Source organism: Bradyrhizobium sp. CCBAU 51745 (genome assembly GCF_028128715.1).
Classification (GTDB): Bacteria; Pseudomonadota; Alphaproteobacteria; order Rhizobiales; family Xanthobacteraceae; genus Bradyrhizobium; species Bradyrhizobium manausense.
On sequence record NZ_LBJP01000007.1, the window covers coordinates 172,414 to 285,290 of the forward strand.

The following is a 112,877-nucleotide window of genomic DNA, read 5'->3' on the forward strand; positions in this document are numbered from 1 at the left end:
GCCGAGATACATCACCGCGACACGGTCGGAGATGTGCTCGACCACCGACAGGTCGTGCGCCACGAACAGATAGGTGAGGTTCAGCTCGGCCTGGAGATCTTCCAGCAGGTTGATGACCTGCGCCTGGATCGAGACGTCGAGCGCGGATACCGGCTCGTCGCAGACGATCAGCTTCGGCTCGACCGCAAGGGCGCGTGCGATCACGATGCGCTGGCGCTGGCCGCCAGAGAATTCATGCGGATAACGTCGCATGTGCTCGGCCTTGAGGCCGACCTTGACCAGCAAGCCCGCGACGCGTTCCTCACGCTCCCTGGCGTTGGCTGCGAGATTGTGGATGGTGAAGGCTTCGCCGAGGATCGAGCCGACCGTCATGCGCGGATTGAGCGAGGCGAACGGATCCTGGAACACGAGCTGCATGTTCCGCCGCATCGTCCGCAGATCGTTGCCGCCGAGGTTGCGCACGTTCTGACCGTCGAAGGTCACTTCGCCATCGGTCGGCTCGATCAGGCGCAACACGCAACGTCCCGTGGTCGACTTGCCGCAACCGGACTCGCCGACCAGACCAAGCGTCTCGCCGCGATTGACGGAGAACGACACGCCGTCGACCGCATAGACCGTGCCGACTTGGCGCGACAGCAGGCCACCGAGCACCGGGAAATATTTCTTTAGGCCGCTGACGCGGAGCAAGGGCTCGCTCATGCCGCGCCTCCCAATTGCGGGTCGCCAAGATGACAGGCCATGCGGTGGCCGGGCGCGATCTCGCGCAGCAACGGCTCCTTCGCGGTGCAGACTTTCATGGCGAACTTGCAGCGCGGCGCGAAGCGGCAGCCGACCGGCGGATTGATCAGGATCGGCACCGAGCCGCCGATCGCCTCAAGCCGGGTCTTGTGCTCGCTGTCGAGATCGATGCGCGGGATCGAGCGGATCAGGCCTTGCGTGTAGGGATGGCGCGGATCGGCGAAAAGAGCGTCGACGCCGGCCTCCTCCACCACCTTGCCGGCATACATCACGACAACGCGCTGCGCCGTTTCGGCGACGACGCCCATGGCATGGGTGATCAGCATCACCGCCATGCCAAAGCGCTCCTTCATGTCCTGGAGCAGGTCGAGGATCTGCGCCTGGATGGTGACGTCGAGCGCAGTGGTCGGCTCGTCGGCGATGATCAGCTTGGGCTTGCAGGCCAGCGCCATCGCGATCATCACGCGCTGGCGCATGCCGCCGGAGAACTGGTGCGGATAGTTGTGCACACGGCCTTCGGCGTTCGGGATCTGCACCAGCTTCAGCATCTCGATGGTGCGCTCGAGCGCCTGCTTCCTGGTGACGTTCTCGTGCCGGCGCAGGCTCTCGGCGATCTGCTCGCCGACGGTGAGCACCGGATTGAGCGAGGTCATCGGCTCCTGGAAGATGAAGCCGATCTCCTTGGCGCGGATTTCGTCGAGCTGGCTGCTCGTCAACGGCACCAGATCGCGGCCTTCGAAGATGATCTCCCCTGCCGCGATGCGGCCCGGCGGCATCGCGATCAGCTTCAGGATCGACATTGCGGTCACGGTCTTGCCGCAGCCGGATTCGCCGACGACGCAGAGCGTCTCGCCCTTGTTGATGGTGATGTCGACGCCGTCGACGGCCTGGAGGATGCCGTCATCGGTAGAGAAGTGGGTCTTGAGGCCTTTGATCTCGAGCAGCGGCGCCATCAGATCACCCGTCGCGCATCGAGCGCGTCGCGCAGACCGTCGCCGATGAAGTTGATGGCGACGACCGCGATAAAGATCGCACCGCCCGGGAACAGGGCCCAGTGCGGGCCGATATCGAGGAAGTCCTTGGCGTCGAACAGCAGCCGGCCCCAGGTCGGGGTATCAGGCGGGAAGCCGAGACCGAGAAAGGACAGCGTCGATTCCGCAATGATGGCGGCGGCAACATCGATGGTGCCGGCGATGATCACCGGGCCGAGCGCGTTGGGCAGGATGTGCTTCACCACCTGCCGCACCGGGCTGGCACCGAGCGCACGCGCGGCCTCGACGAACTCCTTCTCGCGGATCGACAGGAATTGGGCGCGGACGAGGCGCGCCACCGGCATCCAGCGCAGGCCGCCGATCACGAGCACGATCAGGATGAAGATGCCGCCCTCGGGACCGAACATCGCTTTCAACGCGTCGCGGAACAGATAGATGAGCATCAAGAGCAGCGGCAGTGCCGGCAGCGACAGAAAGAGGTCGGTAAGCCACATCAGACCGTGCCCAAGCGCGCCGCGCGACATGCCGGCGAGCGCGCCGATCAAGGTCCCGATGAAGACCGAGACCAGCATCGCGGCGAGCCCGACGGCAAGCGAGATGCGCCCGCCATAGATCATGCGCGCCAGGATGTCCTGGCCGAGATCGTCGGTGCCGAAAGGATGGGTGAGCGATGGCCCCTGCAGGCCGGCGACGATGTCGATGTCGTTGATCTTGACGCGCCAGATGAAGGGACCGACGACGACCGCCAGGATCAGAACGAGAAGCAGGAAGGCGCTGACCACGGCGAGCTTGTGGCGGCTATAGCGCCGCCACGTCTCGCGCCAGGGCGAATAGACGCCCCGCTCAGCGGAGGGAGATGCGAGGGTCAAGCCAGCCATACAGGACGTCCGCGATGAGATTGAACAGTACCACGAGGCACGCGAAAACGAAGGTGACGGCCATCACCACCGGCGTGTCGTTGGAAAGGATGGAGGAGATCAGCAGCGATCCGATGCCGGGAATACGGAAGATCTGCTCGGTGACGAGGGCGCCGCCGAACACTGCAGGCATCTGCAACGCGATCAGCGTGACCACCGGGATCATGGCGTTGCGCATCACGTGCTTGACGATGACCTTGGCTTGGCCGAGCCCCTTGGCGCGCGCGGTGGTGACATAGTCGAGCCTGATGACATCGAGCATCGCCGAACGGACGAAGCGCGTCATCGACGCCGCCTGGAACAGGCCGAGCACCGCCACGGGCATGATCGCCTGACGGATCATCTCCAGCACATAGTGGATGCCGGTGGCCTTGATGTCGGTGGTGTAGACAAAGGGCAGCCAGTCCAGCGTGACCGAGAAGATCAGGATGAACAGGAGACCGGTGAAGAAGGTCGGCAGCGAGAAGCCGATGAAGGCGAGCGTGTTCGCGATCTGGTCGAACAGCGAATAGGGCTTGGTGGCGGCGTAGACCCCGACGGGGATGGCGATCAGGAGTGCCAGGACCTGCGCCGAGCCGATCACGTAGAGCGTGGCCGGCAGGCGCTGGAGGATGAGCCTATCGACGTCCATCCTGCTGACGAAGGAGAAGCCCCAATCGCCGTGCGCCATGGCAAAAAGCCAGTGCAGGTAGCGCAGATAGATCGGATCGTCGAGGCCGAACCTGGCCCGAAGTGCAGCCTGCACTTCGGGTGGCACGTTCGGATTGGTCGCCAACTCCGAAAAGGGATCGCCGGGCGCGAGCGCCAGCACGAAGAACAGCACCGCCGAAATGCCGAGCAGGCTCGGAATGGCGATCAGAAGGCGACGCAGGACATACTGGCTCATGGGGAAGAATCCCGTCTATGTCCGCGCGATCATGCCCCCCGATACCAGTCCTGGATGTTATCGGTCCGGTTGGCCCAGCCCGAGACGACCGGCTGCAGCGCGGTGGCGCAAGCATCCACTGTCAGGCGGTGCATCACCGGGATGAACACGATGTCCTGCCACAGCATGTCGTTGCACTTGATGTAGAGCGCTGCGCGCTTGACCGGGTCGATCTCGGTCTCCGCCGCCTCGATCGCGGCGTCGTAGTCCTTGTTGACCCAGCGCGGGAAGTTCTGCCCCTGCCATTTGTTGTCTTTGCTGGCGACCTGACTCGAGATGTAGCGCTTCATGTGCAGGGCAGGATCGGGCTGCGTCATCGGGATCTGGAACTCCTCGATGTCGGTGTAGAACTTCGAATAGGTGTCGGGATTGGCGACGTCGGAGGAGAAGAACACCGAGGCGACGACCGATTTCAGCTCGACGTCGATGCCCGCCTTCTGGCAGGCCTGCTTGACGATCGCCTGTGTCTTCTGACGCGGACCGTTGATCGAGGTCTGGTAGACGAACTTCAGCTTCTTGCCGTCCTTCTCGCGGATGCCGTCGGCACCGGCCTTCCATCCGGCCTTCTCGAGCAGCGCGATCGCCTTCTCGACGCTGAACTCCCATTTGGTGTTCTTGGACACGAAGTCCTCGGGACCATTGAGGTAGTTCGAGGTGGTGCGACCGGCGCGGCCGTAGATCGCCTTTTTCACGGATTCGCGGTCGACGAGCAAAGCGAGCGCCTGACGCACCGCGAGGTCCGACAGGATCGGATGCTTGGTCTTTATCGAGGACCGTTCCCCATCGACCTCGGTGTTCGGATCGGTGAAGTTGATTGCAATGAACTCGATGTCGCCGCCCACGGCATAGGTGGTCTTGCCCTTGCCACCCTTCTCGAGACGCAGCAGCACTTCGTCCTCAACCTGCATGTTCCAGGCGAAATCGAATTCGCCGGTCTGGATCACCGCTCGCGCCGCGGAGACGGCATCGCCGCCCCCCTTCATCTCGATGGTGTCGAAATGCGGACGGTTGGGCATGTGGTAGTCGGGATTGAGCTCACCGCGGATCAGGTCGCCCGGCTTGAACTCGACGAATTTGTAGGGGCCGGTGCCGACCGGGGCCAGGTTGGTCGGCGCTTCGCGGGACTTCGAACCCTTGTAGTCCGCAAACAGATGTTTCGGGATGATGCATCCATAGGCGCCGACGAACGCATTGGCCCAGAACGGCGTCGGCTTGTTGAACACAAGCCGGATGGTGAGGTCATCGACCTTTTCGACCGTCATGTCGGCATAGGTACTGATGGAGACGGCCGCCGTGGCGGGATCGCTGGCATAGGCCCAGGTAAAGACGAGATCGTCGGCCGTCAGGGGTTTGCCGTCGTGCCATTTGACACCGGGCTTGATCTTCCAGGTCACCGACTTGCCGTCAGCGGTAAGGCCGCCATTCTTGATCGACGGGATCTCGGCGGCGAGGATCGGATTGAGGTGGCCGTCGACGTCCCAGCTGGCGAGCGGCTCATAGAACAGACGCGAGCCGTCCTGATCCTTGGTGCCGGTGGCGAAGTGCGGATTGAGCAGGGTCGGTCCCTGCCACCACAGCAGCTTGAGCGGGCCACCGCCGCCGCGCTTGGTCGGCGGATAGGGCGACGGGCTCTGGGCCATGGCAACGCCGCCGATGGCGAGGATCTGGTTCGCCATGGGGGCAGTGAGACCGACGGCGGCCAGGCGCTGAATGAAGGCGCGGCGATCCATCCGCCCGTCCTTCACGTCACCGATCATCGAACGCAGTTCTTTGTCCAGCATGGTTATCCCCCGTCTGGTTCCCATATGCTTGCGGGCGGCCGCGGAACGGCCGCCTGGTTTTGGCTGGCGGTAGATGGCACACCGAATAGGCCGCACGTCAACTGCAGCCGTGTGTGTGCAAACGATGTTCTGGCTGTCGGTTGGGCAAAACTTCATTCCGCAGCCCAACGGTTCGGCATTCCAGCGTCAAAATCCGCTGGAAACCTCGTTGCACTGCGAAAAATTTGTTCGCGAGATCAGACGAAGTATCGAGATTGAATTCTACGCGACGGACATATTGAGCGGCGGCGCGACATGGTCCGGCAGCGGGCAGACATAAGGCGTCTTGGCCGTCCGCTTCGTCAGATCGACCTTCGCAGCCTTGATCAGTTCCGGTTCGGTCAACGCCTTGATGCCGAGGCCGGCCATGGCCTTGGCCGCCTGGACCATGGCCTTGTGCGCGTGGGGGCTCTTGCCCTGCGCCACCACCTGCCAGGTGTGGAACGGCGTGCCGATTGCAACCGTTGGTGCGTGAACCTGCACGGTCGGCACCACCCAACTGACGTCGCCCACGTCGGTCGAGCCGACCAGCGGGTTGCGCTTGGCATCCAGCGGCACCAGGAAGTCGGCCAGCGGCCGATCGGTCGGCTCCATGCCGATCGCGTAATAGACCGACGCGATGTCCTTGTCGGTCAGCGTCGCGCGGATCTGGCTGGCAAAGCCCTTGTCGGTGTCGTCGAAATGCGGCGGTCCGAGCTCCTCCATGACCCGATGCAGCGCCTGTTCCAGCGGCGTGTTCGGCAGGATGTTGGAGACCGCAGAGATGATCTTCATCTCGACCTTGGTCTCGGTCATCAAGGCCGCGCCCTCTGCGATCTTGCTGACGCGCCCGACCAGCTCGTTCATACCGGGAAGGTCCCGGGCGCGAATGGAATAGCGCACGCGGGCGTGAGCCTGCACCACGTTGGGCGCAATGCCGCCGGTGTCCAGCAGCGCGTAATGCACGCGCGCATCGCTCGGCATGTGCTCGCGCATGTAGTTCACGCCGACATTCATCAGCTCGACCGCGTCGAGCGCGGAACGGCCGAGATGGGGCGAAGCCGCCGCATGCGAGGTGCGGCCGGTGAAGATGAAGTCGGCGCGGGTGTTGGCGAGCGACGGCGTCACCGCGACTTCCCAGAAACTATGCGGATGCCACGTTATGGCGATATCGGCGTCCTCGAACGCGCCCGAGCGCACCATGAACGCTTTGGCTGCGCCGCCTTCTTCCGCCGGGCAACCGTAATAGCGCACGCGGCCTGGCACCTTGTTTTCGGCGAGCCAGTCCTTGACCGCGGTCGCGGCGAGCAGCGCGGCGGAGCCGAGCAGATTGTGACCGCAACCATGGCCGTGACCGCCGGTTTCGACCGGACGGTGTTCGGCAACGCCCGCCTCCTGGCTGAGGCCCGGCAGCGCATCGTATTCACCCATGAAGGCGATGACCGGGCCGCCCTCGCCCCATTCCCCCATCACCGCCGTCGGAATGCCCGCCACCTTCTCGGTGATGCGGAAACCCTGGTGGCGCAGCTCAGCGAGATGCTCGGCGCAGGAGCGCGCTTCGGTGTAGCAGACCTCGGGCATGCCCCAGACCTTGTCGCTGAGGTCGATGAAGCGTCCCTTGATCGTGTCGATGCCACGCCAGATGTCGCTGCGATTGTCCATGGTTCTGTCCGTGATCTCTTGGCCAACGAAGCGGCAATGGTTAGCAGCTTCATTGCACCCCGCCTAGCGTCTCGCGGGACGGCAGCCATGCGACCGGTGCCGGAAGAGGCAACCACCGAGCGAATTTGGGCGAACAATTTCTGTCATCCTCCGAAATCGCGTCACGACATCCGGAATAGTTGCGGTCAAGTCTTTCAAGATGGCCTCCTCCGGCCTAAATTATGCTTGCTTCGCGCGTTGTTCCGCAGCCTCGGCGGAGCAATGCTCTCAGCCAGGAGAACTCCATGACCGTTCTGACCGAATGGAGAGTGCCGCCGGCCAATCAGCCGCGTGCGAGCGACTACGGCTTCGATCTTGACCGTGCGCTCGCTTCCGTCGTCGGCCTCCACGCCATCATCCCGCCAGACGCCTTCAGCGCGGAAACGCTCGGCACCGAGCGCGCTGGCAATGGCGTCGTGATCGACGACGGACTCGTGCTCACGATCGGCTATCTCATCACCGAGGCGGAATCCGTCTGGCTTCATCGCGGCGACGGACACGTGGTGGAGGGACATGTGCTCGGCTTCGACGCCGTCACCGGCTTCGGCCTGGTGCAGGCGCTCGGACGGCTCGACATCGAGCCGCTGCCGCTCGGCTCCTCGGCGGACGTCAGGCTCGGCGACCGCGTCGTGGTCGGCGGCGCCGGAGGGCGGACGCGCTCGGTCGCGAGCCAGATCGTCGCCAAGCAGGAATTCGCCGGATATTGGGAGTATCTGCTCGACGAGGCCTTGTTCACCTATCCCGCTCATCCGAATTGGGGCGGCACGGGATTGATCAACGAGCGCGGCGAATTGATCGGCATCGGCTCGCTCCAGCTCGATCGTGAGCGCGAGGGCAAGGCCGAGCACGTCAACATGGTCGTGCCGATCGACCTGTTGAAACCGATCCTCGACGACCTGCGCAAGTTTGGCCGCGTCAACAAGCCAGCGCGGCCATGGCTCGGGCTCTATTCGACCGAAATCGACAACCGCGTCGTGGTGATCGGGATCTCCGCCAATGGTCCGGCTGCTCGCGCCGAGCTCAAGACCGGTGACGTGATCCTGGCCGTGGATGGCGAGAAGGTCACGAGCCAGACGAGCTTCTACAAGAAGATGTGGGCGCTCGGCCCTGCCGGCGTCGACGTGCCTCTCACCGTGCATCATCAGGGCAGCGCGCATCATGAGGGCGTCACCTTCGACGTCACGGTGACGTCGACTGATCGCTTCAAGCTTCTGAAGGCGCCGAAGCTGCACTAGTCCAGCCAAAGGAAGCAGCAATGACCGAGGCCGTCGTTGACGACATCGTGGCCGTGCTGCCGCCGCTGCTCAACGCGCTGGAAGCGCTCGGCTACTTCGCCCGGCATTTGCATCCGCCGGCCTTCGGCTCGGTCATGAACGCCATCGGCGCGCCCGACGATGCGCTGCAGGGCGCGCGCGCTGCGATTGGAGAATGGCCGGAGCAGTTTGCCGGACTTCGCGAGCGGCTCGATCTGGCCTGCAACGAGACGCTATCAGCCTTTGCCGGCATCCGCGACGTCGAGCGCGGCAATGGCGATCTCGTCTCTGTCTTCCGCGCGCTGCGCCACCTGCCGCGCGCGCAAGAGGCGCTTTATCCGCTGTCGGCGCAATTCCCGCCAGTGAGCAATTTCTTCCTCAACACCGCCAAGCGCGAGAATGAGGAGCTGCTATCCCGGCTGGAGGTCGGCGCGAGCGAGCGCACCGGCATCTTGCATGATCACAACGAGCCCGGCAGCCGTGGCGGCTTCTCGGTCTATGTGCCCGAATATTACACGCCGGATCGCGCTTGGCCGCTGGTGATGGCGCTGCATGGCGGCAGCGGCAATGGTCGCGGCTTCCTGTGGAGCTGGCTGCGCGATGCGCGCAGCTTGGGCGCCATCCTGGTGGCGCCGACGGCGACGGGGCAGACCTGGGCGCTGATGGGCGATGACACCGACACGCCCAACCTGATGCGCATTCTCGAGACCGTACGCGGCCGCTGGACCATCGACGCCTCACGCATGTTGCTGTCAGGCATGAGCGACGGCGGCACCTTCTGCTATGTCAGCGGGCTTGATGGCGCCTCGCCCTTCACCCATCTCGCGCCGGTGTCGGCGACTTTCCATCCGCTGATGGCGGAGATGGCCGACGCTACGCGGCTTCAGGGCCTGCCTGTCTTTATCACTCACGGAAAGCTCGACTGGATGTTTCCGGTGCAGACCGCGCGGCAAACCCAAGCGGCCCTCGCGGCCGTGGGCGCCAAGGTCACCTACCGTGAGATCGATGATCTCAGTCACACCTATCCGCGGGAGATCAACACGGAGCTGCTGCAATGGCTGAACGGGGCGTGAACGAGGCGTCCTTACCCGCGCCCTACTCTCGCGGAACCATTCACTCCGGGCCGACGTTATCCGCCCGACACACCGGAGGGTTCTCCATGCAGACTTTTTTCGGAATGATCCTGGGCGCGCTGCTGCTTGCTTGCAGCGTCTATGTCTATGATTCCATGCAGACGTCGTCAGTCGCCAATGGCGAGGTCGCGATCACCAATCGCACCATCGTGAACTGGGACGTTGCGAAGGCCGATTGGGACCTGCTGCGCGATCGCGCGCACAAGGACTGGGTCAAGATCTCGTCGAAGTAATTCTATCAACCTGATATGAACAAGGCGCCGTCGCGGATCCGCGGCGGCGCCTTTGTCTTGGCTGCGACCAGCACGGCGATATTCAGTTCATCTTGGCCTTGCGGGCGTCGGCGATGACCTGCTCGAATTCGTTCATGCTGAGCACGCCGGGGACGCGATACTTGCCGACGATGAAGGACGGCGTGCCGTTGAAGCCGAAAGCTTCGGCCTGCTCGTTGTTGCGCTTGAGGATCGCGTCGATGTCCTTGGCGTGCGCGGTGAGGTCCCCCTTGAGACGATCCATGTCGACGCCGACCGAGGCGAGCAGCTCGTTGATGCGCGATTCGGTCAGGCGCGAGCTGACGCCCATCATGGCGTCATGGGCCTTGTGATACTTGTCCTGGTATTTCGCGGCGAGTGCGATACGGGCGGCCGTCACCGAGACCGACCCGAGGATCGGCCAGTCCTTCAAAACCAGCCTGACCTTGCCGTCGTCCTGGACGACCTGGCGCAGCTCCGGCTCGAGCTTGCGGCAATAGGGGCAATTGTAGTCGGACCATTCGATGATGCTGATGTTGCCATCGGGATTGCCGGCAACGGGAACATCGGGATCGCGCAGCACCTTGGCTTCGGTCAGCACCTCCTCATCACCGGTGGCCGCGCGTGCCAAGGTCATCCCGCCAGCCGCAAGGGCGCCCGCGCCCATCAGCGTCAGCGCCGTTCGGCGCGTCGGCATAAGTCCCCTATTCCGATATCCAGCCATATCTTGTCCCGTTTCGGTCCCATTGCAGCAAATACGCGTCAGGACCGGGAGTTGTTACAGACTATATAGAGTGTCGCGGAGGCGATGTCATCGCAGCAGCAGAGTCACCACCAAAGGGACCAGGAACGAGGTCACCAGAGCGTTCAGGCTCATGGCGATACCGGAGAACACTCCGGCGATCTCGTCGACCTGGAACGCGCGGGCCGTCCCGATGCCGTGCGCGGCAAGTCCGGCGGCAAAGCCGCGGGCGCGAAAATCGGTCACACCGGTACGATTCATCAGCGGCGTGACGATAATGGCACCCATGATCCCCGTGAGGATCACCGCAACCGCCGTCAGTGATGGGTCCGCATGCAGGGATTCCGCGATGCCCATGGCAACGCCCGCCGTGACCGATTTCGGCGCCAGCGACAGCACCACATCGCGCGGCAGGCCAGCGAGCTCCGCCAGCAGCACGACAGACACCACGGCCGTGACCGAGCCCGCCACCAGCGCCACCAGCATCGGCACGATGGATGAGACCACGCGCCTGCGGTTCTCGTAGAGGGGCACGGCGAGCGCGACGGTGGCGGGCCCGAGCAGGAAGTGCACGAACTGCGCGCCGGCGAAATAGGTGGTGTAGGAGGTGCCCGTTACGAGCAGGAACGCTCCGATGATCCACATTGCATGCAGCACGGGATTGGCGAATGGATGGCGCCGCGTCGCCAGCGACACGGCATCCGTGGTGGCATAGACCAGCAGCGTCACCGTCAGCCAGAGCAGCGGTGATTGCGACAGATAGACCCAGAGCGAGAACGGATTGTCCTTCATGGGACGTCCTGCTGTCGCAACAGACGGCTGACCAGGCGGAAGGTCAGGACGGTCACCAGCAAAGTCACGACCACCGAGGCTGCAAGGATCAGAATGATGGCAACGCCATGAGAGGCGAGCAGATCGAGCTTTTGCACGACGCCGACGGCGGCGGGCACGAACAGCAGCGACAGGTGCGCCAGCAGCCCCTTGCTCGCGGTCTCCACGTCGTCGTTCCGCAATGGCCCACGCGCGAGCAGTGCAAACCGGTCGCGGGCGAGCAGCAGGATCAGAAGCAGGAGCAGGCCGAGCACAGGCCCAGGCAGCGGCAGGCCGAGGCCGCGGACCACGGCTTCGCCGATCAATTGGCAGAGCAGGATGAGGCTGAGACTCGCGAGCATGACGCATCAAGGGATGCGCTGCAGGGCTTGTCAATTGCCGCTAGGCGTGGGATGGGCGCGGCTCGTGCGAAGCGGTTGCGCGGGGCAGCATTGCCATCAGCGTGCCGGTCATGGTCGCGATCAGTGTGGTCTTGCCCTCGTGTTCGGCAAAAGCCTTGGCTTCGCAGAAGGTAAGTGTACGGCCGGGCTTGACGACCTCGGCCTTGAAGACAAAGCGTTCGCCGCGGGCCGGCGCGAGCAGCGTGGTCTTGAACTCGACCGTGAGGATATCGGCCTCTGATGGCATCAGCGTGAAGGCGGCGACGCCGCAGGCATTGTCGAGCCCGGCGGTGATGATGCCGGCATGGACAAAGCCGTTCTGCTGCGTGAAGGTGGCCGAATGCAGCATGGCGAGCTCGACCTCGCCTGGCGCGAGGCGGACGATCACGATGCCGAGCGTGTGCATCGCCGGCTGCCGCTCGAACATCGCGATGGCCGCCGCGCGATAGCCGGGGTTTTTCGGCTCGAACGCAGCCATGGCTCAGGCCTCGACCGGTTCGACAAGATGTCTCAGAGCGAGCTCGCGGATCACAGCCTCGAATGGCACCGATTTGCGCTGGCTGCGGTCCATGTGCACACCGATGATCTCGCAAGTTGCGGCGAGTTCGCCGGTCTCGGCATTGGTCAAGTCGTGCCGAAAGCGGATCGACTTGTCGCGAACTTCGAGTAGATGGCTGCGGATCTCGACGATGTCGCCGGCGAGCAACTCGCGCTTGTAGGTGATGTTCTGCTGCACCGCTGCCATGCCGCGGCCGGAGATGCGCAGATAGCTCGGCGTCAGCCCGAGCCGGGCGAACAGATTCCAATTGGCCTCGTCGAACTTGCCGACATACCACATGATGTTCATGTGGCCGACATGATCGCAGTGCCAGGGATAGACCGTGCCGCGGTAGGTTGCCTCCTGCTCCATCGTCATTCCCCGCCCTTGCCGTGTCTTGATTTTGATACGCTAGCGTATCAAGCGCCGAACGCGTTAGCAATACGGCACCGTATCAAGAACCGGTGAGGGCTTCATTAATGAACGACGGCAAGGGCGACGTCTGGGTCGAGGCAGGATTCAAGGAGCTTGCCCGTGCAGGCGTCGAGGGTGTCAGGGTCGAGGTGCTCGCCAAGAATCTCGGCGTCACCAAAGGCGGCTTCTACCGCCGCTTCGCCGACCGCGCCGCGCTGCTGGAGGCCATGCTGGTGCACTGGCGCGAGGGCCGCTCGGCCTCGATCGCGCAGCAGACCAGCCTTGACGGCGAAGCACCCCGCGAGCGGCTGAAGGCGGTGATCCAGCTCTACTCCGAGCGGCTCAATCCGGAAGGCATGGCGATCGAGCTCGCGATCAGGCAGTGGGCGCGTTCAGACGAGAGCGCCGCGGCGGCGGTCGCAAGTGTCGATGCGGCGCGGCTGAAGCACGTCGCCGAACTCTATCGCGCGACCGGCCTTGAAGCCGAAGAAGCTGAAGCACAGGCCTTCCTGTTCTACTGCTTCATCTTCGGCCAGAGCCTGTTGTTCGTCGAGCGCGGCCCACGCAAGCGATCGCAGCTCGTGGCGAAGTCGGCCGAAAAACTGCTGGACTGAAACAAGAGGCCGGAGTCTGGCTCCGGCCTCGACGTGATCTCGAAGCCTCAGGCGGCGCCTTTCAGCTTCTTGTTGCATTCGCTGTAATAGCCGCCGCCCTTTGCGATCCACTTCATGCCGCCATTGCCGTTGGTGGTCTTGTTGGCATTGTACTGGTCGACACAGGTGTGAAGGCGGGCCTTGCCGGCGGTCTCCTTGGCGTATTTCGGATCGACGGCGTTCGGGAAGATCGCGGGACCGGCCGGCAGGGTCGGCGCCGGAGCAGCCGCGGGCGCAGCTTCCTTCTTCGCCGTCGTTGTCGCCGCCGGGGCGGACGGAGGTGCGGCGGGGGCAGCTGCGGTCGGCGCAGCCGCAGGCGTCGCGTCGGCGCCGCACTGGGCCTTGCGGAAATCATTCCACTTCATGGTGCCGAGCGAGCCGTCCTTTTTGGCGGCTTGATACTTCGCGCTGCACTCCTGCGCGGTCAATGCCCGGGCCGGCGCACTCGCCACCAGCGCGGCAACGCCCGTTACCGCAATGGCACACAACAATTTCGCTTGAATGGTCATCCTTGGTCTCCCTCAGGGAAGCAAAACGAGGATTGCTATCCTAGCGTGTCGGCGACTTCGGACAAGAAAGCGATGGTGGTTGAGGCCAAAATATAGTGGCCGCTCCGGTCGTGTTATTCATGTGGCGTTCAGCAACGCGGGTCGACGTTCGCGGCCTCCGCAACTCTCGCAAGAAGAGCCACATCATGACCCTCGCCTCCCGCCTTGCCGTCGTCGCGATCGCCTCCCTGTTCGCCACCGGCACCGCCTTCGCCCAGACCGCGGCGCCGGCTGCCAAGTCCGATATGAAGACCGATGCTGCTACCACCACTGACAAGAAGGCGCCAAAGGAGCACTCGGCCGAGTCGCTGGAATGCTCCAAGCAGGCGGATGCCAAGGGCCTGCATGGCAAGGAGCGCAAGAAATTCCGCTCCGAATGCATCAAGACTGCGAAGGCCGGTGGCGCTGCCACGCCAGCGCCGGCCGCTGACAAGAAGTAATTCCGTCACAATCCTCGCCTCGCCTTTGGCGAGAGGCGCACGCATTGCGGCATGACGAGCCTGCAATTGTGCCCCTCTCGCCGATTTGCGATAAGGCGGCGTGAAGCAAATCACCGCCTCCCTTCCGTTCGAATGGCCGAGCCGCGCCAAGGTTTTAGGCACCGCGGAGACACTTATCATCGGCGCGGCCGGTGGATTGATGTTCCTTGCCCTGGGCTTGCCGGGCGGGTTGATCTCGGGATCGATGATCGCGGTCGGAATCGCCGCGATTGCCGGACGTCAGCTCTCGGTCCCCCCGCTCCTGACCCAGACCGTGCTGGTACTGCTCGGAATTTCGCTGGGCTCGGTCGTATCGCGCCATCTGATCCAGCAGGTCAGCGCCTATCCGCTGACCATCGGGCTTCTGGCGCTCGCCACCTTCTGTTCGACCTTCGGCTCCAGCTATTACCTTCAGCGCGTCCATGGCTGGGACCGCACCTCGGCCTTCCTGGCCGGCAGCCCCGGTGCGCTCTCGCAGATCACCATCCTGGCGGTTGAGCGCGGGGCCGATTTGCCTGGTATCGCGGTGGTGCAGACCATGCGCGTGATCATCCTGACGGCGGCGCTGCCGATGGTGCTGGCTATTGCGGGCGTCGCCCCCTCCGTCTCGCCATCTCTGACGACCGCGATCGCCTCGCCGCTCGATCTTCTGGAACTGGTTGCCGCTTCGCTGGCGGCGTCACTCGTGCTGCGGCTGATGAAATTTCCGGCGAGCTGGATGTTCGGCGCCATGATCGCCTCCAGCGTGCTGCACGGCGCGGGTTGGGTCGACGGCGGCCTGCCGAACTGGGTGCGCGGCGTGTCGCTGGTCGGCATCGGCGCGCTGATCGGCAGCCGCTTTGCCCGGATGCGCATCAAGACGCTGGCCGGCCACATCAACGCCGCGCTCGGCTCGTTTGCCGTAGCCATCGCTGTCTCCGCCATCTTCGTCGGCATCGTCGCACTCACCACGCAGGTGAAATTCTCGGACGTCGTCGTCGCCTACGCGCCCGGCGCGATGGACGCGATGCTGGCACTGGCGCTGACGTTGCACATCGATCCGATCTTCGTCGGCGCCCATCACCTGTCGCGCTTCGTGTTCGTGACAATTGCGACGCCTGGCATCGTGCACCTGTTCGGCCGCACGCAGGACGACGTGGACGATTAGCCGCCCTCCGCAGCCGCTGGTCCCTCCAGCGCGGCAATTTCCGCCTCGAGCTCTGCAATCCGCTGATCCCTCGCGGCTAGCGCCGCTGCCACATCCGGGGCGTCGAACTTTTGCGGAATGTGCTGGGGGCAGTTGGTGTCCCAGGCCGCGATCTTGAAGAGAATCACCTGCTCGGGCCGGGCGCGATAGCCCTTCGGCATCAGCGCATCCGTCAGCGCATCGTCATCCTCGACAACGCGCGCCTCGCCCCAGATCTTCACGCGACGGCGATGGGCATAGTCCATCACGAAAATGTAGGCCTTGGGGTTCTCGGAGAGATTTCCTTGAGTCAGATATTGCTGATTGCCGGCATAGTCGGCGAAAGCAAGCGTCTGCTTGTCCAGCACCTTCAGAAATCCCTTCGGACCGCCGCGATGCTGGATATAGGGCTGGCCGTCCGCCGATGCCGTGGCAAAGTAGAAGCTGTTGGCCTCAGCGAGGAAGGCCTCGATGTTCTCGTCGACCTCGGTGCGCCAGCCGCGCTGCTCGACGCGGCCATAGGCTTCGCGCGAGCCCTTGCGTGCCTGGATCGCCTTCACGGCGGGAGTGAAGGCGACATCGCTGGCATAGGTATGAACTGTGGTCATCGGAATATCTCCTGAAAATTCCGGCGCATGTCTGCGTCTTTCACGACCCAAGATGGACCTTCTGCCGTCTAAAACAATCAGGCGGCTTGACACTTCATCATTGCGATATATGCAATAATGTCCATGGACCGCCTCGATGCCATGCGCGTTTTCATCACGGTCGCCGATCTGCGCGGCTTTGCGCCGGCGGCGCGCAAGCTAAGGCTATCGCCTTCGGCGGTGACGCGGCTGATCGCAGCGCTGGAGGAGCATCTTGGCGCGCGGCTGTTGCAGCGGACCACGCGACAGGTGCGGCTCACGGATGTCGGCAGGCGCTATCTGGAGCGCGCCCGGCGGATCCTCGCCGACGTCGAGGAGGCCGACGGCGCGGCGCGGGAAGAGCGCAACCGGCCGAGCGGGCGGCTGGTGGTCTCGGCCCCGGTGGGTTTCGGCCGGCTCCATGTCGGGCCTGTCATGACCGACTATCTCAAGCGCTATCCCGAGGTGGCGGCCGAGCTCAGGCTGTCGGACAATCTCGTCAACCTTGTCGAGGACGCCGTCGATGCCGCGGTGCGGATCGGTCATCTTGCCGATTCCTCGCTGGTCGCGCGTCAGGTCGGCGAGATGCGGCGGATCACGGTGGCAACGCCAGGCTATCTCAAGCGCCACGGCGAGCCGAGGACGCCACAGGCGCTGTCTGAGCACCAGACGATCCAATTTGGTCCGTCCGCGAGCTGGCAGTTCATGCAGGACGGCCGGGGCATCGAGGTGACGCCATCTCCGCGCTTCATCAGCAACAGTGCCGACGCCGCCCTGCAATATGCCGAAGCCGGCGGCGGCATCACGCGCGTGCTGGCCTATCAGGCCGCCGAGGGCCTGAAGCGCGGACGCCTGAAGGTCCTGCTGGCGAAATTCGAGCAGCCGGCGTTGCCGATCCACATCGTCTACCCGACCTCGCGGCTGCTCTCGGCCAAAGTGCGGGCGTTCATCGATCTCGTGGTGGAGACGACGCAGTGGAAGTTTGGGTGAAGTCGTCATTCCGGGGCTCGCGAAGCGAGCACCCGGAATCTCGAGATTCCGGGTTCGGTGCTTCGCACCGCCCCGGAATGACAGCTACCCCGGCTTCGGCACGACGCGAAACGTGCCGCTGGCCCGCGCGATCACAACGCCGTCGGCCTTGACCAGGCTCTGCGCGAAGCAGATCGTCTTGCCGGTCTTGATCACGTCGCTCTCGATCGAGCACCATTGGCCGGTCTCGGCCGAGCCGACGAAATCGATCGACAGCGAGACCGTCACGAATGAGGTGGTCCAGTTCGTCAGCTGGGCGCAGCTGTAGCCCATCGCGTTGTCGGCGAGCGCGGTGATAAGGCCGCCGTGGATCAAGCCACGCCCGTTGGTGTGCGGCCTTGCCAGCCGCAGGCCGATGATGACGGCACGGTCGGTCTTCTTCGCGTACAGCGGCTCCCACGGTTCGGTCATCGGACTCTTGCGGGCGAGCGGCTCGAAGCCTTCGGGGATGTCGATGGAGGTCATGCGCGTCTCGCGTTGTCGATTGACAGCATTGAACGCGATGGACGAGACGAACGCATCAATTACAAAGTTTTAAACGGGATTTGCGCAGATGTTTGAAACGTGTGGTGCCGCATTGACAGTGCCGTAGCGTGGGCAAAGCGAAGCGTGCCCACCAACTTTCTCAATCGTGAAGAGGTGGTGGGCACGGCGCTTTGCGCCTTTGCCCACCCTACGGCACCGTCCTAGAACGGCAGCCCCACATAATTCTCCGACAGTGACGTCATCGCGGCCGGCGACTGCGTGACGTAGTCGAGCTCGGCGAGCTGGATGCGCGCGCCGATGCTGCCATTGTCGGGGAATTTGTGCAGCATCGAGGTCATCCACCAGGAGAAGCGCACGGCCTTCCAGACGCGCGCCAGCGCCTTGGCGGAATAGGTATCGATGCCGGCACTCGATTTCTCGTCGTAGAACTCGCGAAGTGCGCCTGACAGATAATGCGCATCGCTGGCGGCGAGGTTCAGCCCCTTGGCGCCGGTCGGCGGCACGATGTGGGCAGCGTCGCCGCACAGGAACATCTTGCCGAAACGCATCGGCTCGGCGACGAAGCTGCGCAAGGGCGCAATGCTCTTCTCGATCGAGGGGCCGGTGATGAGACTGTCGGCCGCCTCCTGGTCGAGCCGGCGCTTCAGCTCGTCCCAGAAGCGATCGTCCGGCCACTGATCGACATGGTCATCGAGCGAGCATTGCACGTAATGCCGGCTGCGCTTCATCGAGCGCATGGTGCAAAGCGCAAAGCCACGCGCATGGTTGGAATAGATCAGCTCGTGGCTGACCGGCGGCGTCTCGGACAAGATGCCGAGCCAGCCGAACGGATAAACCCGCTCGAACTCCTCGATCGCCGTATCAGGCACGCTCGCGCGGCTGACGCCGTGGAAGCCGTCGCACCCGGCGATGAAATCGCAATCGAGCGTGTGGGTGACGCCATCCTTGACCCAGGTTACACGCGGGTGACTGCCGTCGAAATCATGCGGCTGCACGTCCTTGGCCGCATAGACGGTGGTGAGACCGGCGGCTTTGCGCGCATTCATCAGGTCGAGCGTGACCTCGGTCTGGCCATAGATCATCACCGTCTTGCCGGTGGCGGCCTTCATGTCGATGCGGTGGCGGCTCCCGGAAAATGCCAGTTCGATACCCTCGTGCACCAGGCCTTCGGCATGCGCCCGCTTGCCGGCACCGACTTGATCGAGCAGCGCGACGGTGCCCTCCTCCAGCAGGCCGGCGCGGATGCGTCCGAGCACGTAGTCGGGGCTCTGCCGTTCCAGGATGACGTTGTCGATGCCGTAAATGTGCAGCAATTGCCCAAGCAACAATCCCGCCGGCCCGGCACCGATGATTGCGACTTTTGTCCGCAATACTTGCTCCTCCCGATCCTGTAGGCTTTCGTCGCGGCTCGCTTGTCGCGTTGATCCACGCAGGATAATTATATCATATAACGGTTTGGCAAAAAGGGAGGTTGGTCGCGGACAGCGACAAATCCGTGCAACACCGCTGACGTAGATGACGCAGCAGTTCCGGCTTGAACGCGCCGGCCGATTAGATAACATGTTAATTAACAAGACCAGGCCGTCGAAGCCTGCCGTCACGAAAGGGGAGAGATACGAAATGAGGAAGGCCTGTCTGGCTTTGCTGCTGGCAGCAAGCGTGACGCCTGCGTTCGCGCAGGACAAAACCGTCGACCTGAAGGTGTCGCATTGGGTGCCGGCGTCGCATCCGCTGCAAAAGTCTCTTGAAGACTGGGTGGCCGCAGTGAACAAGGATTCCGGCGGCACCATCACCGGCAAGGTGTTTCCGGCCCAGCAGCTCGGCAAGGCGTTCGACCATTACGACATGGCACGCGACGGCATCGCTGACGTCACCTATGTCAATCCCGGCTACCAGCCCGGCCGCTTCCCGGTCATCGGCGCCGGCGAATTGCCGTTCCTGATCTCTGACGCCAAGGGCGGCTCGATGGGGCTGGACGCCTGGTACCGCAAATATGCCGAGAAGGAGATGAAGGACGTCAAATACTGCCTCGCCTTCGTCCACTCGCCTTCGTCCTTCCACTCGCGCAGCAAGAAGATCGCCATGCCGGAGGACGTGAAAGGCATGAAGATCCGCCCCGCGCACGCCACCATGGCGAACTTCGTCACCGCGCTCGGTGGCACCAATGTGCAGTCCTCCGCCCCTGAAGTGCGCGACATTATCGAGCGCGGCGTCGCCGACGGCGTCACCTTTCCCTGGGGCTCGCTGGTGCTGTTCGGCATCGACAAGGTCACCAAGTTCCACATGGAAGCGCCGCTCTACACCACGACCTTCGTGTTCGTGATCAACAAGGACAAGTACAATGCGATGTCCGACAAGCAGAAGGCCGCGGTCGACAAGAACTGCTCGACCGAGATGGCCGGCGTGGTTGGCGAGCACTGGGGCAAGTTCGAAGATGCCGGCGTCGACAAGGTGAAGGCGGAAGAAGGTCACGAGGTCTACAAGCTATCCCCGGACCAGACCGCCGCCTGGAAGAAGGCCGCCGAATCGCTGGTCAAGACCTGGGGCGATGGCGTCAAGAAGGCCGGCATCGATCCGAACGCTGCGCTGGCGGAATTGAAGGCGTCGTTGAAGAAGTACAACGCATTGGCGGAGTGAGACTACACCTCTCCCGCTTGCTTGCGGGAGAGGTCGGCGCGTTCCGGGCGATGCGAAGCATCGTCCCGAGCGCCGGGTGAGGGCTCTCTCCCCTTGGAGGTTCTCGATTGTGGAGACACTCTCTCCCCACCCCTCCCCCGCAAGCGGGGGAGGGAGCGCAGCTCCATCGCGGGGACAGCTCGAACTGGTCGAAAGGACTCTCTCCCCATGAAGCGCGCCTGGATGGACCGCATCATCGACACGATCGAATGGATCGCCGCCGCGTTCGTCGGTATCGTCGCGTTCGACATTTTTTTGTCGGTGCTGCTGCGCAACACGCTGAACTATTCGATCCCTGACAGTTTCGACATCGGTCGCATGCTGCTCGGCATCCTGATCTTCTGGGGCATCGCGGCAACCTCCTACCGCGGCACGCACATCACGGTCGATCTGGTCTGGGGCAATGTCGGGCCACGCTACCAGCGCTGGATCGACGTGTTCGCGACGCTGGTGCTGCTGTTCGTCGTCACGGTGCAGACCTGGACGCTGTTCGACAAGGTGCGCGGCACCTACAACGACAACGTCCAGACCTTCGACATGCACATGCCGACCTGGCCGTTCTTCGCGATCGCCTGGATCGGCGACGTCTCGGCCGTGCTGCTGATCGCGATCCGCACCTACCGATTGATCTTCCATCCTGAAGAGATGCACGACCCCAAGCTGAAGGCGACGGAATGATCATGAGCACCGATGCCGTCGCCGTAATCGGCTTCATCTCCCTGTTTGCCTTGATGCTGCTGCGCGTGCCCGTCGGCATGGCCATGGGCCTCGTCGGCGTCTCCGGCTTCTCCTATCTGGTCGGCGCGACGCCGGCGCTGAAACTGGTCGGCCAGACCTCGATGCGCACGGTCACCGACTACACCTTCGGCGTCATCCCGATGTTCCTGCTGATGGGCTCGTTCGTCAGCAATTCCGGCATGAGCCGGGAGCTGTTCCGCGCCGCCAACGGTTTTGTCGGACATTTGCGCGGCGGGCTCGGCATCGCGACCGTGGGCGCCTGCGGCGGCTTTGCCGCGATCTGCGGTTCATCGGTGGCGACGGCAGCCACCTTCTCCGCTGTTGCCTATCCCGAGATGCGCCGCTTCGGCTATCCGCAGTCCTTTGCGACAGGGGTGATCGCGGCCGGCGGCACGCTTGGCGCGATGCTGCCGCCCTCCACCGTGCTCGCGGTCTACGGCATCATCACCGAGCAGGACATCGGCAAACTCTTCATCGCCGGCATCATTCCGGGCCTGCTGGCGATGACCATGTACATGATCACGATCTTCCTGATCGGCTATCTGCGCCCCGACTTCCTGCCCAAGGGCAAGGTGCTGCCCTGGCGCGAGCGTTTCGCCGGACTGAAGGAAATCTGGGCGCCGGTGCTGCTGTTCGTGTTCGTGATCGGCGGTCTCTACGGACTGCCCTTCCTGCCGCGCTTTACGCCGACGGAAGCTGGCGGCGTCGGCGCCACCGGCGCCTTCATCATCGGCATGGTCACGGGACGGCTCGACCGCGAGAAGGTGCTGGCCTCGCTGCTGCAGGCGACGCGCACCGCGGCCGCGGTGTTCACCGTGCTGATCGGCGCTTTGATCTTCGGTTATTTCCTCACGGTGACGCAGACGCCGCAGAAGGTGACGGAATTTCTCACCGGCCTCGGTCTCGGCCCTTACGGCGTGCTGGCGCTGATCATGGTGATGTATCTCGTGCTCGGCTGCCTGATGGACGCCATGGCGATGATCATCCTGACCGTGCCGATCATCTTCCCCGTGATCACACATCTCGGCTTCGACCCGATCTGGTTCGGCGTCATCATCGTCATGACGGTCGAGCTCGGACTGATCCATCCGCCTGTCGGCATGAACGTGTTTGTCATCAAGAGCGTGGTGAAGGACGTCTCCTTCTCCACGATCTTCAAGGGTGTGATTCCGTTCGTGGCGACCGACCTCGTGCGCCTGGTGATCCTGATCGCGTTCCCGCTGCTGGCGACATGGCTGCCGATGCGGATGATGGCGCACTAGCGAGGCGAAGCAATGACCACACCGACGCTCGCGACAAAATATGTCTTCACGATCACTGCAAAAATCGGCGACGTCATCACCGCCGGCGAGACCGGCATCGGCGTCCGCCGCATCATCCCGATCATCGGCGGCGAGGTGACGGGGGCGTTATCAGGCAGGGTGCTTCCGTTCGGCGCCGACTTCCAGACCATCCGCCCCAACGAGCTGATCGACTTGGAGGCCAAATACGCCTTCGAGACCGACGACGGCGCCACCATCTATGTCGAGAACAAGGGCATCCGCTTTGGCCCGATCGAACTCCTGCAAAAGCTCAAGCGTGGCGAACCCGTTGATCCGAAGCTGATCTATTTTCGGACCGTGCCGAAATTCGAGACGGGGCACGAGAAATACCGCTGGCTGATGGAGCACATCTTTGTCGGCTCAGCCGCGCGGCACGCAGACCGGGTGGTGATCGACGTGCATCAGGTGGTGTGAGCGCACACTCAACTGTCGTCCCGGCGAAAGCCGGGACCCATACCGCGTGATCTATCCGCTGCAGGCGGTCGGAGTACCGAACGACCAATCTTCGCCAAATTCCTCCCTGGGGTTATGGGTCCCGGCCTCCGCCGGGACGACACCAAATTGGAGGACGGCTTTTGCCTACCTGACGGCGCCCCTCCTTGACTCCTCCCAAATTCGTTATACAACATAACTATTCTGATAAGGACGCAAATGACACAGGGAAACGCCGAGACCGCTGGCGCGGGCACCTCCGGGCTGCTTCAGATCGAGAGGGTGGACCGGGTTCTGACCGTGGGGCTGAACCGGCCGGCCAAGCGCAATGCGCTCAATGACGGCATCATTCTCGAAATCGGCCAATGCTTTACGTCCCTGCCCGAGGATGTCGGTGCGGTGGTCATTCACGGCATCGGCGACCATTTCTCCAGCGGTCTCGACCTGTCCGAGCTCCAGGACCACGACGCCACCGGCGGCCTTCTCCATTCCCAAATGTGGCATCGGGTGTTCGACCGTATCCAGTATAGCCGCGTCCCCGTCATCGCCGCGCTGAAGGGCGCCGTGATCGGCGGCGGGCTGGAGCTTGCCTGCGCGGCGCATATCCGTGTCGCCGAGCCCTCGACCTATTTCGCGCTGCCGGAGGGGCAGCGCGGCATCTTCGTCGGCGGCGGCGGCTCGGTGCGGCTGCCGCGGCTGATCGGCGTTGCCAGGATGATGGACATGATGCTGACCGGCCGTGTCTATAGCGCGACCGAGGGCGCGTCCTACGGCTTTGCGCAATATGTCACCGAGGGAGGGAACGGCTTGCCCAAGGCGCTGGAGCTTGCGACCAAGATTGCGTCCAACGCGCCGTTGACGAATTTCGCCGTGCTTCAAGCGCTCCCGATGATCGCGGAGGCCAATCCGCAAACGGGCCTTTTGATGGAATCGCTGATGGCCACCGTTGCGCAGAGCGACAAGGAAGCAAAACGCAGGATCCGCGAGTTCCTCGAGCACAAGACCGCCAAGGTAAAGCCGAAGTCATGAGCGCACAGCCGTCCTCTTCCAGCACAGAGCGCGGCGTGAGCAATTCTCCGCTGCGGCCGATCTCCTTCGGAGATCCCGTGGTCGATGTCGAGCGTCGCGCCGATGGCACGATCTATCTGCGGCCGAAGCAGCCCCTCGGCGACTATCCCGTCCGCATCACCGATCGTCTGCATCACTGGGCGACGGCGACGCCGGACCGCGTCTTCATGGCCGAGCGCGAGGGTGGCCGGGGCTGGCGCAAGATCACCTATGCCGAGCTGCTCACCGCGAGCCGGCATATCGCCTCAGGCCTGATCCAGCGCGGCCTGTCGGCGGAGCGGCCGGTCGTCATCCTCTCCGGCAATTCGATCGACCACGCTTTGCTCGCCTTCGGCGCCTTCTATGCCGGCATTCCCTTCTGCCCGGTGTCACCGGCCTATTCACTGGTGTCGAAGGATTACGGCAAGCTCGCATATTTGATGAAGCTGCTGACGCCCGGCCTCGTTTTCGCAGAGGATGCCGGCAAGTTCGCGGACGCGCTCGCCGCCAATGTCTCCCTCGGTACCGAGATCGCTGCGTCCTATGGCCATGTGCCGGGCCGCGACGTCACCCTGCTCGCCGACCTCATCGCAACCCCGATCCGTAGCGATCTTGACGAGCTCCATGAGAAGATCGGCCCCGACACAATCGCAAAATTCCTGCTGACCTCGGGCTCAACAGGCAATCCCAAGGCCGTCATCAACACCCAGCGCATGATCTGCGCCAACCAGGTGATGCTGCGCGAGACGCTCGCCTTCCTCAAGGACGAGCCGCCTGTCATCATCGACTGGTTGCCATGGAACCACACCTTTGGCGGCAACCACAATATCGGGCTGACGCTGTATAATGGCGGCTCGATGTATCTGGACGCCGGCAAGCCGGTGCCCGGCGGCATCGAGGAGACCGTGCGCAATCTCCAGGAGATTTCGCCGACGGTCTATTTCAACGTGCCCAAGGGCTATGAATCGCTGCTGCCCTATTTGCGCGACGACCAGGGCCTGCGCGCAAAGTTCTTCGATCGCCTGCATGCGATGTTCTTCTCCGGCGCTGCGCTGTCGCCGTTCGTCTGGAACAGTCTTGACGAGCTCGCGGTGAAGGAGAAGGGATATCGCGTGCCGATGCTGACCGGCCTCGGCGCCACCGAGACCGCACCGTTCTTCATGTCGGTCAATCCGCGTACCAGCCGCTCCGGCCATGTCGGCCTTCCCGTTTCCGGCAACGAGGCCAAGCTGGTGCCAAACAACGGCAAGCTCGAGGTCCGCGCCAAGGGGCCGAACGTGATGCCCGGCTACTGGCGCCAGCCTGACATCACCGCAAAATCCTTCGATGAGGAAGGATTTTACAAGATGGGCGATGCGCTCAAGCCCGCCGATCCTGATGATCTCAACGCCGGCTTCGATTTCGACGGCCGCGTCAGCGAGGATTTCAAGCTCGCCAGCGGCACCTGGGTCAGCGTCGGTCCCTTGCGCGCGCGCCTCATCGCAGCCTGCGCGCCGCTGGTGCGCGACGTCGTCATCGCCGGCATCAACCGTGACGAGATCTCCGCTCTCATCGTGCTCGATCTCGACGGCTGCCGCCTGATCAACCCGACACTGCCGCCAGACGACCTCGTGGTCGCGACGCGCGACCGGCTGGTCCGCGAGGCGTTCCGCGAGCGCTTGACCCAGTTTCTCGGTTCGGCGACCGGCTCCTCGACCCGGATTACCCGTGCGATCCTGATGGACACCCCGCTCTCGATCGACAAGGGCGAGGTCACCGACAAGGGCTCGATCAACCAGCGCGCGGTGCTGGAGCATCGCGGCGCGTTGATTGAAGAGCTCTACGCTGCCAATCCGTCTGACCGCGTGATATCGGTCGGCTAAAGAAACTCATCGAAGGAGAACGCCATGTTGTTGAAGGATCAGGCAGCCATCGTCACCGGCGGCGCATCGGGTCTGGGTGCTGCCACAGCACGAAAACTGGCGGCGCAGGGCGCCAAGGTCGCGGTGTGCGATCTCAATACCAAGCTTGCAGAGACCGTTGCCGCCGAGATCAAGGGCGTCGCCGTCACCTGCGACGTCTCAGACGCGGCCTCCGCTGAAGCTGCGATCGCACAGGCGGCCAAGGCCCATGGTCCGGCCCGCGTACTGGTCAACTGCGCCGGCATCGGCGTTGCAAAACGCGTCGTCGGCCGCGACGGCCCGATGGCGCTTGCCGATTTCGACAAGGTGATCAAGATCAACCTGATCGGCACCTTCAACATGTTGCGCCTCGCGGCGACGGAGATGTCCAAGCTCGAGCCGCAGGCGAGCGGCGAGCGCGGCGTCATCATCAACACGGCCTCGGTCGCCGCCTATGACGGCCAGATCGGCCAGTCGGCCTACTCGGCCTCGAAGGGCGGCATCGTCGGCATGACCTTGCCGATCGCGCGCGAGCTCGCCCAGTTCGGCGTCCGCGTGCTGACCATCGCGCCCGGGCTGTTCCTGACGCCCCTGCTGGCCAATCTGCCGCAGGAAGCGCAGGACTCGCTCGCCGCCGCCATCCCCTTCCCGCGCCGTCTTGGCAATGCCGACGAATTCGCCGCGCTCGCGCTGCACATGGTCGAGAACTCCTATCTCAACGGCGAAGTGGTGCGCCTCGACGGCTCGCTGCGCATGGCGCCGAAATAAGGCACTCAACGCATGTTCGTGAACCGGCGCGACGTCCAGATCCAGTGGGGCGACTGCGACCCCGCCAACATCGTCTACTATCCGCGCTATTTCGCGATGTTCGACGATTCGACGTCGACCCTGTTCGAGGTCGCCGGCTTCTCCAAGCAGGACCTGGTTCGCAAATACGGCCTGGTGGGCATCCCCATGGTCGATACGCGGTCCAAGTTCTACATTCCCTCGACCTATGGCGACTGGATCACCATCGAAACGAAGATCGAGAGCATCAAGCGCTCGAGCTTCGAGGTGAAGCACAACGTCTACAAGGGCGAGGCGCTCGCCATCGAAGGCTTCGAGACGCGCGTTCTGGTCGGCCGCGACCCCGACAACCCCGACAGACTGAAATCGGCACCCTTCCCCCCGGAAATGGTCGCCAAATTCACAGGGAGCTAATCCGGAACCAAATCGCCGCATCGCCAAAAGACGGGGCTGAATTCATCCCCGATTTCTGCTTTCAAAGAAAACGTCAAGGGAGGAATTGATGAAACGCTTTTACCTGACTGCCATCGCGGCGGCGACGCTGGCGTTGCCGGCCTTGCCCGCGCACGCCCAGACCAACGAAATCACCATCGGCATCACCACCACCACCACCGGCCCGGGCGCCGCGCTCGGAATTCCCGAGCGCAACGCGCTGGAATTCGTGCCGAAGGAAATCGGCGGCGTTCCGTTGAAGGTGATCGTGCTCGACGACGGCGGCGATCCCACCACCGCGACCACCAACGCCCGCCGTTTCGTCACCGAATCCAAAGCCGACATCATCATGGGCTCGGCGCTGACGCCGCCGACCATCGCAGTCTCCAACGTCGCCAACGAAGCCGGCATTCCGCACTTTGGTCTGGCTCCCTTCCCGATCACGCCGGAACGCATGAAGTGGTCGGTGGCGATGCCGCAGCCGATCCCAATCGTCGGCAAGGTGCTGTACGATCACATGAAGTCCAAGGGCATCAAGACCCTCGGCTATATCGGCTATTCCGACTCCTATGGCGACCTCTGGTTCAACGACCTGAAGGCGCAGGCCGTGCCGATGGGCATGACCATCGTCGACGAGGAGCGCTTCGCCCGTCCGGATACCTCGGTGACCGGCCAGGTGCTGAAGCTCGTGGCCGCCAATCCCGATGCGATCCTGGTCGGCGCCTCCGGCACCGCGGCCGCGCTGCCGCAGACCGAGCTGCGTGAGCGCGGCTATCAGGGCCTGATCTACCAGACCCACGGCGCTGCCAGCATGGACTTCATCCGCATCGCCGGCCAAGCGGCCGAAGGCGTGCTGATGGCATCCGGTCCTGTCATGGACCCCGAGGACCAGCCGGAGGAAGCTGCCACCAAGAAGCCCGGCCTTGCGCTCAACTCAGCCTATGAAGCCAAGTACGGCCCGAACAGCCGTAGCCAGTTCGCCGGCCATTCCTACGATGCCTTCGAGATCCTCAAGCGTATCATCCCGACGGCGCTGAAGACCGCAAAACCCGGCACACCTGAGTTCCGCGAAGCGATCCGTCAGGCGTTGCTGTCCGAGAAGGAGCTGGCCGCCAGCCAGGGCGTCTACAACTTCACCGAAAAGGACCGCTACGGCCTCGACGAGCGCTCGCGCATCCTGCTCACCGTGAAGAACGGCAAGTACACGCTGGTGAGGTAGGCGGCGTCGGTCTCCGAAATGACGAGAGCCGGCCCATCAGGCCGGCTCTTTTCTTTTATACGTCCGGCGCGCTTGCCTCACGCCGCCTGGCGCAGCGGCGTCCAGGCGAACTCCGGATAGTAGGTGTCCATCATCCGGTCGACAAAGGCGGTGAGGTTCGGAAACCCTTCCGCGCGGTCGCGCAGGTTGGACTCGAAGAACGGCGTCAAAATGCCGGCGAGAACGCCGAACGCAGTCGCGTCGACACCGCTGGGCTTGTTGCCCATCAGATAGGATTTGTCACCAAGCTGCACCGACAGTGCGAACAGCGAACGCACTGCGAGATCGACATCATCATCGGGGGCGTGGCGGCCGAGGCCGGAGAGCAGATAGTTCTCGGCGACGCGGAACTGGGCATCCTCGCGCAGTTTCTCCCGATTGTGCTCCGGCGCACCGTCGAAGAAATGCGCAGGTCCCTTGGCGAAATTGACTGGATCAACCCAGCGGGCGCCGATCAGCGCCCAGTAGACGTGATGCTCGATCATGCGCTCGAAGGCCCAGGCCTGTGCACGCTCCTGCAACGAGAGGCCGGCATCGAAGTCGAAGCCGTAGCGGCGCTCGATATGGGCGCGGATGAAGGTCGAATCGGCCACGGCCTCGCCGCCATCGTCGATAAAGGGCAGCTGCCCCTTGGGTGAGGCCGGCGGCATCGCCCGCTCCTTCCGGTAGGGCAGCCCCGCCATCTTGAGCTGCACCTCGGTCTTGGTGACGAAGGGGCTGATTTCCGGCAGGCCGAAGCCGGTGCCAAAGCCGTAAAGCGTGATCATGTGAGCTCTCCTGAACCTGCCGAAAGAGTTGACGGAACCTAGTGCCGGGCTGCTGCCACCATGGTGGCAGCAGCCGTGATATCTTCTGCGAAACGGGCCCCCCGCCAGGCGCGGCCCATCACATGGCGGACGAGCGCGTCCGCAGCCTGGATCAACGAACGTGTCACCACGGTTGCGATCGCGAGGCGGAGGTCGACGGCAGTGAGTTCGAGAAACATGAAGCGGCCGAAGACTCTGGCATGCAACGAGGCTTGGGCTCGCCAGAGCGGGCCAGCCAGGCCAAGATGGATCGGAGTGATCATGAACAAACCCTCTTCAGTCGATGTGTTGTCCCGGTATAGAACTCCCCTGCTGCCAACATCCTGTCAGCAGCCGCGCGCCGATTTCTGATCCGCCGTTCGATGAGAGAATTGTCATGAGACGTGCCGACCGGCTGTTTCAGATCATCCAGGTGCTGAGGCGCACCCGTAAGCCGCTGACCGCGGACGCAATTGCAGCCGAGCTCGAGACCTCGAAGCGCACCATCTATCGCGACATCGCAACGCTGATAGGCCAGCGCGTGCCGATCCGCGGCGAAGCCGGCATGGGCTACATCCTGGAAAAAGGATTCGACCTGCCGCCCTTGATGCTGACGCCGGACGAGATCGAGGCGGCGGTGCTGGGCGCGCAATGGGTCGCGGGCCATGCCGATTCCACGCTGGCGCGCGCGGCCGAAGATTTGATGGCCAAGATCGCCGACACTGTGCCCGAGCGGCTGCGGCCCTTCGTGCTGGAGCCGGCGAGCCGGGCGCGGCCGAGCTGGAACAGGGAGCCTGACCGTCTGGACATGGCGCGTACGCGCACGCAGATCCACGAAGGCAAGAAGATCATGCTGCGCTATCGCGACGAACAGGGTCGTCCCAGCGAGCGCATGATCTGGCCGATCTCGGTCGGCTATCTCGAAGCCGTGCGTCTGCTCGCCGCGTGGTGCGAGCTACGCGGAGACTTCCGCAGCTTCCGCACCGACCGCGTCGTGGAGGCGACCTATCTCGACGAGCGATATCCTGAAAGGCGCGACGTGCTGCGCGCGAAATGGCGGCAGAGCCTGGTCTGGGGACCGCCGAAAGACACATGATGCCGATGGAAGAGATCGATCAATCGAGCTGCTGCCAGAGCTGCGGCGCCTGCTGCGGCTATTCGCAAAACTGGCCGCGCTTCTCGATCGAGAGCGACGAGGAGCTTGCGTTGATCCCTTCGGGCCTCGTCAACGCGCGTCAGTCCGGCATGCGCTGCGAGGGCGATCGCTGTTCGGCGTTGCAGGGAGATATCGGCAAGGCGACCACGTGCGGCATCTATGCGGTGCGGCCGGAGGTGTGCCGCACTTGCATGCCTGGAGATGCCGAATGCGCGATGGCGCGGCGGAAGTTCGGGCTGCCTGTGATAGAGACCGCTTAGGCGGGAACGGCTTCGCTGATCTCGTCGTCGATTTCGTCGTCCAGCGGTGCGAGCACCGAGAGCGGCTTGGTCGACAACGTGATCGGCTTGCGGCCTCCCGACAGCGAGGGCGATGATTTGGCCGAGCCTTCGCGCGACAACGCGTAGAGCGTCGAGCCGACACGGCCACCGTTCTCGATCAGGTCGCGCTCGCTACAGCTGCTCGCGATCGCGACGGCCAACGAGTGCAGATGGCTGCGGCGATAGCAAAACAGCGCCAGCCTGGCGCGGACGTCAGGGGAAACACTCTCAACCAGCCTCGGCAGACCGCTTGCATTGGCGCGGTACATCTCGCCAAGAAGCTCGTCACGAACCGGGCAGAAATCGCTTTCAAAAGCGTCGCGGCTTGAAAACATTGCAGTTCTCCCTCGTGTCCGGAAGATGCCGCGCAATTCTCTAATGAAAGGTTAACCACCCTGGGCGGTAGTCACCCGGTGTCCATGCTCTTATGCCGGGAATCAGAGCGCAGCCCTACCGGGTTGACGGCGTCGGCGGTGGCCTTGCGGCAGTCCTTCAAGATCCCCGCCGCCGGCGGGGTCCTCCGAACGGAGGTCCAAGCTCAGTTCGCCGCCATGAAGATGGAGAGGCCGAAGCCGGTCAGATGGTGCAGCGCCTGGTCGACGCCGATCAGGGTCCAGAACCAGGGGTGCTCCTGGTTGACGCCGAAATTGGCCGACACGAATCCCTTGGCACGATCGATGGTGATGTGGATGACGAAATCGATCAGCGCCACGAACCAGAATTTTGGCGCCACGATCAGGATCAATGGCAACGCAACCGCAAAGTGAATCAGGCAATGCACCAGGAGCGGCAAAGCCCAGCCGTGCTTCTGGTCCTTGCCGTGCGCCATCCACGCCGTTTGCAGGACGAAATCGGCGATGATGTGCTTGAAGGTAAGCAGCAACATCCAGCCAATGAGCGCTTCGACCGGAACCGCCGATGACAGAGGTGGAAACGACAAAGCTGACGCCCTCGTTGACTCGAAAAGAAAAAAATGGAGCGTTCAGCGCAACTTCTTCTTGGTCCCGTCAAATCCATCGGGACCGGCGATTTATGACATTTCCTGCGCCGGAATGCAGCCGGGGGAACGGGAAAATCGCTAAGTGTGGCTAAACGGTGATAGGATCAACAAGACCAGAGGCCGCCCCGAGTAAGGTTACCTCCGGCGCGTAATTTGCTTTCCGCAACTGGAGCGCTATCATCCTGGAGTAGAGGATTATCGTTCTTTTTTAAACGCTTACGAAATTTTTGCGCAGGCTGCCGGCGATGATTCGGCCGCCCGCCATTCAAGGAATAAGGCCAGGTGCTGCCATGAGTGCTGAAGGCCCGACCTCGTCGACCGAACCCCCGCCGCCACGGCGTCCCAAAGTGATCAAGACCAATCAGCAGCAGGTGCTGCTGTATGTCGTGCTCACCCTGCTGCTGTCGCTGGCGACCGTCTGGGCGGGCCGCGCCTGGTTGCACAATTCGGAGACGCTGACCTTTGCTGTTGGCGGGCCCGACGGCGACGAAGCCCTGTTCGCGAACAAGCTCGCCACGCTGCTGAAGAACAGCGGCTCGCGTTTCCGGATCAAGATCGTCAACAATCCCGACAACGCCAAGGCAATCGCGCAATTCGACCGCAGGCAGGCCGATCTCGCCATCCTGCGCACCGACGCCAAGGTGCCGGCGCGGGCGCGCACTCTGGCGCTGCTGGAGCACGATTTCGTGCTTCTGCTCGGTCCCGGCAATAAGAAGATCAAGTCGCTGGCCGAGCTGAAGAAGAAAAAGGTCGCGGTTCGCGCCGACAGCGAATCCTCGCTCGCCTTCGTCCGCAACCTACTCGATATCGCGCCCGACAGCCCCGACGCCGCCAAGATCCAGATGGCGCCGCAAGGCATGACCCTGGACAAGCTGTTCGCGCCCGCCAGTGGCTTCAGCGCGGTGATCGCAATCGTCCACGCCTCCAAGGCCGTGCGCGAGAAGGCCTATGAGCAGGTCGCCAAGCGCGGCGGCTTCACGCTGAATGCGATCGATGAGGCCAAGGCGCTGGCGCGCAAATTCCCCGGCATTTCCGACGAGACGCTGACGGCCGGCACGCTGTCGGCATCTCCCGAGATTCCCGACGACGATCTCGATACGATCGGGCTCGAATGGCTCCTGGTCGCTCAATCCAAAATGTCGGGTACCACCGCCGGCGACATCGCGCGCATCGTCTACGAGAACAAATCCGCGCTCGGGCTCGACAACGGCTTTGCGACCCACATTGAGCCGGCGTCCGTCGAGAAGGACGCCTACGTGATGGCGCATCAGGGCGCGGCCGACTACATCAACGACGACACCAAGTCGTTCATGGATAAATACAGCGACATGATGTATCTGGGCGCCGCCGCGCTCAGCGTCATCGGCTCGATCTTCGCCGCAATCTACGCCAAGATCACCCGCATCGCGCCGGAAAAGGCAAGTGAGCTCTCCACCGCCATCCTCGACATCGGCGAACGCATCGAACACGCCCATTCACCGGATGAGCTCGAATGCCTCCAGGACGAGCTTGAGAGCATCTTGCGCGGCGCGGTCATCGGCCTGCGCGACGGCACGATCAGTACCGACGGGCTCGATACTTTCAAGCTCGGTTACGAATTTGTCCGCGACGAGATCGGTATGCGCCGCGACTACCTGAAGCGCCATGCCGGCGAGCTCGAGAAGGCCACCCGACAGGCCCTCCCTCCCCCTCATGACGACACCAATGTCGTGGCGGTGAAGACAGCTCAGAGTGCCTGACCTATCGATCGCGCCCGGGGGGACTCCGGCGCTGGTTTTTCCCGGCCAATCGCGGGCCGGTCTCGAGCGGAACCGTCTCCCAAAGCAACCGTTGGTTAGGGACACAACCGGAGAACGCGCCATGCGTATGCTCCTTCTCATCGTCTTGCTGGGAATGCTGGTTGCGGTTGGCTACTTCGCCTATTCGGCCATGTCGATCGGCGGCGACCCGATCCCGACGGAAGGCTATGTGGCCCTGGCGCTCGGAGCGGGGTTCTCCCTTGTGGTCGGCATCGGCTTGATGATGCTGCTGTTCTTGAGCAGCCGCCGCGGCTATGACGAGCCACCCCATTTCAAGTGACGGCTGACCTGCCCGGATTAGCCACCCGCATCGAAGGCCGGCGCCTGTCGTTGACGGCCCTCGTGCGGACGGGCACTTTGGCGCCGAAGTCCCAGCCCCGGGGACCGCAAGAGCCAGACCGAGCCGTCATCCCTCATGTTGAAGCCGATGTTTCCCGCCCTGGCCCAGTTCGTGGCCGCGACCGCCGGCCGCAACATGACCAAAGCGGCCTATGTGGCCGTGACCGTCGGCGTGCTCAGCATGGTGCTGCTGACGCTCAACCCGGCCTATGAAACGGCACACCACTGGGTCGATCTCCTGCTGTGGGCCAGCCTCGCCTATTTCGTGTTCGAATGGCTGGTCCGGCTGCGCCATATGAGACGGCAAGGGCGGCTGGGACTTTATATGTCCTCCTCCGCCGGGCTGGTCGACACCGTCGGGGCACTGGCCGTACCGATCGCACTGATCCTCGGCGCCGAGCCCAAGACGGCTTGGCTGCTGAGCGTGCTGTGGGTGTTGAAGGTCGTGCCGGGGATTCCTGGCCTGCGCCAGCTCCGCCGCGTGCTCGTGCTGGAATCGGGACCGCTGCTCAGCGTGCTCGTGATTTTCCTGATGGTGGTCTTTCTCGCTTCCGTCGCGGAGTATTTCCTGGAGCGGGACGTGCAACCGCAAACATTCGGCAGCGTCCCCGCCGCTCTGTGGTGGGCGGTCGTCACGCTGACCACGACAGGCTATGGCGACGTCGTGCCGGTCACGCCGCTCGGCCGCATGGTGGCGGCGCTGGTGATGATCTCCGGCCTCGGCGTGTTCGGCCTTTGGACCGGTATCCTGGCGACCGGGTTCGCAGCGGAGACCCGCCGTGACAATTTCCTCAAGACCTGGGAATCCGTCAGCAAGGTGCCGTTCTTCGCGGCGCTGGGACCTGCGGCCATCGCCGACGTCACCCACATGCTGCGCACGATGGAGCTGCCGGCGCGCACCATGATCATCCGCAAGGGTACGCAGGGCGACTGCATGTATTTCATCGCCGCCGGCGAAGTCGAGGTCGACCTGCCCGGCAAGAAGGTCCAGCTCGGGGAAGGCGCCTTCTTCGGCGAGATGGCGCTGCTCGGCAACAACATGCGCGGCGCCAACGTTTCGACCACGAAAGTGTCGCGGCTGCTCGTGCTCGACCTCGTCGACTTCCGCGTGCTGATGGCCCGGCACCCCGATCTGGCCGAGACCATCGACGCCGAAGCCAAACGGCGCGCGCTCGAAAACAGGTAGTGGAGACAAGAATGTCGGAGACAGCCGACGCGGCTTCTAGCCCCCTGCTCGAAATCGACGGGGCCCGTGCGACCATCCGCCTCAACCGGCCCAAGCATCTCAACCGGCTCCAGGCCGAAGACCTTGGCGAGCTCGTCCACTTGTTCGACCGGATCGAGGCCGATCCCGATATCCGCGTCCTGGTGCTGACCGGCACGGGACGCGCCTTCTCGGCCGGCTACGATCTCAACTCGGTCGCCGAGCGCGCGGTCAGCGCCAACGAGCAGCAGAGCGCGGGCTCGGCCTTCGAAGTCGTCGTCAACCGGCTCGAGGATCTGGGCGTGCCGACGATCTGCCGACTCAATGGCGGCGTGTATGGCGGCTCGACCGATCTCGCGCTCGCCTGCGATTTCCGTATCGGCGTCGACACCGCCGAGATGTTCATGCCGGCGGCCCGGCTCGGGCTGCATTACTACAGCAGCGGCATCAAACGCTACGTGACCCGGCTCGGCGTCGACAATGCCAAGAAGCTGTTCCTCACCGCGCAAAAGATTACTGCGCCGGAAATGCTGCGGATCGGCTACCTCACCGCCATGGTGGCGGTCGAGTTTCTGGACGAGGAAGTCGACAAGCTCGCCAACATCCTCGCCGGCAACGCACCGAATGCGATGCGCGGCATGAAGCGCGCCATCAATGAATTCGCTCGCGGCGAACTGGACGAGGCGGCCGCAGAGCAGCGCCATCGCGACAGCATGCGCGGCGACGAGATCAAGGAAGGTATCAAGGCGTTCGCCGAGAAGCGGGCACCGAGGTTTTGAGGAGGCAGGGCGTCCGAGGGCGCGCCTCATGCTCGGTGGTCGTCCCGGGGCGCGCGAAGCGCGAGCCCGGGACGACACGGAGTGAGGTGTCTGCTTAGGCTCCCACAGCCTTGGCATGCTGCGCAGCCATCTCATCGTCCGCCGCGCTGATACGCTGGAACGCCGGTCGCGAGGTGATGCGCTCGGCATAGCGAACGAAGACGTCCTTCTTCGGCACGATGCCGAACATCATGGTCCAGCTGAACGCGACACCCCACAGGACATCGGCGGCGGTCATCCGCTCGCCGAGCAGATACGGCCCCTTCGACAATTGCGTCTCGAGCGCCCCCAGCATGGTGTCGTAGTCGGCATAAGGCGACTGTGTGATCGGGGCTGGCTCGCGTCGCATGAACTTGTCGATCAGGGCCGGCTCGAACGAAGCGCCATAATAGGCGATCCAGCGCAGGTACGGACCGCGCAGCGGATCATTCAGGGTGGGCGTCAACCCCGCCTCGGGGAAGAGATCGGCGAGATAGATGGTGATCGCGACCTGCTCGGTCACGAGCTCCCCGTGGTGATGGATTGCCGGCACCTTGCCGAGCGGATTGATGGCGAGATAGGCCGGTTGCCGCTGCTCGCCCGCCTTCATGTTGAGGGTATGGAGATCGTAGGGCGCCCCCAGTTCCTCCAGCAGCACCCGTGTGCCGGTGGCCCGGCTCTGCGGCGAATAATACAGCGTGATGCGATTCGGGTCGGTCATGGCAGGTCTCCCTCGGGTCGGCTTGCGATGGCGCATCTCTAACCGACCATACCTGACATCCTTTGTCAGGTATGGTTTAAGGAAGCATGCGCGCGAGCCGGATGCTGTCGATCCTCACCACCCTCCAGGCCAAGGGGCAGGTCACCGCACCCGAGCTCGCAGAGGCCTGCGAAGTTTCGGTGCGTACGATCTATCGCGACATCGACGCACTCGCGGCGTCCGGCGTCCCTGTCTATGCCGACCGCGGTGCGGAGGGTGGCTACCGCCTGCTCGATGGCTATCGCGTAAGGCTGAACGGGCTGTCTCAGAGCGAAGCGGGCGCGCTCTTCCTCGCAGGGCTCCCGGGCCCGGCGGCGGCGCTGGGGCTGGATGCCGCGATGATCGCTGCACAGAACAAGCTGATGGCGGCGCTGCCGGCGAATCTGCGTGAAGACGCCGGCCGGATGCAGGAGCGCTTTCATCTGGACGCGCCGGGCTGGTTTGGCGAAGCGGAGGAGCCGACGCATCTGCGCACCATTGCCGGCGCCGCTTTGCGCGGAACATTGATCAGGATTCGCTACCAGAGCTGGCGCTCGGAGAAGCAGCGCCGTGTTGCCCCGCTCGGTCTCGTGCTCAAGGGTGGCAGCTGGTATCTCGCAGGTCAAGTCGATGGCAGCGTGCGTACCTATCGCGTCGCGCGCGTGCTTGACTGCACGGCACTCGACGACAGCTTCGATCGCCCTGCCGATTTCGACCTCGCGGCCTACTGGCGGGATGCGACGCTGCGGTTAGAGGCCGAGATGCACCCGAACGTCGCGGTCGTGCGGCTCTCGCCATTCGGCGTAAAACTGCTCGACGCGCTGAGCCAGCCTTACGTCAGGGCGCGCACGCAGATTGAAGAGACCGCTGATGCGGACGGCTGGCATATCGCCAGAGTCCCGACGGGCAAGACATCATGGCATGCCGCCGCGGAATTGTTGCGCCTCGGCGCCGAAGCCGAAGTGCTGGAGCCCGCCGATCTCCGCGAGAAGATGGCCGAGATGACGCGGGCGATGGCCGCGCGCTATCGCGCGGCGCGGAAAGCCTGACCGCGGCGGGTTTCGCCGCGCCCGACGAAACCATTCTGAAACACGATTCTCACCTCGCCGTGTGAACGCAATCACGCTTCGGCTCGACCGAGAAGCAGGGACATAACAAAGGCCTCGCGCCACACCGGAGAATGAGAATGTTTCGTAAGCTTGCACTTGGTCTGATCGCCGCCGGCTCGCTCGGCGCCGCCGCTCTCTTGCCGACCGCGGCGTCTGCTCACGGCTTCCACCACCACTGGGGTCCCGGTTGGGGCTTTGGCTATGGCGGCCTCTACGTCAACACCGGCATCGACAATTGCTACCAGGAGCGCGTCGTCCAGACCCGTCACGGCCTGCGTGTCCGCGTCGTGAATGTCTGCGGCTATACCGTCTACTGATAGCGTGCATTCACGACAAAGCTCCGGTCGCGCTGCGACCGGAGTTCTGCGCTAGGTTCAAGCGCCCTTCAGCTGCCTTCGAAACCACGCCCAAGTCTCAAGTGTCGTCCTGATATAGCCGTTGCCGCGATAGACGATCTCGCCGTCGACGATCGCGTTGAGCTTCGGCAATGCGTGAAACGGAATCGACGGGTAGGCGTGGTGCTCGACATGGTAGGGCATGTTCCACGCAATCCATTTGACGATCGCGCCGGTGTAGGTGGTGCGGGTGTTCTGGAAGGCGCTGCGGGTGCGTTCGCAGCCGGTGTGCTCGGCCAGCAGATAGGGCCGCAGGAAGAATTGCCCGATGACCAGCGGAGCGATCCAGACCTTGAGCAGCAGGGTCGAGGAGAACCACACAGAGAGCGCGAACAGCAGGACATAAAGGGCGGCATAGACGCGCGCTTCGGCCACGATGACGGCGCGCTTGTTCTCGGGGATCCAGGGTACCGTGACCTTGCCGGTGACGGCATGACCGAGCATCAGCCGCAGCCGCCCGGCAACCTGGAGCAGACCGCTATAGGCAAGCGCGACCTGGGTGTCGGATTTCGGCTTCACGCCGACGATCAGCTCCGGGTCCTTCTCGGGATCCTGGGTGTAGCGATGATGGTCCCAATGGAACAGGCAGTAATATTCGTAAGGCTGCCCGATGATGAAGGCCGAGAGATAGCCGACCGCGAGGTTGAGGCCGCGGCTCCTGAACGCGGTCTTGTGCGCGGTCTCGTGCAGCGCCATGAACAGGAAGGCGACAAAATAGCCCTGTATCACCATCAGCGGCAACGCCCAGAGGACGCCATAGCGCGAGCTCACCTTCCAGATCAACGATCCGACCAGCACGACCATTGCGTAGTGGCAGAGGCTGCGCACCGCGCCCTTGAGATCGGAGCGAACCGACAATTGGCGCAGCATCGCCGGCGTCAGCGGCTTCAGGCGGTGGCCCGGTTCTGAAACGGAAACGGTCGCGTCAGTCATGATCAGGGACCTGCGTTACGTGTTGAGAAGCTCTGCGATCTCGGCCTTCAGGAAGGCCCGGTCGCGCGGATTGTTGACGGGATTGCCGGCGCGATGGCCGTGCAGCGACGGGATCGGATGCAGCACGGCTGATTTTGCATTAACGAGGCGGCCGAGCTCGTCCTCATTGTCGCGCACGTCGAAGTAACGGTCAGTGGCGCCCGGCATCAGCAGCATGTGCGCCTTGATCGCCCCGAGCGCGCGATCTAAATCGCCGCCGAAGGCAGCGCACCGGCTGATATCGCCAGTCTGCCAGATACCGATCTGCGCCAGCAGATCGTTGGCATCGCGCCGGGCGAAGGTCGCGTCCCAGGCGCGGACGAGATAGTCCTCGAGCGAAGTGAAGCCGGCCTCGCGCCAGAGCTCGTCGCGATAGAAGCCGTGAGACATCGCCCAGCCGGCATAGACGCGCCCCATGGCGCGATAGCCGGCAACGGGCCTTTCGACAAAGCGGCCGTCGCGGAAGGCGGGATCGCCTGACAGCGCAGCCTTCACGGCTTCCAGGAACACGTAATTGTAGGGCGTGCATCGCGCGCTGCCGCAGACGACCGCTGCTCGTTCGACCATGTCGGGGTGAAGCGCGGCCCAGTGATACGCCTGCATGCCTCCCATCGACCAGCCATAGACCAGCGCCAGCTTTGTGATGCCGAAGCGCTCGATCAGCAGCCGATGCTGGACCGCGACGGCGTCGTGATAGGTGAGCTGCGGGAATGGTTCGTTGCCGGAGTTCGATGGCGACGACGACAGACCGTTGCCGAACAGGTTCGGGATGATGATGAAATAGCTGGTGGGATCGAGCACGCCATCGGACCCGATCAACCACTCGGTGTCGAAATGCTGCGCGCTGAATGAGGTCGGATAGAGAATGACGTTGTCTTTGGCCGAATTCAGCGCGCCATAAGTCTTGTAGGCGAGGTTCATCGCGGGGAAGACAGCGCCGGACTGAAGCACGAAATTGCCGGCCTCAAAGATCTCGTAGTCGCGCCGCCCGGTCATGCGTCCGATTCCCGCTCACAGGGCGACAAAACGCGCCAGCCAAAGCCACGATGCATTGATCGTGCCGGACCAGCAAACGCATCGTTGCGTCGCGCCAAATATCTGTACTTATAGTACAGTTAATAGCGATAGGCAATGGCATTCCCGCCGGCTCAGGCGATGGCAGCAATGTACCGCTCGACCGATGCCGAGAAGGCGGCCTTGGCGCCGCTGGCGATGTTGCGACCCCACCAGGCGCCGTAGATGCGGTCGAACGCGAGAGGCGCGACCGCAGCCGCAATCCGCCGTACCGCAGGGGCGTTGAGCGGCATGTAATTGGGATAAGAATACATGAAGCTGACGAATCGGCGATCCATCGTCACCTGCGCGATATCGCCGGTCAGAAGTGCGCCCTTGCCATCGGCGCCGCGCGCATCATGCAACATGGTGGCACCGGCGAAATGGCCGCCGGTCCGCAACAGCAGCACATCGTCCGAGATGCGATGCTGATCGCCGGTCCAGTGCACGATCGACGGATGCGGCCGTGTCACCCATTGCCGGTCGTCAGCGTGCAGATAGACCGGCACCCCGCCGAACGCTTCGCTCCAGTCCGCAAGCGCACCATAATAATGTGGGTGCGAGATCGCGATCCCTGTCAGGCCGCCGAGCGATTTGACATGGGCGACCGCCTCCGGCGTTGCCAGCGGAATGCAGTCCCACATCACGTACCCTCCGCCATCGGGGACCAGCAGCGCGCGCTGGCCGATCGCAAAGCTCGGCTCGAGCGCGATGCCGGTCAGGCCGAGATCGTCGCGCCAGACGAGGCGGTGACGCTCTGCCAGCGCATCCCGCGTGAGGAAGGCCTGGCCTTTCCAGTTCACATATTGCCGCTCATCTTCGCAGATGGGGCAGGACGCGGGCGGATTTCCGGTGTCCGGAAATTGCGCACCGCAGGTTTCGCAGGTCCAAAGGGGCATGGCGTGATCCGGAACGAGAGTGGACGCCGATGAGGTGACGTCGCATCCCTCCAATTGCAAGTCCGGAGGAACCAACGCGGTTAGCGCATGTTACTTTTCGGACCGCTCCGGCACAAACAGTCGGCCATTTCCACCTGCGCGAGACCTCATGCGATCGGCAGCATCACGTTCAGCGTTTCGATGACATCGCGTCCCTCGCGCATCTGGCCGCTGTTCGCCGTCAATTTCTTCATGGCGGACATGCAGTCCGGCATCGGCCCATTCGTCGGCGTCTTCCTGCAAGAGCGCGGCTGGACCACCGGCTTGATCGGCACTGCGCTGACGATCGGCAATGTCGCAGGCATGCTGGTGACGACGCCGATCGGCGGCTTCATCGATTCCAGCCACAACAAGCGGCTGTGGGTGGTCATTCCCGGAATCTTTGTGGTCCTTGCCTCCGCCATCATCCTGATCTCGCAGAATTTCTGGGCGGTGACGTTTTCGCAAGTCGCGCAATCGCTGGCGAGCGCTGCGATCGTGCCGGCGGTGACTGGCATCACGCTCGGCATGGCCAAGCAAAAGGGTTTCAATGCGCTGAACGGGCGCAACCAGGCCTTCAACCATGCCGGTAACATGGTCGGCGCGGCGCTGTCGGGCTATCTCGGCTACACCTTCGGCTACGTCGCCGTGTTCGTGCTGGCGGCCGTGTTCGGTGCTATCGCGATCGCCTGCGTGCTGATGATTCCCGCCAAGGCGATCGACGATCGTCAGGCCCGCGGCAGCAAGGAGGATGAGAGCAAGAAACCGCCGGATGCCATGTCCGTCCTCCTCAAGCACAAGCCACTCCTCGTGCTGGCGCTCGCGCTTGCCATCTTCCATCTCGGCAATGCAGCCATCGTCCCGCTCTATGGCCTTGCAGCGGTGGCCGAACGTCAGGCCAACGGTCCGAGCTTCGTCGCGACCACCGTCGTCATCGCGCAGGGCGTCATGGTCGTGACGTCGCTGGTTGCCATGCAAGTCGCGGGAAAGCGCAACTACTGGCCGGTAATCCTGGTCTCCTTCTTGTTCTTACCCGTCCGGGGCGTGCTTGCGTTCTTCGTGACGGGATGGTGGGGCGTGGTCCCGATGCAGATATTGGACGGGATGGGCACCGGATTACAGACGGTCGCCGTTCCCGGCATGGTCGCGCGCTCGCTGGACGGCACCGGTCGCATCAATCTCGGCCAAGGTGCCGTCATCACCGTGCAAGGCGTCGGTGCGAGCCTGAGCCCCGCGCTCGGCGGCTGGATCGCGCAATGGATCGGCTACGGCCCGACGTTTTTGCTGCTCGGCGGTTTCGGCCTTGCATCGACGGCGCTGTGGCTGGCCTTCGGCGCGCACGTGAAGAAGTATTGAGCCGGCGTCCTCTTCTCCGAAAAGAAACGCCTCACGCCCCAAAGTTCTTCTGGATCGCCTTGTCGAGCGTCTCGCCCCCGACGAAGCGCTGGCGCAGCTCGCGCTTGAGCAGCTTGCCGCTCGGGTTCTTCGGCAGGCTATCCACGAAAATCACGCGCTTCGGCACCTTGAAAGGCGCCATCTGGCCGGCGCAATGCTGGATGACGCTGTCCTCATCCAGCGTCTCCCCACTCTTGACCACCACGATGGCCGTGACCGCCTCGATCCAACGTGGATCAGGCAGGCCGACGACGGCAACCTCGGAGACCGCGGGAATACGATAGATCATCTCCTCGACCTCGCGGCTGGCGACGTTCTCGCCGCCGGTCTTGATCATGTCCTTGACGCGATCGACCACCGTGATGTGGCCCTCTTCATCGACGGTGGCGAGATCGCCGGAGTGAAACCAGCCACCGGTAAACGCCGCCGCGGTCTTCGCGGGATCATTGTAATAGCCCGACAGCAAATGCGGCGAGCGGTGCACGATCTCGCCGACCTCGCCAACCTTGACGTCCTCCATCGACGTGTTGACCACCCGCGTCTCGACATTGAGCACGGGCTTGCCGGCCGAGCCGGCCTTGCGCAACTGGTCCTCCGGCCGCAGCACGGTCGCGAGCGGCGCGATCTCGGTCTGGCCGTAGAAATTCCAGAATTTTACCGCGGGCAGGCGGCGCTGGAGCTCAAGCAGCACCTCCACCGGCATGATCGAGGCGCCGTAATAGCCCTTTTGCAGCGTCGACAAATCGGTCTTGTCGAAGTTCGGCGACCGCAGCATCGCGATCCAGATCGTCGGCGGCGCGAAGAACGATGTGATCTTATGTGCCTGGATCAGCGCCAGGATGTTGTCGGCGGTCGGCTTGCCCGTGATCACGCCGGAGGCGCCGAGATAGATTTGCGGACCCAAGAACACGTCGAGCTGGGCGCAGTGATAGAGCGGCAGGGCGTGTAAGAACTTGTCGTCCACGCTCATGCCGCCGTCGATGATACAGCTGACATACTGCCACATCACCGCTTCATGGGTCAGCATCGCGCCCTTGGGCAGGGATTCGGTGCCACTGGTGTAGACGATCTGCGCGAGATCGCGACTATCGACGGAGGCCTCGAGGCCCGAGCCGTCAGCATGAAGCAGACCGTCGAAGGTGGCGAGGTCTGCAGGCGCCGTGGCGGGATCCTCACCCGGCAGCCAGATCATTTTTTCGACCGCGCAATCCTTGGCTGAAGCGGCGCGGGCCGGCTCGACGAAATCAGGGCCCGTGGCCAGCAGCTTGGCGCCGGAGCTCTTGAGGATGAAATTGATCTCGTCCGGATTGAGCATGAAGTTGATCGGCACCAGCACCGCACCGATCCGCGCCACGGCAAAGCGCAGCGCTGCAAAGGCGTGGGAATTCCGTGACAGCACGGCAAGGCGATCGCCCTTCTTCACGCCAAGGCCGAGCAGGCCGCGGCCGAGCCGGTTGCAGACCGCGTCCATCTCCGCGAAGGTCCAGCTCACGGAGCCGCAACTCACCGCGAGCTTGCTCGGCTCGCGGGCCGCCGATCGGCGCAGGAGATCGCCGATCGAATGCTCGCGCGCTTTCGCGATGGTGGCTCCGATGTCGTTCGACATGTTCGTTCCTCCCGCAATCCGTCATCCGCGTACACGCCAGCCTTGGCCGCCGCCAGACTCTTGCGTTTACGCGCTTTTTCGAGTTCGCAAGAAAAGTATTCGGCGCAACTGGCCACGTCAAATCGGTCAGGGTGATTTTATCGGCCGGAAAAAGCGAGCGAGCGCTCTCTCGGAAAATTCTGGCATGCCCCCTTTCCGGACTGCCACTCTCTGCGCTAGGAATAACGATAAGGGTGCAAAGCCCACGCCTGGGTCAACAACAACGCCAAAGGTCCGGGAAGACATAAGGGGAGGCAGCGTGAACCTCGCGCGCCGACGACCTTGGACGAATGCGTTCTCGACAGAAGCGCTGTGCACGCGCATTCTGGAACGTCATCGCGACTCCATTCGCGTGCGGAAGCCGCGGCTCGCCATCGCAAATTTGACACGCATCATCGGCGCCACCCTCGCGCTCTCCAACAAGCAGGGCTTCCACGCCACCACGCTGCGCCAGCTTGCGGAAGCGTCCGGCCTCAGCATGGGCGGCCTCTATACCTATATCGACAGCAAGCCCAGGCTGCTCTCGATGATCCTCGGCGAGGTCGCGGCAACGGCGACCGAGGTTCTGACGGCGCCTCCCGACGACGTCAGGAATGACGCCAACAAGCACCTCGGCTGGATCATCGCGACTCACATCCGCATGAGCGAGGCGATGCAGCCCTGGTTCGTGTTCGCTTTCATGGAAGCGAAGTCCTTCCCGCCGGCGGAACGCCAGCGCGCGATCGACATGGAAGCCACCACCGAGAAGATCATCGCCGACGTGCTCCGGCAAGGCGTCGCCAGCGGCGCCTTCACGGTCGAACATGTCGGGCTTACGGCGTCGTTGATCAAGCCGCTGCTGCAGGACTGGTACGTCAAACGCGCCAAATACCGCAAACGCGGCACGTCGATCGACGGATATATCGACGGCGTCGACAATTTCGTAAGCGCCGCCTTGTCGCGCGGAAACCGCAGCAGCGGACGAACGTCCGCCGGGGTTCGCCCGAGGCCAAAGCAAATGGCGCAACCATAGAACGCAGGAAGGACCGGACGATGAAGCGCTTCCGATTCAGCCAGCAAGAGATCGTCTTTGCCGTCTTTGCCTTGCTGTTCCTGGTGTTCTCGATCTTCCTGAACGGCTTCCTGACGGCCGACAACATGCTGACGCTGCTCCAGAACGTGGCAGTGCTCGGCATCCTCGGCCTCGCCATGGCGATCGTCGTGATCGGCCGCGGCATCGACATCTCGCTGATCGCAGCGCTCGCGGTGCCCCCCGGGCTCGTGCTGCAAATGGTGCAGAACGGCCATTCACTCCCCTTCTCGTTGCTGACGGCCGCCCTGATCACGATCGCCTTCGGCCTCGTCAATGGCTGGCTGATCGCCTATGCCGAGGTGCCTTCGCTGTTTGCGACGCTCGCAACGGGCCTGTTGCTCGCAGGCCTTGGGCAAGCCGTGCTGTTCCAGCTCGACGTCGTGCAATGGAGTTCGGGCATGGACGGCTTCGAGCGACTCGGACAGGGCACTATTCTCGGCATTCCCACCTCGATCGTGATGTTCGCGATCGCCTGCATGGTGGTCGCATTCCTGCTGCGCCAGACGCGCTGGGGGGCCTACATCTACGCGATCGGCGATAATCCTTACGCCGCACGTGTCACCGGCATTCCGTCCCGCCCGATCATCGTGCTGCAATACGTGATCGCGGCCCTGATCGGCTGTTTCGCAGGTCTCGTGATGGCGGCATCGGTCAATTCGATGCCGACGCGCGTTTTCAACTCGACGCTGATCTACGACGTGATCCTGGTGGTCGTGCTGGGCGGCATCGGTCTCTCCGGCGGCCGCGGCGGCGTGCTGAACGTCATCATCGGCACGCTGCTGATCGGCACCATGCTCAATGGCATGACCATCATGGATATCTCCTACGCCGGGCAAAATCTCATCAAGGGCGTGGTGCTGTTGCTCGCCGTCATCACGGACTCTTTCCTGAATCCACGCAACGAAGAAACGGCACAGCAGGGCGACATCTGAACGATCGACAGCAACGACAACTACAACCAAGGAGGAAGCAATGAAGATCTTTGGCAACTCGACCAGGGTACCCCTCGCCGCACTGGCTCTCACCGCGCTCACCGGACCGGCGCTCGCCCAGCAGGGCTTGGACGAGCCGTTCCAGAAGCCGTTCAAGGAGGCGCTCGCCGGCAAGACCGTGGCCTATGTGCCGGTCGCGATGAACTTCGACCTCACGGAGGGCTGGTATGCCGGCCTGAAGAAGGAGCTCGAGCCCTACGGCGTCAAGTTCGTGATCCGCGACGCCAATTGGAACACCAACGCCGGCGCACAGGCCGTGACCTCCTTGATCTCGGAGAAGCCGGCGGTGATGGTCGTGCATAATCCTGACGTCCAGACCTACGCAAAACTGCTCCAGCGCGCAGAGAACGAGGGCATCTACGTCATCCAGATCAACATGGGCTCGGCCTATCGCAGCTCCGCCTTCGTCGGTGCCAACTGGGTCGAGATCGGCGAACGCCAGACCGAAGGCGTGGTCAAGGCCTGCGAGGGCAAGTCGAACAAGATCGCGATCATCCAGGGTGCGCTGTCGGCCGCCGCGAGCGCCTATACGCTCAAGGGCGTCGAGAACGTTCTGGCCAAGCATCCCGAAATCAAGGTGGTATCGAGCCAGGCCGCCGATTGGGATGCCGCCAAGGCCAAGGCGATCACGCAAACGGTGCTGAAGCAGAATCCCGATCTCTGCGGCATCGTCGGCTTCTGGGACGGCATGGACATCGGTACCGCAGCGGCCGTGAAGGAGGCAGGGCTCACCGGCAAGGTGTTCTTGGCGACATCGGGCGGCGGCGAACGCAAGGGCGCCTGCGAGCTGGTGAAGTCGGGCGCGTTCGACCTCAACTTGAGCTACGACGTACCGACCCAGGCCACACAAATGGCCGGCACGATCAAGTGGCTGCTGTCCTCGGGCGCCAAGCCCGGCTCGATCAAGGGTTCGGAATACACCACGCTGATTCCGATCACCAAGGAGAACGCCGACAGCCAGACCGCCTGCTGGAATCTCAGCGACCTCAAGAAATAGTCCCGCCAGGGCTCGCGGTCCCCGGGATCTATGCCCGGGGACCTTGCCCCCGATAGTTTCCATGCCCTGCTGGAATGCCGATGCGCGACACAATCACAAGCCTGCGTTACCGCTACTGGCCTGATCATCTTCTCGGAGAAATCCTGTCCAAGCGATGGACCGAGACAGCCATCCCGGTCATCCTGCTCCTGATCGTCGGCTTTGCGTTCAGCCGGTCCATCGACAACTTCCTGTCGCCGGCGAGCCTCGCCGACACCGCGCGCCAGGCCGGCGAGATCGGCTTCATTGCGCTCGGGCTTGCCCTGGTGGTCATCGTCGGCGGCATCGACCTCTCCGTCGGGTCGATCTTCGCACTGACCGATTTCTGCGCGCTCTATCTGCTCGACGTCGCGGGCTGGCCGGTTCCGGCCGTTGTGATCGCTACGCTGCTGTGCGGCGCGCTGCTTGGCGCCGTCAACGGCATTCTGGTCGGATATCTGCGACTCCGCGCCTTCATCACCACGCTGATCACGCTGATCATCTACCGCTCGGCCTATGACCTTTTGATCCAGCGCTACTCCAACGCGATCGCCTCTGCCTTCCCCGACATCCCGTCCTGGGACTTCATCGGCTCCGGCTCTGTCTTGGGCATTCCCACCGTGGCACTCGCCTATATCGTCATCGCGATCTTCGGCCACATCTTCATGACGCGGCTGCGCCCGGGCTGGCACATCACCGCGATCGGCGGCTCGCGCCGCTCGGCCTACAATTCGGGCATTCCGGTTCGCCGCACCATCGCGCTCTGCTACGTCGCAAGCGGCGCGCTGACCAGCGTCGGCGCGCTTTTCTTCGCCTCCCGGCTCGGCACCGTCGGCGGCGACATCGGCGTCGGCCTGGAGGTGATCGTGCTGACCGCGACCGTGCTCGGCGGCATCACGCTCGGCGGCGGCAAGGGCTCGGTCGCCAAATCGGCAGTGGGTGTGCTGATCGTGCTGCTGATCACAAATGGCCTGACGACGATGAACGCACGCGGCGGCGTCAATCGCATGGCACTCGCGGGCATCCTGCTTGTCGCCGCCATGGTCGACATCCGCTGGCAGAAGAACCGGACCCGCATCATCAGCAAGGTCTATGTCGCCCCGACTTATCACGAATTGCCGCCTCCACCACCGACCGAGATCGGGCAAGGCGGCCCATTTGAGCAGAACGACAAGCTCCGTGATGTCGAGGCGATCGGCCTTGGCCGCATCGAGGCGCCGGAAGACGTCATCCTCGATCGCCATGACAATCTCTATGCCGGCTCCCGCCACGGCGACATCATGCGCTTCCTCGCGCCCGACTACCAAAAGATGGAAGTGTTCGCTCATATCGGCGGCCAGCCACTCGGCATGGCCTTCGACCGCGAGGACAATCTCTATGTCTGCATCGGCGGCATGGGGCTCTATCGCATCAAGCCTGACCGCACCGTGGAAAAGGCGACCGACGAGACCAACCGCAGCCTACGCTCGGTCAACGACGACAGCCGCCTGCGCCTCGCCGACGACCTCGACATCACAGAGGATGGCCTGATCTTCTTCTCCGAAGCGACGGTCCGTTACGAGATGGACGAATGGCCCATCGATGGCTTAGAGGCGCGCGGCAATGGCCGCATCATCTGCTACGATACCAAGACCGGCACAACCCGTACCGAGCTGCGCGGACTCAAATTCCCCAACGGCATCTGCGTCGCCAGCGACGGCCAGTCGATCCTGTTCGCCGAGACCTTCGGCTGCTCGATCAAGCGTTATTGGTTCGCCGGGCCGAAGAAAGGCGCGGTCGAGGTCGTCATGGACAATCTGCCTGGATACCCCGACAACATCAACCTCGCCTCGGACGGCAATTACTGGCTGGCGCTGGTCGGCATGCGCAGCCCCTCGCTCGACCTCGCCTGGAAGATGCCGGGCTTCCGCCGCCGCATGGCCAAGCGCGTACCAGTCGATGAGTGGCTGTTTCCCAACATTAACACCGGCTGCGTGGTTAAATTCAATGAGCAGGGCAGGATCCTCGAATCGTTCTGGGATTTGCACGGCGAGAACCATCCGATGATCACCTCGATGCGCGAGCATCGCGGCTACCTCTATCTCGGCGGCATCCTCAACAACCGGATCGGCCGTTACAAGCTCGACAACGCCGATCCGAACTTCGTTCAGTATGACAAAAGGTGGGGGAAGCAGTCGTGATCGCGGCCGTCAGAGACTTCGCCAACCGCTTTCTCGGACGCGGCGACGCCACCATCACCGTGCCGTCCTTCGACGGCGCGTTGAAGCCGAACCAGAAGCTGGAATCGGCCGAAACCTTGCTGACCTGCGAGTCACCTGCGGATCTTGCCGCTGACGGCAACAAGCTCTTTATTGCAGACGGACGAAGGCTGTTGTCGCTGGACGGCGGCTCGGCCTCTGAATTGCGCCGCTTCGAGCAGCCAATCTCCGCACTCTGTGCCCTGCCCTGTGGCGGCCTCGCCGTCGCGCTCGGTGGGCGTGAGGTCCGCGTCTACGAAAGCCCCTCGGCCGAGCAGCCGAGCGTAAGCTTTGCCGATACCGCGTTCAATGCGATCAATGCACTCGCGCTGGCGGAGGACAGTGCGCTGATTGCGACAGACGGCTCTGCAACATGCAGTGTCGACGATTGGGCACGTGACCTGCTGGAGCTCAACCGCAGCGGCCGCGTGTACCGGCTCGATCCCGGCAGCAGGACCGTGACGCGATTGGCCCAAAGCCTCGGCTATGCCTTCGGTGCCTGCGCGCATGGTAACGCCATGCTGGTCAGCGAGAGCTGGCGCCATCGCCTCGTTCTTGTCTCGCCAGGTGCATCGCCGAAGATCGTGCTCGCTCACCTGCCCGTCTATCCATCACGGCTGTCGAAAGCCTCGGGCGGAGGCTACTGGCTCACCGCCTTCACCGCGCGGACCCAGCTTGTCGAGTTCGTGCTGCGCGAACCCGGCTATCGGCGCCGCATGATGGCCGAGATCGCACCCGAGCACTGGGTTGCACCGCGGCTGCGTTCCGGGCGCTCGTTCAAGGAGCCAATGCAGGGCGCGCACATCAAGACCATGGGCGTCATCAAGCCGTGGGCGCCGCCGCGTTCCTATGGCCTCGTCATCCGTCTCGATGCCGACGGCCAGCCGCTCTATTCGCTGCACAGCCGGGTCGACGGCATCAATCACGGCGTCGTCGCGGCCGTCGAGATGGGCAGCGATCTCGTGCTGATCGCCAAGGGACCGGGCCGCATTTTGAGGCTGCCCATTGCCGGCCTTGCCGAGGAGTTTCGGACATGAGCGACATCGCACTCTCGCTGCGCGAGGCAACAAAGCTCTATGCCGGCGTGCCCGCCATCGACGGGGTCGACTTCGATCTGCGCCGCGGTGAGATCCATGCACTTGTCGGCGAGAACGGTGCCGGCAAGTCGACCCTCACCAAGGTGATGGCGGGCGTGGTGACGCTGACCTCGGGGACCATGACAGTCGACGGCGCCGAGGTCGCGCCGAAGACACCGCTTGAGGCGCGCAATCTCGGCATCGCCATGGTGTTCCAGGAGAACAGCCTGGTGCCGACCATGACGGTGGCGCAAAACCTGTTTCTGGGGCAGGAGAAGTTTTACAACCGCCTGCGGGGGATCTACATCGCCGCGCAGCAGTTCCTGCAATCGCTCAATTTCGACGTGACGCCGACCGCCACCGTCAGCGGCCTTGGCGCGGCCAAGAAGCAGATGGTCGAGATTGCGCGCGCGGTGCTGCACCGTGCCAAGGTCATCATCTTCGATGAGCCGACCGCATCGCTGACCCCGGAAGAAAAGAAATATTTCTTCGACCTTGTCCGCGACCTCAAGAAGCGCGGCGTCTCGATCGTCTTCATTTCGCATGCGCTTGAAGAAGCGCTGCTGCTCGCCGACCGCATCACGGTGCTGCGCGACGGCAAGCATGTGGTCACCGACGATGTCGCCAAGTTCGATCGCGCCGCCATCGTGCAAGCCATGGTCGGACGCGACCTCTCCAACACCCTCTACGGCGCACGCAAGAACAGCGTGCGCCCGGCCGGCGCGCGCGTGCTCACGGTGCAGAATTTAAAGATGGCACCAATGGTGAAGAACAATTCGCTGTCGGTGTTCGCTGGTCAAATTACCGGCGTGTTCGGCCTCGTTGGTGCAGGCCGCACCGAAACCTTCAAGATCGTCGCCGGCGTGCTCAAGCGCGACTTCTTCCATGGCGGCGAGATCCTGCTGCACGACCAGCCGGTGCGCTACCGCGTGCCGGCGCCGGCGGTGAAGGCTGGCATCGCCTATGTCACGGAGGACCGCAAGGTCGAGGGCTTCTTCGAGACGTCTTCGATCGCGCGCAACATCTATCTCGGCCTGTTGTCGAAGTTTCCGCGGGGCCGGATGATGCTGTCGCGGCGGGAGACGGATGCGGTCGGCAAGTCCTGGATCGAGAAGCTCAAGGTTCGCGCCATCGGCGATCAGGTCAAGGTGGTCGAACTGTCGGGCGGCAATCAGCAGAAGGTGGTGATCGCGAAGTCGCTGGTGCAGGAGCCCGACTTGATCATCTTCGACGAGCCGACCCGCGGCGTCGATGTCGGCGCCATCGTCGAGATCCACGAGTTGATCAACCGGCTCGCTGACGAGGGCAAGGCGGTGGTGGTGATCTCGTCCTATCTGCCCGAGATCATGGCGCTGTCCGACCGCATCCTGGTGTCGCGCCAGGGCAAGGTGGTGGAAGAGTTCTCCGCGCTGGAAGCGACGGAGGAGAAGATCATGTACGCGGCGATCCACTGAGGGCGCTTACAGCTTGTGTCCCTTCTGGCGCAGCGCCTCGATCAGGCGCTGCTTCAATTGGTCACCGGCCTTCTGGCTGACATCCTGAGCGATCTGCGCGCTCGCCTGCGCCAGCGCATCGGATTGCGCCAGGAATTTTTGTCCGGCCGGCTGGGCGTAGAACGCCTCGATCTGGCGCAGCTCGTCCGGGGTGAAGCTTGCGGCATAGACGGCGGCGATCTGGTCGACCATCGCGTTGAAGAGCGGGGGGAAGATCTCGGCACCCGGCGCCGTCATCGCGTCATAGTCGCGCTCGATCTCCGGCCTTTCCTGCGTCACCACCGGCCGCAGCTTGAGCAGCAGCTGCGGCAGCTGCGCGCGGTATTGATCGGCGATCTTCAGCGTGACCACGAGCTTGCGCGCCGCATTCATCGCCTCGGGCGACGGCGCTTGCGCGGAAGCGCGGCCAACGAGGAGCAGGAGGATACCGGCGATCGCAAGCAAACGTCTGGACATGGACCTCTCCCCTCAGCGGCGCGCCGGCGCGGCGGCGGTTGCAGCAGGCACGATCTCGACGGCGGCGGTTTGGGGCTCTTCGACTTCCGACACTTTCACGAAGAGGTTCGGCACACGCTCGGCCCGATCGAGCAGCCAGGCGACGACGATCATGATGATGATGCCGAGGAAAGAGACCGCGAGCTGCTCCCAGACGCCCTTGGTGTATTGCGTCAGGATCCAGTGCGCGGAGAACGACAGGAACACGCCGAGACAGAAGATCGGCAGTGAGTGCTGGCCGCAGAGGATGATCGGACGCAGCCAGGAGGTATGCAGCGCTTTCCAATGGCGCGGCAGGAAATGCGTCACCCAGATCCCCAGCGCCAGGAAATGCGTGAAGCGCAGCAAGTCGAGGTCGGTCTTGTCGATCGGGTAGATCGCCTTGATCATCCATTTCGGGATCATGGCCTCGAGCGCGGGGATGTGCCAGGTCATCACGATGATGAAGGCGAAGACGAGCCAGGCCGCGGCCAGCGTCATTGCGGCCCTCGACCATACCCACTGGCTGATCTTCTCAATCTGGCCGATGCCGCACCAGGCGGCGAACACGAACATCAGCTGCCAGCAGAACGGATTGAAATACCAGGTCGTGCCCGGCGGGTAGGAGGCAACGTTCCAGTCGAACCAGCGCGACAGCACGTAGAGCGCCACGGACCCCGCAAGCGTCAGGTTCGGCAGGCGCACCAGGCACCAGACGATGAAGGGCGAGGCAAATATCAGCGTGATGTAGAGCGGCAGCACGTCGAGATTGACCGGCTTGTATTTGAGCAGGATCGCCTGCCCGATCAACTCGTCCGGATGCGCCAGGAAATTGAAGACGTTGAACTCGTGCTCGTACATCGGATTGTCGAAGCGGCGGGCGGTGCGGGCGATCTGCGCCGTGAACAGCAGGAACAGCATGATGTGGGCGACATACATTTCCGCCGTCCGCCGCCACAGACGTTTCAGCGCGGCAAGGAACCAGCCGCCGGCGATGATCGGCCCGTAGATCCAGCCAACCAGATAGCCGGAGATGAAGACGAAGAACTCGGCGGCGTCGCTGAAGCCGTAATTGCGCAGCGTCAGCCAGGCCACGACGTCGTGCGGGATGTGATCGAGGAAGATCATCCACAGGCCGATGCCGCGGAAGAGGTCGAGCCGCAAGTCGCGCTCGACCGGCGCCAACAGTGCTGCCTGATCCCGTATGCTCATGGCCCCCGCCTCGTCAGGTAGGCGTCGCGCCATCGCGGCGCCGGCGAAATCGGATGCTAAAAAAGATCAATCAAAAGGTCACCTAACCCTGCGGTTAGAGCGCCAACGGTAGCCGACCTTGGTGGCCGCGCAAGGGACTTTGTCGTCACATGCGTCGGCAGCGCGCGCAAAGCCCGGAACAACCCCATGCACAGTAGCTAAACCCTTGCATATCTTACAAAAATCGTTCTGCCCGTCGGGCAAACCGGCGGCGAGCGCGATTGCCGCCTCAGGCGAGCTGATCGCCCCCGGTCGGCGGTGTGTTGGAAGACATCAAGGCGCGGGCCGGTATGTTGCCGGCCCGCTTTCTTGTCGAACCACCGAGGATCGCTGGAGCGGCGACCGGGCTCGATCGAGCCACGATTGCGGACGCTGGCTCCGCCCGTCAGGCGATGGGTTTCGCAAGAGCGAAAGCCATCCTGGGCCGCCGGGGCAGCTTTGCTCGCTAGCGAAGCCCGCCGGTGACGTGAAGTGTCTCGCCGGTGACGTAGGACGAATCGTCCGATGCGAAGAAGGCCACCGCGGCGGCGATCTCCTCGACCTTGCCGATGCGGCCGAGCGGGGTGGCGGATTCGATCCAGTTGCGCATGTCGCCCTCGTGCAGCCCCGCCGACACGACGCCTTCGGTTGCGATCATGCCGGGATTGACGGCGTTGACGCGAATCTTGCGCGGCGCGAGCTCCTTCGACAGCACGGCGGTGATCGCATCCACCGAGGCTTTGGTCGCGGTGTAAACGGCGGTGTTTGGCGGTGTAATGGTCGATACGCCGGAGGAGATGTTGATGATGCTTCCGCCATTGGCGTTGAAGTGCTTCGCCGCTTCACCCGAGACCAGCAGCAGGCCAAGCACATTGAGGTCGAAATGCTTGTGGAAATGCTCGGGCGTGATGGCCTCGAGCGGGGCGAACTCGTAGACGCCGGCGTTGTTGACGAGGATGTCGATCGCACCGAACGCCTTCACGGTCTCCGCGACGACGTTCTTCACGTCCTTGGCGTCGGCCAGATTGCCATGGACCGCGACGGCTTTGCCGCCCCTGGCGATGATGCCGGCGACCACGCGGTCGGCGGCCTGCTTGCTGGAGCTGTAATTGACGGCAACCGCCGCGCCCTCGGCCGCAAGCCGGGCGGAGATTTCGGCACCTATGCCTTTGGATGCGCCGGTCACCAGGGCAACTTTACCTTCGAGTCTCTTGGTCATCGCATGTGTTCCATTGTTCGGCGGGATGCCGATATTCAATAGTTCAATACTAGTGAACTATTGGACCAATTCAAGGGACGTGCTATATTTTGGGCATGGCCCAGTTCGTTCACCCGGCGCGGGAGGAGATCACACTGGCGGGGGTGCTCGGCGCGCTCGCGGATCCCATGCGGCTGCGTATCGTCAAGAGCCTGGCCGCACAGAAGGATTGCATGTCGTGCACCGAGGCGGCGCCTTGCCCCGATATGGCGAAGTCGACGCTCTCGAACCATTTTCGCATTCTGCGGGAGGCCGGCCTGGTCCGGACGTCAAAGCAAGGCGTCCAGCACCGCAACGTCCTGCGCGAGGAAGACATCAACGCGCGATTTCCGAAGCTGCTCAAGATGATCCTGAGCTTTCCGGACTGAATGCGGAGGCGCAGTCACGCGCAGGATGGGTCGGGCGAAGCGAAGCCCATCAAAATCGTTTCTGATCGGATCGCACCAACGATCGCTTGGGTACCGGCCGTCAGGCGATGGGTTTCGCAAAAGCTCAACCCATCCTACGAGCTACCAATGTGCACGGTGGGTAGAATCACTCGGAATGACGCTCCACGCTTGCCGTCGGACGAGGCGATAAGAGTACCCTTGTGATTCTCGACGATCGAGCGGCAGATGGCGAGTCCCAACCCTGTGCCATTAGCTTTGGTCGTAACGAACGCGTCGAATATCTCCTCCAACCGTTCTGGGTCAATTCCAGGCCCCGTGTCGGCTATCTCCAAAATGGCGTTTCCGCTGCCATCCGTATTGGTTTTCAATTTCAATGTCCGACGAGCGGGCTCGACCGCTTCCATAGCCTCGATCGCGTTGCGGATCAGATTAGCGATGACTTCCTCAAGTTGAATGCGGTTACCCATGATTCGTGGCAATCTGCCGTCGAATTCAACGGTTGTTTCTATGTGTCCAAGGCCCTCGCGGAGAAGCTGCAATACAGCATGCCCAGCGGCGTTTAGATCGATCGGAGTCTTCTCCGTGCCAGCTCTCCCAAAGAGCTGACGTATATTGTTCAGAATTTCATTCACCCGATCGACGTCGGCGACCACGTCATTCAACGCGGGTCGAACCTCTTCGAGATCGGGTGGATCAACTTGAAACATTGCTTGTGCTGCCTCCGCGTTGAGCCTGGCGGAGCTGAGCGGCTGCTTGATCTCATGCGAAATCGACGCCAACGCCGCTTGCAAGGTCATGAGCTTGTTGTCGTGCTCGCGCAGGAGCTGCATGTTTGCGCGGGCCAATCGATCGTAAAGCCTGGTCGTTTCGCCAAGCAGCCGCACCAGAACGTAGACCGAGGTCGCGAGCAAGAACGCCCGGCCTGCGTAATAGCCGAGAGTCCAACGCGAAATGCTGAAGAAAATCGGAAGTATCTTGTCGGGCACCATCCCACCCAGAACCAGGATGAGCCAGTAATCGAGGATCGAGCGCCGGCGCATCCAGAGGACTGCCATTGCGGCGACAGTGACTGATAGTTCCGCAGCGGAAGCAATCGCGGCCCGCGTGGGGATCATGTGGATGCGATCCGGGGCAAAGACGGCGGGCAAAAATGGCTCCCCCGCGGTGGCAACCCAAGTGAGGGCACACACAAGAATGCCGACAAGCGCCACGCACCAACCAATCGCGGGCACCGCGGAACCATATTTCTTCGCGTGAGGACCATCGCGGTCCTTGATCCAACCGTAGGCCGCCATGAAAGCCGGCGAGCCAATATGCCAGAAGATGTAGAGCCAGGTTGAGCTCTGAGGGCCCGCGCCCAAGAGGCCGTCCTCCGCGAAAGCGCCCGGAAATGTGAGTGCCTGGGGGATGACGATCAACGCCGTAAAGACGTAGCCGCTGGCCAATATCAGAAGCGCAGTTGATCGTGTGATCGAATATTGCGCGAATAGCAGCACAGCGGTGATGAGATCATTGGCGAACATGACCGCTTGCACCGAAGGGATGAAAGCCGGAAGCGGCTTAAGCGGTATTTCCGCGAGCGGCGCTACGACGACAAATGCGACCAGTTGCACGACGGCGAGGATGAGGACCACACGACGTTGCCGGGGCGTCGCGGGCAAGTCCGCGACCGCCAGGATGGAATGCTCGCGGGAGATGGTCTTGTTTTCCACGCGGTGCCCCTCGTTCGCGTGGATGATAGGATTTTGTGCCGAAACAATCCATATCGCAGGCGCAGCGCGGAGGATGGGTTGAGCGAAGCGAAACCCATCCTCCTTGGTTCTCTCGCATGGATACCACCAAAGATTGCAGGTGGTAGCTTCGCCCATCAGGTGATGGGTTTCGCAAGAGCTCGACCCATCCTACGAACTACTCAATGACATCATCCGTCAGCACGAGGATCGAGGGTGGGACCGTCAGCCCCAATGCGCGGGCCGTCTTGAGGTTCACGACCAATTGGAATTTGGTTGGCAGCTGGATCGGCATCTCTGCCGGCTTTCGCCCTTTCAGGATCAGATCGACATAGCCGGCCGCACGGCGAAACAGGTCGCCGATGTCGGCGCCATAGCTGAGCAGTGCGCCGGCGCGAGCGAACTCGGCCTGTTCGCCGACGACGGCAATCTTCCTCTCGATGCCGGCCTGGCAAATTTCGTCCCGCATCGCCGACGTCATGTAATCGCGGATCACCACCATTGCGGCACCGCCCGCGTCCGCCAACACCTTGATCTGCTCCGACACGGCTGCCTGCGAGGCAGCCGTGAGGCCGAGACGCATTGGCTCCATGCCGGCAGAGCGTGCTTCCAGCATCGTCTGCGCGCCCCAGGCGCTGAACGTGGGATCGGTTGCGTTGTTCATCACGCCCAACTTTTTCAGTTCGGGCAGGATCTCCCTCAACATCTGGATCCGCTTGGACGACATCTGTTCACCGAAAGCTGCGAAGCCGGTCAGGGTGCCGCCGGGACGCGCGAGGCTCTGGAACAGGTCCGGATCAGACTGCACGGCGGGCAGCGCCACGGCGACCACCGGGATCCTGGTCTTGCGCACGGCCGCGCGCGCTGCAGCGGGACCCGGCGACAACAGGACATCGACCGGCTTGGCCGCGAATTCGTCGATGATCGCGAGCCCGCGCGCCACGTCGCCGTTGGCCGCGCGTGCATCGATGAAGATCGTGCGTCCTTCGACATAGCCAAGATCGTTCAGGCCCTTGCGAAAATGCTGCAGGGCCGGCGCATCAGCCTCCGCTGTCGCAAAGCCCATGAAGCCGACGGTCGGCACGTGACGGGATGCATCCTGCTCTGCCAGCGCCGCTGGCGGCCATGCCGCCGCCAGGCCCATAGCTCGAAGAAAATCCCGCCGTCTCATCCCGTTTAACCAGCAAATCTCTGTTCGAACTGTGGGCGGCAACGGCTACAGACAACACAGCGCACAACGATACCTGCTTGACCGCTGGAAGCAACCGGGGCGTCCGACGCGGCTGAGACCGGCGATAGCCTGGCCGCGTCGAAGCCGATATAGCCATATCAATTATGCCCGTAGTAGGTCCGGTTGCAGAACTGGCGCCCCTTCTCATGGTAGGCGGCTTGCTGAGCTGGCGAGAGGTTCGGAGGCATCTGAAAATTGCCGTAGGCGTAGAGTTGCAGGCACGCGATGTAGTCCTTGTTCGATAGCCAGCTCCAGTCAGTTGCGGAAGCGGGAGCCGCCAAGCCGAGGCTGGCGGCGGCGGCCAAAGCAAGCAGGGTGATGCGGGAGACTTTCATGTTGTGTCCTCCAAAAGATATGACCGCGCACCGTGCCGGTCATCCGGGAAGGACGCTAAGGGAAGTCCAAACCGCAGACCGTGACCCTGCTCACGCGGGAGCGGTCTGCGGTGGGAGCGGATGGGACAGTGATTGCGGATTTAGAGGACCCACCGCCGGCTAACTCTCGAAGAAGGGCGCTTCTCCACTAAGGCGTGCGGTTCGCGTGGAGGATGGCTTGAGCGAAGAGACCCCCGGCAAACTTTGCTCTTTCGAACAGATCCCACCAACGATTGCTGGTACCGGCTCCCCCGTCAGGCTATCGGTTTCGCAAGAGCTACGAGCCGAGGTTCGACATGAGCGCTGCCATCTTCGCAAGACACGATGGTGTCTGGCTGAACCAACCAAAACGGTGGACCGCGCAGGGCGACAGCCTCGAGCTCGTCACCGACAAGGCCACCGATTTCTGGCAGAAAACGCATTACGGCTTCTGCCGCGACAGCGGCCATTTTCTGGGTTTTCCGACCGCGGAGGCGTTCACCGCCGAGCTGCGCATCCAGAGCGATTTTCGGGAACTCTACGATCAAGCCGGCATCATGGTGCGTATCGATGCGGAGCATTGGATCAAAGCCGGAATCGAATTTTCGGACGGGCGCGCGATGCTCTCGAGCGTCTTGACCATTGGGCAGTCGGATTGGGCAACAGCGCCCTATGAGCACGAGGCCGGCGATTTCTGGATGCGCGTCACCGTCGCCGACGGCGTTGTGCGATTGCAGGCCTCGGCTGACGGCAAGACCTGGCCCCTCGTCCGACTGGCTCCGTTCGCCGCGGCGCGATCCTGTCTCGTCGGTCCAATGGCTTGCACACCGGAACGCGAGGGATTGCCGGTCAGGTTCAGCGGATTTTCGCTGAAGCCGCCGCTCGGCAAGGATCTGCACGATCTCAGCTAGCGCGACCAGTGTGACCTGTTCGCGGCGACGGCCGTCCGCCGTAGCGATGACAACCGAACAGTAAAATTCGTCCGAGAAACAAGCCGTCGCAGCTTCCGGCCCAAACAAAAACGGCCCGCATCAAGCGGGCCATTTTCGTATCGGAACCGGTGAAGTCCGAATTTGGTTGCGGGGATAGGATTTGAACCTATGACCTTCAGGTTATGAGCCTGACGAGCTACCGGGCTGCTCCACCCCGCGTTAAACCGTTGCGCGCCTTCGTCAAAATGCCGGGGACGGTGGATTGAGGGCCAACGCGGTGCGCGTGGCTTGCTTCTCCCGTCCCGAAGGCTTCCCTGGAAGGCAACCCCGGGGCCAAGCCCGTCGGGTGCGGGGGGTATGTACCAACCCGGACCGTCTTTGGAAAGGGCTGCGGTGACGTTTTTTTCGACTTTATGACAGCTAACGGGCGCGGATTCCGGCCGATTTGCCGCACACTTGCCAGAAGTTCCACAAACCGCCAGCTTGCCGCAACAAAACGGCGGCGAAACGCCTGAAGGGGAGGAGTGGCATGGACGGTTCCCCTAGGGCGGCAAGGTCGCGCGGCTGGAGAGAATGATGCGGTTCATGTCGTAGTGATCGGTCATTCCGGGGCTCGCGACTTCGTCGCGCTCCGAAATGACGAGAAGAAAGTGCAAGGGGGGAATCATCAATGACTGACGCATTCGATTTCATCGTGGTGGGCGCCGGCTCCGGCGGTTGCGCGGTGGCGGGGCGGCTGTCGGAGGATGCGGCGACGTCAGTGGCGCTGCTCGATGCCGGCGGGCGCAACGACAGCTGGCGGATCACCACGCCATTCGGGCTCGCTTTGCCGTACAAGACGGCCAATTGGGCCTTCGATACGGTGCCCCAGAAGGGCTTGAACGGCCGCATCGGCTATCAGCCGCGCGGCAAGGGCCTCGGCGGCTCCTCGGCGATCAATGCCATGGTCTATATCCGCGGCCACAAATCGGACTACGACCACTGGGCCTCGCTCGGCAATCAAGGCTGGTCGTACGCGGACGTGCTGCCCTATTTCAAGCGCTCGGAAAACAATTCCGACTTCGACGGCGAATATCACGGCAAGGGCGGCCCGCTGCATGTCAACAGGCTGCGCTCGGACAATCCGATCCATGAGATCTTTCATCAGGCCGCGCGCGAGGCGCAGTTCCGCATCCGCGAGGACTTCAACGCAGAGGATCAAGAAGGCCTCGGCAGCTATCAGGTGACGCAGCACAGGGGCGAGCGCTGGAGCGCGGCGCGGGCCTATGTGAATCCCCATCTGGACATCAGCAGCAATCTGCGCGTCGAGACCGGGGCGCACGCAACGCGCATTCTGTTCGAAGGTGGGCGTGCGGTCGGCGTCGAATATGTGCAGGGCAAGCAAAAGAAGCAGCTGCGCGCGCGCCGCGAGGTCATCCTCGCCTCCGGCGCGTTCCAATCGCCGCAACTCTTGATGCTGTCGGGTATTGGCGATGGCGAAGCGCTGGGCAAGCACGGCATCGGCGTCATCAGACATCTGCCGGGCGTCGGCCGCAATCTGCAGGACCATCCGGATTTCGTGTTCGTCTACGCCTCCGACTACCCGCATTTCGTTCACGCCTCGCTCGGTCGGTTGCCATCCCTGCTCCGCGGCATCCAGCAGTACCGCAAGGAGAGACGTGGCCTGATGACCACCAATTTCGCCGAATGCGGCGGCTTCCTGAAGACGCAGGCCCACCTCGACGCGCCTGACATTCAGCTCCACTTCGTCATCGCGATGCTCGACGATCACGGCCGCAAGAAGCACAAGGAGCCAGGTTTCTCATGCCACGTCTGCCTGCTCAGGCCGAAGAGCCGCGGCAGCGTTTGGCTGAAAAGCGCCGACCCACTCGCTGCACCGATGATCGATCCAAACTTCTTGGGCGAGGCGGAGGATCTCGAGGCGATGGTCGCAGGCTTCAAGACCACGCGGCGCCTGATGGAGACGCCCGCGCTGCGCGCGCTGCAGAAGAAGGACATGTTCACGGCGGATGTCCGCACCGACGACGACATCCGCAACGTTTTGCGCAATCGCGTCGACACCGTCTATCACCCGGTCGGCACCTGCAAGATGGGCACGGATGCGATGGCCGTGGTCGATCCGAAGCTGAAGGTGCATGGCGTGGACGGCTTGCGCATCGTCGATGCCTCGATCATGCCGACGCTGATCGGCGGCAACACCAATGCACCAACCATTATGATCGGGGAGAAAGCGGCGGATATGATCAAGGGAGAGATGCGGTAGAGCGAAGCCCGCAATCTCCGCCGGCGTCCCGGCCCCCGTGCGCAATTGCGCGCCAGGCCGGGACGACGCCTAAGACATTTTCTTGACTGACCCCAAATAAACCTGAAACGAACAACACTCCTCAGCCGCCGGAGCCACAAAAAATACGGACGATTTTAGCGATCTGAAACCGGAACGATCGGTTTGGCGTTCATACGTTCCATTGGCAGGGTTTCGCTCATGAACAGTTTCGATCTCGCGGTCTATGCGGCGCTCGCAATTGCCATCGGCTTCGGCTTCAGGACCGGCCTGATCGGCAGCGCCATGACCATCCTCGCTTATCTGCTCGCCGCCCCCATCGCTGTCGCACTGATGCCGCTGATCGTGCCGCAGGTCGCCGGCAATCCGAACGCGCCGCTCGTTCAAAACTCGATCTGCTTCTTCGGCATCTTCATCGTCGTCGGCATGCTGTTCGGCCATATCGGCCACCTCGCGCTGAGCGACACCATCCGCGACGCCGGGATCGGCGACCGCCTTGGCGGGGCTGCGCTCGGCGCCATCAGGGTGGGGCTCGTCGCCACCACACTTGTGCTGGTATTCGACCAGATCGTGCCGGCCAACCACCAGCCGCCCTTCCTTGCCGACTCGCATCTGCGGCCGCTGTTCTCGGCGGTCGGGCAGATGGGGTTCAAGTCGCTGCCGCCGGAGGCCGCCGAGGCGATCGACCGCCTCAAGCAGGAGCGGCGCATCTAGTGCATCGCCGCAGCCGGCGCCATGCATTTTGACGCCGGCATTTCCCTTATCAGCGGCCCTGATGTTGGCTAGAGTGCCGGCCATCCAAAACCTGCTTGCTATTTTTCGGGAGTGAAACAGTGGATCTTGGGATCAAAGGTCGCCGCGCCATCGTCTGCGCATCCAGCAAAGGCCTGGGGCGCGCTTGCGCCTTCTCGCTGGCCGAAGCCGGCGTCGACGTCACGCTGACCGCGCGCGGCGCTGATGCGCTGAAGAAGACGGCCGACGAGATCCGGAAGGCCTATCCAGACGTGAAGGTCACCGAGATCGTCGGCGACATCACGACGCCTGCGGGGCGCGAAGCCGTGCTCAAGGCCTGCCCCGAGCCTGATATCCTGATCAACAATGCCGGCGGCCCGCCACCCGGCGATTTCCGCAACTGGACCCGCGACGACTGGATCAAGGCGATCGACGCCAACATGCTGACGCCGATCGAGCTGATCAAGGCGACTGTCGACGGCATGATGGCGCGCAAGTTCGGCCGCATCGTCAACATCACCTCGGCCGCAGTGAAGGCGCCGATCGACATTCTCGGCCTCTCCAACGGCGCGCGCGCCGGCCTCACCGGGTTCATCGCCGGCCTGTCGCGCAAGACCGTGATCAACAACGTCACCATCAACGGCCTGTTGCCGGGCCCGTTCGAGACCGATCGCCTGACCGGCACCGCCAAGGCCGAGGCCGACAAGCGCGGCACGACGCCTCAAGCGATCCTGGCCGAGCGGGCAAAACTCAACCCCGCCGGCCGCTTCGGCCAGCCCGACGAGTTCGGCTACGCCTGCGCCTTCCTCTGCGGCGCCAAGGCCGGCTTCATCACCGGCCAGAACATTTTGCTCGACGGTGGTGCGTTCCCGGGAACGCTGTGAGGCCAGTGGTGCTTCAACCTCTCCAAAGGAGAGGTTGAAGCGAGCTCGCGGCTCGACTGATCAAACTCGAAGCGATTTGCCTTACGATACCGGCGTGATCCGCTCATCGCTCCAGTCGATGCCGAGCTCGTCCATGCCGTCGGCGAGCAGATCGCCCAGCATCGGCTCACCCAGGAGATAGCGCACCGTCTCGCGGCGTGGCGCCTTGTACTCGCTGCGCGCTTCGATCGCGCGGGCGCGCAAATCGTCCCACTCCTCGACATCGCCGTCGCCACGGCCCAGCCACATCAGCGTGACCAGGTCGACCTGCTCATCCTCGTTCAGCGCCCGGATGAAGCTGGCGAGCTCGGCTGCGACCGGATCGGAATTGTTGTCCTCGAGCACGTCGATCTCGTCGTCATCGGTGGGGTTGGAGCCGGAATCCGGATCGGACCCGGATTCCTTGACGTCGAATTCGCGCGCCTTCTCGATGATGAAGGCGACCTTGTCGGCGGAAATGGCAAGCTCGGGCATGGGCTCCCCCTGTGGATCTCGACGGGTTCCTCACATAACGCAACATCACGACAGATGATCCATTGCGCTTGGCGGCGGAAAATGTGCATCTTGCGGCGGCAAACAGAGAAAATGGGGGTACGCCCGATGCGGTGGAGGGTCGGCCAGGTCAAGATTACCAAGATCGTCGAAATGGAGACGGTCGGCTCGACCCGCTTCATCCTGCCGGCCGCCACCAATGACGAAATCCGGAAGCTGCCCTGGCTGATCCCGCATTTCGCCACCGAGGAAGGCCGGCTGAAAATGTCGATCCATTCGCTGGTGGTGGAGACGCCGGCGCGCCGCATCGTGGTCGACACCGGCCTTGGCAACGACAAGCAGGGCCGCGGCGTCCCGGTCTGGAATAACCGCAACACGCCGTTCGTCGAGATGATGGCGGAAGCGGGCTTTCCGCCCGACAGCATCGACACCGTGCTGTGCACGCATCTGCATGTCGATCATGTCGGCTGGAATACGAAGCTGGTCGATGGCAAATGGGTGCCGACCTTCCCGAAGGCGCGCTACCTGTTCGGCAGGACCGAATATGACTATTGGCGTGACTATACGGCCGAGCCGGACAAGGTCGCGGTGTTCAACGATTCCGTGAAGCCGATCGTTGATGCGGGCCGGGCCGAGCTGATCCCGAGCGATCACCGGCTCTGTGAGGAGATCGGCCTTATCCCGACGCCCGGCCACAGCCCGGGGCATATGAGCGTGCTGATCGAATCCGGCGGCGAAGAGGCGCTGCTCAGCGGCGATGTCGCCCATCACCCCTGCCAGATGGCGCATCTCGACTGGTGTTCGGTCGTCGACACCGACACCGCTCAATCGGCCGCGAGCCGGCACAAGGTGTTCTCGCGCTTTGCCGACACCCCGACGCTGGTGATTGGCGGGCATTTCTCCGCCGGGCACATCAAACGGGATGGGGAAGCGTTCAGGTTCGAGGCGCTGGGATCGTCGTCTTCGTAGGGTGGGTTAGCCTGCGGCTGCGCGAAGCGCAGTCGAGGGCGTAACCCGCCTCTTCTGTTTCCGCAGAGGCAGAATTGGTGGGTTACGCCGAGCAGATGCGCTTTGCGCATCTGCGGGGCTAACCCACCCTACGATCCCGGACCACCCCACAAAGTAAGGGCTGCAATGCATCCCTTTTCGGCGGTTGAATTTCCCGCCGTGCTGTTCCATGAAGCTGTTCAACCGATCAGTCCATCCCAAGGGAGAAACCAGAATGAAGCTTGTTCGTTACGGCGAAAAGGGTGCGGAAAAGCCCGGCCTGATCGACAAATCCGGCCAGTTGCGCGACCTGTCGGCCCATCTGAAGGACCTCACCGGCGAGGCCTATTCCCCGGAATCCCTGAAGAAGCTCGCTGCCATCGACCCCGCCTCACTGCCCGCCGTCTCCGGCAAGCCGCGCTTCGGCGCACCCGTCACCGGCATCTCGAAATTCGTCGCGATCGGCCTCAACTACAGCGACCACGCCAAGGAGACGGGCGCTGCCATTCCGACCGAGCCGATCATCTTCATGAAGGCCAACACCTCGCTGTCGGGCCCGAACGACAACGTCGAGAAGCCGCGCGGCTCGACCAAGCTCGACTGGGAGGTCGAAATCGCCGCCATCATCGGCACCCGCGCCAAATACGTCTCGGAAGCCGACGCACTGAACTACGTCGCGGGCTACTGCGTCTGCAACGACGTCTCCGAGCGCAACTTCCAGATCGAGCGCCTGGGTCAGTGGACCAAGGGCAAATCGCACGACACGTTCGGCCCGCTCGGCCCCTGGCTCGCCACCAAGGACGAGATCAAGGACGTGCAGAACCTGTCGATGTGGCTCGACGTCAATGGTCAGCGCCGCCAGACCGGCTCGACCAAGACCATGATCTTCTCGATGGCCAAGTGCGTCTCCTACGTCTCGCAGTTCATGACGCTGCTGCCGGGTGACATCATCACTACCGGCACCCCGCCCGGCGTCGGCCTCGGCATGAAGCCGCCGACCTTCCTCAATGTCGGCGACGTCGTCACGCTCGGCATCGAAGGCCTCGGCGAGCAGCGCCAGGAGATCGTGGCGGCGTAGGGCCGCTCCCGTCATCCTGAGGAGCGCGCAAAGCGCGCGTCTCGAAGGATGCGCCACAAGCACGGTCGCCCGGCGTTCGCGCCGGGTGACGCGAGAGTCCCGCCCGTTGCCCATCCTTCGAGACGCGCGCCAAGGGGCGCGCTCCTCAGGATGAGGTCTGTGTGTTTGGATAGAGGCCATCGACAATGAAACTCTCCTTCTCCGCCGCCTCCCCTTTTGCCCGCAAGGTGCGCATCGCCGCGATCGAGCTCGGGCTGATCGACAAGATCGAATTCATGCCGGCGACAGTCGCGCCGGGCACGGCCAACGAGGACTATTCGAAGATCACGCCGCTGAAGAAGCTGCCGGTGCTGATCACCAATGATGGCGACGTCATTCTGGATTCCTACGTCATCGTCGAATATCTCAACGAGATGGCCGGCGGCAGCCTGATCCCGGATTACGGCCCGCGGCGCTGGAAGACCAAGACCAATCACTCCCTCATCAACGGCATGCTCGATTCCATGCTGCTGTGCCGCTACGAGAAGATGGTACGGCCGCAGGGCCTGCAATGGCAGGCGTGGTCGGACGACCATTGGAACCGGGCTTGGACCGGCATGGCGCGCTTCGAGAACATGCCCGAGGTGCTGAACGGCCCGTTCGACATCTCGCAGATCGGCCTTGTTTGCGTGCTCGGCTATGCCGACTTCCGCTTCGCCGATTGCGGCTGGCGCAAGGCCTATCCGAAGCTCGATGCCTTCCACCAGAAGATGCTGGAGCGGCCCTCGGTGAAGATCTCGGTCCCGCCGGCCGCATAAAACGCGGGAGTCCTCATGAGCCTGAAATTTTCCGTCGGCGACCTCACCATCCATCGCGTCATCGAGCAGGAAACTTCATTCGTGCCGGCACTGGACATGCTGCCGGGACTGACGCCTGAGGTCCTGGCCGAGAACCGGGCGTGGATGCGGCAGGCCAAAGCACTGGATGAGCAGGACGTGCTGCTGCTGTGCTTCCAGTCCTATGTGGTGAAGACGCCGCACCACACCATCTTGATCGACAGCTGCATCGGCAACGACAAGCCGCGCCCCAATCGCGCGAAATGGAACATGAAGACCGACGACACGTATTTGCGCGCGCTCAATGCCGCGGGCGTCTCGCTCGACGACATCGACTTCGTGATGTGCACGCATCTGCATGTCGATCACGTCGGCTGGAACACGCGGCTGGAGAACGGCCGCTGGGTGCCGACCTTCCCCAGGGCGCGCTACCTCTTCGCCAAGCAGGAATACGATCACTGGTTCGAGCAGAATACAAAGACGGCGATCCCGCCCTTCGTCGACAGCGTGCTGCCCGTGGTCGAAGCCAGGCGCCACGAGCTGGTCGGCAACGATCACCAGATCGGCGACCACGTTCGTATCCTGCCGACGCCCGGCCATACGCCGGGCCACATCGCTGTTACGATGGGCCGCGGCAAGGACGATGCGGTGTTTTCAGGCGATCTCATGCACTCGCCCTTGCAAACGCTTTATCCGGAGCTGTCGATCAAGTTCGACGTCGATCCGGCCAAGGCGGCCACGACGCGCCGCAGCTTCCTCGAGCGTTATTGCGACACCGACACGCTGTGCTGCACCGCGCATTTCCCCTCGCCGTCGGTGGGGAAGATCAGGCGCAAGGGCAACGCGTTCGTGTGTGCAGCGGTGGAGTGAGATGCCGTAGGGTGGGCAAAGGCGTCCTTGCGCCGTGCCCACCATCTCTCTCGATCACGAAAAATGCGTGGGCACGCTCCGCTTTGCCCACCCTACGATTCCGCCCGGATGGAGAGAAGCAATGACATCACTTCCCGACATTCCCCTGCCCGCCGGCATCCGCTCGCGTTATGTCGACGGCATCAACGGGCTGCGCATGCATGTGCTCGAGGCCGGCTTCGAGACCAAGGGCCGTCCCTGCATCCTGCTGCTGCACGGCTTTCCCGAGCTCGCCTTCTCCTGGCGCAAGGTGATGCCGGCGCTGGCCGCGGCCGGCTATCACGTGCTCGCACCCGATCAGCGCGGCTATGGCCGCACCACCGGATGGACCGCGGATTACGACGGCGATCTCGCGCCGTTCTCGCTCCTTAATCTGGTGCGCGATGCACTCTCGCTCGTATCGGCGTTCGGCTACAGGCAGGTCGATCTCGCCGGGCATGATTTCGGCAGCCCGGTCGCGGCCTGGTGCGCGCTGATCCGGCCCGACGTGTTTCGCTCGGTGACGTTGATGAGCGCACCCTTCGGCGGTGCGCCGCCACTGCCGTTCAACACCGTCGATGCGCCGGCGAAGCCTGCGGTCGAAGATCCCGTGCATCGTGAGCTTGCCGCGCTGCCGCGCCCGCGCATCCACTATCAATGGTACTATTCGACACGGGCGGCCAATGCCGACATGCTGCACGCGCCACAAGGCCTGCATGATTTCCTGCGCGCCTATTATCATCACAAGAGCGCGGACTGGGCGGACAACAAGCCGTATCCGCTGAAATCATGGTCGGCGAACGAGCTTGCAAAACTGCCGACCTATTATGTGATGGATCTCGGCGAGACCATGGCCGAGACGGTCGCGAAGGAGATGCCATCGCGCGATGCGATCGCCGCCAACCCATGGCTGCCGGACAGCGATCTTGCTTTTTACAGCGCCGAATATGGCCGCACCGGATTCCAGGGCGGGCTGCAATGGTATCGCTACGGCACGTCGGGCATGCTCAACGACGAGATGCTGCTGTTCGCCGGGCGCAGCATCGACGTGCCGTCCTGCTTCATCTCGGGCAAGCAGGATTGGGGCACCTATCAGCGCCCCGGTGCGTTCGAGGCGATGCAGGGGCGCGGCTGCACGAAGCTGCTCGGCTGCCATCTCGTCGACGGTGCCGGTCATTGGGTGCAACAAGAGCAGCCGGCGGAGGTCGGCCGGTTGCTGCTGCAATTCCTCCGCCGCGCCGCCGCAGTCTCCGCAAGCTGAACGACGCCGCCCTCCCGCCACAAGGCGTTAATCGGCGGTTCAGGGAACATCCGGCAATATCTGACGTTGCGACATACCGGAGCTGGGTCCGGCGACCATGGAGAACGACATTGGACAAGAAGATCGCCGGACTATTGGGAGCCGTGGCCGCGCTCGGAACGCTAGGAGCCGCCCAGGCTGCGCCCGCGCCTACGGACGTCCTCCAGGCGAATTCATACGCGGACCTGCTCGAGCCGATTGCGAACGCGAGCGCCTTGCTGCAAGCGATCGATGAAGCGGCTCCGCCAAAAGCGAGCGAAAATGTTCAGCTCGCTCAATTCTACTACCATCATCATCATCACCATCACCACCACAGCTTCTATCGTCGGCGCTATTACGACTACGACGCGCCGGTCGTGGTGGTCCCGCGATATCGGCGGTATTATCACCACCATCATCACCATCACCACCACCATCATCACAGCTTCTATCGCCGCGACTACTACTGAGGTCGCCGATACCAGGATGGAGATGAACAGGACCTGCGGGTCCTGTTTGCATTTGATGACGGGAAACCAGGAAAGATAGGCAAGATCGCAGGGGGGCAGCACTGTCCAGGAATGGTCATCCGCCCTACCCGTTACGAGCCTTCTCCTTGGCCGCGCGGTGCAGGTGCCGGTAGGTACCGTCGAATACCGTATCAGACGACGACGTCCACTCGGTGCCTGCCGCCAGCTTGGGCCGATTGGTGTAGATCCGGCGGGCCTGCAGCTCGCGCTCGGCCGCCTCCTCCTCGCCCATGGGCTCGAGCTCGAAGGTCGCTTCCTCGGGAATGACGATGATTTGCGCGAACGGCTCGTGGGGTCGGAAGATATGGGTTCGCCCCTCGGCCGGCGCCTTGAACACGCAAAAGAACATCATCGGCCACCAATTGCGGATCAGCGCGGGGACGGCAATCGGCACGGTGTCGGTCGGATCGGCATAGAATCGCGGATGCGGCTCGGTGCGAACAGCCATGCCTTTTGCGACCTTGAGATCGAGCAGGATCTGATAGGTGTAGAAGGCGTCGCCGAACTTGCGAAACGGCGGCCATTCCGCGCCGCCTTCGGGCGGCTCGCCCCAATCGGCTTCGAGGATCAAGCGACCCTCCCTGGTCGTGACGTGAAGCTCGAAATCATAGGGATAGAACAGCTCGATGCCGTATTGCGCGCCCTCGGAAAAGGGCACGCAGTGCCAGACCTGCTCACGCGAACCGTTCGCACGTGGTTCGCGCTTGCCGGCCCATCCGGGGATTTCGAGCTTGGTGCGGCGCGGCGCCAGCCGGGGATCATTCAGACGAAATTTGACCTTGTCCATCATTCACCCCTTCACCCACATCCAAAGATTCGAACCTGTACGACGGGACCCGGTTCCGTGCACCCACGCACCGTTGTGACGTTCGGATGCCAAGCCTTCGCGCGGCTCGCGTGAATTGACCCTGAACGAATTGCAGCCTATAGCAGTTTAGAATGCTTCTAAACTACATCAGGCGCAGTCAGTGAAGAATTTTGCCGATTTGACCGAGCGTGAAGTGCTGGCGGTCGCGATTTCCTCTGAAGAGGAGGATAGCCGCATCTACATGACCTTCGCCGAGGATCTCAAGGAGCGCTATCCGGATTCGGCCAAGCTCTTCGAGCAGATGGCCGAGGAGGAGCGCAGCCACCGCCACATGCTGCTGGAAATGTATGAGCAGCGCTTCGGCCAGCATCTGCCGCCGATCCGCCGCGAGGACGTCAAGGGATTCCTGAAGCGCCGCCCGGTTTGGCTCACCAAGAACCTGCCGCTCGACACCATCCGCAGGGAGGTCGAGACCATGGAATTGCAGGCCGAGCGCTTTTACGTGAAGGCCGCCGAACACGCCCAGGATGTCGGTGTGCGCCGCCTGCTCGGCGATCTCGCGGAAGCGGAGAAAGGCCATGAAGAGACCGCTGCGAAACTGACAGACCAGATCCTGAGCTCCGACGTGCGCGCGGAAGAAGACCGCACCAACCGCCGCATGTTCGTGCTGCAATATGTGCAGCCGGGCCTCGCCGGCCTGATGGACGGCTCGGTCTCGACACTGGCGCCGTTGTTCGCCGCGGCCTTCGCCACCCACCAGAACTGGCAGACGTTCCTGGTCGGCCTTGCTGCCTCCATCGGTGCCGGCATCAGCATGGGCTTTGCCGAAGCGCTGTCCGACGACGGCTCGCTCACGGGGCGCGGATCTCCATGGCTGCGCGGCCTTACCTGCGGCGCGATGACCACGCTCGGCGGGCTCGGTCACACCGCGCCTTATCTCGTGCCCGACCACTGGGCCAACGCGTTCTGGATCGCCACCGGAATCGCGGGCGTCGTCGTGTTCTTCGAATTGTGGGCGATCGCCTTCATCCGCTCGCGCTACATGGACACGCCGTTCCTCCAGGCCGTATTCCAGATCGTGCTCGGCGGCGCGATCGTGCTCGCCGTGGGAATATTGATCGGGGCGGCCTAGGCGGCGATGATGATGCGACGTCGTTCATGCACTGTCGCGCGCGCGAGCCTGGCCGGCGCATCGATGCTGCTGGCATCGGTCGAAGCCGTGCCCACGCATGAGCAGCGGGCCGGTCAATCCGCTCATCCACGCTGCGACAAGAGGCTTCCAGCCCTGACCGGCGCAGCAGCAACTCCAGGTCCTCCATGATGCGCCACTTGCAATACGGCACACCTGCCAAGGTCTTCCATTGGTGCATCGTCGCGCTGCTCGCCGTGCAATACCCGATCGGCTGGCTGATGCCGGACATCCATCGCGGCATGAGCCCAGGTGCCGGAATGACGTTTCACGTCTCGATCGGGATCGCGATCCTCGTGCTGACGGCTCTCCGCCTGGTCTGGCGGCTCGCTCATCCGGTCGCGCCCGAAAGTTCTCTTCCCGCCTGGCAGCGCCTGACCTCCGAGGTCGTGCACTGGCTGCTCTACGCGCTGGTGCTGGCGACGACAATCTCGGGCTGGCTGTTTGCCTCCTTCCGGGGCTGGTCGGTGTCGTTCTTCTATCTCGTGCCGCTGCCGATGCTGGCGTCCGACAACGCCGCCGCAGGGCGTGCCATTGACGGCTTTCACCAGGCGATGGAATGGGCGCTGCTCGTCACCATCGTCGTTCACGTCGCCGCCGCGCTTGCGCACATCTTCATCTATCGCGACCGCGTGATGCAGCGAATGCTGCCAGGATAGCGCCCGGGATATCGTCAGGACAGATCAACCGCGATCAAACGTCGGTTGCGGCATCGGCTAAAACTGCGCATCATCCATCAGTTGAAGCGCAGGAGCATGTCGTGGCGAAATCGGAATGGAGTTTCAAGAGCGCGGTCGAGCTGTCGGCCGCATTGGCGGCGAAGAAGGTCTCCGCCGTTGAACTCACGCAGGATGCGATCGGCCGCATCGAGCGCCATGACGGCAAGATCAACGCGATCTGCGTGCGGGATTTCGGTCGCGCCCTCGACGCGGCACGCGCAGCTGACGCGGCGCTGGCGCGCGGCGAGCGCAAGCCGCTGCTCGGCCTGCCGATGACCGTGAAGGAATCCTACAACATCGCCGGCCTGCCCACGACCTGGGGCAATCCCGCCCATAAGGACTTCATTGCCAGGGAAGACTCGCTGCCGGTGACGCGCGTGAAGGAGGCCGGCACCATCGTTCTCGGCAAGACCAACGTGCCGCTCGCCCTCGCGGACTGGCAGAGCTACAACGAGATCTACGGCACCACCAACAATCCCTACGATCTCGGCCGCACGCCGGGGGGCTCGTCCGGCGGCTCGTCTGCGGCGCTGGCGGCGGGTTACGGCCCGCTTTCACTCGGCTCGGATATCGGCGGCTCGCTGCGCGTGCCCGCTTTTCACTGCGGCGTCTGCGCGCACAAGCCGACCTTCGATCTGTTGCCCTCGCGCGGCCATACGCCGCCGCCGGCTCCGCCCCTCGCCTATGAGCGTGATCTTGCCGTGGTCGGCCCGATGGCGCGCAGCGCCGGCGATCTATCCTTGTTGCTCGACGTCATGGCCGGGCCCGACCCGCTCGACAACGGCAAGGCCTACAGGCTCGAGCTGCCTGCGCCGCGCCACAGCTCGCTGAAAGATTTCCGCGTGCTCGTGGTCGATACCGATCCGGTGCTGCCGACCGACGCCGTCGTGCGCGGGAGTATCAATACGCTCGCCGACAATCTTGCCAAGGCCGGTGTCAGGATCGAGCGCAACAGTCCGCTGCTGCCGGATTTCGCGGCGTCCTCGCGGCTCTATATGCGGATGCTGCTGTCGTTCCTCGCCGCCAGCTTCACGCCCGAATTCTATGCGGGCGCGGTTGCGGCGGCATCCACACTGCCGGCCAGCAACGACAGCCTGCAGGCCGAACGGCTGCGCGGCATCGCGCTCAGCCATCGTGACTGGCTGATAGCGCGCGGCAGCCGGACACGGCTGCGCGCGCAATGGCACGAGCTGTTCAAGACGTTCGATGCCGTGATCTGCCCGATCATGCCGACACCGGCCTATCCCCACGATCACTCGGAGAACCAGGAGCAGCGCCGAATCAAGATCGACGACAAGGAACACGTCTATACCGACCAGCTCGCCTGGCCCGGCATCGCCACGCTCCCCGGCCTGCCCTCGACCGCGATCCCGACGGGTTTTGCGCCGGATGGACTTCCGGTCGGCGTTCAGATCGTCGGCCCGTGGCTGGAAGATCGAACGCCGCTGAAGCTCGCCGAGCTGATCGAGCGCGAGTTCGGCGGGTTCGTGCCGCCGAAGATGTTTGACGATTGATGGCTTCGCCATTGCGCAAAAGGCCTGTAGCCCGGATGGAGCGAAGCGTAATCCGGGGCGGCCTTTCCGCGGCAAAGATCCCGGATTGCGCTGTGCTCCATCCGGGCTACGGACTAGTCGCAATGACGGAGTAAAATAACATCGAGATTCCGGGTTCGCGCCCCGGAATGACAAGGAGGGAGGAAGCACCATGAGCCAGGACCTCGAACAGCTCACCGCGCTCAACCGCGACTACGTCGCTTCCGTGCAGAACTGCGACGTCAAGCGCTTCGACGAGATTCTGGCGCCGGAGTTTTACTGCTCCAATCCCGACAAGACGCTGGTCGACCGCGCCGCCTTCCTCGAGCAAACCGCGCGGCCGATCGCGATCCGCAATCTGCACGCGTTCGACGTCATCATCCGCATCATGGGCGACTTCGCCATCATCCATGCGGCGACGAGCTACACCACGGCGGACGGCCAGCAGGCGACCGGGCGATATACCGATTGCTGGGCCAAGAAGAACGGGACGTGGCTGGCGGTGTCGGCACACGTGTCGCGGTGAGGAGGGCACTGCCCGCCTCCTCTCCACTGTCATGCCCCGGCTTGACCGGGGCATCCAGTACGCCGAGGCGGAAATTGGGTCACACAATCATCGCCGCAGCGTACTGGATCGCCCGGTCAAGCCGGGCGATGACACCTGTGTTGGGGCGGCACGGACGAGCACCAGCGCCTAGCTATCAAACACGATCACGCTGCGCAGCGTCTTGCCGGCCTTCATGTTGGCGAAGCCCTCGTTGATCTCGCTGAGCTTCAGCTTGGCCGAGATCCAGTCCTCCAGGTGCAGCCGGCCGCGCAGGTAGAAATCGACCAAGCGCGGCATGTCGACGCGGAAATGGTTGGAGCCCATCGACGAGCCCTGGATCTTCCGCTCCCTCAGGAAGTCGAAACCGTGCAGCTCGATCTTCTGGCCGAACGGGATCATGCCGACGATGGTGGCGGTGCCGCCCGAGGCCAGCATGGCGAACGCCTGCTCGGCGGTCTCCTTGCGGCCGAGCACCTCGAAGGAATGATGCACGCCGCCATTGGTGAGGTCGCGCACCTGCTTCACCACGTCGCCGTCGGCGGGGTTGATGATGTCGGTCGCGCCCAGCTTGGTCGCCAGCTGCAGCTTGGCCGGATTGGTGTCGATGGCGATGATGCGGCCGGCGCCGGCGATCTGCGCGCCGTTGATCGCGGCCATGCCGACGCCGCCGCAGCCGATGACCGCGACCGTCTCTCCGGCCGTGACCTTCGCCGTATTCACCACCGCGCCGTAGCCGGTGATGACGCCGCAGCCGATCAGCGCAGCGAGCTCGAGCGGCATGTCTTTGCGGATTTTGACGATGGCATTCTCGTGCACGAGCATCTGCTCGGCGAAGGACGAGAGATTGAGGAACTGGTGCAGCTTCTCGGGTTTCGACCACTGCATCCGATCTGAGACGCCCGGCAGCATCTTCACCGTGGTGTCGGTGCAGAGCACGGTGCGGCCGGTGGTGCAATTGTCGCAGGTGCCGCAGAACACGGAGAGGCAGGTGACGACGTGGTCGCCCGGCTTCACATAGGTCACATCGGAGCCGACCTGCTCGACGATTCCGGCGGACTCATGGCCGAGCACGGCGGGCAGCGGATGCGGGTAGAGGCCTTCCATGAAGTGAAGGTCCGAATGGCAGAGGCCAGCGACAGCAGTGCGGATCAGAACCTCGCGCGGGCCGGGCTTCGGCAGGCTGACATCCTCGATGACGAGCGGCTTGTTGACTTCGTAGAGGACGGCGGCCTTCATCGAGCACTCCCTATCGCGTTTTTTGCTTGATCGTGACGCGCAGCCTACGCTGCCAGAACGAGTTCGCCAACCTCGCTCATTCCGGCTGAGCTATCGCCGAGCAGCAGCGCTGCGATCTTTGCCTGCGTGGCATTTTCCGTCAGCCGGAACGGATCGCCCGGCGTCACCCGGTGGTCGATCACCAGCCGCGACAGCAGCAGCCGGCGCGCATCGCCGCGCCTGTCGTGGATGCGATGCGCCTCCCAGGCGAGCGCCACTGCGCTGGCGACATGATAGAGCAGGCTGGTGGCGCGCCGCGCCTCGGCCTCGTTCTCGGACTTGCCGGCGACCTCGCGCGCGAAGCGGACCGCACGATCGACGAAGCCGCGCAGATTGTCGCGCCAGGCCTGCGGCACGGAGGCACTGTCATCGAGCCGCGCATGCAGATCGGCTGATAGCGCGGATTCCGCGCCGTGGCGGCCAACGGCACGCCGCAGCGCATCGATCGCCACGATGTTGCCGGTGCCTTCCCAGACCGAGCCGAGATGCGCATCGCGCAGCAGGCGGGGCGTAGCGAATTCCTCGATATAGCCGATGCCGCCGCGCATCTCGAGCGCATCGCCGCAGGCTTTTCGCGCATCGCGCGTGGCGCGGAATTTCAAGGTTGGCGTCAGGATGCGCAGCAGCGCCGCCGCGTCCTGGCTGCCGGCTTCGGCGCGGTCGAGCGCGTCTGCGGTGAGAAAGCTCATCGACAGCGCCTGCTCGACCGGCAGCATGATCTTCAGCATCTGGCGACGGCCGAGCGGCAGATCGATGATGCGGCTGCCGAACACGACGCGGTTCGTCGCCACCGTCATCGCATCATGATAGGCGCGGCGCATCAGCGCGGTCGACTTGACGCCATTGGAGAGCCGCGACGAGTTCACCATCTCGGCCATCTGCACGAAGCCGCGGTCGAGCTTGCCGACCGCATAGGCGATCGCGCCTTCGAGCTTGATCTCGCCCGAGGCCATCGAGCGGGTGCCGAGCTTGTCCTTCAGACGCACGATCCGGTAGTGGTTCTGCGACCCGTCATCGAGCAAGCGCGGCATCAGGAACAGGCCGACGCCGCGCGTGCCCGGGCCGGCGCCCTCCGGGCGCGCCAGCAGCATCACGACCTTGGCGTCCGCATTCGAGCAGAACCATTTCTCGCCGTGGAGGCGCCAGTGATCGCCCTCCTGCACCGCGCGCGTGGTGAGCATGCCGACGTCGGAGCCGCCTTCCTTCTCCGTCATGAATTGGCCGCCTTGCGTCAGCTTGCTCATGTCGGTCGAAGTCAGGCCATCGAGATACTTTGCCTTCAGCGCCTCACTGCCGAAATTCGACAGCAATTTGGCGCAGCCATCGGTCACATTGATCGGGCAGCCCATGCCGAATTCGGTCTGGTTGAACAGAAACGTGAAAGCATGCTTGGCAACGACGGGGTATTTGTCGGGCCAGCCCATGATGCCCTTGGCGTTCGACAGCGCGTGGATGCCGAATTCGCCGAAGGCGGCGTTCTCCAGCTCGCGATAGGCCGGGTGATATTCGATCCACTGCACGTCGCGGCCGAACTTGTCGCGCTGATGTAATATCGGCGTGTGCCGATCGGCCAGCCGCGCGCATTCATCGAGACGGCCGCCGGCGAGCTCGCCGAGGCGGTCGAGATGCGGCTCGATGTGGCGAAACAGATTATCCGGCAGATGGATGCGCAGGAGGTCCGTCAGCGCCGGATCGGCACGGTAGAAATTCATGCCAGAGGTGTCGGGCGCCAGCAGGCCGGAAGGTGCGGCCGCGGCACTTTTCGGCTGCGCTATGACCGGCTTGTGCATGATCGTCCTCTTCGTTTCCGCCCGGCGGCAATTCTTATCGCTTGCCGCTTGAGATGATGTCGATCATGCTCCCGTCGCGAGAGGCGATAAAGCTGCAAATTGTCAGGGAGGCATGATTGCCGTGAAGGAGCAATTCGCTCTGCGGAATTGTGATCGGCAGGCCGATGGGGCCGGCTGGCTGTCCGCACGGCGGATGCCTAGATCAACGGCGTCCCGTCCCCGAGAGATCACATCATGGAACATCCGAAATACAAGGTCGCGCTCATCGTCGGCGCCGGCGAAGGCCTGAGCGCCTCGCTGGCACGGCTGCTGTCAAAGCAAGGCATCCGCGTCGCGCTGGCCGCGCGCAAGATCGAGAAGCTGGGCGCACTCTGCAGCGAGACCGGCGCGAAGGCCTATGCCTGCAACGCCACCGAGCCTGAGGAGGTCGAGCGCCTGTTTGGCCTGGTCGAGCGCGAGATCGGCACGCCCGACCTCGTCGTTTACAACGCCTCTGGCCGTTCGCGCGGGCCGTTCGTCGACCTGGTCCCGGCCGATGTCGCGAATGCCATCGCGGTCAGCGCCTATGGCGGCTTCCTGGTGGCGCAGCAGGCCGCCAAGCGCATGGTGCCGAACCAGCACGGCGCGATCCTGTTCACCGGAGCCTCGGCCAGCGTCAAGGGTTATGCGCAATCGGCGCCGTTCGCGATGGGCAAGTTCGCGCTGCGCGGCCTCGCACAAAGCATGGCGCGCGAATTATCGCCGCAAGGCATCCATGTCGCGCATTTCGTGATCGACGGCGGCATCCGCAGTGCGACACGCACGGAAGCAGCGGACAAGCCGGATTCGATGCTGGATCCCGATGCCATCGCCGAGAGCTACTGGAACGTGTTGCAGCAGCCGCGCAGCGCCTGGAGCTGGGAGCTCGAGCTGCGGCCCTGGGTGGAGAAGTTTTGAAGTCGAGCTGCCGTAGGGTGGGTAAAGGCGCATAGCGCCGTGCCCACGATCTCGAACTCAAGAACCAATGGTGGGCACGCTTCGCTTTGCCCACCCTACGAGAGCTCGCAATGAAGAAATAAAGGGAGGATCAATGACCACGGAAACGACCATCGACACCGGCACCAATGAACTCCTCTGCGTCATCCGCGACCGCGTCGCCGTGATCACGCTGAACCGGCCGGAGGCGCGCAATTCGCTGTCGGACACGCTGACCCCGGCGCTGCGGACCATGATCCGCACCTGCGGTGAGAGTCCCGATGTCGGCGCGCTGCTCATCACCGGCGCGGGCGAGGCGTTCTGCGCCGGCGGCAACGTCAAGGGCATGGGCGCGCATCGCGATCCGAAGAAGCTGGAAATGTCCTTTGACGAGAAGGTCGCCGATCTCCAAGAGCGGCAGCGGCTGCTCACCGGCGCGCTGGTCTCGGTGCGCAAGCCGACCATCGCGGCCCTGCCCGGCCCTGCGGTCGGCGCCGGGCTGGCGATTGCCATGGCCTGCGATATCCGCATCGCCGCGCAGTCGGCCTTTGTCGCCACCGGCTATGCCCGCATCGCGCTGAGCGGTGACTACGGCATCGCCTGGCTGCTCACCCGCCTCGTCGGCACCGCACGGGCGCGCGAGCTGCTGTTCACCGGCGACCGCGTCGACGCGGCGCGCGCGGAGGCGATCGGGCTCGTCAACCGCGTCGTGCCCGACGACAAGCTGCAGACCGAAGCATTCGCATTGGCAAAGTCTCTCGCCGAAGGCCCGCGCCTGGCGCTGCGCTACATGAAGGACAGTCTCGATGAGGCCCTGCTGTTCGATTTCGAGACGGCGCGCGATCACGAAGCCGAGCGATTGATCCGTCTCACCACGACCGCCGATCACAAGGAGGCGGTGCAGGCGTTCATCGAGAAACGGAAGGCGGTGTTCACGGGGAAGTAGCAGCGTTCGAAAATCGTAGACCGTCACCCTGAGGTGCTCGCCTCTTCGGCGAGCCTCGAAGGGCGACGGCCCGGATGCATCGGGGCCGCTCATCCTTCGAGGCTCCCGGCGCGATGCATCGCATCGCGCCACTCGCACCTCAGGATGACGGAATGAGAAACCAAAAAAAATGCCCGGCGCTGGCTTGGCCAGGCCGGGCACGGAGTGGTGTCAGGCCGAGGCTGAGGGGCGTTCGGCCTGACGGGAAAGGGCGGCGAGACGCCAGCTCGCGCAGGGAATGTCCTGCGGCGCGACATGGATCTCCTTGTCGAAGCGCACCAGCTTCCAGTCATCGGGGTGATTGACGAAGGCAAAGCCGGACTTGCGCGCCAGCGAGATCATGGTTTCGTTGGAGCGCAGCGTGTCGCCGAACATGTGGTCGGCGCCAAGCGCGGCGGCGCGGCATTCGAGATTCTTCATCAGCGCGGTGGCGATGCCATGGCGCTGCCAGCGGTCGTCGACGGACAGGCCGAATTCGAGCGTCGCGGTCTCGGCGTGGAAGGCGTAGCGCGCCTCGGCAATGATGGTCTCGAAGCCATCGATCAACTTGGTCGCGACCACCGAAAAACGCTCGCGCGTGCCGATGTCGAGAAACTCGCTCAGCAGCCCCTTCGGCAGCTCGCTGATCGCGCCAAAGAAGCGGTTGTAGCGGGAGCGGGTCGTGAGCGAACGGAAATAATGTTGAAGCTCGTCGGTGTCACCAGGCACGACGAAGCGGAGGTTGACCGCCTCTCCGTCGCGGGTACGCAGCGTATCCGAATATTGCTTCAGGTCTTCCAGACGATAGCTGCTCATGACACGCGACCTCAAAAGAGGGACCGCCGGCGCCCCCAACAGTCAGGCGGCGCCGGCCTGACGGCCTATCAGGCCCGCCAGAAGGGTTTGTCGGCCTCATAGGCTATGTCGGTCCACGACAGGCCGACGTCGTGGAGATCGCGGGCGGTCCAGTTGGTCAGCTCGCGCCGGGTCCGGTAGCGCTCGTGCCAGACATGGAGGGTCTCACTGACTTGCTGGATCAGGCCTGGCGCATGATGATTTGTCATCGAATTCTGGGTCAAAGTAGACATGTTGAGCTCCTTGAGCTAACTTGACGGCTAATATCTGCTTCCAAGTGCGCCGCGACAAACGACAATTTGTACCTCTTCGCATGAAATAAACTCATGCATCCTGCTGCCAAATGACTGCCAGATTGCCATCCCTGAACGGTTTGCGGGCGTTCGAGGCTGCCGCCCGCCATCTCAGCTTCACGCTGGCCGCTGGCGAGCTGAACGTGACCCAGACCGCGATCAGCCATCAGATCCGCCGGCTCGAGGAGGAGCTCGGCATCCGGCTGTTCATCCGGCAGAACCGCGCGCTGGCCTTGACGCCGGAGGCGCGCGACTACCTCCCTGGCGTTCGCGCCGCCTTCAACGACCTCCGGCTCGCCACCGACCGGCTCTTGCGCAAGGACGACGACAAGGTGCTGACGGTCTCGACGCTGGCCTCGCTCGCCGCAAAATGGCTGTTGCCCCGGCTTGCCGATTTCCAGGATGCGCATCCCGACATCGACGTCCGCATCACCACCTCGACCAGCCTGGTCGATTTCCAGCGCGACGATGTCGATGCCGCGATCCGCTACGGCCGTGGCCAGTGGCCGGGCCTGCGCGCCGACTGGCTGATGGCGGACGAGCTGTTCCCGGTGTGCAGCCCGTCGCTGCTGCGCGGCGACAAGCCGCTGCGCCGGCCGGAGGATCTGCGCGGCTATCCTCTGCTGCACACCTCCAACACCAACAGCGACGACTGGCGGTTGTGGCTGACCGCGGCCGGCCTGCCGGTCGACATCGCCAAGCAGCCCGGTATCACCTTCGACATGATCTTCATGACCATCCAGGCCGCGATCGACGGCATTGGCGTCGCGATGGGACGAACCTCCTACGTCAAGGACGACATCGCCAAGGGCCGGCTCGTGGTTCCCTTCAAGATCGCGCTGCCGGCCGATGCCGGCTTCTATCTGGTCTCGCCGGAGGGGCGCCGCGAGGCGCCCAAGCTCGCCGCCTTCCGGGAATGGATAATTGCGGCAACGCAGAATAAAGCCTGAAAATTCATCAGCTTCCGCGGCAAAACGGGTTGACTCGCAGGGCCTCGCGCGACAGGGGTTAGGCAGATTGTCGCAGCAGCAATCTGCCGCCTTGCCGTGAAAATGAGTTCCGGTCCGGCCACGTCTTGAAGGGGAGTAACGCCAATGGCTGGACCAGCAGCAGCATCAAATCCGCCCGCAATCAAATCGCGCATCGGCGCGATCCTGCGTGCGACATCGGGCAATTTCCTCGAGCAGTTCGACTTCTTCCTGTTTGGATTCTATGCCGCCGCAATCGGCAAGGCGTTCTTCCCCTCCACCAACGAGACCGCGTCGCTGCTCAACACCTTCGGTGTGTTCTGGCTCGGCGCCTTGATGCGCCCCGTTGGCGCAATCGTCCTCGGCGCTTACATCGATCGCATCGGCCGCCGTCAGGGCCTGATCGTCACGCTCGGCATCATGGCGGTCGGCACTGTCGTCATCGCCTTCTGTCCGAGCTATGCCACGATCGGCATCGCAGCGCCCGTCATCGTGCTGATCGGCCGTTTGCTGCAGGGCTTCTCCGCGGGTGTCGAGCTCGGCGGCGTGTCGGTCTATCTTGCTGAGATTTCGACACCCGGCAATCGCGGCTTCTACACTTCGTTCCAGTCGTCGAGCCAGCAGGTCGCGATCTTCGTCGCCTCCATCCTCGGCTACATCCTGTCCGAGCTGATGCCGGCCGACACGGTCGCGTCCTGGGGCTGGCGCATTCCCTTCTTCGTCGGTTGCCTGATCATTCCCCTGATCTTCTTCCTGCGGCGCACGCTGGAGGAAACGCCTGCGTTCCTCGCCATGAAGAAGCACCCGACCGCGAGCCAAGTATTTGCTTCCGCGCTCGCCAATTGGCGCATCGTCATCCTCGGCATGATGATCGCGATCCTGACCACGACGACGTTCTACTTCGTGACCGTTTACACGCCGACCTTCGGCAAGACCGTGCTGAAGCTGTCGACGCAGGATGCGCTGCTGGTGACGTTGCTCGTCGCCGTCACCAATTTCATCTGGAACCCGGTGGGCGGTGCGCTGTCCGACCGCATCGGCCGCAAGCCGGTGCTGATCGGGATCGCGACGCTTGCACTGCTCACCGCCTATCCGGCGCTGAGCTGGCTGGTGGCGGCACCGACCTTCGGCAAGCTGCTGGCGGTCGAGATGATGTTCTCGTTCTATTTCGGCATGTACAGCGGCACCATGCTCGGCGCGCTGGTCGAGATCGTGCCGGCGCATGTGCGCACGACCTGCTTTTCGCTGGCCTTCGCGCTCGCAGCCGCGCTGTTCGGCACCTTCACGCCGTTCGCCTCGACCTGGCTGATCGAGCAGACCGGCAACAAGGCCATGCCCGGCGCCTGGCTGATGTTCGCGGCGCTGCTGGGTATCATTGCGGCCTCGATCGTCTATCGCGGCGGCGGCAAGGCGGTGCCGACGTATGATCCGGTCGTCGAGCCGACGGCTGGGCATTGATGTCATTCCGGGGCGCGCGTAGCGCGAACTATGGTGCGCAATTGCGCACCTGAGAATCCATTTCTCCCAGCATTCCTGACGCACGATGGATTCCGGGCTCGATGCTTCGCATCGCCCCGGAATGACAGGGAGCTACAACTCCACCACCACGTAGTCGCTCTCGACCTTCACGGGAATCGTCTCGGCGACATAGGGTCCCTTCACCACGCTTGCGCCCGGCTCGACGTGGGCGGGATAGGCTTTCACGCGAAAGCGACGGGGATCGCAATAGGACTGGCCGGTGCGGATGTCGAACTCCCAGCCGTGCCAGGGGCAGCGGATGATCTCACCGAGCTTGGTGTACTCGATCTCGCCGGGATCCTTTGACTGCGCGAGGCCGATCAGCGGCCCCTCGCACAAGGCCGCGCCCTGATGCGGGCAGCGGTTCATCAGGCCGAAATACTCGCCCTTGATGTTGAAGACCGCGATCGGGCGGCCGTCGATCTCGAGAAATTTTCGCGTGCCGGGCGGCAATTCATCGACCGCGGCAACCACATGCCGCGCCATCAAGCAATCCCGTACAGCTTCTTCGCATTGCCGAGATAGAATGCTTCGCGATTGGCCTCGCTCACGCCTGCCGGCAGCACCCGCGACGGCTCGTCATAATCCCAATGCGGATAGTCGGTCGCGAACAACAGCCGGTCCCAGCCGATCCATTTGATGACGTCGAACAGATCCTCGCGCCTTTCGGGATCTTCCATCGGCTGCGTGGTCCACCACACCTGCTCGCGGATATATTCGGACGGCGGCCGCTTCACATGCGGCACCTCGCTGCGCAGCCGCTGCCAGACCTTGTCGAGCCGCCACGCCAGCGACGGCGCCCAGCCGAAGCCGGCCTCGATCATCACCATCTTCAGCTTCGGGAAGCGGTCGAACACGCCTTCCAGCACCAGGCTCGCCAGTGCCGATTGCTGGCACTGCGAGTGGCCCACCATCTCCTCGATGTAATAGGACGGCCAGCCCGACGGTGTGATCGGGTTGCCGCCGAAGCCGAAGGCGTGCACGCCGACCGGAAGCCCCGCCTCTTCCGCGGCTTGATAGATCGGCCAATAGCGGCGCTGGCCGAGCGGCTCGACATTGCGGCTGAGCAGCAGCACCTGCACGAAATTCTTGTCGCCGGCGCGCTCGCGAATCTCCGCAGCAGCCGACATCCCGTCCTCGTTGCCCACGACAATGGACGCCTTCAGGCGCTTGTCCTTGCTGGTCCATTTGTCGATCTGCCAGTCGTTGATCGCGGAACACAGCGCCGCCGAGAGCTCGTGATTGCGGATGCCCTGCCCGGTGTTGAGCGGATTGAGCACACCGAGCTGCACATTGTTGGGATCGAGCAGCTGCTTCTGCATGAAGGAGAGCGAAGAGCCCTGCGGCCCGCCTTCGGGCGGATAGGCATCGCGGCGCGAGGCGTTGGGCTGGGCCTTCGGATAGGGCGGGCCTTCCATCATGCCCTGATAGGCATGGACGCCGTAGATTTCGAGATGATGCTGCCAGCGTTTGGCGAGGTAGGGATAAAGCTCGGTCCGGGTCGCGCGTGCCGGATGGATGTCGCAGTCTGCAATCGCGGTCTTGGTCGTCAAGGGGGAGGACGTTTCGGTGCTCTCGCGGAACTGGATATTCATCGCCTTGCCTCCTTTGGCAGCGGGCTCATTTCAGGCGGGGATAGGTAGCATGCGGATTGTCGATCATGATCTTGCGCACGAGATCAGGGGTGAGACCCTCGGGCAGCGCATCCTGGCCGTCGAACTGCCAGTGCGGATAGTCCGTGGAGAATAGGACCAATTCGTCGGACTGCATATGATCAAACAGGCGAATTAATGTCTCGGGTTCCGGCGGCGCATCAAATGGCTGTAATGAGAAGCGGATGTTGCTGCGCACAATGTCCAGCGGCGCGCGATCGACCCAGGGTGTCTCCATCCGCACCCCGCGCCAGAACTTGTGCAGGCGCCAGAGAAAAGGCGAGATCCAGGACACGCCCGACTCCAGCATCACCATCTTCAGCCGCGGATATTTTGCGAACACGCCCTCGACGATCAGGCTGGTGAGCTGGGTCTGGAACGCCTGCGCCTGACCGACATAGTCCTCGATGTGATAGGAACCCCAACCGACCGCGGTCGGCGGATTGTGATAGGCGGAACCGGCGTGGATGCCGACGGGAAGGTCGAGCCGTTCCGCCGCCTGATAAATCGGCCACAGCGCGCGCTTGCCGAGCGGCGTGTCGCCCATCACAAGCATCAGCACCTGCACGAAGCGCTTGTCTTCTGCGCAGCGCTCGATTTCGGCGACGGATTTCTCGATGCTTTGCGTCGGGATCACGATCGAGCCCCGCAGCCGGGAGTCACGATCGAGCCATTCCCTGGCGAGCCATTCATTCAGCGCGCGGCAGAAGGCGGCCTGCATGTCCTCCGAGAACACCATCTGCACACCGTAAAGCGGACTGCAGATGGCGCAGCTGAGCTGGAAGGGATCGAGCACATGGCGCTGCATGTCCTCAAGGCTTTCGCCGGGCTTGCCGGTCTCGGGACGCCAATCGGGTCGCGCCACGATCGGCGAATTCTTCGGATAGGATTGCGAAACGAGGTCGACCATGCCGCGCGTCGTCACCTGGTCGCGCCAATAGTCGTTCAGGTAGGGCAGCAGGCTGGTCAGATGCGGCACGGCTGGATGAACATCGCAATCCACCCCACCGGCGATCAGGGACGCCATGACGTCTCCCTTCTCACGTTTCCTCGTCGGTCTCGGTCTCGTCGTGGGGCGGCGCTTGGCCGCTCCGTTCGCGGGCGGCTCCTTGCCGCTCCGCCTTGTAGCCATTCAAGCAGGCCTGCCCCTCGCCCGCAACTCGGCCAACGCTGCTGTCATATGCTAGGAAGGCTGAGCTCGGTTGCGAAGGAAACAAGGGGGAGAGGATGAAAGAACTCGTCGGCATTGCGGAACAGGTGGCAGCGAAACTGATCGCGCGCAAACAGACGATTGCGGTTGCGGAATCCTCGGCCGGCGGCCTGATCGCGGCAAGCCTGCTCGCGGTGCCCGGCGCCTCCGCCTATTTCCTCGGCGGCGCCGTGGTCTACACCCGCGACGCCAGACGCGTGCTGATGGATATTTCGGACGAGGGGATGAAAGGCTTCCGCTCATCCTCGGAGCCCTACGCAAAACTCCTCGCCGAGCAGATGCGCGGCCGCTTCAGCTCCGACTGGGGCCTGTCCGAGACCGGCGCAGCCGGCCCGACCGGCAACCGCTACGGCGATGCCGCCGGCCACAGCTGCATGGCGGTCGCGGGGCCCGCAACGCAGGTGATGACACTGGAGACGGGCAGCAATGATCGCCTCGCCAACATGCAGATGTTCGCGGCGACGGCGCTGAAGTTGTTGTTGAGGAAGCTGGAGGGGTGAGCGGTTGCCAGCGACCACGCTTTCAGTACCGTCATCCTGAGGTGCTCCCCTTGCACCGCAAGGGGAGCCTCGAAGGACGACGGCCCGGCTGCATCTCGGCCGTGCATCCTTCGAGGCTCCCGGCGCGATGCTTCGCATCGCGCCACTCGCACCTCAGGATGACGGAGAGGCACTATTGCTCGAGGCAAGGACCGACCTCACCTTCCCAAATGGCGCACAAAAATTCGCACCACATGGCCTTTGAACCGCGGCGCCTCGTCATAGAGATCTGACGCGATCCGCTCGATGGTTTCGCGCAAGGACAAGAACTGCGCTTGCCGGGCGCTGCTTTCGGTGCCCTGCATGCCCGCGAGCTCGTCCATCGCGGCGTCGCTGATCTGGCAATCCACAACGTCACCATCGTTGAGCATGGTGAAGCGGAAGGCCAGACGTTCGAGGTCGTGGCCGATGATCCTGTCGCGCGTCAGCGGCATGCAATTGTCCCGTTCGCCCCCGAACGGGACAATGCTGAAATTCGCCGGACTTGTCACCCCACAGGTGGCAGTCGGCTCACAGGCTTCAGTAGGCGAGAGCTGTACCGGTGGGCTTGTCCAGTGCCGCTGCCAGTGACTTGTACTCGTCGCAATCCGTCCCGCAAATGGCCGCGATCCGGTTGAGATGGAACATCGCTTGCTCGCGATTGCCCTGCTCGAGCTGCCACAGGCCATAATATTGCCAGGTTAGCACGTGGTTCGGGTCGATCTTCAGCGCGTGCTCGTACCAGACCTGCGATTGCTTGTAGTCACCGAGCTTGCGGTAGGAGTAACCGATCAGATTGGCGACATTCGCATTGTCGTCGTGGCCGAGTGACTTCAACTGCGCGATCGCCGCAAGGTAGTCGTTGCGCTCATAGATGGTGTCATAGGCCACGCGGTAGCCTGCGGCAAAGGCCGGATCATCGATACTCGACTGGTTATTGGCCTTCTTGCCCTTCTGGGTGGCTTTGGTGCCGCTGCGCGACGGATAGGTCGGCGCCGGCGTACTCTGGCTGGAAGAGGGGTGGGCGAAGGGATCCATACCGCCTCCACCTCCACCGCCTCCGCCGCCACCTGCTGCCCAGACAGATGCAGATCCGGCTATGGCAGTGAGCGCCGCAAGATACGCGCCGCGAACGGCAAGCCTGATGATCGGACTGACCATTGTGGTCTCCTGATATCTGCTCGAACACGCCCCGGACGAGGTGATAACCCTGCTTCGGCAGGGATATTCCCGCGGGCACGCACGCGGGCATACGATGAGCTCGACACGACAAGCGTGCTGCCGTTGTTGGGGGCAGCTCTGATCGATCTACTGGAACGCGACCTCGGCAAAGCTACGAAGCTTGCGCGAATGCAGCCGCTCCGATTCCTGCTGCTTGAGCCGCTCGAGCGCCTTCAGGCCGATCTCGAGATGCTGGCCGACCCGGGCGCGATAGAATTCGCTGGCCATGCCCGCGAGCTTGATCTCGCCGTGGAGCGGCTTGTCGGAGACGCAGAGCAGCGTGCCGTAGGGCACGCGGAAGCGGTAACCGTTGGCGGCGATCGCAGCCGATTCCATATCGAGCGCGACGGCGCGCGATTGTGACAGGCGGCGGATGACCTCTGGGCCGGAGATTTCCCAATTGCGGTTGTCGACGCTGGCGACCGTACCGGTGCGCATCAATCGCTTGAGCTCGAAACCTTCCAGACCCGTGACGTCCTCAACCGCTTGCTCCAGCGCGACCTGCATCTCAGCCAGCGCCGGGATCGGCACCCACGGCGGCAACTCGCGATCGAGCACGTGGTCCTCGCGCACATAGCCATGCGCAAGCACGTAATCGCCGAGCCGCTGCGTGTTGCGCAAGCCCGCGCAGTGCCCGAGCATCAGCCAGGCATGCGGCCGCAGCACCGCGACGTGATCGGTGACATTGCGCGCATTGGAGGGACCGGTGCCGATATTGATCAGCGTGATGCCGCGATAATCAGGCGCGACCAGATGGAAGGCCGGCATGTTCGGCGTGCGCGCAGGCGCGACCCCGGTCGTGCTCCCGTCGCCGCGCGTGACGACGTTGCCGGGCGCAACGAACGCGTCGAGCCCGGCTTCGCCGGACCGGAGCCGCTGCTGGCACGATTGCGCGAAGGCATCGACATAGAACTGGTAGTTGGTGAAGATCACAAAGTTCTGGAAATGCTCGGGGTCCGTGCCGGTGTAGTGGTAGAGCCGGCGCAGCGAGTAGTCGACGCGGGCGGCGCGGAACAGCGAGAGCGGCTCGGGCGCACCTGCCTGAAGCTGGAACGTGCCGTCGGCGATGGAATCGTCCATCGTGGCGAGAACAGGCACGTCGAACGCGTCGCGCAGCGATCGCGTCACCGGCGAGTTCTCGCTGGTGGTGATGGCCGCTTCGATATTGATATCGCGGCGATAGGCGAAGTGGATCGGGATCGGCTCGGCGGATTCACCGATCTCGACGGGCACGCCATGGTTCTGGATCAGCAGGCCGATCTGCTCGGTGAGATAGGCCCGGAACAGATCCGGCCGCGTCACGCTCGTCTCGTGCACGCCGGGACCGGCGACAAAACCGTAGGAGAGACGCGAATCCAGCCGCGCATGCGTCGCGGTGGTGAGACGGACAAACGGATAATAAGCCCGCACCCGCGTCGTGATCGCTTCACCGGAGACATAGGCCTCGAACCGGTCGCGCAGGAATTTGGTGTTGCGCTCGTAGATCTCTTCGAGGCGGGCGACGGCCGCGGATGCGTCGGAGAAGGATTTGGTGGCGATGGATGGTGGAGACTGCATGGTTCGACCGGCTGGGTTTTGGGAACGTGAGTCGAACTATAGCAACAACGTGGGCAATCGTCAGCGAAGGGTAGATTGCCTGTCACACGCACTGCTGTCATGCCCCGGCTTGGTCGGGGCATCCAGTACGCCGCGGCCTCTCGAGTCAACCACGACTGTCTCTGGAATACTGGATCGCCCGGTCAAGCCGGGCGATGACAGCCAGTCTGCCGCTCCAGATCCCGGATGCGCGCTAGGCGCGCTCCGGGATGACGCGCTCTCGCGCGTCACTTCTCCCGGAACGCCCGCATGAACTGGTCGTGCAGCGGCTTCAAGAGGTAGGACAGCATCGTGCGGTCGCCGGTCTGCACGAACGCCTCCACCGGCATGCCGGGGATCAGCTTGGAATCGCCGAGCTTGGCGACCTCTTCCGCCGACATCGAGACGCGGATGGTGTAGTAGCTCTGGCCCGTGCGCTGGTCGGTGGTGACGTCCGGCGAGACGCGGCTGACGACGCCGTTGAGCTCCGGCGTGGTGCGCTGGTTGAAGGCGGACAGACGGAGCAGCGTTTTCTGGCCGATCTGCAGCTTGTCGATATCGACCGGATTGACCTTGGCCTCGACCTGGAGATCGTCGGTCTGCGGCACGATCAGCATCAAGGTGTCGCCGGCGGTGACGACGCCGCCGACGGTGTGCACCGTCGATTGCAGCACCATGCCGTCCTGCGGAGCGCGAATGTCGACGCGGCGGAGCTGGTCCTCGGCAGCGACCTTGCGCTCGATCAGCTCGCCGCTCTTGTCGTTGGTCTCGCGCAGATCCTTGGAGACCTCGCTCACCATGTCCTTGTCGACCTGGATGATCTGCAATTCGGTCTCGGTGATCTTGCCCTTGGCCTGGGCCCGCGAGGCGACGTACTGCGCGCGCTCGCCGTTGAGGCGGGCCGAGTCGCGCTCCAGCGTGGTCAGGCGCGAGATCTGCACCAGATGCTTGTCATAGAGATCGCGGACGCCGGTGAGCTCCTGCTGTACCAGCGCGATCTCCTTGTCCTTGGCTTTCTCCTGCGCGGAGAGACCTTCGATCTCCTCGTTGAGCTGCTGGATGCGCTCACGCAGCTGCGCCTTCTGGCCTGCACGGCCGTTGACACGGACCTCGAACAGCTTGGTTTCGGCGGAGAGCAGCGCCTTGACGTCAGGATCGTCACGGCGGTCAAGCAGCGCTTGCGGAAACTCGATCTTGTCGAGACCGCGCTGCTCGGCCTGAAGCCGTGCCGCACGCGCCTGCGCCGCGTCGAGGTTCTTGACGACGATGGCGAGGTTGGCCTTGGTCACGGTGTCGTCGAGCCGCACCACGATGTCACCCGCCTTGACCACGTCGCCGTCGCGGGCGCGCACCTCGCCGACCACGCCACCGGTCGGATGCTGCACCTTCTTGACGTTGGATTCGACCACGACCTGGCCCGGCGCGATCAGCGCGCCTGAGATCAGCACCGTCGAGGCCCAGCCGCCGAGACCGACGGCGAGGAACGCCACGGTTCCAAGCCCGAGCATCAGATGCAACCGGATGGAGTCCCGGACAGTCTTGGTCGCGGCCGCCTTGGTCCCGCCAACCGTCATCGTGCTCATGCTTTGGTCACTCCGCCTTCGCTGACGACCTTGATCGGCGCCGGCGGCGCGACGCGGGGCTGGAGCACCTGCGCGAGGACCTGCTCCTTCGGACCGAAGGCCTGCATGCGGCCGTCTCGCAGCACCAGGATCTGGTCGACCGCCTCGACGCCGATCGGCCGGTGCGCCACCACGACGACGATGGCGCCGCGCTCGCGGGCGCTGCGGATCGCCCGTGTCAGCGCCTCGTCACCTTCGGTGTCGAGATTGGAATTGGGCTCGTCCAGCACGATCAGGAACGGATTGCCGTAGAGCGCGCGAGCCAGCGCGACGCGCTGGGCCTGGCCGGCCGAGAGCGAGGCGCCCTGCTCGCCGACCTGGGTGTTGTAGCCCTCGCGCATCTTGATGATCATCTCGTGCACACCGGCTGCCTTGGCCGCGGCGATGATGCCGTCGGAGGTCGCATCGGGGTCGAAGCGGCTGATGTTCTGCGCGATGGTGCCGCCGAATAATTCGACGTCCTGCGGCAGATAGCCGATGTAGCGGCCGAGCACGTCGCTCGACCATTGGTCGAGCGCGGCGCCGTCGAGCCGGACCTTGCCGCGGACCGGCTGCCAGACGCCGACCAGCGCGCGGATCAGCGAGGATTTGCCGGAGCCGCTCGGCCCGATCACGCCGAGGCCGTTGCCGGCTTCGAGCGCGAAAGTGACGTCCTGCACGATGAGACGCTGGTCGCCCGGCGCCACCATGGCAACACCTTCGACCGAGAGGCGGCTGGTGGGCGATTGCAATTGCGTCGGCGTCGCCTGCGCCGGCATCTGCTCCAGAAGCTTGCTGAGGCGGTGCCAGCTCTGGCGGGCCGCGACGAAGGATTTCCAATGCGCGATGGCGAGATCGACCGGTGCCAGCGCGCGGGCCGAGAGGATCGAGCCGGCGATGATGATGCCGGCGGTCGCCTCCTGGTGGATGACGAGCGTGGCGCCGACGGCGAGCACGGCGGATTGCAGCATCATGCGCAGCACTTTGGCGATGGCGCCGAGGCCGCCGGCGACGTCGCTCGCGCGCTGATTGCCGGCGAGGTATTTTTCGTTGGCCGCGCTCCAGCGCGCGTTGAGCCGGCCGGCCATGCCCATCGACACCAGCACCTCGGCATTGCGGCGGCTGGACTGGGCGAGGTCGTTGCGCTGGGCGGCAAGGCCCATGGCCTCCTTGGCCGGCTGGCGGGACAGAAATTCGGTGACCAGCGTCAGGCCGACCAGGATGACCGCGCCGACCAAAGCGGTCACGCCGATCCAGACGTGGAAGGCGAAGCAGATGCCGAGATAGAGCGGCAGCCAGGGCAGGTCGAAGAAGGCGCTCGGGCCCATGCCGCCGAGGAAGGAGCGGACATTGTCGAGGTCCCGCAGCGGCTGCAGCCCCTCGTTGCGATTGCCGACCAGCAGCGGCAGCCGCACGATGGTGTCGAACACGCGCTTGTTCAGGGCTTCGTCGAGTGCGGTGCCGACCCGTCCCAGGATGCGGCTGCGGATCATGTCGAGCACGCCCTGCGCCATGTAGAGGCCGCCGGCGAGGACGATCAGGCCGACCAGGGTCGGGATGCTGCGGCTCGGCAGCACGCGGTCGTAGACCTCCAGCATGAAGATCGACCCGGTCAAATAGAGCAGGTTGATCATGCAGCTCATGAAGCCGACGCCAACGAATGCCGTGCGGCAGGCACGCAGCGCGTCACCGAGCTCTGAACGGCGGAGGCCGGGAACGGCTGCCATCAGTCTGATCTCTTTCGGGTGAGGGGCAGAGCCCCTGGATTCAAAGGCGAATCGTCGCGTATGCGCCGCGGATTAATATCGGGTTCTCCCCGCTTGCAATGCAATCTAATTCATCCGGGCCTGGCCACATCTACTGCGGACAGCCCGATCCGCAAGTCCGGTGTTTCACAGTCTTTGCGGCTTTTTCGAGCAAAGACAAGCGCCTCCCCCCAGGGCGCTGACAAGCCGCTGGGGGAGAGGCGCAAGGTTCCGACCGGTCGGACCGCTAGAGCCGGCCGCCGCCGCGGACCAGCCGGACCACCAGCAGCAGGATGATGGCGCCGATCGCGGAATAGATGATCTCCGAGACCAGCCCGAGGCCGAGATGGATGCCGAGCCTCGGGAACAGGAAGGTCGCCACGAACGCGCCGGCGATGCCGATCACGATATCGCCGATGATGCCAAACCCGCTCCCCCGCACCACCTTGCCAGCAAGCCACCCGGCCACCAGGCCGACGAACAGGATGACGATCAGGCTTTGACCAGAAATGTACATAAGATGAAGTCCCTCTCCGTTAACCGGGCCATGGAACGGGAACCGGGATGAACGGGGTCTGAATGGTGTTCCCCGCGGGGCCCCTCAGTCCTGGAATCGCTAAAACAACCCCATGCACAGTAGAAATGGCCATCGCCGCGATGCGGGGTGTGGCCTGTGACAAGGGCGTGCCGGCGCAGGGGATTTTTGAGTTCAGGAGTGCACCGGCTCCGCCAGCACGCATCGTGCCGCCCGGCCAGGTCCGACCTCGACGACCGGCGGCAGCTGCTCAAGGCAGCGGGGCTGGGCCGCAGCGCAGCGCGGGGCAAAGGAGCAGTTGTTCGGCTTTTCGGCCAGCGACGGCGGGGTGCCGGGAATGGTTTCCAGCCGCTGGCCGCGCCTGGCGCCGTGGATAGTCGAGGCGAGCAGGCCCCTGGCATAGGGGTGGACCGGGGTGCGGACGATGTCGCGCAAGGTCCCCTGCTCCACGATCTGGCCGGCATACATCACCGCGACGCGGTCGCAGATCTCGATCGCGACACCAATGTCGTGGGTGACGAAGACGACGGACATGCCGAACTCGCGCTGCAGCTCGCGCAGCAGCAGCAGGATCTGGATCTGCACGGTGGCGTCGAGCGCGGTGGTGGGCTCGTCCGCGAGCAGGATCTTGGGACGACAGGCGAGCGCGAGCGCGATCATCGCGCGCTGGCGCATGCCGCCGGACATTTCGTGCGGATAGGCGTCCAGCCGCCTCTTCGCCGAGGGGATGCGCACGATGTCCAGCATCTCGAGCGCCCGCGCGCGCCCTTCCGCATAGCTCTTGCCTTCATGGCGCACGACGCTTTCGGCGATCTGCGCGCCGATGGTGTAGACAGGATCGAGCGCGAGCGCCGGCTCCTGGAAGATCATCGACACGGTCTGGCCGCGGAACGACGACAGCTGCTCGTCGTTCATCGCGAGCACATCCTGCCCCATCACATCGACCGAGCCGGAAATCTGCGTGCGCTTCTTCGGCAACAGCCGCATCAGGGCGCGCAGGGTCACGCTCTTGCCCGAGCCTGACTCGCCGAGCAGGCCCAGCACCTCGCTGGTCCCGAGCGAGAGATTGAGATCGTTCACGGCATAGACCGTACGCTCGCCGGTGAAGCGGATGTTGAGGCCTGAGATCTCGACGAGCTTTGTCATGACGGCAGTTTGGGCAACCTCTCGTGATAGTCGGTGACGCGCTGGAAGGCGGCGCCGATGGTCAGCAAAGTCGCTTCATCAAAGCAGCGGCCGATCAGCTGCATGCCAACGGGCAGGCCGCTCCTGGTGAAGCCGGACGGCACGGTGAGCGACGGCAGGCCGAGGAAATTCACGGGACGCGTGAACAGCGCCAGCCGCTGCAACAACGCATGCGCGTTCGGCCCGCCGCCGACATCGCTTTCCTCGATCGTCGGTGCCGGCACGGGCGAGGCCGGCGCGATGATCGCGTCGACGCCAGCGGTTGCCGCATTGTGCGCGGCAAGCGCCGGGCCACGCCAGCGCATCGCCTCGAGATAGGTGACGGCGGGGATGGCGAGGCCGTTCTGAAGCCGCATCAAGGTCTGCGCGCCATAGTCCTGGGGCCGCTCGATCATCCAGCGCTTGTGGAAGGCGGCCGCTTCCGCGGCGAGCACGAGCTGGCTTGCGGCCTGCAATTGACGCTGGTCGGGCAACTCGACCTTGACGATGTCGGCGCCCTCGCGCTTGAGCACCGCAATGGTCTCGTCCAGCACGCGCGCGACCTCGCTGTCGAGATCATCCACATAGTGGGACGCGGGCACCCCGAGCTTGAGGCCCTTCAGCGAGCCCTTGGTCGCCGCGACGTAGTCCGAGAGCGGCTCATGGCTCGCCGTCGAATCCTCGGGGTCGGGACCGGCGATCAAGGCCAGCAGCAGCGCGCAATCTTCCGCGGTGCGGGCGAGCGGTCCGACCGTGTCGAGCGATTGCGACAGCGGCATCGCACCGGCGCGGCTGACGCGGCCGACCGTGGTCTTCAGCCCCGTGACGCCGCAGAAATGCGCGGGAAAGCGGATCGAGCCGCCGGTGTCCGAGCCCAGCGCCGCATAGGTCAGTCGCGCGGCGACGGCCGAGCCCGAGCCCGAGGAGGAACCGCCGGTGATATGGGCGACATTCCAGGGATTGCGCACCGGGCCGTAATGGGCGTTGTGCCCGGTCGGGCCATAGGCGAATTCGGCCAGATGCAGCGTGCCGAGCCTGACCTGGCCGGCATCCTTCAGCCGCTGCAACGCCGTCGACGTCACCGTCGGCACGAAATCGCGGCGGATCAGCGAGCCGCAGGTGCAGACCTTGCCGGCATCATAATACATGTCCTTGTGCGCGAGCGGCACGCCGTGCAGCGGACCCCGCACCACGCCCTTCGCAAGCTCGGCATCGGCGCGATCAGCCGCCTTCAGCGCGGCCTCCGACTCGATCGACATGAAGGCGTTGAGATGAGGCTGCCATTGCGCAATGCGGTGCAGCAGCGCGCGCGTCACCTCATGCGAAGACACCTGCTTCATCGCGATCGCGCGCGCGACCTCGGTGAGCGTCATCAAGGCGGGCTCGGTGCTCATTTCGACACCTTCTGGGTCTGCGCGAGCGGATAGAGCGCGGGCTCGAGGTCGAACGGCAGCGTGCCGGCGATGGCGGCAAAGCCCTCGAAGGCAGGTCCGATGGAGTTCGAGATGCGCGTTGCGATCTCCTCGTTCACGGGGACGCCGGCGATCTGCGCCGTCGCCTGGATTTCCTTTGTCGTCGGTCTTGTCATGCGGTTTCCTCTTGGGGCGCGCGGCTGTGGCCTGAACCTGGAATCGCCATGTAGCACGCAGCCTCGTGGCCCATACTATCGAGCGCCGTCAGCTTTGGCGTCGCATTTGCGCAGAGCGGCTCCGCAAACGGGCAACGGGTGTGGAAACGGCAGCCTGAAGGCGGATCGATCGGGTTGGGCGGGTCGCCCGAGATCGGCGGCTTCTCGGTGCGCCTGTCAGGGTCGGAGGACGGCATCGCAGCAAGAAGCGCGCGCGTATAGGGATGCGCGGGACGATCCCAGACGTGGTCGACCGGGCCGAGCTCGACGACCTCGCCGAGATACATGACCAGCACGCGGTCCGAGATGTAGCGCACGACGTTGAGGTCGTGGCTGATGAAGAGATAGGTCAGCCCGAACTCGCGCTTGAGATCGGCGAGCAGATTGAGCACCTGCGCCTCGACGGATTTGTCGAGCGCGGAGACGGCTTCGTCCAGGATCACCAGCCGCGGCGACAGCGCCAGAGCACGCGCGATGTTGACGCGCTGACGCTGGCCGCCGGAGATTTCGTGCGGGTAGCGATTGGCGAAATTTGCAGGGACGAGGCCGACCTTGCCGAGCAGCTCGCGCGCCAATGCGCGCGCCGCGCCATCGGCCATGCCGTGGACTTTCGGGCCGAAGGCGATGGACTCCTCGATCGTCAGGCGTGGATTGAGCGAGGCATAGGAGTCCTGGAACACCATCTGCATGCCGCGGCGCAATTCGCGCAAGGACAGCGACTGCCCGACGGTCATGCCGTCATAGATGACGTCGCCGTCATCGCGCGGCATCAAGTGCATCAGGAGGCGCGCGGTGGTCGACTTGCCGCAGCCGGATTCGCCGACGATGCCGACGGTCTCGCCCTTGGCGACGGAGAAGGAGACGTTGTCGACGGCGCGCACGGTGCGCTTGGCGGCGAACAATCCGCCACGCACGGGAAAATGTTTTGTCAGCCCGTTGACCTGAAGCAGTGGCTGCGCGACGCCGCCGACGTCCTCGACCGGCTCCAGCATGGCGACGGAGGGGTTGGTCTCGCTCATGGGCACGGTCCTCCACCTCTCCCCGCCGGGGAGAGGTCGGCGCGCAGCGCCGGGTGAGGGGGCGCGGCAAACTCGGTGCAGCGTAACCCCTCACCCGGATTGCATCTGGCGATGCAATCCGACCTCTCCCTACGGGGAAGGTGTACGGAGCACGCCGCGATAGTCCGCCTTCGCATCATCATCTCAATTCCTGATGTCCATGGCGCTGCGCAGGCCGTCCGAGAGCAGGTTGAAGCAGATCGAGACGGCGAAGATCATCGCGCCCGGCAGAGCCGCGACCCAGGGATTGACGTAGATCGCGGTGCGCAGCGTGTTCAGCATCAGGCCCCATTCCGGCTCCGGCGGCTTGGTGCCGAGGCCGAGGAAGGAGAGGCCGGCGGCCAGGATCATCGAGACCGAAATGAGACTGGTGGCATAGACGAAGATCGCGCCCAGCACGTTGCCGAGGATGTGCACGCGCATGATGGTGAGCGGCCCGGCGCCGGAGGCGCGCGCAGCTTCGACGAAATCCATGTTGCGCACGCCGGTCGTGACGCTCTCGGCGACGCGGGTGATCTGCGGCACGAACACGATGGTCAGCGCCACGATGGAGTTGAGGATGCCGGCACCCAGCGCGCCGGATATCGCGATCGCCAGCAGCACGGAGGGGAACGCGTAGAACACGTCGACCGTGCGCATGATCGCGGTGTTGAGCCTGCCGCCGACATAGCCGGCGATGATGCCGAGCGAGGTGCCGATGCAGAAGGCGAGGATCACGGGCAGAATGCCGATGACCAGCGACAGCCGCCCGCCATAGATCAGCCGCGCCAGCATGTCGCGGCCGAGCTCGTCGGTGCCGAGCGGATAGCCTGATGTGCCGATGTGGCGGAGGCGTCGGATCATCGAGCCCTTGTAGGGATCTTCCAGACCCAACCACGGCGCCAGGATCGCGGAGACGAAGATCAGCAGCAGCACGATGGCGCAGGCCATGCTGACCTTGTCGCGCAGGATGCGGCGGCCGACCGTCGCCCAATAGCCGCGGGCGTTGGTGGCGGGCGCGACCTGCAGTGCGGCGTCGGCGGTGGCGGACAAGGGAAGCTCGGTCATTGCTGCAATTTCCCCTGTCGTCCCGGCGAAGGCCGGGACCCATACGCCGCAGCAATAGTTTTGCGAAGACTCGGAGTTGCCAGCTCGTCCCAAAACCGCTGACCGGGGTTATGGGTCCCGGCCTTCGCCGGGACGACGCCTATTATGTGGCACGTGCTATGACTCAACCTCATCCCGCTAGCCCCGCTTGATGCGCGGGTCGATCGCGGCTTGGGCGATGTCGACCAGGAGGTTGAGGACAACGAAGAACAGCGCCAGCACCAGAATCGTGCCCTGCAACAGCGGCAGGTCGCGCTGGAAGATTGCGGAGTTGAGCAGGAAGCCGGAGCCCGGCCAGGAGAACACGGTCTCGATCAGGATCGAGCCGCCGAGCATGTAGCCGAGCTGGAGCCCCATCACCGCGAGCGCGGTCGGGGCGGCGTTCTTGATGACGTGGCGGAACACCCCGCGTTCGTGCAGACCCTTGGCGCGCAACGCCTCGACGAAGTCCTGCGAGAGAATATCGCCGGTGAGTGCGCGCACGGTGCGGGTGACGATGCCCATCGGGATCACCGAGGTCGTGATCGCCGGCAGCACGAGATATTGCAGATGCGCCCAGTCCCAGGCCCAGGAATTGGAGCCGTTGGGCCCGGCGCCGACCGCGGGCAGCCAGTTCAGCTCGACCGAGAAGATGATGACCAGCACCATGCCGAGCCAGTAATGCGGCACCGAGACGCCGGCGATGGCAAACGAGGTCGCGACCTTGTCGATCCAGGTCTCGCGGAAATAGCCGGCGATCAGGCCGAGCAGGATGCCCATGGTGAAGCCGATGACGGCCGCGGCAATCGCCAGCGTCACCGTGTTGCCGACCGCACGCATGACTTCGGCCAGCACCGGGCGGCCGGTCGCGATGGAATTGCCGAGGTCGCCATGCAACGCGCGCAACAGCCAGAGCCCGAACTGCACCGGCAGCGGCCGGTCGAAACCGTAGGCGGCGCGGAGCTGCGCCGCGAGCTCCTGCGAGGCATCGGCGGGGAGCACCGCGACCAGCGGATCACCCGGCGTGATGTGCACGAGCAGAAAGCACACCAGCGCGACGCTGATGACGATCGGGATGACATAGACGATGCGTCTGGCAGTATAGGCGAGCACGTTTGGTTACTCGGTTAGCGCGGAGATGCCGTCATGGCCGGGCTTGTCCCGCCTGCTCGGCCGAAGCCGCTCCGGCGAGGCGAAGGCCCGGGCACCCACGTATTTTACTTAGCCCCGTCATTCCGGGATGGTCCGAAGGACCAGACCCGGAATCTCGAGATTCCGGGTTCGATGCTGCGCATCGCCCCGGAATGACGGGAGACCTGGATGCGACGATCACCTCACTGCATCGCAATCGGCGAGAAGTCGATGAACCAGCTCTTCGGCTGGATCACGCCTGTCACTTTCGGGCTCATGGCGCGCGGGCCGACGTCGTGGGCGACGTAGAGGAAGGCGGCGTCGTCGACGGAGGCTGCATGCAGATCGGCGAGCGCGGCGTCGCGCGCGGCGGGATCGAAGGTCTGCCGCGCCGTCTTGACCAGCTCGTCGAATTTGGGATTGTTGATATAACCCCAATTGTTCGAGACCGGCGGGGCCATGCCCGATTGCAGGAAGCGCACCAGCGCGAAGAACGGGTCCATCGCCGCATAGGTGACGTTGGTCGCGTTCGAACCGTTGGCCGAAGGGTCCTTGGCGCCGCGGCGCCAGTTGGTGAACAGCGTATTCCACTCGATGACATCGAGCTGCACGTCGAAATAGCATTCGGCGAGCGCCTGCTGGAGATATTCGTTCATCGGCAGCGGCTGCATCTGGCCCGAGCCCGAAGCCGACGTCTGGATCTTCACCGTCAGCTTCTTGTTCGGACCGAAGCCGGCCTCCTGCATCAGCTTTTGCGCGGCCGGCTTGTCGTACTTGATCTCGAAGGTCGGTTTTCCCCGCCAGGGATGGCCGGGTTCAAAGGTGCCTGATGCGGGCACCATGAGCCCCGCAAGCAGCCCATCCTTGAGGCCTTCGCGATCGACGCAGAGATTGGCGGCCTTGCGCACACGGATGTCGTTCCAGGGCGAGCCCTCGACGCGCGAGAACTGCCACGGCCAGACATGCGGCTGCTCGTTGGCGTAGAGCTTGAAGCCGCGCTGCTTCAGCTCGGGCAGCGCATCCGGCGCCGGCGCCTCGACCCAATCGACCTGGCCGGACAGCAGCGCCGCGGTGCGCGCGTTGGCCTCCGGCATCGGCAACAGCACCAGCTTGTCGATCTTGGGCACGCGGGCCTTGTTCCAATAGTCAGCGTTCTTGACCAGCTCGAGCCGCTCGCGCGGGGTGAAGCTCGCCATCTTCCATGGGCCGGTGCCCGCGGCGTCCTTGGCAAAGGCGGCCCAGGCGGCCTGCGACTTGACCTTGGCGTCAGTGCCTTCGGCCTTTTCATAGAAATGCTGCCACTTCGCCGGGCTCGCCATGAACAGATTGGTGAGATTGATCGGCAGGAAGCTGTCGGGCTCCTTGGTGGTGAGCTCGACGGTCATGTCGTCGATCTTCTTCGCGGAGGCCAGCGTCGGCATGCGTGAGGCGGTGACGCCGACCTGGCTCGGATCGAACTGCGGCGCGTCCTGCTTCAAGACCTTGTCGACGTTCCACACCACGGCATCGGCATTGAACGGCGTGCCGTCATGGAAGGTGACGCCGGGGCGCAGCTTGAAGGTCCATTTGGTCTTGTCGGCATCGTCGACCTTCCATTCGGTCGCAAGGCCGGGGATGACCACGCTCGGCTTGTCGGCGGACGACAGGTCCCAGCCGGTGAGCGCGTCATACATGGTGAGGCCGGTGAAGCGATTGCCTTCAAAACCCTGATCGGGCTGACCGAGCGTGCGCGGAATGTCCGCCGCGGTCATGCCGATGCGCAGCACGGTCTCGGCGCCGGCCGCGCGCGGCCAGGCGGCCGCAGAGGTCAGGGCGAGTGCAGCAATCAGTGCTGCGCGCGCGGTTGTCTTGATAAGCATTGCCGTCGTCCTTTTCCCGGAAACGATGATTAATTTTGATGCAAACGTATGCAATGGCTATGCCAGTGGAGGAAAGTTATTCTGCAAATTGCCCCTGCGACGACAAGTCCTTGTGATCGCGCGTGTGCATGGGCACCGCCCTGCCTATTCTGGCATCAAGATTGCAGGTTTGGCCCCGAATCTCTCCTGGGAGCTTGGGCCATGCGTATTCGTTTCACGACCTGTCTCGCCGCGCTTGCGCTGGCGATATCAGCGCTCTCGGCGCGCGCCGAGACGGTGGTGCGCTACGGCATCTCGATGGCGGATATTCCGCTGACATCAGGCCAGCCCGATCGCGGCGCCGGCGCCTACCAGTTCACGGCCTACACCATCTACGATCCGCTGGTGGCCTGGGAGATGGACGTCGCGGACCGCCCGGGCAAGCTGGTGCCGGGGCTCGCGACCGAATGGAAGGTCGACGACAACGACAAGACCAAGTGGCGCTTCGCCCTGCGCAAGGGCGTGAAGTTTCACGACGGCAGCGAGTTCAACGCCGATGCGGTGATCTGGAATCTCGACAAGGTGCTCAACGACAAGGCGCCGCAATTCGACAAGCGCCAGAGCGCGCAGGTGAAGACCCGCCTGCCCTCGGTCGCCAGCTACGCCAAGATCGACGACTTCACCGTGGAGATCACGACCAAGACGGTCGATTCCTTCTTTCCCTATCAGATGCTGTGGTTCCTGGTGTCGAGCCCGGCGCAATATGAGAAGCTCGGCAAGGACTGGGACAAGTTCGCAAGCCAGCCCTCCGGCACCGGCCCGTTCAAGCTGACAAAGCTGGTGCCGCGCGAGCTCGCCGAGCTAGCCAAGAATCCGGACTATTGGAACGCGAAGCGGATTCCCAAGGTCGACAAGATCGTGCTGGTGCCGATGCCGGAAGCGCTGACGCGCACCAATGCGCTGCTCGCCGGCCAAGTCGACCTGATCGAGACGCCGGCTCCCGATGCCGTACCGCAGCTCAAAGCCGCCGGCATGAAGCTCGTCGACAACGTCACGCCGCATGTCTGGAATTATCATCTCAGCGTGCTGCCGGGTTCGCCCTGGACCGACATCCGCCTGCGCAAGGCACTGAACCTTGCCATCAACCGTGACGAGGTCGTCGGCCTGATGAACGGCCTCGCCAAACCCGCCAAGGGTCAGGTCGACCCGTCGAGCCCATGGTTCGGTAAGCCCAGTTTTGAATTGAAGTACGATCTCGCCGCCGCGAAGAAACTGGTCGAGGAAGCCGGCTATTCCAAAGCAAAGCCGCTGAAGACCACCTTCATCATCGCGCAGGGCGGTACCGGCCAGATGCTGTCGCTGCCGATGAACGAATTCCTGCAGCAGAGTTTCAAGGAGATCGGCATCGAGATCGACTTCAAGGTGGTCGAGCTCGAGACGCTCTATACGCATTGGCGCAAGGGCGCCGCCGACGAGATGAATGCCGGCATCACCGCCAACAACATCGCCTATGTCACGTCAGACCCGCTCTATGCCATCGTCCGCTTCTTCCACTCCGGCCAGATCGCGCCTGTCGGCGTCAACTGGGGCGGCTACAAGAACCCTGAGGTCGACGCGCTGATCGACCAGGCCAAGCAGACCTTCGACAGCGCCAAGCAGGACGAACTGCTGGCCCGGGCCCATGCGCTTGTCGTCGACGATGCCGTGCTGGTCTGGGTCGTGCACGACACCAACCCGCACGCGCTGTCGCCGAAGATCAAGCAGTTCGTGCAGGCGCAGCACTGGTTCCAGGATTTGACCACGATCGGGGTGGAGTGAAGGCGGCGAGCATAGGTGCCGTAGGGTGGGCAAAGCGTAGCGTGCCCACCACCTCGACATTCGGCGAAAGGTCGTGGGCACGGCGCTTACGCGCCTTTGCCCACCCTACGGGAGCGTTAGCGTAGCCGCCTACTTCGTCAGCAGCGCATATGCGCCGGTCCAGCCCTCCGGTGGCGGATTGGCTTCGAACTCGCTGATGCGCGCTTCGTAGAGCTTGAACAGCTTTTCCAGCGTGTCGGCGTCCTCGCTGCGGCGGCCGCGCTCGATGGCGTCGAGCGCGCCCTGCCAGTCGCGATTGCGGTAGCAGCCGAGCATCTCGATGGTGATGTTGCGCAGGCGCTGGAACGCGGCCGATTGCATCACGTCCTCGCGGCCCGCGATGGCATAGATCACCTCCGGCTCGGTCTTGCCCTTGACCATGATGAAGTCGAGCTCGAGGATCGCGAACCGGTCCTTGGCGGCGAGCGCCGTCCGCGAGCCGACGATGATCGGGAAGCCGTATTCCTTGGTCTGGCCTTCCAGGCGCGAGGCGAGGTTCACGCTGTCGCCGAGCACCGAATAGTTCTTCTTCAGATCGGAGCCCATGTTGCCGACCACGCCGATGCCGGTGTTGAGGCCGATGCCGACATTGAGCGGGATGTAGACGTGGCCGCCGTCGGCCGCTTCCTGCTCGCGCTCCCTGTTGACCACGTCGATCTTCTCGAGCATCTGGATCGCGGCCTCGCAGGCATGGACCTGGTGCTCGGCATCGTCGAGCGGCGCGTTCCAGAACGCCATGATGGCGTCGCCCATATATTTGTCGACGTAACCCTTCTGCTCGATGATCACGTCCGTCAGCGGCGTCAGGAAGCGGTTCATCAGCGCGATCAGGCCTTGCGGATCGTGCTTGTAGCTCTCCGAGATGGTGGTGAAGCCGCGCACATCGGAGAACATGATCGTCATCTCGCGCTCCTCGCCGCCGAGCACGACTTTCTCCGGCGATTGCGCCAGCTGCTCGACCAGCACCGGCGACATGTATTGGGCGAAGATGCCGCGAATCTGCACGCGCTGGCGCTGCTCGCGCACGAAGCTCGCGAAGATGAAGGTGAGGTAGATCGCGGTGGTCGACAGCAGCGGATAGGTGAAGTCGATCAGGTAGCGGTATTTCCAGTAGAAGAACCAGGACGTACCGAACAGGACCGCGGCAAACATCGCGCCGGCCAGCACCAGCCGAACGGGGCCGAGATTCGGGGTGAAGATGATGACGAGGATGCCGATGATCAGTGCGGTTATCAACTCGACGCCGAGCGCGTAGTTCGGCTGCGAGATGACCGCGCCGGTCAGTACGCTTTCGAGTACCTGGGCGTGGATCTCGACGCCCGGCATGTTCGCCGACACCGGCGTGGTTTTGAGATCGTTCAGCCCGACGGCGGACGTGCCGATCAACACCAGCTTGCCGTTGATCTTGCTCGGCGGCACCGAATTATCGAGAACGTCGGCCGCCGAGACATAAATCGATGGATCCTGACGCGCATAGTGCACCCACAACTGACCGTTCTTGTCGGTCGGGATCTCGACGCCCTTGAGGCGAATGGCGCGGATGCCAGTCTTGTCGGTGCGAACCAGCAGCGTCGGCGTTCCCGTGACGACGCGCAAGATCTCGAGGTTGAGCGAGGGCATAGTGTTGCCCTGGGCCCGCATGATCATCGGCACGCGGCGGATCAGACCGTCGCGCTCGGTCGGAATACTGAACAGGCCGCGACCTGCCGCGACTTTCTCGATCACAGGCACGTTGCGGAGCAGCCCGGGGAATTCGAACATGAAGCGCTCGGCGTTCGCTTCGCCAACCGTGGCAACGCCAGTAAAGGGCAGCGTCTTGTCGATGTCGGACGTGATCTCCTGCTGCCCGGTCTCGCCCAGCACCACGCGCGAGCGCTTGATGGCATCAGAAAGGACCTGATCGTTGCTCGGCAGCTCGCGCAGCCTGGCACGGGTGGCATCATCAAGATAACGCATCTGGTTGGCGACGAGATCCGGATTGAGCCGGTCGGGTTCGGAAAACACCACGTCGAAACCGATCGCCACCGCGCCGAGATTGGTGAGGTTGGTGATCATGTCCGCGATCCGCGTGCGCGACCACGGCCATTGACCGAACTTGGCGAGGCTCTTGTCGTCGATATCAACGATGGTGACCGGCCGCACCGTCTTGTGGCGAGGGTCGACATGCTGGAATATGTCGAAGACGCGCAGCCGCAGCTCCTGTACCGGCGGCGGATCCCAGACGCGCAGAGCTGCGAACACGACCAGCAGCGAAAGGCACAGCAGCCGCGCCAAGCCGAACTTTCGCGCAAACCACCGGCGCAGGATCTTGAGACGTTTCATGTTGGTCGAAGTTCCTGCCGCGCGCCGCCTCCGTTGGACCGATCATGCAGCGAAGGCCTGCAAATTGCCATGCCCCATCGGCGGACGATACGGTCTTTTTGGCCGCGACCAGCCTCGTTACACGGAGCCACCGACGGAGTGATTGGTGACGATGAAGTCGCTGGCATGCAGGTTGTTGACAACGACATTCTTCAACAGGATCGTCTCGTGATCGTCCAGCCGGACCAGCGTATCGGCATTCTGCTGGGTGAGGGTGATATCGCCGAACGAGTTGATGATGTCGAACTGGCGTACGTCGATCTTGTCGAGCGTGGTGTCGAATTCGTAGACCGTGTGCTGGACCGTATCCGAAAAGGATTTTGGCGCGAACACAAACTGGTCCTGCCCGCCTTTGCCGTCCAACGTGTCGCTTTGCCCGCTCGCGAACAACACGTCCTTGCCGCTGGTGCCGACCAGCGAGACCGGTCCCGAGCCGCCCTCATTGAAGATGAAGTTGACGGAGTCGCTGGCGCCGAAATTGTCGGTGACCTTGAACGTGACCATGTCCGTCGCCGGCTTGTCCTCTCCCGGAGCGTAGGTGACACCGCTCGCCAAGAGGGAATTGATGTCGTTTAGATTGCCGGCCCCCGTTGCCGGAGAAACGCTTGATCCCTCTGCTTGAGTCGTGGCGCTGAGCGCAAATGCTTCTGACGGTGCCGCGGGATCTTCGTCGGTGATTGCCAAACCAAGCACGGACGTCGTGCCGTCCGGATTTTCCGACACAGTGAAATGGGTCGTATCGATTTCGGGACCAGCGAGCGGATCGATCGTGACGGCGTGAGTCTGAGGCAAGGTCGTCGCGGAGGTATGGCTGCTGTCGACGACGCTCGTTGCGGTCACCGTGATGTTAAAGCTGCCGGCATAGCCGACCGGCGTCGTCAGCGTGAGGTTGCCACCGAGATCGGTGGCCTCGATGTGCCAAGTGTTGTTGCTGGCGTCGTAGGTTCCGTAGTTGAATTCCGAACCGACGGGCGCACCTGCGATCGTCACGTAGGTGTCGTCGGGGTGCGCGCCGGTCGGGATGGTGACCGTGATCGGAACGTTGATTGGGGTGTGCTCAGGCCCTTCCGATTTGGCAATATTGGACAACTCGCCGGAACTAAGCCCCAGGAAGTCCTCGATCGAAGCCGTGTACGTGGGATATGAGCTCAAAAACGCTTCAAAGTTTCCGTCAGTCGGGACAATTTGGGAGCCGTTGACATCGCTGTGCGCCGTCGAGACGATGGCGACCTGACCGGTGACGCGGGTGTCGCCGAAGCCATTCTCGAAGCTCTGCAGGACCTCGCCGTTCACCCGGATATTGTCGACGACCAGGAAGGACGTAACTGCATAGTCCTTCTCGTTCATCACACCTGCGCCAAAGGCGTAGGTGCCGTCGGTCTGAATCTTATAGGTAAATGTGTGCCAGCCGGTCGAGCCATAGCTTCCGGTCGCCTCGATGTCCGATAACAGGAACGCGGCGCCATTTACGCTTGCGAAGGCAAAGTCGTTGTACGGCAGATAGTCATCAGTGGTGAAATTCCAATCAACACTGACGATGTCACCGGCATGCAGCGACAGCGGGGTCAGAAGCGCCGAGCCATCCGTGGGATAGATGCTCGTATTCGGCCCAAGCGACAGGACCGGAGCGACGGCCATTTCAACCTCCGCCGGCGCCGTCACTTCCGTGCCTATCGAGGCAGCCTGGTCCGACACCGGCGTCGTGCCGCCGTGGCCGGCGCCGGAGATGTCGATCGAGACCGGGGAGCTGGCACTGACCGCGCCAGTATAGGTGTTGTCGATCGCGTGGACATCGAGCGTGCCGGGCGTGCCGCTGAAACTTTCATTCGGAACGAAGCGGATCAGCGTATCAGTGCTGAGCACCAGCGCATTGGTATTGCTGACGCCGGAAATATCGACCCACTGGTCGGTGCCGGCGATCTCGTATTGCCAGCTGCCCTGGTCCGACGTGGCGTTGTCGGCGCTGACCGCGATCGCCTTGAAGCTCGCGCCGGTATCGACGTCGTGGAACTTGCCCGCGAAGAGGTCGCTGACGGCGCTGCCGGTCGGATTGGTGTTGTCGGCAGCGACGGAATCCAGCGTCGTGCCGTCGAGCGTCGGGGCATCGTTGGCGCCGTTAACGTTCACCGTCAGCGTCGCGGTGCCGTGCGCGCCATGCGCGTCCGTGGTTTGGACCGTGAACGTGTCGACATAGGCGCCTGCCTGCAACGCGTTGATTGCCGCAGAGTCGGGCACGTAGTCGTAGTTGCCGCTGGAATCGACCGTCAGCGAACCGTACTGTCCCGCCACTGTCGTCGTCGCGTTGTGCTCGGCATCGAGCAAGGCGTAGCTCAGCGTCGCCGTCTCGCCGGTGTCGGCATCGGTGCCGGCCAGCTTGCCGGTGAGATCGGCGAAGCTGTCGGTGACGCCCGTATCGGCGAGCGTGCCGATGTCGAGATCGGCGAGGGCCGGCGCATCGTTCGCGCCCGATATCGTGACGGTGACCTCGGCCGTGTCGGACTTGTGGCCGTCGTCGAGCGTGATGGTGGAGACCACCGTCGCGGTCTGGCCCTGCCCGAGGAAATCCAGCGCGCTGTCGGCGATCGAGTAGCTCCAGCCGACGGTGCCGTTGTTCTTGTTGCCGGTCTGCTGCAGCGTCAGCGCGTGTTCGAGCGCGGAGATCTCGTCCGGCGTCAGGGTCAGAGCCGTGGTGTGATCGGCGGCAAGCCAGGTCACGTCTTGATGGGTGATCTTCGCCGTCGGCCGCTCGGTCAGATCGATGTCGGTGAAATCGATGGTGCCGGTGCCGCCCGACGCCGGATCCATCGTGGCGTCGCCGGTTTTGTTGTCAAGCTCGGCGAAGCTGACGCTCGGCGACGTCTCGGCGGCATTGAACGCCGGCACGTCGTCGGCGGCGTTGAGCGTGATCAGCGTGCCGCCATGGCCGTCGCTGCTACCGGCAAAATGCGCGTTGCTGTAGTCCCCTCCGGTGAGCTTCACCGTGATGCTGTGGCCGTAGGCATCGCTGACGACGAGATCGCCGGTCGCGGAATCGTAGGTCGCGGAGGTACCGCCGTCGAACTCGATGGTCGACAGGTCGAGCTTGTCGGTCGACGCAAAGCCTGCAACCGACCCGCCGAAGCTGGACGTGTCGATCTGGAGCTCGGCGCCGCCGCCGTTGAAGGTGATCGTCTGCGACACCGCGGCGTCGACATCGAGCGTCGCATTGGCATCGATCGTGACCGAGCCGGAGCCGGACAGCGAACCGAACAGCGACAGGGTGCCGTCGGTATGGATCTCGATCGTGTTGGTGTTGGTGATGCTGCCGGTGATCGAGGTGGTCCCCCAGCTCTCGATCTTGCCGGAGTTGGTGATGCCGAAGCTCACCCCGTCTGCACTCGAGACCGAGGCGCCGTCATGGAGATCGATTTCGCCGGCATTGTCGATCTTGGACAGCGTACCGAACACGCTCGTACCTGAAACCGTCCAGGTGCCAGCCGCCTTGTTGTCGAACGTGGCGCTGGCGACCGAGATGTTGCCGTTGATGTGCCCGCTGTTGTTGATGGTGACGGGACCGCCGGTCTCGACGATCGCCGAGGTCGTCGACGTCACGGATCCGGCATCGTCGAGCCCGATCGTTCCGGAATTGTCGATCAGAACCGAGGCCGAACTGCCCGCATGCACCGAAATCGCCGCAAAGCCGTCCGCGCCGGTGACGTGGCCGTCCGCATCGTTGGTGATGTGAACCTGGCCCGTCGCGTTGAACGCCTGCGTTACGCCGATTCCGACGCCACTCGTGCCGGTGATGTGGCCGTCATTAGTTATGGTGATGTTGGCGGCGCCATTGCCGAAAGCCGTGAGGCCGGCTGCACCGGTGGCGGAGCCTCCATTGGTGACATTGATGTCGCCCCCGCCGAGATCGAACACGTTGATCGCGGTGCCTGCGGCCGTGATCGAGGAATCCTCGCCCGTCGTCACAGTGACCGTGCCAACGCCTTGCGTGAAAGCCGCAATGCCCGAGCCCGCATCAGTGATGATCGTGGCATCGCTCTGGACCGTGACGTCACCATGGACCGCACCGTCGAAATTGCTGCCACCGCCGGTGTATCCGGCCATGATGCCGGCCGGTGCATGGTTGCTCTTGGTGTTGATCACGCCGGAGTGGATCGTTCCGTGGGCGCTGACGAAGATCGTGCTGTGCACGTCGCTGCCGATCGCGGTCGCCTCGTTGACGGCGTCAATACCGACACTGCCCGACTTGAGGACGTCGCCATGTGACATCACGACGCTGATGTCACCGGCGTTGAGGCTGTAGGCATCGATGCCGTAGCCTGACGTTGCCTCGACATGAGCATTGGCACCGATGTTGACGATCACGTCGCCCGTGCCGCCGCTGACCGCCGATGCCTTGATGCCCGCCACCGCGCCGGTCACGGTGGTGCCGGCGCCATCATTCACCGTGACATCACCATTGCCGTAGTTGTAGGCGTGGATGCCATAGCCGCCAGAAGTGATATCGGCATAGTTGTTGACGACGACGCTGCCGTTTACATCCGTGTTGGCCACCGAACCGGTGGTCGCACCGGTGTAGCCGGCCTGGATGCCGGCTGGCGTATTGCCGCTCTGGTTCAGGCTGCTGCCGGAGTTGATCGTGCCATGCGCATTGACGGTGATCGTGCTGTCCTCGGACGCATCGAGCGAGATCGCCCGATTGACGGCGACGATTCCGGAGCTGTCCGAGGTCAAGACGCTACCCGACTCGGTCGTGACCTTGATGTCACCGACGCCGTAACTGCGCGCCCGGATGGCATAAATCGAGCTACCCGTCACGTTGCCGCCGGCATCGATGGTGACGTCGCCGTCGCCGTGGGTCGTTGCATCGATGCCGTAGGCACCGCCGGCCGCGCCGCCAAGCTGGGTGATCGAGATGTCGCCGGCGTTGGCGGCATTCAGATTCTCGACCAGAATGCCTTCCGAATCCGCCCCGGTGCCCGTCGCCTTGCCGGTGAGATTGTCGATCGTGATGTTGCCCGAACCCGTCGCGCTGTCGGTCAGCGCGATGCCGTTGCCGGCGAGCCCGGTGATGTCACCTGTCGCGGTCAGCGAGATGTTGCCGGCACCATTCTGGGTGACGACGACGCCATTCGCCGCGCCCTTCAGCGTGCCGGTGGGCGTGAGCACGACGTTGCCTGGTGCGCCGGCCATGCCGCCGGATGCAGTGAAATCCAGCGCATCACCGCTCGAGGTCGTGATGTCGGCCGCGCCGGTGACCGTGAACGTGCCGCCGGTCGAGGACTGGCCGGTGATGGTGCCGGTAAAGCTCTGGCCGACGACCTTGTCGAGCTGAAGCGTATCGGCGCCGCCGGCGAAGGTCACGGTCTGCGCCGTCGCGCCGGCGAGCTCCAGCGTTGCGCCATCGTCGATGACCAGCGAGCCGGCGCCCGCGAGGCCGCCGGAGAGGTTCAGTGTCCCCGCCTGCACCTCGATCGTGCCGGTGTTGGTGATGCCGGCCGAAATCGTGTTGAAGCCGGAGACGCCGTAGAGATGGCCGGAATTGTTGAGGCTGCCGCCGTTGATCGAAGCCACCGTCAGATAGAGCTTCGAGGTGCCGTCAACGGTGACCGCGCCACTATTGTTGGTCACGTTGAGGCTCGACAGCTTCAGAATGCCGCTATTGATCGCCTTGATATCAGCAGTGTTGACAATGGCCTCGCCGATGACGTCGAGCTCGCCGCCGTTGGCCTGGAGCAGCTTGCTGTTGGTGAGCGTATGGATGACGACGGGGTCGATCGTCAGCGTGCCGCTGGTGACTGATATCGTGCCGGTGTTGGTGATGTCGGCATTGCTGATGGCGCTCGCACCGGTCGATTCCAGCGTACCGGCAAGCGTCAGCGTGCCGCCGTCGATCGTCGCGGTAGAAAGATCGAGCGTCGAGCCCGCCTCGATCGATACGACGCCGCCGCTGATCGTGGCGTCGTTCAGGAACATCTCCGCATGGGCGTCGACGCTGACGTTGCCGGCGTTGTTGACGATCGAGCCTTTGTCGATCGTCAGCACAGCACCCGCAAAGACTTCGATCGTGCCGAGGGACAAATTGCCGACGGTCTCGTTCGCAAACTCGACCGCACCCTTGACGTGGACCGCGCCGGAATTGTTCAGCGTGCCGTTCTCGATCAGGTTGGTGCCGTCGAGCTCCAGCGTGCCGAGAATGGCGAGGGTGCCGCCGTCGATCGTCACGGCGTCGGCGACCAGCGTCGCGACGGAATCGACCTGCACGGTACCGCCGGCATTGGCGATGCCGGTGTCCAGCGTGAGCGTGCCGCCCGACAATTCGATTGTGCCGGAATTGGTGATGGTGGTCAGCGTGTCGATCTTGCCGCCTGCCGCGAGCGTGAGCTGGCCCGCGTTGGTAATCTTGGCGGTACTGGCGACGACGTCGCCGTTCGTCCTGGTGATCGTCTCGACATCGATCGCGCCGCCGACAAGAACGGTGCCGTCAGCCGCATTGGTGAACTTCGCATCGGCATTGAGCGTGAGCTTGCCCCCGAGCGTCAACGTGCTGTGATTGATGACCTCCGGCGCCGTGTGGTGCACCGTTGTGTCGTAATCATCCATCGTCAGCGACTTGCCGTACGCGGCAGCGTCGATCGTGACGGGATAGGACGGCGTCAGCCCATGCAGCTGATCGGTGATGATGATGACGTCATCCTTGCTGGTCGGAACCGTGCCGGTTTCCCAGTTCGCAGCGTCCTTCCAGAAACCACCCGAGGGCTGGTTCGTCCCGATCCAAACCACCGCCGGGGCGTCGGTGCCCGTGAGCGTGACGGTGATGGTCTGTTGCGAGGTCGCATTGTGCTCGTCGGCGACCGTGACGGTGTAGACCAGCGTCAGCACTTCGCCCTTCGGAATGAAGTCGGCGAGATAGACGGGCAGATCGGCCAGCGACCAGTTGATGGTCCCGGTGCCGGTGCCGGTTGAATCCAAGCCGGTCCCGATCGCAACCGACATGGCCTTCTGGAACGCGGCGAGCGGGCCGGGAGGCACGGTGGTGCCGTCCGGCAGGCTCGCGCTGGTCAGCGCCACGGACACGGTGTGGGTGTCCGTGAGGTCGACATCCTTGAAGGTGAGGGTGCCAGCGGTCGGAACGTTGGTGGTGAGCGGCCCGCCCGGCACGCTGGTGCCGCCGGAGAAGGTGATGGTCGGCACGCTGGTCGTGATCACCGGCCTGTCGTTGGTGCCGGTGATCGTGATGGTGATCGGGATGTCCTTGGTTTCAGGGTTGACCGCGAAATTGTTATTGACGTGGACAACGTAAGTCAGCGTCAGCGTTTCGCCGTCGGCGAGGAAGTCGAACGCGTGGTCGGGGATCGTGTAGGTTGCAACCGCGGTTCCGTTGTTGTTGTTGCCGCCATCGGCGACAACATCGATCTTGACCTGCGTCGCCGCAATATCCTGCTTCTGGAGAGCAGTGAGCGAGGGAGTGACGTCGTGATGGCCGGAATCCGTATAGGTGTATTTTGATGCATCGAGGTCCACCGACACCGTCGGCCGGTCGCCCAGGTTTTGGTCGACGAAGTTGACCCTGAAGATGATGATATCGGGAGGTACGGCATCGCCGGTGGCGTCGCCGTGGTCGCCGGTCGCCTTCGCGTGCTCGGTCAGGGCGAACGCAGTCACCACATTGCCGTTGGCATCGAGGACGCTTGCGAACGGCGCGCCTGGAATTCGATCGACACCCCCCTTGTCGGACCCACCCGGCGCAGGACTGCCGGCACCGCCGGCGACGGTGTTGGTGAAGATCGCCTGTGCGGTGGTGCCGTCCGGGTTCTTGATCAGGACGATGTCGCCGGTCTGGGTGATGCTGTCGGTGGAGTTGTTGGTGAGCTTGGTGTTGGTGTTGTTGTCGGTGAACTTCAGCGTGAACACGTCGTTGATCAGCTTCTGCACGTCCGGCGACAGCAGTGCATTGGTGACCGAGACGTTGCCGCCGCTGATCTGGATCATCTGGCCGGCCTGGTTGACCGTCGCGATCGGCAGCAGCGTCT

106 protein-coding genes and 1 tRNA gene (2 of these 107 only partly in view) are annotated in these 112,877 nt (G+C 63.6%); 52 read left to right on the plus strand and 55 right to left on the minus strand.

Annotation, left to right across the window (positions count from 1 at the left end):
- From XH98_RS08080 to XH98_RS08105, 6 genes are all read right to left on the minus strand, one after another.
- Nucleotides 1–699, minus strand: the 5' portion of a protein-coding gene (locus XH98_RS08080; protein ID WP_271618311.1) for an ABC transporter ATP-binding protein. Its footprint begins 270 nt before the window's first position; the window shows 699 of its 969 coding nt (coding positions 1–699); the start codon lies at nt 697–699; the stop codon falls past the left edge of the window.
- Complete coding sequence (locus tag XH98_RS08085; protein ID WP_271618312.1) at nt 696–1,691, minus strand: ABC transporter ATP-binding protein; 996 nt, start codon at nt 1,689–1,691, stop codon at nt 696–698. The genes XH98_RS08080 and XH98_RS08085 overlap by 4 nt, the downstream gene beginning before the upstream one ends.
- A complete protein-coding gene (locus XH98_RS08090) occupies nt 1,691–2,608 on the minus strand; it encodes an ABC transporter permease (RefSeq protein WP_271599039.1) in 918 nt (305 codons plus the stop codon). Before XH98_RS08090 ends, XH98_RS08085 begins: the two co-directional genes overlap by 1 nt.
- Nucleotides 2,574–3,533 (minus strand): ABC transporter permease, encoded by a 960-nt coding sequence (locus tag XH98_RS08095; protein ID WP_057746454.1) that lies wholly within the window; start codon nt 3,531–3,533, stop codon nt 2,574–2,576. Before XH98_RS08095 ends, XH98_RS08090 begins: the two co-directional genes overlap by 35 nt.
- A gap of 29 nt (nt 3,534–3,562) precedes the next feature.
- Nucleotides 3,563–5,353, minus strand: coding sequence for a peptide ABC transporter substrate-binding protein (locus XH98_RS08100; RefSeq protein ID WP_271618313.1), 1,791 nt, complete (start codon nt 5,351–5,353; stop codon nt 3,563–3,565).
- A 261-nt stretch (nt 5,354–5,614) separates the two neighbouring features.
- Nucleotides 5,615–7,033: a M20 family metallopeptidase gene (locus XH98_RS08105; protein WP_271599042.1), complete on the minus strand. Its 1,419-nt coding sequence runs from the start codon at nt 7,031–7,033 to the stop codon at nt 5,615–5,617.
- A 284-nt stretch (nt 7,034–7,317) separates the two neighbouring features.
- Here XH98_RS08105 and XH98_RS08110 point away from each other — a divergent pair, with 284 nt between their 5' ends.
- The 3 genes from XH98_RS08110 to XH98_RS08120 all read left to right on the plus strand — a co-directional run bounded on the left by XH98_RS08110 (nt 7,318) and on the right by XH98_RS08120 (nt 9,691).
- Nucleotides 7,318–8,307 (plus strand): S1C family serine protease, encoded by a 990-nt coding sequence (locus XH98_RS08110; RefSeq protein WP_271618314.1) that lies wholly within the window; start codon nt 7,318–7,320, stop codon nt 8,305–8,307.
- 20 nt (nt 8,308–8,327) lie between these two features.
- On the plus strand, nt 8,328–9,398 hold the full coding sequence (locus tag XH98_RS08115; RefSeq protein WP_271618315.1) for a phospholipase: 1,071 nt from the start codon (nt 8,328–8,330) through the stop codon (nt 9,396–9,398).
- Nucleotides 9,399–9,484: 86 nt separating this feature from the next.
- Nucleotides 9,485–9,691 (plus strand): hypothetical protein, encoded by a 207-nt coding sequence (locus XH98_RS08120; protein WP_057746439.1) that lies wholly within the window; start codon nt 9,485–9,487, stop codon nt 9,689–9,691.
- Nucleotides 9,692–9,773: 82 nt separating this feature from the next.
- On the opposite strand, the gene XH98_RS08125 is transcribed toward XH98_RS08120, so the two are convergent.
- The 5 genes from XH98_RS08125 to XH98_RS08145 all read right to left on the minus strand — a co-directional run bounded on the left by XH98_RS08125 (nt 9,774) and on the right by XH98_RS08145 (nt 12,572).
- Nucleotides 9,774–10,433, minus strand: a complete 660-nt coding sequence (locus tag XH98_RS08125; RefSeq protein ID WP_271599046.1) for a DsbA family protein — start codon at nt 10,431–10,433, stop codon at nt 9,774–9,776.
- Between the two features lie 87 nt (nt 10,434–10,520).
- Nucleotides 10,521–11,243, minus strand: a complete 723-nt coding sequence (locus XH98_RS08130; protein WP_271599047.1) for an LrgB family protein — start codon at nt 11,241–11,243, stop codon at nt 10,521–10,523.
- The gene (locus XH98_RS08135; protein WP_271599048.1) at nt 11,240–11,623 is read right to left on the minus strand and encodes a CidA/LrgA family protein; all 384 of its coding nucleotides are present in this window, start codon (nt 11,621–11,623) and stop codon (nt 11,240–11,242) included. The genes XH98_RS08130 and XH98_RS08135 overlap by 4 nt, the downstream gene beginning before the upstream one ends.
- 40 nt (nt 11,624–11,663) lie before the next feature.
- The gene (locus tag XH98_RS08140; protein WP_271618316.1) at nt 11,664–12,140 is read right to left on the minus strand and encodes a PaaI family thioesterase; all 477 of its coding nucleotides are present in this window, start codon (nt 12,138–12,140) and stop codon (nt 11,664–11,666) included.
- Between the two features lie 3 nt (nt 12,141–12,143).
- Nucleotides 12,144–12,572, minus strand: a complete 429-nt coding sequence (locus XH98_RS08145) for an acyl-CoA thioesterase (protein ID WP_220006074.1) — start codon at nt 12,570–12,572, stop codon at nt 12,144–12,146.
- Between the two features lie 107 nt (nt 12,573–12,679).
- Between XH98_RS08145 and XH98_RS08150 the strand changes: the two genes are divergently transcribed.
- Entirely contained in the window at nt 12,680–13,228 is a 549-nt protein-coding gene (locus XH98_RS08150; protein ID WP_271618317.1) for a TetR/AcrR family transcriptional regulator, read from the plus strand.
- Between the two features lie 47 nt (nt 13,229–13,275).
- Here the strand turns inward: XH98_RS08150 and XH98_RS08155 are convergent, their stop codons facing one another.
- Nucleotides 13,276–13,776, minus strand: coding sequence for a hypothetical protein (locus XH98_RS08155; protein WP_057746418.1), 501 nt, complete (start codon nt 13,774–13,776; stop codon nt 13,276–13,278).
- Nucleotides 13,777–13,961: 185 nt separating this feature from the next.
- Here XH98_RS08155 and XH98_RS08160 point away from each other — a divergent pair, with 185 nt between their 5' ends.
- Both XH98_RS08160 and XH98_RS08165 read left to right on the plus strand, forming a co-directional pair.
- Nucleotides 13,962–14,255: a PsiF family protein gene (locus XH98_RS08160; RefSeq protein ID WP_057746872.1), complete on the plus strand. Its 294-nt coding sequence runs from the start codon at nt 13,962–13,964 to the stop codon at nt 14,253–14,255.
- Between the two features lie 100 nt (nt 14,256–14,355).
- Nucleotides 14,356–15,441 carry an AbrB family transcriptional regulator gene (locus tag XH98_RS08165; RefSeq protein ID WP_271599051.1) on the plus strand — a complete coding sequence of 362 codons (1,086 nt, stop codon included), beginning with the start codon at nt 14,356–14,358 and terminating at the stop codon, nt 15,439–15,441.
- Here the strand turns inward: XH98_RS08165 and XH98_RS08170 are convergent.
- On the minus strand, nt 15,438–16,067 hold the full coding sequence (locus XH98_RS08170; RefSeq protein ID WP_271618318.1) for a pyridoxamine 5'-phosphate oxidase family protein: 630 nt from the start codon (nt 16,065–16,067) through the stop codon (nt 15,438–15,440). The genes XH98_RS08165 and XH98_RS08170 overlap by 4 nt on opposite strands.
- A 123-nt stretch (nt 16,068–16,190) precedes the next feature.
- Between XH98_RS08170 and XH98_RS08175 the strand changes: the two genes are divergently transcribed.
- Nucleotides 16,191–17,075 (plus strand): LysR family transcriptional regulator, encoded by an 885-nt coding sequence (locus tag XH98_RS08175; protein WP_271618560.1) that lies wholly within the window; start codon nt 16,191–16,193, stop codon nt 17,073–17,075.
- 84 nt (nt 17,076–17,159) lie between these two features.
- Here XH98_RS08175 and XH98_RS08180 read toward each other — a convergent pair whose 3' ends face one another.
- Together XH98_RS08180 and pobA are read right to left on the minus strand one after the other, a co-directional pair.
- On the minus strand, nt 17,160–17,579 hold the full coding sequence (locus XH98_RS08180; protein ID WP_271618319.1) for a PaaI family thioesterase: 420 nt from the start codon (nt 17,577–17,579) through the stop codon (nt 17,160–17,162).
- Nucleotides 17,580–17,800: 221 nt separating this feature from the next.
- Nucleotides 17,801–18,970: a 4-hydroxybenzoate 3-monooxygenase gene (pobA, locus tag XH98_RS08185; RefSeq protein WP_271618320.1), complete on the minus strand. Its 1,170-nt coding sequence runs from the start codon at nt 18,968–18,970 to the stop codon at nt 17,801–17,803.
- A 250-nt stretch (nt 18,971–19,220) separates the two neighbouring features.
- Between pobA and XH98_RS08190 the strand changes: the two genes are divergently transcribed.
- The 9 genes from XH98_RS08190 (at nt 19,221) to XH98_RS08230 (ending at nt 28,132) form a co-directional block, all read left to right on the plus strand.
- Entirely contained in the window at nt 19,221–20,237 is a 1,017-nt protein-coding gene (locus tag XH98_RS08190; RefSeq protein WP_271618321.1) for a TRAP transporter substrate-binding protein, read from the plus strand.
- Between the two features lie 207 nt (nt 20,238–20,444).
- Nucleotides 20,445–20,954, plus strand: a complete 510-nt coding sequence (locus XH98_RS08195) for a TRAP transporter small permease (protein WP_271599056.1) — start codon at nt 20,445–20,447, stop codon at nt 20,952–20,954.
- Nucleotides 20,955–20,956: 2 nt separating this feature from the next.
- Nucleotides 20,957–22,276, plus strand: a complete 1,320-nt coding sequence (locus XH98_RS08200) for a TRAP transporter large permease (protein ID WP_271618322.1) — start codon at nt 20,957–20,959, stop codon at nt 22,274–22,276.
- Between the two features lie 12 nt (nt 22,277–22,288).
- Entirely contained in the window at nt 22,289–22,750 is a 462-nt protein-coding gene (locus XH98_RS08205; RefSeq protein WP_271618323.1) for a DUF3237 domain-containing protein, read from the plus strand.
- A 237-nt stretch (nt 22,751–22,987) separates the two neighbouring features.
- Nucleotides 22,988–23,797: a crotonase/enoyl-CoA hydratase family protein gene (locus XH98_RS08210; RefSeq protein WP_271618324.1), complete on the plus strand. Its 810-nt coding sequence runs from the start codon at nt 22,988–22,990 to the stop codon at nt 23,795–23,797.
- Nucleotides 23,794–25,677 (plus strand): feruloyl-CoA synthase, encoded by a 1,884-nt coding sequence (locus XH98_RS08215; RefSeq protein WP_271618325.1) that lies wholly within the window; start codon nt 23,794–23,796, stop codon nt 25,675–25,677. The genes XH98_RS08210 and XH98_RS08215 overlap by 4 nt, the downstream gene beginning before the upstream one ends.
- A 24-nt stretch (nt 25,678–25,701) precedes the next feature.
- Nucleotides 25,702–26,463: an SDR family NAD(P)-dependent oxidoreductase gene (locus tag XH98_RS08220; protein WP_057746374.1), complete on the plus strand. Its 762-nt coding sequence runs from the start codon at nt 25,702–25,704 to the stop codon at nt 26,461–26,463.
- Nucleotides 26,464–26,475: 12 nt separating this feature from the next.
- Complete coding sequence (locus XH98_RS08225) at nt 26,476–26,895, plus strand: acyl-CoA thioesterase (protein ID WP_092230816.1); 420 nt, start codon at nt 26,476–26,478, stop codon at nt 26,893–26,895.
- Between the two features lie 88 nt (nt 26,896–26,983).
- Nucleotides 26,984–28,132: an ABC transporter substrate-binding protein gene (locus XH98_RS08230; RefSeq protein WP_271599061.1), complete on the plus strand. Its 1,149-nt coding sequence runs from the start codon at nt 26,984–26,986 to the stop codon at nt 28,130–28,132.
- A gap of 77 nt (nt 28,133–28,209) precedes the next feature.
- Here the strand turns inward: XH98_RS08230 and XH98_RS08235 are convergent, their stop codons facing one another.
- Nucleotides 28,210–28,938: a glutathione S-transferase family protein gene (locus XH98_RS08235; RefSeq protein WP_271599183.1), complete on the minus strand. Its 729-nt coding sequence runs from the start codon at nt 28,936–28,938 to the stop codon at nt 28,210–28,212.
- 38 nt (nt 28,939–28,976) lie between these two features.
- Nucleotides 28,977–29,240 carry a hypothetical protein gene (locus tag XH98_RS08240; protein ID WP_220006057.1) on the minus strand — a complete coding sequence of 88 codons (264 nt, stop codon included), beginning with the start codon at nt 29,238–29,240 and terminating at the stop codon, nt 28,977–28,979.
- A 113-nt stretch (nt 29,241–29,353) separates the two neighbouring features.
- On the opposite strand from XH98_RS08240, the gene XH98_RS08245 reads away from it, so the two are divergent.
- Complete coding sequence (locus XH98_RS08245) at nt 29,354–30,052, plus strand: helix-turn-helix transcriptional regulator (protein ID WP_057746364.1); 699 nt, start codon at nt 29,354–29,356, stop codon at nt 30,050–30,052.
- Between the two features lie 5 nt (nt 30,053–30,057).
- Nucleotides 30,058–30,372 (plus strand): YkgJ family cysteine cluster protein, encoded by a 315-nt coding sequence (locus XH98_RS08250; protein WP_271599191.1) that lies wholly within the window; start codon nt 30,058–30,060, stop codon nt 30,370–30,372.
- Here XH98_RS08250 and XH98_RS08255 read toward each other — a convergent pair.
- Nucleotides 30,369–30,767: a hypothetical protein gene (locus tag XH98_RS08255; protein WP_271618326.1), complete on the minus strand. Its 399-nt coding sequence runs from the start codon at nt 30,765–30,767 to the stop codon at nt 30,369–30,371. The two genes, XH98_RS08250 and XH98_RS08255, sit on opposite strands and share 4 nt — an antisense overlap.
- A gap of 203 nt (nt 30,768–30,970) precedes the next feature.
- Nucleotides 30,971–31,318, minus strand: a complete 348-nt coding sequence (locus XH98_RS08260) for a DUF3307 domain-containing protein (protein ID WP_057746865.1) — start codon at nt 31,316–31,318, stop codon at nt 30,971–30,973.
- A gap of 404 nt (nt 31,319–31,722) precedes the next feature.
- On the opposite strand from XH98_RS08260, the gene XH98_RS08265 reads away from it, so the two are divergent.
- From XH98_RS08265 to XH98_RS08280, 4 genes are all read left to right on the plus strand, one after another.
- Nucleotides 31,723–33,171, plus strand: a complete 1,449-nt coding sequence (locus XH98_RS08265; protein ID WP_271618327.1) for a TAXI family TRAP transporter solute-binding subunit — start codon at nt 31,723–31,725, stop codon at nt 33,169–33,171.
- A 121-nt stretch (nt 33,172–33,292) separates the two neighbouring features.
- Complete coding sequence (locus XH98_RS08270) at nt 33,293–33,511, plus strand: hypothetical protein (RefSeq protein WP_271599180.1); 219 nt, start codon at nt 33,293–33,295, stop codon at nt 33,509–33,511.
- Nucleotides 33,512–33,646: 135 nt separating this feature from the next.
- Nucleotides 33,647–34,756: a cyclic nucleotide-gated ion channel gene (locus XH98_RS08275; protein ID WP_057746353.1), complete on the plus strand. Its 1,110-nt coding sequence runs from the start codon at nt 33,647–33,649 to the stop codon at nt 34,754–34,756.
- Between the two features lie 11 nt (nt 34,757–34,767).
- The gene (locus XH98_RS08280) at nt 34,768–35,553 is read left to right on the plus strand and encodes an enoyl-CoA hydratase/isomerase family protein (protein WP_271599179.1); all 786 of its coding nucleotides are present in this window, start codon (nt 34,768–34,770) and stop codon (nt 35,551–35,553) included.
- 94 nt (nt 35,554–35,647) lie between these two features.
- On the opposite strand, the gene XH98_RS08285 is transcribed toward XH98_RS08280, so the two are convergent.
- Nucleotides 35,648–36,292: a glutathione S-transferase family protein gene (locus XH98_RS08285; RefSeq protein ID WP_271599178.1), complete on the minus strand. Its 645-nt coding sequence runs from the start codon at nt 36,290–36,292 to the stop codon at nt 35,648–35,650.
- Nucleotides 36,293–36,378: 86 nt separating this feature from the next.
- On the opposite strand from XH98_RS08285, the gene XH98_RS08290 reads away from it, so the two are divergent.
- Both XH98_RS08290 and XH98_RS08295 read left to right on the plus strand, forming a co-directional pair.
- Nucleotides 36,379–37,359, plus strand: a complete 981-nt coding sequence (locus XH98_RS08290) for a helix-turn-helix transcriptional regulator (RefSeq protein ID WP_271618328.1) — start codon at nt 36,379–36,381, stop codon at nt 37,357–37,359.
- 137 nt (nt 37,360–37,496) lie between these two features.
- Nucleotides 37,497–37,736, plus strand: coding sequence for a hypothetical protein (locus XH98_RS08295; RefSeq protein ID WP_271618329.1), 240 nt, complete (start codon nt 37,497–37,499; stop codon nt 37,734–37,736).
- 57 nt (nt 37,737–37,793) lie between these two features.
- Here the strand turns inward: XH98_RS08295 and XH98_RS08300 are convergent, their stop codons facing one another.
- The 3 genes from XH98_RS08300 to XH98_RS08310 form a co-directional block, all read right to left on the minus strand.
- Complete coding sequence (locus XH98_RS08300; RefSeq protein WP_271599175.1) at nt 37,794–38,747, minus strand: fatty acid desaturase; 954 nt, start codon at nt 38,745–38,747, stop codon at nt 37,794–37,796.
- Between the two features lie 15 nt (nt 38,748–38,762).
- On the minus strand, nt 38,763–39,782 hold the full coding sequence (locus XH98_RS08305; protein ID WP_271618330.1) for an alpha/beta fold hydrolase: 1,020 nt from the start codon (nt 39,780–39,782) through the stop codon (nt 38,763–38,765).
- A gap of 152 nt (nt 39,783–39,934) precedes the next feature.
- Complete coding sequence (locus XH98_RS08310) at nt 39,935–40,738, minus strand: MBL fold metallo-hydrolase (RefSeq protein WP_271618331.1); 804 nt, start codon at nt 40,736–40,738, stop codon at nt 39,935–39,937.
- A 180-nt stretch (nt 40,739–40,918) separates the two neighbouring features.
- Here XH98_RS08310 and XH98_RS08315 point away from each other — a divergent pair, with 180 nt between their 5' ends.
- The gene (locus tag XH98_RS08315) at nt 40,919–42,112 is read left to right on the plus strand and encodes an MFS transporter (RefSeq protein WP_271618332.1); all 1,194 of its coding nucleotides are present in this window, start codon (nt 40,919–40,921) and stop codon (nt 42,110–42,112) included.
- Nucleotides 42,113–42,143: 31 nt separating this feature from the next.
- Here the strand turns inward: XH98_RS08315 and XH98_RS08320 are convergent, their stop codons facing one another.
- Complete coding sequence (locus tag XH98_RS08320) at nt 42,144–43,757, minus strand: acyl-CoA synthetase (protein ID WP_271618333.1); 1,614 nt, start codon at nt 43,755–43,757, stop codon at nt 42,144–42,146.
- A gap of 298 nt (nt 43,758–44,055) precedes the next feature.
- Between XH98_RS08320 and XH98_RS08325 the strand changes: the two genes are divergently transcribed.
- The 6 genes from XH98_RS08325 to XH98_RS08350 all read left to right on the plus strand — a co-directional run bounded on the left by XH98_RS08325 (nt 44,056) and on the right by XH98_RS08350 (nt 51,642).
- Nucleotides 44,056–44,808 carry a TetR/AcrR family transcriptional regulator gene (locus tag XH98_RS08325; RefSeq protein WP_271618334.1) on the plus strand — a complete coding sequence of 251 codons (753 nt, stop codon included), beginning with the start codon at nt 44,056–44,058 and terminating at the stop codon, nt 44,806–44,808.
- A 20-nt stretch (nt 44,809–44,828) separates the two neighbouring features.
- Nucleotides 44,829–45,800, plus strand: coding sequence for an ABC transporter permease (locus XH98_RS08330; RefSeq protein ID WP_271618335.1), 972 nt, complete (start codon nt 44,829–44,831; stop codon nt 45,798–45,800).
- Nucleotides 45,801–45,840: 40 nt separating this feature from the next.
- Entirely contained in the window at nt 45,841–46,857 is a 1,017-nt protein-coding gene (locus XH98_RS08335) for a sugar ABC transporter substrate-binding protein (RefSeq protein ID WP_057746322.1), read from the plus strand.
- A gap of 74 nt (nt 46,858–46,931) precedes the next feature.
- Entirely contained in the window at nt 46,932–49,055 is a 2,124-nt protein-coding gene (locus XH98_RS08340; RefSeq protein ID WP_271599168.1) for an ABC transporter permease, read from the plus strand.
- Nucleotides 49,052–50,149 (plus strand): hypothetical protein, encoded by a 1,098-nt coding sequence (locus tag XH98_RS08345; protein WP_271618336.1) that lies wholly within the window; start codon nt 49,052–49,054, stop codon nt 50,147–50,149. The genes XH98_RS08340 and XH98_RS08345 overlap by 4 nt, the downstream gene beginning before the upstream one ends.
- Entirely contained in the window at nt 50,146–51,642 is a 1,497-nt protein-coding gene (locus tag XH98_RS08350) for a sugar ABC transporter ATP-binding protein (protein WP_271599166.1), read from the plus strand. Before XH98_RS08345 ends, XH98_RS08350 begins: the two co-directional genes overlap by 4 nt.
- Before the next feature lie 6 nt (nt 51,643–51,648).
- On the opposite strand, the gene XH98_RS08355 is transcribed toward XH98_RS08350, so the two are convergent.
- From XH98_RS08355 to XH98_RS08365, 3 genes are all read right to left on the minus strand, one after another.
- Nucleotides 51,649–52,137: a DUF2059 domain-containing protein gene (locus XH98_RS08355; protein ID WP_271599165.1), complete on the minus strand. Its 489-nt coding sequence runs from the start codon at nt 52,135–52,137 to the stop codon at nt 51,649–51,651.
- Nucleotides 52,138–52,149: 12 nt separating this feature from the next.
- Nucleotides 52,150–53,367, minus strand: coding sequence for an OpgC domain-containing protein (locus tag XH98_RS08360; RefSeq protein WP_271618337.1), 1,218 nt, complete (start codon nt 53,365–53,367; stop codon nt 52,150–52,152).
- A gap of 484 nt (nt 53,368–53,851) precedes the next feature.
- On the minus strand, nt 53,852–54,604 hold the full coding sequence (locus XH98_RS08365) for an SDR family NAD(P)-dependent oxidoreductase (RefSeq protein ID WP_271618338.1): 753 nt from the start codon (nt 54,602–54,604) through the stop codon (nt 53,852–53,854).
- A gap of 95 nt (nt 54,605–54,699) precedes the next feature.
- Between XH98_RS08365 and XH98_RS08370 the strand changes: the two genes are divergently transcribed.
- On the plus strand, nt 54,700–55,011 hold the full coding sequence (locus XH98_RS08370) for an ArsR/SmtB family transcription factor (RefSeq protein WP_057746303.1): 312 nt from the start codon (nt 54,700–54,702) through the stop codon (nt 55,009–55,011).
- A 134-nt stretch (nt 55,012–55,145) separates the two neighbouring features.
- On the opposite strand, the gene XH98_RS08375 is transcribed toward XH98_RS08370, so the two are convergent.
- From XH98_RS08375 to XH98_RS08385, 3 genes are all read right to left on the minus strand, one after another.
- Complete coding sequence (locus XH98_RS08375) at nt 55,146–56,744, minus strand: MASE4 domain-containing protein (RefSeq protein ID WP_271618339.1); 1,599 nt, start codon at nt 56,742–56,744, stop codon at nt 55,146–55,148.
- 196 nt (nt 56,745–56,940) lie between these two features.
- Nucleotides 56,941–57,906 carry an ABC transporter substrate-binding protein gene (locus XH98_RS08380; protein WP_271618340.1) on the minus strand — a complete coding sequence of 322 codons (966 nt, stop codon included), beginning with the start codon at nt 57,904–57,906 and terminating at the stop codon, nt 56,941–56,943.
- Between the two features lie 185 nt (nt 57,907–58,091).
- Nucleotides 58,092–58,328, minus strand: coding sequence for a hypothetical protein (locus XH98_RS08385; protein WP_271599160.1), 237 nt, complete (start codon nt 58,326–58,328; stop codon nt 58,092–58,094).
- 335 nt (nt 58,329–58,663) lie between these two features.
- Here XH98_RS08385 and XH98_RS08390 point away from each other — a divergent pair, with 335 nt between their 5' ends.
- Nucleotides 58,664–59,257 carry a DUF1349 domain-containing protein gene (locus tag XH98_RS08390; RefSeq protein WP_271599159.1) on the plus strand — a complete coding sequence of 198 codons (594 nt, stop codon included), beginning with the start codon at nt 58,664–58,666 and terminating at the stop codon, nt 59,255–59,257.
- Between the two features lie 163 nt (nt 59,258–59,420).
- Here the strand turns inward: XH98_RS08390 and XH98_RS08395 are convergent.
- A tRNA-Met gene (locus XH98_RS08395) sits at nt 59,421–59,497 on the minus strand.
- Nucleotides 59,498–59,948: 451 nt separating this feature from the next.
- On the opposite strand from XH98_RS08395, the gene XH98_RS08400 reads away from it, so the two are divergent.
- The 3 genes from XH98_RS08400 to XH98_RS08410 all read left to right on the plus strand — a co-directional run bounded on the left by XH98_RS08400 (nt 59,949) and on the right by XH98_RS08410 (nt 63,175).
- Complete coding sequence (locus tag XH98_RS08400) at nt 59,949–61,541, plus strand: GMC family oxidoreductase (RefSeq protein WP_271618341.1); 1,593 nt, start codon at nt 59,949–59,951, stop codon at nt 61,539–61,541.
- Nucleotides 61,542–61,760: 219 nt separating this feature from the next.
- Nucleotides 61,761–62,273 (plus strand): CvpA family protein, encoded by a 513-nt coding sequence (locus XH98_RS08405; RefSeq protein ID WP_271599157.1) that lies wholly within the window; start codon nt 61,761–61,763, stop codon nt 62,271–62,273.
- A 119-nt stretch (nt 62,274–62,392) separates the two neighbouring features.
- Nucleotides 62,393–63,175, plus strand: coding sequence for an SDR family oxidoreductase (locus XH98_RS08410; RefSeq protein WP_057746273.1), 783 nt, complete (start codon nt 62,393–62,395; stop codon nt 63,173–63,175).
- A gap of 81 nt (nt 63,176–63,256) precedes the next feature.
- On the opposite strand, the gene XH98_RS08415 is transcribed toward XH98_RS08410, so the two are convergent.
- Nucleotides 63,257–63,688, minus strand: a complete 432-nt coding sequence (locus XH98_RS08415) for a DUF3775 domain-containing protein (protein ID WP_271599156.1) — start codon at nt 63,686–63,688, stop codon at nt 63,257–63,259.
- 126 nt (nt 63,689–63,814) lie between these two features.
- On the opposite strand from XH98_RS08415, the gene XH98_RS08420 reads away from it, so the two are divergent.
- The 6 genes from XH98_RS08420 (at nt 63,815) to XH98_RS08445 (ending at nt 69,223) form a co-directional block, all read left to right on the plus strand.
- The gene (locus tag XH98_RS08420) at nt 63,815–64,675 is read left to right on the plus strand and encodes an MBL fold metallo-hydrolase (RefSeq protein ID WP_271618342.1); all 861 of its coding nucleotides are present in this window, start codon (nt 63,815–63,817) and stop codon (nt 64,673–64,675) included.
- A 253-nt stretch (nt 64,676–64,928) separates the two neighbouring features.
- Nucleotides 64,929–65,771: a fumarylacetoacetate hydrolase family protein gene (locus tag XH98_RS08425; RefSeq protein ID WP_057746856.1), complete on the plus strand. Its 843-nt coding sequence runs from the start codon at nt 64,929–64,931 to the stop codon at nt 65,769–65,771.
- A gap of 185 nt (nt 65,772–65,956) precedes the next feature.
- Entirely contained in the window at nt 65,957–66,568 is a 612-nt protein-coding gene (locus XH98_RS08430; RefSeq protein ID WP_220005511.1) for a glutathione S-transferase family protein, read from the plus strand.
- 15 nt (nt 66,569–66,583) lie between these two features.
- Nucleotides 66,584–67,456, plus strand: a complete 873-nt coding sequence (locus XH98_RS08435) for an MBL fold metallo-hydrolase (RefSeq protein ID WP_271618343.1) — start codon at nt 66,584–66,586, stop codon at nt 67,454–67,456.
- A 121-nt stretch (nt 67,457–67,577) separates the two neighbouring features.
- Nucleotides 67,578–68,735 carry an alpha/beta hydrolase gene (locus tag XH98_RS08440; protein ID WP_271618344.1) on the plus strand — a complete coding sequence of 386 codons (1,158 nt, stop codon included), beginning with the start codon at nt 67,578–67,580 and terminating at the stop codon, nt 68,733–68,735.
- Between the two features lie 110 nt (nt 68,736–68,845).
- Entirely contained in the window at nt 68,846–69,223 is a 378-nt protein-coding gene (locus XH98_RS08445; RefSeq protein WP_271599151.1) for a hypothetical protein, read from the plus strand.
- Nucleotides 69,224–69,347: 124 nt separating this feature from the next.
- On the opposite strand, the gene XH98_RS08450 is transcribed toward XH98_RS08445, so the two are convergent.
- A complete protein-coding gene (locus tag XH98_RS08450) occupies nt 69,348–70,070 on the minus strand; it encodes a hypothetical protein (protein WP_271618345.1) in 723 nt (240 codons plus the stop codon).
- Between the two features lie 181 nt (nt 70,071–70,251).
- Here XH98_RS08450 and mbfA point away from each other — a divergent pair, with 181 nt between their 5' ends.
- From mbfA to XH98_RS08470, 4 genes are all read left to right on the plus strand, one after another.
- Complete coding sequence (mbfA, locus tag XH98_RS08455) at nt 70,252–71,223, plus strand: iron exporter MbfA (protein ID WP_057746251.1); 972 nt, start codon at nt 70,252–70,254, stop codon at nt 71,221–71,223.
- A 185-nt stretch (nt 71,224–71,408) separates the two neighbouring features.
- Nucleotides 71,409–71,939, plus strand: a complete 531-nt coding sequence (locus tag XH98_RS08460) for a cytochrome b (protein WP_271618346.1) — start codon at nt 71,409–71,411, stop codon at nt 71,937–71,939.
- A gap of 101 nt (nt 71,940–72,040) precedes the next feature.
- On the plus strand, nt 72,041–73,513 hold the full coding sequence (locus XH98_RS08465) for an amidase (protein ID WP_271618347.1): 1,473 nt from the start codon (nt 72,041–72,043) through the stop codon (nt 73,511–73,513).
- 190 nt (nt 73,514–73,703) lie between these two features.
- Nucleotides 73,704–74,057, plus strand: coding sequence for a nuclear transport factor 2 family protein (locus XH98_RS08470; protein WP_271599148.1), 354 nt, complete (start codon nt 73,704–73,706; stop codon nt 74,055–74,057).
- Between the two features lie 168 nt (nt 74,058–74,225).
- On the opposite strand, the gene XH98_RS08475 is transcribed toward XH98_RS08470, so the two are convergent.
- Nucleotides 74,226–75,314 carry a Zn-dependent alcohol dehydrogenase gene (locus XH98_RS08475; protein ID WP_271599147.1) on the minus strand — a complete coding sequence of 363 codons (1,089 nt, stop codon included), beginning with the start codon at nt 75,312–75,314 and terminating at the stop codon, nt 74,226–74,228.
- A gap of 44 nt (nt 75,315–75,358) precedes the next feature.
- Entirely contained in the window at nt 75,359–77,143 is a 1,785-nt protein-coding gene (locus tag XH98_RS08480; protein WP_271618348.1) for an acyl-CoA dehydrogenase family protein, read from the minus strand.
- A gap of 234 nt (nt 77,144–77,377) precedes the next feature.
- Between XH98_RS08480 and XH98_RS08485 the strand changes: the two genes are divergently transcribed.
- Together XH98_RS08485 and XH98_RS08490 are read left to right on the plus strand one after the other, a co-directional pair.
- Nucleotides 77,378–78,079: an SDR family NAD(P)-dependent oxidoreductase gene (locus tag XH98_RS08485; protein WP_271618349.1), complete on the plus strand. Its 702-nt coding sequence runs from the start codon at nt 77,378–77,380 to the stop codon at nt 78,077–78,079.
- 133 nt (nt 78,080–78,212) lie between these two features.
- Nucleotides 78,213–79,043 (plus strand): enoyl-CoA hydratase, encoded by an 831-nt coding sequence (locus XH98_RS08490; protein WP_271618350.1) that lies wholly within the window; start codon nt 78,213–78,215, stop codon nt 79,041–79,043.
- 210 nt (nt 79,044–79,253) lie between these two features.
- Here the strand turns inward: XH98_RS08490 and XH98_RS08495 are convergent, their stop codons facing one another.
- Nucleotides 79,254–79,877, minus strand: a complete 624-nt coding sequence (locus tag XH98_RS08495) for a GNAT family N-acetyltransferase (protein ID WP_271618351.1) — start codon at nt 79,875–79,877, stop codon at nt 79,254–79,256.
- Between the two features lie 68 nt (nt 79,878–79,945).
- Nucleotides 79,946–80,149: a DUF1127 domain-containing protein gene (locus tag XH98_RS08500; RefSeq protein ID WP_128954290.1), complete on the minus strand. Its 204-nt coding sequence runs from the start codon at nt 80,147–80,149 to the stop codon at nt 79,946–79,948.
- 110 nt (nt 80,150–80,259) lie between these two features.
- Between XH98_RS08500 and XH98_RS08505 the strand changes: the two genes are divergently transcribed.
- Together XH98_RS08505 and XH98_RS08510 are read left to right on the plus strand one after the other, a co-directional pair.
- Nucleotides 80,260–81,159, plus strand: coding sequence for a transcriptional regulator GcvA (locus tag XH98_RS08505; protein ID WP_271618352.1), 900 nt, complete (start codon nt 80,260–80,262; stop codon nt 81,157–81,159).
- Between the two features lie 144 nt (nt 81,160–81,303).
- Nucleotides 81,304–82,635, plus strand: coding sequence for an MFS transporter (locus tag XH98_RS08510; RefSeq protein WP_271599141.1), 1,332 nt, complete (start codon nt 81,304–81,306; stop codon nt 82,633–82,635).
- A gap of 132 nt (nt 82,636–82,767) precedes the next feature.
- Here XH98_RS08510 and XH98_RS08515 read toward each other — a convergent pair whose 3' ends face one another.
- Genes XH98_RS08515 through XH98_RS08525 form a run of 3 tightly spaced genes read right to left on the minus strand, consistent with a single transcriptional unit; the run spans nt 82,768 to nt 85,374 of the window.
- A complete protein-coding gene (locus XH98_RS08515) occupies nt 82,768–83,181 on the minus strand; it encodes a Rieske (2Fe-2S) protein (RefSeq protein WP_057746215.1) in 414 nt (137 codons plus the stop codon).
- The gene (locus XH98_RS08520) at nt 83,181–84,290 is read right to left on the minus strand and encodes an amidohydrolase family protein (RefSeq protein ID WP_271599140.1); all 1,110 of its coding nucleotides are present in this window, start codon (nt 84,288–84,290) and stop codon (nt 83,181–83,183) included. Before XH98_RS08520 ends, XH98_RS08515 begins: the two co-directional genes overlap by 1 nt.
- A 25-nt stretch (nt 84,291–84,315) precedes the next feature.
- On the minus strand, nt 84,316–85,374 hold the full coding sequence (locus XH98_RS08525; RefSeq protein WP_271618353.1) for an amidohydrolase family protein: 1,059 nt from the start codon (nt 85,372–85,374) through the stop codon (nt 84,316–84,318).
- A 200-nt stretch (nt 85,375–85,574) separates the two neighbouring features.
- On the opposite strand from XH98_RS08525, the gene XH98_RS08530 reads away from it, so the two are divergent.
- A complete protein-coding gene (locus XH98_RS08530; RefSeq protein WP_271599138.1) occupies nt 85,575–86,057 on the plus strand; it encodes a CinA family protein in 483 nt (160 codons plus the stop codon).
- A 197-nt stretch (nt 86,058–86,254) separates the two neighbouring features.
- Here XH98_RS08530 and XH98_RS08535 read toward each other — a convergent pair whose 3' ends face one another.
- From XH98_RS08535 to XH98_RS08595, 13 genes are all read right to left on the minus strand, one after another.
- Nucleotides 86,255–86,530: a DUF1488 family protein gene (locus tag XH98_RS08535; RefSeq protein WP_057746200.1), complete on the minus strand. Its 276-nt coding sequence runs from the start codon at nt 86,528–86,530 to the stop codon at nt 86,255–86,257.
- A gap of 85 nt (nt 86,531–86,615) precedes the next feature.
- Nucleotides 86,616–87,113: a tetratricopeptide repeat protein gene (locus XH98_RS08540; protein ID WP_245316860.1), complete on the minus strand. Its 498-nt coding sequence runs from the start codon at nt 87,111–87,113 to the stop codon at nt 86,616–86,618.
- 270 nt (nt 87,114–87,383) lie between these two features.
- Nucleotides 87,384–88,853 carry an AMP nucleosidase gene (locus XH98_RS08545; protein ID WP_271618354.1) on the minus strand — a complete coding sequence of 490 codons (1,470 nt, stop codon included), beginning with the start codon at nt 88,851–88,853 and terminating at the stop codon, nt 87,384–87,386.
- A gap of 266 nt (nt 88,854–89,119) precedes the next feature.
- Nucleotides 89,120–90,454: an HlyD family type I secretion periplasmic adaptor subunit gene (locus XH98_RS08550; RefSeq protein WP_271618355.1), complete on the minus strand. Its 1,335-nt coding sequence runs from the start codon at nt 90,452–90,454 to the stop codon at nt 89,120–89,122.
- Nucleotides 90,451–92,199: a type I secretion system permease/ATPase gene (locus XH98_RS08555; RefSeq protein WP_271599134.1), complete on the minus strand. Its 1,749-nt coding sequence runs from the start codon at nt 92,197–92,199 to the stop codon at nt 90,451–90,453. The genes XH98_RS08550 and XH98_RS08555 overlap by 4 nt, the downstream gene beginning before the upstream one ends.
- A 265-nt stretch (nt 92,200–92,464) precedes the next feature.
- Nucleotides 92,465–92,734: a GlsB/YeaQ/YmgE family stress response membrane protein gene (locus XH98_RS08560; protein ID WP_220005534.1), complete on the minus strand. Its 270-nt coding sequence runs from the start codon at nt 92,732–92,734 to the stop codon at nt 92,465–92,467.
- Nucleotides 92,735–92,926: 192 nt separating this feature from the next.
- The gene (locus tag XH98_RS08565; protein ID WP_271618356.1) at nt 92,927–93,898 is read right to left on the minus strand and encodes an ABC transporter ATP-binding protein; all 972 of its coding nucleotides are present in this window, start codon (nt 93,896–93,898) and stop codon (nt 92,927–92,929) included.
- A complete protein-coding gene (locus tag XH98_RS08570) occupies nt 93,895–95,310 on the minus strand; it encodes an amidase (RefSeq protein ID WP_271618357.1) in 1,416 nt (471 codons plus the stop codon). Before XH98_RS08570 ends, XH98_RS08565 begins: the two co-directional genes overlap by 4 nt.
- On the minus strand, nt 95,307–95,504 hold the full coding sequence (locus XH98_RS08575) for a hypothetical protein (protein WP_057746179.1): 198 nt from the start codon (nt 95,502–95,504) through the stop codon (nt 95,307–95,309). Before XH98_RS08575 ends, XH98_RS08570 begins: the two co-directional genes overlap by 4 nt.
- Complete coding sequence (locus tag XH98_RS08580; protein WP_271618358.1) at nt 95,501–96,562, minus strand: ABC transporter ATP-binding protein; 1,062 nt, start codon at nt 96,560–96,562, stop codon at nt 95,501–95,503. Before XH98_RS08580 ends, XH98_RS08575 begins: the two co-directional genes overlap by 4 nt.
- A 183-nt stretch (nt 96,563–96,745) precedes the next feature.
- Entirely contained in the window at nt 96,746–97,648 is a 903-nt protein-coding gene (locus tag XH98_RS08585; protein ID WP_271599130.1) for an ABC transporter permease, read from the minus strand.
- 177 nt (nt 97,649–97,825) lie between these two features.
- Nucleotides 97,826–98,779, minus strand: coding sequence for an ABC transporter permease (locus XH98_RS08590; protein ID WP_271599129.1), 954 nt, complete (start codon nt 98,777–98,779; stop codon nt 97,826–97,828).
- 221 nt (nt 98,780–99,000) lie between these two features.
- Nucleotides 99,001–100,656, minus strand: a complete 1,656-nt coding sequence (locus XH98_RS08595; RefSeq protein WP_271618359.1) for an ABC transporter substrate-binding protein — start codon at nt 100,654–100,656, stop codon at nt 99,001–99,003.
- Between the two features lie 201 nt (nt 100,657–100,857).
- On the opposite strand from XH98_RS08595, the gene XH98_RS08600 reads away from it, so the two are divergent.
- The gene (locus tag XH98_RS08600; RefSeq protein WP_271599127.1) at nt 100,858–102,453 is read left to right on the plus strand and encodes an ABC transporter substrate-binding protein; all 1,596 of its coding nucleotides are present in this window, start codon (nt 100,858–100,860) and stop codon (nt 102,451–102,453) included.
- Nucleotides 102,454–102,582: 129 nt separating this feature from the next.
- Here XH98_RS08600 and XH98_RS08605 read toward each other — a convergent pair whose 3' ends face one another.
- Together XH98_RS08605 and XH98_RS08610 are read right to left on the minus strand one after the other, a co-directional pair.
- A complete protein-coding gene (locus XH98_RS08605) occupies nt 102,583–104,814 on the minus strand; it encodes a CHASE2 domain-containing protein (protein ID WP_271599126.1) in 2,232 nt (743 codons plus the stop codon).
- Nucleotides 104,815–104,931: 117 nt separating this feature from the next.
- Nucleotides 104,932–112,877, minus strand: partial view of a VCBS domain-containing protein gene (locus XH98_RS08610; RefSeq protein ID WP_442868559.1) — the 3' portion only. The gene runs 817 nt beyond the window's last position; the window shows 7,946 of its 8,763 coding nt (coding positions 818–8,763); its start codon lies beyond the right edge, outside the window — the gene reads right to left on this strand; its stop codon occupies nt 104,932–104,934.

Excerpts from the sequence above, each read along its gene's own strand:
- XH98_RS08205 (WP_271618323.1), top strand. The coding sequence starts at position 22,289 with ATGACCACACCGACGCTCGCGACAAAATATGTCTTCACGATCACTGCA.
- XH98_RS08550 (WP_271618355.1), bottom strand. The coding sequence starts at position 90,454 with ATGAGCACGATGACGGTTGGCGGGACCAAGGCGGCCGCGACCAAGACT.
- XH98_RS08480 (WP_271618348.1), bottom strand. The coding sequence starts at position 77,143 with ATGCACAAGCCGGTCATAGCGCAGCCGAAAAGTGCCGCGGCCGCACCT.
- XH98_RS08160 (WP_057746872.1), top strand. The coding sequence starts at position 13,962 with ATGACCCTCGCCTCCCGCCTTGCCGTCGTCGCGATCGCCTCCCTGTTC.
- XH98_RS08280 (WP_271599179.1), top strand. The coding sequence starts at position 34,768 with ATGTCGGAGACAGCCGACGCGGCTTCTAGCCCCCTGCTCGAAATCGAC.
- XH98_RS08390 (WP_271599159.1), top strand. The coding sequence starts at position 58,664 with ATGAGCGCTGCCATCTTCGCAAGACACGATGGTGTCTGGCTGAACCAA.
- XH98_RS08585 (WP_271599130.1), bottom strand. The coding sequence starts at position 97,648 with ATGACCGAGCTTCCCTTGTCCGCCACCGCCGACGCCGCACTGCAGGTC.
- XH98_RS08415 (WP_271599156.1), bottom strand. The coding sequence starts at position 63,688 with ATGCCCGAGCTTGCCATTTCCGCCGACAAGGTCGCCTTCATCATCGAG.
- XH98_RS08545 (WP_271618354.1), bottom strand. The coding sequence starts at position 88,853 with ATGCAGTCTCCACCATCCATCGCCACCAAATCCTTCTCCGACGCATCC.
- XH98_RS08340 (WP_271599168.1), top strand. The coding sequence starts at position 46,932 with ATGCCGATGCGCGACACAATCACAAGCCTGCGTTACCGCTACTGGCCT.
- XH98_RS08525 (WP_271618353.1), bottom strand. The coding sequence starts at position 85,374 with ATGGCGTCCCTGATCGCCGGTGGGGTGGATTGCGATGTTCATCCAGCC.
- XH98_RS08125 (WP_271599046.1), bottom strand. The coding sequence starts at position 10,433 with ATGGCTGGATATCGGAATAGGGGACTTATGCCGACGCGCCGAACGGCG.
- XH98_RS08510 (WP_271599141.1), top strand. The coding sequence starts at position 81,304 with ATGGCTGGACCAGCAGCAGCATCAAATCCGCCCGCAATCAAATCGCGC.
- XH98_RS08220 (WP_057746374.1), top strand. The coding sequence starts at position 25,702 with ATGTTGTTGAAGGATCAGGCAGCCATCGTCACCGGCGGCGCATCGGGT.
- XH98_RS08275 (WP_057746353.1), top strand. The coding sequence starts at position 33,647 with ATGTTGAAGCCGATGTTTCCCGCCCTGGCCCAGTTCGTGGCCGCGACC.
- XH98_RS08190 (WP_271618321.1), top strand. The coding sequence starts at position 19,221 with ATGAGGAAGGCCTGTCTGGCTTTGCTGCTGGCAGCAAGCGTGACGCCT.
- XH98_RS08110 (WP_271618314.1), top strand. The coding sequence starts at position 7,318 with ATGACCGTTCTGACCGAATGGAGAGTGCCGCCGGCCAATCAGCCGCGT.
- XH98_RS08380 (WP_271618340.1), bottom strand. The coding sequence starts at position 57,906 with ATGGGCCTGGCGGCGGCATGGCCGCCAGCGGCGCTGGCAGAGCAGGAT.
- XH98_RS08555 (WP_271599134.1), bottom strand. The coding sequence starts at position 92,199 with ATGGCAGCCGTTCCCGGCCTCCGCCGTTCAGAGCTCGGTGACGCGCTG.
- XH98_RS08290 (WP_271618328.1), top strand. The coding sequence starts at position 36,379 with ATGCGCGCGAGCCGGATGCTGTCGATCCTCACCACCCTCCAGGCCAAG.
- XH98_RS08425 (WP_057746856.1), top strand. The coding sequence starts at position 64,929 with ATGAAGCTTGTTCGTTACGGCGAAAAGGGTGCGGAAAAGCCCGGCCTG.
- XH98_RS08105 (WP_271599042.1), bottom strand. The coding sequence starts at position 7,033 with ATGGACAATCGCAGCGACATCTGGCGTGGCATCGACACGATCAAGGGA.
- XH98_RS08595 (WP_271618359.1), bottom strand. The coding sequence starts at position 100,656 with ATGCTTATCAAGACAACCGCGCGCGCAGCACTGATTGCTGCACTCGCC.
- XH98_RS08170 (WP_271618318.1), bottom strand. The coding sequence starts at position 16,067 with ATGACCACAGTTCATACCTATGCCAGCGATGTCGCCTTCACTCCCGCC.
- XH98_RS08265 (WP_271618327.1), top strand. The coding sequence starts at position 31,723 with ATGAGTGCTGAAGGCCCGACCTCGTCGACCGAACCCCCGCCGCCACGG.
- XH98_RS08095 (WP_057746454.1), bottom strand. The coding sequence starts at position 3,533 with ATGAGCCAGTATGTCCTGCGTCGCCTTCTGATCGCCATTCCGAGCCTG.
- XH98_RS08440 (WP_271618344.1), top strand. The coding sequence starts at position 67,578 with ATGACATCACTTCCCGACATTCCCCTGCCCGCCGGCATCCGCTCGCGT.
- XH98_RS08385 (WP_271599160.1), bottom strand. The coding sequence starts at position 58,328 with ATGAAAGTCTCCCGCATCACCCTGCTTGCTTTGGCCGCCGCCGCCAGC.
- XH98_RS08335 (WP_057746322.1), top strand. The coding sequence starts at position 45,841 with ATGAAGATCTTTGGCAACTCGACCAGGGTACCCCTCGCCGCACTGGCT.
- XH98_RS08295 (WP_271618329.1), top strand. The coding sequence starts at position 37,497 with ATGTTTCGTAAGCTTGCACTTGGTCTGATCGCCGCCGGCTCGCTCGGC.
- XH98_RS08180 (WP_271618319.1), bottom strand. The coding sequence starts at position 17,579 with ATGACCTCCATCGACATCCCCGAAGGCTTCGAGCCGCTCGCCCGCAAG.
- XH98_RS08530 (WP_271599138.1), top strand. The coding sequence starts at position 85,575 with ATGAAAGAACTCGTCGGCATTGCGGAACAGGTGGCAGCGAAACTGATC.
- XH98_RS08490 (WP_271618350.1), top strand. The coding sequence starts at position 78,213 with ATGACCACGGAAACGACCATCGACACCGGCACCAATGAACTCCTCTGC.
- XH98_RS08565 (WP_271618356.1), bottom strand. The coding sequence starts at position 93,898 with ATGACAAAGCTCGTCGAGATCTCAGGCCTCAACATCCGCTTCACCGGC.
- XH98_RS08580 (WP_271618358.1), bottom strand. The coding sequence starts at position 96,562 with ATGAGCGAGACCAACCCCTCCGTCGCCATGCTGGAGCCGGTCGAGGAC.
- XH98_RS08535 (WP_057746200.1), bottom strand. The coding sequence starts at position 86,530 with ATGCCGCTGACGCGCGACAGGATCATCGGCCACGACCTCGAACGTCTG.
- XH98_RS08405 (WP_271599157.1), top strand. The coding sequence starts at position 61,761 with ATGAACAGTTTCGATCTCGCGGTCTATGCGGCGCTCGCAATTGCCATC.
- XH98_RS08175 (WP_271618560.1), top strand. The coding sequence starts at position 16,191 with ATGGACCGCCTCGATGCCATGCGCGTTTTCATCACGGTCGCCGATCTG.
- XH98_RS08560 (WP_220005534.1), bottom strand. The coding sequence starts at position 92,734 with ATGTACATTTCTGGTCAAAGCCTGATCGTCATCCTGTTCGTCGGCCTG.
- XH98_RS08150 (WP_271618317.1), top strand. The coding sequence starts at position 12,680 with ATGAACGACGGCAAGGGCGACGTCTGGGTCGAGGCAGGATTCAAGGAG.
- XH98_RS08400 (WP_271618341.1), top strand. The coding sequence starts at position 59,949 with ATGACTGACGCATTCGATTTCATCGTGGTGGGCGCCGGCTCCGGCGGT.
- XH98_RS08460 (WP_271618346.1), top strand. The coding sequence starts at position 71,409 with ATGATGCGCCACTTGCAATACGGCACACCTGCCAAGGTCTTCCATTGG.
- XH98_RS08505 (WP_271618352.1), top strand. The coding sequence starts at position 80,260 with ATGACTGCCAGATTGCCATCCCTGAACGGTTTGCGGGCGTTCGAGGCT.
- XH98_RS08435 (WP_271618343.1), top strand. The coding sequence starts at position 66,584 with ATGAGCCTGAAATTTTCCGTCGGCGACCTCACCATCCATCGCGTCATC.
- XH98_RS08120 (WP_057746439.1), top strand. The coding sequence starts at position 9,485 with ATGCAGACTTTTTTCGGAATGATCCTGGGCGCGCTGCTGCTTGCTTGC.
- XH98_RS08485 (WP_271618349.1), top strand. The coding sequence starts at position 77,378 with ATGGAACATCCGAAATACAAGGTCGCGCTCATCGTCGGCGCCGGCGAA.
- XH98_RS08520 (WP_271599140.1), bottom strand. The coding sequence starts at position 84,290 with ATGAATATCCAGTTCCGCGAGAGCACCGAAACGTCCTCCCCCTTGACG.
- XH98_RS08115 (WP_271618315.1), top strand. The coding sequence starts at position 8,328 with ATGACCGAGGCCGTCGTTGACGACATCGTGGCCGTGCTGCCGCCGCTG.
- XH98_RS08255 (WP_271618326.1), bottom strand. The coding sequence starts at position 30,767 with ATGTTTTCAAGCCGCGACGCTTTTGAAAGCGATTTCTGCCCGGTTCGT.
- XH98_RS08210 (WP_271618324.1), top strand. The coding sequence starts at position 22,988 with ATGACACAGGGAAACGCCGAGACCGCTGGCGCGGGCACCTCCGGGCTG.
- XH98_RS08360 (WP_271618337.1), bottom strand. The coding sequence starts at position 53,367 with ATGAGCATACGGGATCAGGCAGCACTGTTGGCGCCGGTCGAGCGCGAC.
- XH98_RS08355 (WP_271599165.1), bottom strand. The coding sequence starts at position 52,137 with ATGTCCAGACGTTTGCTTGCGATCGCCGGTATCCTCCTGCTCCTCGTT.
- XH98_RS08300 (WP_271599175.1), bottom strand. The coding sequence starts at position 38,747 with ATGACTGACGCGACCGTTTCCGTTTCAGAACCGGGCCACCGCCTGAAG.
- XH98_RS08350 (WP_271599166.1), top strand. The coding sequence starts at position 50,146 with ATGAGCGACATCGCACTCTCGCTGCGCGAGGCAACAAAGCTCTATGCC.
- XH98_RS08225 (WP_092230816.1), top strand. The coding sequence starts at position 26,476 with ATGTTCGTGAACCGGCGCGACGTCCAGATCCAGTGGGGCGACTGCGAC.
- XH98_RS08365 (WP_271618338.1), bottom strand. The coding sequence starts at position 54,604 with ATGACCAAGAGACTCGAAGGTAAAGTTGCCCTGGTGACCGGCGCATCC.
- XH98_RS08250 (WP_271599191.1), top strand. The coding sequence starts at position 30,058 with ATGGAAGAGATCGATCAATCGAGCTGCTGCCAGAGCTGCGGCGCCTGC.
- XH98_RS08470 (WP_271599148.1), top strand. The coding sequence starts at position 73,704 with ATGAGCCAGGACCTCGAACAGCTCACCGCGCTCAACCGCGACTACGTC.
- XH98_RS08285 (WP_271599178.1), bottom strand. The coding sequence starts at position 36,292 with ATGACCGACCCGAATCGCATCACGCTGTATTATTCGCCGCAGAGCCGG.
- XH98_RS08605 (WP_271599126.1), bottom strand. The coding sequence starts at position 104,814 with ATGAAACGTCTCAAGATCCTGCGCCGGTGGTTTGCGCGAAAGTTCGGC.
- XH98_RS08270 (WP_271599180.1), top strand. The coding sequence starts at position 33,293 with ATGCGTATGCTCCTTCTCATCGTCTTGCTGGGAATGCTGGTTGCGGTT.
- XH98_RS08315 (WP_271618332.1), top strand. The coding sequence starts at position 40,919 with ATGACATCGCGTCCCTCGCGCATCTGGCCGCTGTTCGCCGTCAATTTC.
- XH98_RS08100 (WP_271618313.1), bottom strand. The coding sequence starts at position 5,353 with ATGCTGGACAAAGAACTGCGTTCGATGATCGGTGACGTGAAGGACGGG.
- XH98_RS08145 (WP_220006074.1), bottom strand. The coding sequence starts at position 12,572 with ATGGAGCAGGAGGCAACCTACCGCGGCACGGTCTATCCCTGGCACTGC.
- XH98_RS08310 (WP_271618331.1), bottom strand. The coding sequence starts at position 40,738 with ATGCCCCTTTGGACCTGCGAAACCTGCGGTGCGCAATTTCCGGACACC.
- XH98_RS08330 (WP_271618335.1), top strand. The coding sequence starts at position 44,829 with ATGAAGCGCTTCCGATTCAGCCAGCAAGAGATCGTCTTTGCCGTCTTT.
- XH98_RS08305 (WP_271618330.1), bottom strand. The coding sequence starts at position 39,782 with ATGACCGGGCGGCGCGACTACGAGATCTTTGAGGCCGGCAATTTCGTG.
- XH98_RS08235 (WP_271599183.1), bottom strand. The coding sequence starts at position 28,938 with ATGATCACGCTTTACGGCTTTGGCACCGGCTTCGGCCTGCCGGAAATC.
- XH98_RS08240 (WP_220006057.1), bottom strand. The coding sequence starts at position 29,240 with ATGATCACTCCGATCCATCTTGGCCTGGCTGGCCCGCTCTGGCGAGCC.
- XH98_RS08450 (WP_271618345.1), bottom strand. The coding sequence starts at position 70,070 with ATGGACAAGGTCAAATTTCGTCTGAATGATCCCCGGCTGGCGCCGCGC.
- XH98_RS08575 (WP_057746179.1), bottom strand. The coding sequence starts at position 95,504 with ATGACAAGACCGACGACAAAGGAAATCCAGGCGACGGCGCAGATCGCC.
- XH98_RS08500 (WP_128954290.1), bottom strand. The coding sequence starts at position 80,149 with ATGTCTACTTTGACCCAGAATTCGATGACAAATCATCATGCGCCAGGC.
- XH98_RS08155 (WP_057746418.1), bottom strand. The coding sequence starts at position 13,776 with ATGACCATTCAAGCGAAATTGTTGTGTGCCATTGCGGTAACGGGCGTT.
- XH98_RS08135 (WP_271599048.1), bottom strand. The coding sequence starts at position 11,623 with ATGCTCGCGAGTCTCAGCCTCATCCTGCTCTGCCAATTGATCGGCGAA.
- XH98_RS08215 (WP_271618325.1), top strand. The coding sequence starts at position 23,794 with ATGAGCGCACAGCCGTCCTCTTCCAGCACAGAGCGCGGCGTGAGCAAT.
- XH98_RS08370 (WP_057746303.1), top strand. The coding sequence starts at position 54,700 with ATGGCCCAGTTCGTTCACCCGGCGCGGGAGGAGATCACACTGGCGGGG.
- XH98_RS08475 (WP_271599147.1), bottom strand. The coding sequence starts at position 75,314 with ATGAAGGCCGCCGTCCTCTACGAAGTCAACAAGCCGCTCGTCATCGAG.
- XH98_RS08570 (WP_271618357.1), bottom strand. The coding sequence starts at position 95,310 with ATGAGCACCGAGCCCGCCTTGATGACGCTCACCGAGGTCGCGCGCGCG.
- XH98_RS08495 (WP_271618351.1), bottom strand. The coding sequence starts at position 79,877 with ATGAGCAGCTATCGTCTGGAAGACCTGAAGCAATATTCGGATACGCTG.
- XH98_RS08130 (WP_271599047.1), bottom strand. The coding sequence starts at position 11,243 with ATGAAGGACAATCCGTTCTCGCTCTGGGTCTATCTGTCGCAATCACCG.
- XH98_RS08540 (WP_245316860.1), bottom strand. The coding sequence starts at position 87,113 with ATGGATCCCTTCGCCCACCCCTCTTCCAGCCAGAGTACGCCGGCGCCG.
- XH98_RS08140 (WP_271618316.1), bottom strand. The coding sequence starts at position 12,140 with ATGGCTGCGTTCGAGCCGAAAAACCCCGGCTATCGCGCGGCGGCCATC.
- XH98_RS08320 (WP_271618333.1), bottom strand. The coding sequence starts at position 43,757 with ATGTCGAACGACATCGGAGCCACCATCGCGAAAGCGCGCGAGCATTCG.
- XH98_RS08420 (WP_271618342.1), top strand. The coding sequence starts at position 63,815 with ATGCGGTGGAGGGTCGGCCAGGTCAAGATTACCAAGATCGTCGAAATG.
- XH98_RS08600 (WP_271599127.1), top strand. The coding sequence starts at position 100,858 with ATGCGTATTCGTTTCACGACCTGTCTCGCCGCGCTTGCGCTGGCGATA.
- XH98_RS08085 (WP_271618312.1), bottom strand. The coding sequence starts at position 1,691 with ATGGCGCCGCTGCTCGAGATCAAAGGCCTCAAGACCCACTTCTCTACC.
- XH98_RS08090 (WP_271599039.1), bottom strand. The coding sequence starts at position 2,608 with ATGGCTGGCTTGACCCTCGCATCTCCCTCCGCTGAGCGGGGCGTCTAT.
- XH98_RS08515 (WP_057746215.1), bottom strand. The coding sequence starts at position 83,181 with ATGGCGCGGCATGTGGTTGCCGCGGTCGATGAATTGCCGCCCGGCACG.
- XH98_RS08430 (WP_220005511.1), top strand. The coding sequence starts at position 65,957 with ATGAAACTCTCCTTCTCCGCCGCCTCCCCTTTTGCCCGCAAGGTGCGC.
- XH98_RS08200 (WP_271618322.1), top strand. The coding sequence starts at position 20,957 with ATGAGCACCGATGCCGTCGCCGTAATCGGCTTCATCTCCCTGTTTGCC.
- XH98_RS08230 (WP_271599061.1), top strand. The coding sequence starts at position 26,984 with ATGAAACGCTTTTACCTGACTGCCATCGCGGCGGCGACGCTGGCGTTG.
- XH98_RS08260 (WP_057746865.1), bottom strand. The coding sequence starts at position 31,318 with ATGTTGCTGCTTACCTTCAAGCACATCATCGCCGATTTCGTCCTGCAA.
- XH98_RS08195 (WP_271599056.1), top strand. The coding sequence starts at position 20,445 with ATGAAGCGCGCCTGGATGGACCGCATCATCGACACGATCGAATGGATC.
- XH98_RS08245 (WP_057746364.1), top strand. The coding sequence starts at position 29,354 with ATGAGACGTGCCGACCGGCTGTTTCAGATCATCCAGGTGCTGAGGCGC.